The sequence below is a fragment of the Parvibium lacunae genome, from assembly GCF_003335215.1.
Lineage (GTDB): Bacteria > Pseudomonadota > Gammaproteobacteria > Burkholderiales > Burkholderiaceae_D > Parvibium > Parvibium lacunae.
The window spans coordinates 1-115343 of record NZ_QPGB01000004.1 but is presented as its reverse complement, the minus strand read 5'-3'; the positions used below and the strand labels follow the sequence as shown (position 1 = coordinate 115343).

Here is a 115343-nt window from a genome sequence, read left to right as displayed (position 1 = left end):
TAACAAGAAGAACCAATTTGTCAGCAATTCAAGCACTTCGATCAGGATTAAGGTCAGAATCGCGCCGCGGATTCCCCACTGAGAAAGCGCGTAGTTAGCGCAAATCAGCATGGCCAGTAGGGATCCCGCGCCTTGCCAAAATAACAACCGGAATGCGCCATAACTCGAGAGCCAGGTGGTACCAATCCAGCGCAAGGTATTAATCGCGAAATAGACGCCCCACAGCACAATCAGGGCTTCAAGACCGGCATATTTTTCACCGAGAATATGCTGCTGTAGCAACGGGTATGCGAGGTACAGACACGCCACATAGACCAAGGTTAAGCCTTCTAAAGCCAACATTGATAAGGCACTTAATTTACGCAGGCCAGCCCAATCATGTTGCGCCAATAAGCGGCTCGCATAGGGATGCGCGACGCGCGACCAAGCGACCGCCGCGAGCGCGATGGGGATCATGAGCAGGCGCGAAGCATTCAGCTCCGCCGCCGCAATCACCCCCAGCCAGAGGCTGGATAGATAGAGGTAGCTGTAGTTCGCCAGCCACCCGACAATCGCGCCGGGCATGGCCCAGCGCCCTTGTTGTCGCACTTCCTGAAAGGCGGTTTGTACCGTCTCTGGATGCGCAGCTACCTGAGCGACGGGCATGCTGCGGTGACCGCGCCACGCCGCTAACCCGGAAGCAAGGGCCAAGGTGACTAATACGGCATCAATCGCCAGCCACCCTTGCCACGCAAGAATACTCATGCCAATCAAGACCGCGATCGCGTAAAGCAGGTCAATCTTGAGCACCGTACGCACATCATGCTCAATAAAGTTGGCACTACGCTGGCATTCCCGCAAACCACTAGTAAGCACATAGGCTGCAAAAGCAAACTCTATCCCGAGGGGGGTATCGAGCCAGTGCTGACTTTCCCACTGCACCTCTTCAAAGAAGAAAACAGCGGCGACCCCCAGCGCGCCGAGAACCGCCATCACCGCCGCACTGATCATTTGAAAACGATAAACCCGCGCAATTAGGGTCGCTTTATCAGCTTGCAATAAGCGGCCAACAACGGTTGTGAGGGGCCCGCCCAGCCAGGCTTCTAACAGCGTGTTCACAAACAAACCCAACGCAAAGAGCTGTGCATAGAGGCCGTAGGTTTCTTTGGTCGCCAGCTTGATCAGCAACACGCCAATCGCAAAATTCAAGGCGCTGAGCAAGACCTGATCAACGACAGCCAGTGCCGAAGCTGAGAAGAGTTGGCGGGTTGGCATGCGTTAACCCCGGATCGAACTGCCAGGATAGCGGCGGCGGCGAAGACGTTGCCAAGCATGCTGCAAACGGGCACCCATACTGCGCGAGGCCCGCACCAAAGGGCGATTTCGCTGCTGATCAAAGGCGTTGTAGATGGTGCCGATAATGTCTACGCCCGCCGATTGCATATCATCGTAGGCTTGCCGCAAGGTTTGCAAGGTCGTGTGGTCACGCCAGCCAACCAGCAAGGCTTGCCCCACTTGGTGGGCGACCATCTGCGCATCGGCAGCGGACATCGCTGCATGCGTATCCACAATACAGGCATCAAAACGGTCGCGGCAGGCATGCAGCAAAGCTTGCAGGCGAGGCGCCCGTAAAATTTCTAACGGGTTGGGCGGCATGGGCCCAGCAGGCAAAACAAACAACTCTGGCAGCACTTGGACTAGCACCTCATCCAGACTGGTCCGGCCGGCCAAGACGCTGGACAAACCATCGCGGCTGCCGAGCGTGAAGTAACGATGCTGTGATGGTGCTCGCAAGTCGGCATCAATCAACAAGGTACGCTTACCGACCTGTGCCAAAGCCAACGCCAGACTGGCAGCCAGGTAACTTTTGCCTTCGCTACGCTGCGCACTGATCACGGCTAAACGAATAAAATCTTGGGTTGCCTCGCGCAGCAGGATATTGCTACGCAGGCGGCGAATTTCTTCCGCTTCGGTGCTGAACGGTTGATGCAAAATCGCCAATGTCGGATCGGCCTGACCGACCAATAGGCTGCCACCGGCGTAGCCGAACTGCGTCGCCAGCACCTCTTCGACTTCCTCACGCGTCAGCATCCCAAGCTGAATCGCCGCCTCACCGAAACGCAGCCCTCGCTGGGTTTGCGTCTGCACAATCTTCTCAATTTGTTCTGGGCTTAAGCGCTGAGAAAACAGAAAAATGTCGCCCATGCGGGTCGAGTTTCGCAGTGCCTTGTCCTTGGTCACCAGGCTGGCCGGCGCAGCCGCTAAAGCGGCCACCTCAAGACTATTCAGTTCGTCTAGAAAAGGGTCGGCTGCAGCAGCGGGGACTGAATCGGCGAAAGGATCTTTATGCTCAGACATCATCCCCCCATAACGGGTCCATGGTTGTTGTGGGTGGCAGTGCGGCAGCAGCCAGGCGTTTACTACCGCCAACTTGACCGAGCACCGGCAACTCAAACTCTTTCTGTAAATCTTCCAAACACCGTACTCGCCGGTTACTCAATTCGAGCAGGAAAGCCAAGCTCAGCCCCAAGACCAGCCCACCGAATATGCCAAAGACCAGGTTATTGAGCAAAATCGGTTTGATATGTTTGGTAGGCAACTCGGCCCAGCGCATCACAGCAGAATTGGCGATTGAAATGTTACTGGACATCAACAGCTCGTCATACCGCTGCAAAGCGGTGTTATAAATTTTCTGCACACTTTCAAGCTGGCGTTGGTAAGAACTGATGATGTCGCGGTGCTTTTTATTTTCGAGGGTGCGCTGCTGTTGTGCATTGATTTGCTGCTGCAAAATTTGCTCTTGGCGTAAAGCTTGCTCATCAGCGCTGCGCACGCTGTCTAAAATGGTACGCGCTTCCCGCTCCAAGCGCTCGGTCAGCGCTTGGCGCTCCTCAATGATTTCCCGATAACGCGGATGGTTGCGGCCATACACGGCACTGGTTTCGGCCAGCTTGGCATCCAACGACGAGAGGCGGCCCTTCAATTCAGGAATATTGCCCAAGGTGCTGAGTGTTGGAATTTCATAGGCACGATGCCCAGCCTGCAACAATTTTTCCAGCGCGGCGCGACGCGCGGTCGTTTCAGCACGCAGCCCCTGCGTTTGGGCCAGCCGGGTGCTGAGTTCATTTAATTGACGGGTATCTGTATCTTGTTTTTCATCAACTTCTAAAATGCCGCTTTCCTGCTGGTATTCCGTCAGCTTGGTTTGTAAATCATCGACTTGCTGGCGTAAGCTTTCAAGCTGGGTATTGTATTGATCGCGACGCGCCTGGGCCGGCGCCATCACTAATTCAATCGTGAGATCAATGTAGGATTTGACCAAGGTGTTGGTGATATCGCGTACCTGCTTGGGGTCTTTGCCCGTGTAGCGGACTTCAATGATGCGGCTGGTCTTGTGCGTCACAATATCTAAACTCTTGGCCATGCCCTCTGCCATGAGCCGCTTCGCGGTTTCAGCCCCACGCAGGGCCACCAGCTTGCGACCTTCTTCGCTATCTAGCAGGCGGAGTTTATCGATGGTGCGCTCAGCCACCTGCACGCCTTTGAGCATATCAAACTGGGTTTCGAGATAACTCTCGTCTTGCATGGGATGAAACTGCCGGCCCGAAATCGGATCATTCGCCCGATAGTCAATAAAGATATCGGCTGACGCCCGATAGGTTTTGGGAATCACCACGCTAATCGCACCAGAGACTGCCGCGCACAGGAACACTGCCACGAGGATGGTCGTGCGGCGCGCTTTGGCAATCGCCCCAAGCTGCGTAAAAGAAAGCACTAAATCGCGGGTTGCGGCCATACTTAAAATATCCGTTCATCGACAAAAATGACGTCGCCGGGGCGAATCGGGGTGTGCATACTTGCGCGTTCAGCGCCCGCTTTGTCATCGTTTGTAGCTCGACTGTGGGGCGGCTTGTCAGCGGCGCGATAAATCATGATCCGTCGCGCACTGCCGCGCTCGGTGATGCCGCCACCAATCGAAATAGCACGCATCACGGTAAGTTCGTCTTCAATCGGATAAACCCCCGGGCGGCGAACTTCGCCATGAATGTAAAAAACCTTTTGCTGGGCGACATAGATAACGTCATCGGGTTCAAGCGCTTGTTCAAGCTGTTGTCGTACCAGCGGCGTCGGGTCATCTAAACGCAGCGACAACTGCCGCTGTTCCAACCCGCCAGGCTGGCCCGTTTGGCGGCGAATCAGAATCACCGTTTTGTCGGCGCGCGGCGTAACGCCACCAGCAAGGCTGATGGCATCCAATAGGGCTACTCGCCCTTGCAATGCATAACGACCGGGTTTTTGCACTTCACCTAATACGGAAATCTGACGACTCCGCTGTTGCCGCAATTGCGCCGCCACACGGGGTTCGCGCAAAAAGTTGCCGCTGACCAGTCGTTGTGCGTAAAGCTGCGCAATTTCTGCTGGGGTTTTGTCGCGCACATCCAAACTGCCAATTAAGGGCAATACCAATTGACTGGCTTCACTGACCGTGACCTCTCCCGATAAATCAGGATGCCCAAAAACGGTGATCGCCAGTTGATCGCCAACGCCGACAACTTCACGTAACCCTTGACTCACACCTAGATCAAGGCTGCTGGTCGTATTCTGCAGCGGTGTGGGGGCAACGCTTGCGGTCGGGCTAGCAGGCTTGGTCGTGGCGACGGGCGCAACCGGCGATTCCCAGCGGAGTTGTGGCAGCACTTCAATCACGGGGGCGGGAGCGGCTTGGGTCAGCATTGCCGGCACAGGGGCGGTACTCGCCGGGGCTGGCATGTCAGCCCGAACGCCATTGTTAGGGCGCGCGTGTGCCGCCCAGGCCAGACTTAAGCCCAAGCTGAGACAGCCAAACAAAGACAAGCCCCGACGGGAAAAATAAGGGAACAAACCAGGCATTAAGAACGTAACCCAACTGTCGAAAAGAGATAAATGGCGATTCGTTGATATATCGGCATTCGCAAGCTGCACTGAAATCTGCGCACGGAATCTGTGTAGATAATCGCGACGTTTATGCGCCAGATTACAGTCGCAGCGACATTATGCCGTAGTTCTCCCTGGCTGGTGCCGCTCGTACGGGTTCATCTGATTGCGTGAGTTGCAAAAATCCCGACGGGCTGGGAATAACGCAGCAGGCAACCAACAAATTCACCTTATTTGGCAATTTGTCATCAAGAATCGGCCGCGTTCTAGATTGATTTTGCCTAACTTAGGAGCGGCTTTCTATACAATAGAACCCTGCGCATCGGCACAATTCTTGGTTTGGAGATTCTCATGCGATTACATTCTGCCCCACCGCTGAGCATCGGCTTGGCTGTTTTACTGGCACTCGGCACGGCAATCTCTACGCCCGCCGCTGCACAAGCAAGCCCAACCGCCGGCAGCACGGACAGCGCAAACCCAACCGCGCTGGGGCAAGCGCTGATGCAATCAATTCAAAACAAACGCTTTGCCGAGGCCATAGAGCAAGCAGATCGACTGCTGAGTTTACAGCCCGAACAACCCGAATGGTTGCTTCAGCGCGGCGTTGCCTTGCTGAATCTAGGGCAAGAAAATGCAGCGGCGCAACTCTTTGAGCGCCTATTGGAACGCTATCCCAACCACAGCGCCCCGCTGATCAACCTCGCCGCCGTGCGGGCGCGACAAAACCGGCTGGATGAGGCGCGCGCCCTGCTGGTCCGCGCCGTTGAACAAGGCAATAGCAATCGCCTCGAAGCCCAGCAAAGTCTGGCCAATGTTTATTTGGGCTTGGCTTGGCAAACCTATCAGCAGATTCTGGCCCAAGCGCCAGCCAATGCCGACACCGCCCTGCTGCAAAAACGGTTAACAGCGATTGAACTGGCACTAAAACCCAGCAACGCTGGCCCCGCGCAAAACCTGTTGGCCCAAACCCCTGCGTCTAACGCCTCAACGGGCGGGCGGGCGCTGCGTTTAAGCCCTAACGCCGCTGCACTGGCTGAAACCGCGCCGCTACGCAATCAAAGCCTCACGATTCAAAAAGTGGCCTTGCAAGTGCCGCCTGAGAACCCAACGACAGCCCCTGCCGGGCTTACTGAAGGCGGCACCACGGCGCTCCCGCTAACCGAAACGCTCGCCAATACCCTGGAAGGCTGGCGGCAAGCTTGGCAACAAGCGGATTTAAATGCCTACAGCGGCTACTATGCGGCAAACTTTCGCAGCCCGACCTTTAACGATCGGGCTGCCTGGCTGGCTTACAAACAGCGCGTCTTTGCTAATGCGGGCAAGATCCAACTTGAGCTGAGCCAAATTCAATGGGAAACCCGCGGCGAGTGGGCACGGGTGAGCTTCCAGCAACGCTATCAATCACAGGTTTATCAAGCCAACGACCGCAAACAATTGGAGTGGCGGCAAACGCCCAGTGGCTGGAAAATTCAACGTGAAATCTCGCTTTCTGGTACGCCGCAACCCACCCAACAACCCTTGGCTAAGACCCCTGCGCGGCGTGTGACGCCCACCGCAGAAAACCGCCGCCCTGCGCCTATGCAAGCTGTGCCGGTGGCACCACCACCCAATACGGCACCGCCCTCGAACTCGACTAACGCTGTAGTGAGCTTCCGTTACTAATGACACCTTCCCCTGTTTCAACTTCGGCGGTGGTGGCGCCCGAGTTCAAGCTCAGCGCAACACGTGTGCCCTTAGTGATTGTCTCTCCAGTGCGGGATGAAGCCGCATTGATTCGCCTGACGCTGGATGCCATGTTGCAGCAAACCGTCTTACCGGTAGAGTGGGTGATTGTTGATGATGGCTCTACCGATGCTACGCCAGCGATTGTTGCCGCTTATGCCGCCCGCTATCCTTTTATCCGGCTGGTTCACAATCCTGATCGCGGCTATCGCAAGGTCGGTGCCGGGGTCGTTGTGGCGTTCAAGTTTGGGGTCAGTCAGATTCAGTATCAGGCATATCAGTATCTGGCCAAAATGGATGGGGATATGTCATTCGGGCCTCACTATCTGGCACAGATGTTTGCGGCATTCGACGCCGACCCTCGCTTGGCGGCTATATCAGGCAAAGTATTTCGACCCGAAGGCAATCAGTTGGTGGAAGAAGCCATTATTGACGAGCATGTGGCGGGTCAATTCAAACTCTACCGACGCGCAGCCTATGAAGAAATTGGTGGCTTTGTGGAAGAAGTCCTGTGGGACGGCATCGATGTGCATATGGCCCGCATGAAGGGCTGGCATACGCAAAGTATCCCTGCGCCTGAAGCCAGGCTGTATCACCACCGACTGATGGGCTCTTCCGACAAAAATGTATTTCGCGGCCGGATGCGCTGGGGGCGGGGAATTTGGTTCATGGGGTATCACCCGCTGTATGCGCTGGCCTCGGCCCTGTTCAGAATGCGCGAGAAACCACGGGTAATCGGGGGCTTGGTGATTTTCTTTGCTTATTGCAAAGCCGCCGTTACCCAGCACCCTCGCTATGATTACCCCGGCTTTCGGGAATACTTACAAGATTGGCAGTTAGCCCAACTCAAACAAAAAGCAGCCGGGTTACTAACAAAATTGGGATTGTTGACTAACCCTGAGTCCGCCAAGCCCCCCAAAAAGGGGCAAGAATAATGGCTGTTACCCCACCGCACCCGAGCGCACCACCGACAGCGGTGACGAGCCCCATGATGGCGCAAATTGACGAGGAAGCGGCACTGCAGTATTTCGATCAGGGACTCTATGGCGATCTCGACTGGGAAGGCACCCTGGATTTTATGACACGACGCTACATTCAACCGTTACAGCATGTCTTGCAGCCAGAGGCATCGGCAGAGCGCGCACTGGCAGGATTGACATTGGCGGATTGTGGTGCCGGGTTCGGCTGGCTGTCTTTTGCGTGGCTGAAAGCGGGGGGCGAACAAGCCATTTTGATCGAACCGGATGCGCGTCGCCTGCGCGCGGCGCAGGCGATTGCCAAGCATTTGGGCTTATTGCCACGCTGCACATTTCTTAATACTCGAATGCAGGATGCCCCCCTCGCGGATTACGCGGTTGACGTTGCCGCCAGCGTGGAATGCCTGGAACATGTCGGACGGCCGTCTATTGCTGCCTGCATCAACACCCTTTGCCGTTTACCCAAACAAGCCGTGTTGTTAACGACACCGAATGCGCGCTTTCCCATTATTGCTCATGATTCTCGCCTGCCCGCCGCACATTGGCTGCCTAAATCACTACGGCAGCGCTATGCAGGCTGGTTCGGGCGGGCTAAACAGGAAGAAGGAAATGATTTTTTAAGGCCGGCAGACCTGCGTCCGTTGCAGCAGCATTTCAAGCCAACGACCCGCTACCAAACCTTTGGGACATTCCGTGAGTTTTTGGCTTTTTACCCGCATTACTTGCCTTATGGGCCGCAAGCGCAGCGACAACGGACCGCGCCATCCTGGGCGTTACGGACACTGGTCAAAGTGACGGGGAGCCTGTTCGGCACGGGCGCTTGGCGCTGGTCACCAAACTTGGCCAATATCTGGTTGCGCGACCCGCCCCTAACCGGCTCGCCCGCCTCCCCTAGAGACATTCCAGCCGGGCCAGTAAATAGCCCCAGTAACGGGGAGCAGGCCCATGGCTGAGCGCGGCCTATTTGGTGGTGGCGCAGGCCTCTCCCGCACACGGACCCACACTACCAATCATGAGTTTTTTGCGGGGATGACCTTTACGTTGATTACCTGTTTAACGCTGTCGGCGTTGGTTGGCATTCATGACCTCGCCAGCTTGCAGGCATTTTCAACGACTTTTGTGATCACTTTGCTGGCTTGCCTGGCCTCTTACTTTAGACCTAACGCGGCGCGAGTCCTTGGTGCTTGGGATCTGGGTAAAACCTTCCCGTTAATTGTTGGGCGTTGGCTGTGGGTTTATTTCACCGTCTTGATGGCTGCCTATTTGAGTAAATCAGCCGAAGAGTTATCGCGGATGGTGATGCTGACTTGGCTTTTCGTTAATCCACTGGCGCTGTTATTGAGTGCGAGTATCTTACGGTTTCTGCTCGGTCGCTATTACCAGCAGTCCGACCGTCGACGCCGCGCCATCTTACTCAGCAGCAACAGTGCAACGGCTGATTTCGTCGCGGCGATCCAGCAGACACCCCTGGCTGATATCGACTTACAGGGTTTTTACGATAATCGTGAACAGTCTCGCCCGCCCAGTGATTTACGTCATTTGGGTAGCCTAGAAGAAGCGATTCGTTTTTTCCGCCGCATGCCCGCCGGCGAACCTGCCGTCGATGTGGTTTTTATTGCCCTCACCAGCAAAGAGCGCCCGGAGTTGAGCGAATTGATCGAGCTGCTGCAAGACAGCACCATTTCAACCTACTTTTTGCCAGAATCCCGCCTGTTCGGCTTACCCGGTATTCAAATCAGCGAACTGGCTGGCAAGCCGGTCCTGGTCGCCAGCGAAACGCCGCTGTTAGGCTTGGCGGCGATGAGTAAACGGCTGTTTGATATCATCGTTGCCAGTGTGGCGATCGTGCTCTTAAGCCCGGTGATGCTGGTGCTGGCTATTGCGACCAAGCTCTCTTCACCGGGACCCATACTGTATAAACAAGTGCGCTATGGCATGGGTGGGAAGCCGATTCTGGTGTACAAATTCCGAAGCATGTACCAGCAGGCCGCCAATGCACCGGTCATTCAAGCCACCGCGCAAGATAAACGAGTGACCCGATTAGGCTGGTTCATGCGCCGTACGTCTTTAGATGAACTGCCCCAATTTCTCAATGTATTGTTTGGCTCAATGAGTATCGTTGGCCCACGCCCGCATGCGGTTGAACACAACGAAATGTACCGCAAACTCGTGCAAGGTTACATGCTGCGACACAAAGTCAAGCCGGGTATTACCGGTTGGGCGCAAGTGAATGGCTGGCGCGGCGAAACCGACACCCTGGAAAAAATGCAAAAGCGCATTGAATATGATTTGCAATACATCCAGAACTGGTCGCTGTGGCTCGACTGTGTCATCTTAATCAAAACCGTCAGGGTGGTATTCGGACAGAAAAACGCATACTAATAACGGGGGCGCTATGCGGTATGTAAAACATGCACTATGGGGGCTGGGTATTCTGGCGATCACCCTGTTTGGTTTGACCCTGACTGTATCAGCGCTCTTTAATCCGAATGATTATCGCGACAGTGTGCGTGCCCTGGTCAAAAAAGAGTTACAGCGGGACATCCAATTTGGCGGCGATTTACGCCTGCGTTTTTTCCCCACGCTGGCGATTGATTTAGGTGAAACCGTGCTCTCCGAGTACCAATCCCCTCAACCTTTTGCGCGGGTGGAACGGCTGCAAGTCGCACTCGCTGTATGGCCCCTGTTACGCAAGCAACTGGTCATCAACCATGTGCTGCTGGATGGCCCGCAAATCACCCTGATTCGTCGGCAAGATGGTTCGCTGAATATTGCCGACTTACTCAAGCCCCCTAGCCCGGAAAACGAGCGGCCCTTTGCCTTCGATATCAGCAAGCTTCGCATTCAGCAAGGCCAATTGACCTGGGTGGATGAATTAAGCCAGCAAACTTGGCTGCTGGATAAGCTGCAGGTGCATACCGGCCGCTTAGCGCCGAATGTAGAGAGTGGCTTTAGTCTGCAGGGGCGTGTCTCGCAAGCGAAGCAAGCTACTCAGGTGGCTATCGAACTGGCGGGTCGCAGTGAGTTTAAGCTCGCACCGCTGGCCCTGGATCTAAAAAAATTGCGGCTACAACTCAATGGTCGGATTGCCCAACTCAGCGATTTAAAAACCCGCTTCGAACTCGACCAACTCCGCTGGGAAGCGACACCCGCTAATATTGATCTCACTGGATTACGGCTACAGAGTGAAGGCCGTATCTTGGCACAGGCTGGTGCGCCCACACAAGCCTTCGAGAGCCAGTGGACTTGGCCACGTCTGCAACTGCGTGCAGAGCAGGCAAAAGGCGAGCCCCTGAACATTCATTTCAATCTCACCGGCCCACAAGCGGTTGAGGCGTCGCTGGTGCTGGCTGAACCACAGGGCGACTGGCAAAACCTGCAATTTAAGCAGCTACACCTGCGCAGTCATGTCAAGAATGCGACACAAACCGTGGCCGCAGAATGGCGCAGCCAATTACAGTGGAATCAGGCAAAACAAACCTTAATGCTGCCCGGTATTGCGCTAACAACACGCCTGCAAACTGCTCAACTCGGCAATAAAGCCCTCAACGGCCAATTGAATGGAGATTTGCAAGCCGGATTCGCGGTGCCCCGTGTCAAAGGCCAGCTTGCAGGCAAATTGGGCGTCGCCAAGGCCACGCCGGTACGGCTCGAATTTGACTGGCAAAACCGTCGGAACGCCGCTCCGGGCGGCGCTGCTGTGGCGGTATTAAGCGTGATGCTAGAGCTTGCTGAATTGAATCTGGATGAATTACTCCCCCCACCCGCTCGCGCACAAGCCGCAACGCAAAAACCCGACCCAGACACCCCACTGCCCTGGTCTACCTTACTTCACGCTCCGGTTGTTGAGGGCCAGGTGCGTATCGGTCAACTGCAAGCACATGGCTTGCGGCTACGTGAGGTCAATGCGGCCCTTGCGCTGAGCCCCGGCGAATTAAAGTTAGCCCCCGTGCAAGCCAACCTTTATGGCGGTAGCGGCCGGGTTAGTCTGCGCCTGAATGCCCACCAGCAACAACTCCATGCCGAACAAACCCTCACAGGGGTGAGTTTGGAACCCCTGCTACAAGATTTAATCGGGCGTCACCCCGTCGCTGGGCGGGCACAACTCAATGCCAGCCTGCAAGGGCAAGGGGCTAGCCTCCAGGCGCTAAAACAACAATTACAAGGCGCCGGCAAGCTACAAATCAATGATGGTGCGCTAAGTGGGATCAACATCGCCAAAACCTTGCGCGAATGGAAAGCCAAACTCAGCCTGAATCAAGACGAAAAGCAACGGGCAAAGCAAGACGAAAAAACCGATTTCAGTGAATTGACCGCGACGTTTACGATTCGTGATGGCACACTGCTGAATCGGGATTTAGTCGCGAAAGCGCCTTTTTTGCGCCTAACAGGGGCCGGGCAAGCCAATTTGGTCAAGAATCAACTGGATTACCTCCTGCAAGCCAACTTGGTCAATACCGCAACCGGACAGGCAGGGAAAGAACTACAACAACTGCATGGTCTCACCATACCGATTCAACTCACGGGCCCGTTTGACGCTGTGGACTATCACCTGCGCTGGCGTGATCTCGCCGCTGGCGCGCTCAAAGGGAAAGTCAATCAACAACTCGATAGCGCCAAAGAAACCCTGAAACAGCAGGCGAGCGACCAACTCAAAGGCTTGTTGGGACGATGAATGCGCTCAATACACCAACGGGCAGCTTGCCACCGATTCTTGATTTAGAAGCCTCGGGCTTTGGTGCTGGCAGCTATCCGATTGAGGTTGGCTGCATCCTTGGCGATGGGCGCAGCTACTGTGCGCTGATTAGCCCGGCCCCAGGCTGGACGCACTGGAATGACGCTGCGGAATCAACCCATGGCATCTCTCGTGAGTTACTACTCACTCACGGGAAAGATCCCGTAGTAATAACCACAGAACTAAACAGTTTGCTGCGTGGGCAGACGGTTTACAGCGATGCCTGGCTGTATGACTATGCCTGGCTCGCCAAGCTCTACGAGGAAGCTGGACAACAGCCCAGCTTCCGCTTGGAAAGCTTGCAACGCTTGCTCAGTGAGAGCCAGATTCAAGCCTGGCCACCGGCTGTCACCCAAGCGCAGCAGCGGCTCAACATCCAACGACACCGTGCAAGCAGCGATGCCCGCATTCAGCAGGCCGCGCTAGCAACATTGCTCGGCTTGCAGTAAGTCCCCTACTGGTGTTGTGGATATCGACATGCTATGATGATTGACTTGCTTTGATTGGGTGTTGGCGGTTGCGACACCTCAATTAACGCAATCAAGCCATAAGCCCCCTTGGTAGAAACTGCTAAAGGGCAGGGGCCGGGTAGGTTACGTCACTTCAATGTCTGTAGCACGGCTCCGGTTCAGTTAAACGAAACGTTTAGGAACAACGCATGAAAATCCATGAATATCAAGGTAAACAAATCCTGAAGCAATTCGGTGTCAATGTCCCCCGTGGCATTCCTTGCTTAACCGTTGACGAAGCGGTGAAAGCAGCCGAAGAATTAGGTGGCCCAGTATGGGTGGTTAAAGCACAGATTCACGCGGGTGGTCGCGGTAAAGGCGGCGGTGTGAAATTGGCGCGCTCGATTGATGAAGTCCGCAAGCTGTCCAGCGAGATTCTCGGCATGCAATTAGTGACACACCAAACTGGCCCTGAAGGCCAAAAAGTGCGTCGCCTGCTGATCGAAGAAGGCGCAGACATCAAGAAAGAGTACTACATCGGTATCGTGACTGACCGTCTGACACAAAAAGTGTGCGTGATGGCATCGAGCGAAGGCGGGATGGACATTGAAGAAGTGGCCGAAAAAACCCCCGAGCTGATTCACAAAGTATTCTGTGATCCCGCCGTTGGTTTGACCGTGGCAGAAGCCGAAGAAATTTCCCGCAAAATTGGTTTGCCCGAAGCGTCTATCGCTAAGGCTGTACCTTTACTGCAAGGCTTGTACAAAGCTTACTGGGATACCGATTCTTCTCTGGCTGAAATCAACCCCTTGATCCTCGAAGGCAACGGCAACGTTAAAGCCCTCGATGCAAAATTCAACTTTGACTCCAATGCGTTGTTCCGTCATCCCGAAATCGTTGCGATGCGCGATCTGGACGAAGAAGATCCCAACGAAATTGAAGCCTCTAGATTCGACCTCGCCTACATTCAGCTCGATGGCAATATCGGCTGCTTGGTGAACGGCGCTGGCTTGGCCATGGCGACCATGGATACGATCAAATTGTTTGGCGGTGAACCCGCTAACTTCTTGGACGTTGGCGGTGGTGCAACGACCGAAAAAGTAACCGAAGCCTTCAAGATCATGTTGAAAAACCCCAACTTGAAAGCCATCTTGGTGAACATTTTCGGTGGCATTATGCGCTGTGACGTGATCGCTGAAGGCGTGATTGCGGCTTGTAAAGCCGTGTCACTGAGCGTGCCACTGGTGGTGCGTATGAAGGGTACCAACGAAGACCTCGGCAAGAAAATGCTCGCCGATTCCGGTCTCCCCATCATTAGCGCAGACAGCATGGCCGAAGCCGCCGAAAAGGTGGTCGCAGCCGCGCGCTGAGTTGAGCGCGCACCTGCAAGCACCTTTCGGCGTAGGCTAACCTCACAGAGGTTAAGGGCCAATTAAATTGGCCCGGCCGAAGCCAAAAAGCTCTAAGAGAATTCAAAGGAAAGATTATGTCAATTTTGATCAACAAAGATACGAAAGTAATCACCCAAGGGATTACCGGCAAGACCGGCCAATTCCACACACGCGGTTGCCGTGATTACGCCAATGGTAAAAACTGCTTTGTGGCGGGTGTGAACCCCAAGAAGGCTGGTGAAGATTTCGAAGGTATTCCAATCTACGCCAACGTGAAAGAAGCCGCCTCCAATACTGGTGCGACCGTTTCCGTGATCTACGTGCCGCCCGCAGGCGCAGCCGATGCGATCTGGGAAGCCGTAGAAGCTGACTTGGATCTGGTGATCTGTATTACCGAAGGCATTCCCGTCCGCGACATGATGGTCGTTAAAGACAAAATGCGTAAAAAAGAGTTGGCTGGCGGCAAGCGCACGCTGTTGCTTGGTCCTAACTGCCCTGGCTTGATTACGCCTGACGAAATCAAGATTGGGATTATGCCCGGCCACATTCACCGCAAAGGCCGTATTGGCGTGGTGTCCCGTTCCGGTACCTTGACTTATGAAGCTGTGGGTCAATTAACCTCGCTGGGCCTCGGCCAATCTTCCGCAGTAGGGATTGGTGGCGACCCCATCAATGGTCTGAAGCACATCGACGTGATGCAAATGTTCAATGACGATCCCGATACCGATGCTGTGATTATGATCGGTGAAATTGGTGGTCCCGATGAAGCGATTGCTTCCCGCTGGGTCAAAGACAACATGAAGAAACCCGTTATCGGTTTCATCGCTGGTGTCACTGCCCCTCCCGGCAAACGCATGGGCCATGCTGGCGCCTTGATTTCTGGTGGTGCAGATACCGCCGATGCCAAACTCGCCATCATGGAAGAGTGCGGGATCAAAGCCACGAAGAACCCTTCTGAATTAGGCAAACTGCTCAAAGCAGCGCTGTAATTCCAAGTGGGTTTGGATTAAAAAGGGAGCTTCGGCTCCCTTTTAGTTTTGGGCTTTAGGAATCTCGTGGAAGGTTGTGTTTAGCTTGGCGATTGCCTGGGTTCTTGTGTTGACACCCAGCTTTTCAAATATTTTTGAGAGATGCTGTTTGACAGTGATCTCTGCCAAAGCTAGCTCTAGTGCAATTTCTTTGTTCGATTTACCTCGCAGCATCATCTTGATAATGTCATGCTGGCGCTCTGTAAACACGAACGGCTCTGCCCTGCTTAAGGGTTGAGGGCCATCGGCATTAATCCAATAAGGCAGGACCGGGGTGGCGGCTATTAATTGCTGGAGTTGCGTTACCAATCCCTCGGGGCTGATCGCTTTAGATATAAACGCCTGAGCGCCAGCTTGCAGCGCTGCTTGCACACAAATGGGGTCTTCGACTGCTGAGTGTGAGACCAGCGTAACGCTTGGAAAGCGAGCCCTTAGGGCATTCAATGCACGCGTTCCTGTTTCGTTGCCTTGCAAGTTAAAGTCCACCAACATTAAATCTGGCGCTGGCTGCTGACTGGCAAGGGCCGCGGCAACGCCATCAAAGGTAAAGGCCGTCACCGAGAGTTGTGCCTGTAACAAAAGCGCCAGGGCATCTCGGTATAAAGGATGGTCTTCAATAACCCAGACCACCGCAGATAGCGATTTATTCTCTGTCATCGTTGCTAATTAATCCTTGAAGTAAAAACGTCGTTCCTCGCCCAGGTATGCTGAAGACACGATGCTGCAATTTTAATAATCTGGCTAAACCTGAGACGATAGATAGGCCGAGCCCAACACCATGATGTTCGTCGGTACTTTTATTCACCTGATAGAAATCGTCAAAGATATGTTGGCGCACGCCGGCTGGAATACCAACCCCTGTGTCTGTCACACCAACAGATACTACCCCCTGTCGTTGCCGGGCGATCACGGTAACAGAACCAGACTGAGTGTAGCGAATGGCATTCGCCACTAAATTCGATAGCAAGCGCTCCAACATAAACGCATCGGTTGACACAACCAACTCGGTTGGCACCATTTTTAGCCTTAGCCCTTTTTCTTGCGCTTGCGGCTCAAAAGTATGCATTAACCGATCCCAGACGGACTGCAGCGCAACAGGGTGGGGCTGGGGCAACAGATTATTGGAGTCAATGCGCGCCATGAACAGAAGGCTATCAAACACGTAGGCCAGTGTGGCGCGGCAATCTATGGCTTTGGCAACCAGTGCCTTTAAGTCTTGGCCCTCTACCCGCGCCTGCAAAACCGACAGGTAAATTCCCAAGGCGTTGGCTGGCTGTCTTAAGTCGTGACCAAGGCCCGCTAGAAAGCGGGATTTAGCACGATTCGCCGCCTCAGCTTCTTTTTGTGCGCTGATGTCGATCAGGGCCATCACTATTTTGACGCTAGGCTGACGGGCAGCCAAGGTTCCTGCAAATAAAAGGTTATGTGAAACCTCACCCTGCGTTAAGGTCACTTCACACGTAGCGCGCCCGAGATGCAAAATATCTTCCATGCAGTGGCGCAATACGTCCTGCTGATTGTCTGGGATGCAGTCGAATAAATTATTTTTTGAGCCAAAGGGTAGCGCCATTTTCAAGGCCGCGTGTTGGTTGATGCGCTCAATCTCCCCCTGTTGATCAATCACGACCAACCCTTCAGGGACCACATCGAGCAGGGTTGACACGTAGTCTCGTTGCAATCTCAGCTCATGACTACGCTCATCGAGTAATTGGGTACGCTGGATCACTTTTTCTTCCAGGGTGGCCATGAGCTCCAGTCGTGCCAACTCATTTTTTTGCAAACGGAAGATGAGCCGATTGAATGACCGCATCAATCTTTTTAGCTCTAAGGTCGATACAATCCGGGTATCTATAGGCGTGAGGTCACTGGCTGCGTCGAAACGCGCTAGATGGGCCGTGAATGCCGCCAACGGGCGCACCAGCATGCGTCGCACGAAATATTGAACGATCCAGAGTAATCCTAGGGTTTTAATCAAGGCGGCTATCACAATCAGCAACACGCCGTCACGCATTCTGGCCAAGACCACGCGGTTATCCGCATACACCCAAAACTCACCGATAACCTGCTTGGCCCCCAAATAGTCGTACTGGATCGACGACTGGGTTGAAATATCCTGCGCCGAATGTAAAGGGCTAGATAGATTTACGTCTATCCCCGCATGCAGGTCTGTAATGCGTACCGCGCTGACGACAGGGCTAGACAAGATGCCTTGCGCAATTGCCCTAATCTGATTTTCCTGATAATTCCATAACGCTTGTGTCAGTCCTGGCTCAAAGGCGTTGGCAACGGCTTTTAATTCCTGCGTCACGGCATCACGGGTACTTAAATAGGCCAGCCCGAGTTGCAGGCTCGTCAACAATAATGCCAGCCCCAGATACACGGCAAACACGCGGCGTACCAAAAGCCGCGCTATTGTCTGATTTGCCAGTTTATTTCTGCGGGGCCATATTGCCATTATTACCCTATCTTATTCTCCCATCGCCACACCCTCACGACGCGGGTCCGCGCCAGCGAACCACCCCCCCGCTTCGCGCTGAATCCCCTGAAGCCCGGATGTTTGATCAATGATGTTGACGCTGTGCCCGCGCGCACGCAAGGCCTCTATGAGTGCCTCGGGGGCGCGGCCCTTTTCCAGTTCGGTAGGCCCATTGCGGCTACCAAAATTGGGTAAGTTGATCGCCTGCTGGACATCCAAGCCCCAGTCTAATACGCCCACCAAGGTCTTGCCAACATAATTGATGATGGCCGAGCCGCCCGGTGAGCCTAGCGCAAACAACAAGGTTTTTTGTTCCCGATCGTAAACCAGTGTCGGCGCCATCGAAGAGCGAGGGCGCTTACCGGGCTCTAATCGATTGGCCACAGGAACCCCATTTTCCTGGCTGACAAAAGAAAAGTCCGTAAGCTGGTTGTTCAACAAAAATCCGCCCAGCATGAGTTTGGAACCCCATGCCGCTTCAATCGTGGTTGTCATCGATACAGCTTGGCCAAATTGATCCACCACTGAAAGATGTGAGGTGCTCGGCAACTCTGGGCTGCGGTCAGGCGCCCAACTCATGCTCACCCCTGGCGGCACCCCTGGGTTAGCTTTAACCATTGATCGCTCTCCCAACAACTGCGCCCGCCGCGCCAAATAATTTTTATCGAGCAACCCCGCTACCGGTACACGGACAAAGTCGGGATCAGCCACATGTTGCCCGCGGTCAGCGTAGGCTAATCGGGCGGCTTCGCTGTATAGATGCACGGCTTGAGGGTGCAACAGCCATTCACCCGCATTACCTTGCTCAGGCCGGTAACGGGCAATGTCAGTATGTTCCAACACCCCCAAAATCTGCGCTAGGGCAACGGCACCGGAGGACGGCGGTGGCATACCGCAAATCCGATATTGCCGATAATCGTGACACAAGGCTGGCCGAATCTTGGCCTGATATTGGCGCAGATCAGCTTCTGCTAATACCCCTGGATTGGTTGGGTGCTGACGGACCTTTTGCACTATCGCCGAGGCCAGTGCCCCGGTATAAAAATAATCGGCGCCCTGCCGCGCAAGATGGCGTAAGGTGGTCGCCAACAGCGGGTTTTTCAATATCGTGCCAACGGCTTTGGGCGCCCCGGCTGAGGTATAAAAATACTCACGCGCAAACCCATCTTGTGCCAACAAACTCTGGCTACCCAGCGCCAAGTCTTGTTGCAGCAAAGTATGCAAGCGTGGGCTGATGGGAAACCCTTGTTCTGCGAGGGCAATCGCTGGCTCAAACAACGTTGCCCAAGGTAATTTACCGTGTTGCTGATGGGCCAAGGCCAGCATTCGCAAGACACCGGGCACCCCAACAGAGCGGCCACCAACGGCAGCGGTCACAAAGGGCAGCGGCTTACCGTCTGGGTGTAAAAACAAGGCGGCGTCTGCGGCCTGCGGGGCGGTTTCGCGACCATCGTAGGCCAACACGGTTTTACCATCATCATGCAACATAAATGCACCGCCGCCGATCCCCGATGACTGTGGCTCAACCAGCGTTAACACCATCTGTATGGCAATGGCGGCATCCACGGCACTGCCACCCGCCCGCAATATTTGGCGGCCCGCGTCAGCAGCCAATGGGTTCGCAGCGGCAACCATGAAATTTTTTGCGCGCCAACCGGGTTTGTCTTGCCAGCCCGAGCTGCCTTCAGGCGCTGGGGGTAAAGCAACTTTAGGGGGAAGCGCTTGGTAGCGAAAGGGCTCTGGGCTGGCGCACCCCAATAAGAGTGAACACAGCGCGGCAATAGTGAAGATTGTTTGGCAGTTTTTCGGCATCCTATTCTGTCTCCGAGTAACGATCATGGCATCGAGCTACCGTGCGATAAGTCCAACCATTACGCCCACATAAAAAAGCAACAGGCCGCTAGGCCTGTTGCAAATGATCTAAGGAGATGGCTTAGATCAGTTAAACATGTAGGGACTACTGAACCACTGCTGAATGAGGAGTGAAGTATCGCTTCAACTATACCGGCAGAAAAGCATACGAAAGTATGTATGGCGCACACATACTTTCGTATGCTTACGGAATTCTGTATTTCGTTGAATAATATTAAGTTTATTGAATGATCAAGCGGCCTGCGTCGAAATTCAAACACGATAAATTTAAACATTGCTGGCAACGCGATACTAGGGAAAGCAATATGTTGTTTTTAATGAAGCAAAGAAAACGCGGCTCATGCAATCTCACGCAGGCGCTGGTAAGTTTTATCTTGGTTGTGTACGGCATAGGTAGCCAAGCCCAGGAGCGGGTTATTTGGCACACAGCCGACTTCGCACCGTACTTTATTCAAGATGGGCCATATAAAGGCCAAGGCATTGCAGATCGCCGCCTGCAACTCGTGATTGCGGGTTTACCGCAGTTTGACCATCAGGTCATTAGTGGCGTCACGCCAGCCCGTAGCAATAGCGAAGTAGTGCAAAAAGATAATCTTTGTTTTGTTGCCCGAATCCGCACGAAAGCGCGGGAACAAATCATGGCGTTTACCGAACAGCCGATTATTCACACACTGTCTAACGGCTTAATTACCACCCGCAATCGAGCGGCTAGCTTGACCCCCTATCTGAATAAAGAAGGGGCGCTGTCGTTACGCGAATTTCTCCTTCGCTCGCCTTATCGGCTGGGGCTGACGCCGGGGCGTAGCTTTGGGCCCGGGATAGATGAGGTGTTAAATCAGGTTCGTCCTATTCGCCCTCAAGGTATGGTTGAGGTTGAGGCCGATAACCACTTTCGCAGTCGCTTGCTCAAACTCCTGTATCAAGATGGCTATCAGGCCATATTGGGCTATCCAGAAGAGTTGGATTATTTCACTGAGCTGCTGAGTTTACGGGGTGAAGAGCTGGTTTACTTACCAATCACGGAAGAACCACCGTTGGTAGCAGGGCATGTTGCTTGTTCAAAATCCGACTTGGGGCGACGCGTTGTGCAAGCGGTTGACCAATTAATTAGCCAAGCCAGTTTTCGGCAAAAAGTTCAAGACGCCTACCGGCATTGGCTTGATCCGGCTTCGCTCGCTCGCTATAACCGTTTGCTGAATCGGCAATCTGCTCAGTAGGGGCATCTCTGTTCGACGTCTGTTAGTCATCTGATATTGGCTAAAGGGGAACTCGCCGGTGATATCGCGGTCGTATTCTGGATTGATTACCCTGACGGACAACGACTGTGGCAACCTTTACAGCAAGTGGAGCACTGTTAACCAATGGCGATTACTACGGCACCCTGGCCGCAGTTCGCGATTTGGGCAAACAGGGCATCCCCATCTGGCTCGCCGATAGCGGGGCGACCCAAGCCGCCGCCAGTCGCTATGTTCGACACCATCTGCCTTGCCCAGACCGCCACCAGTCTTTCAGCGCCCTCAACCAAGTAGGAGACTGGCTGATTGAATTGGGCCAGCGCCACCCGGGCTTGGTGCTCTACCCCACCTCGGACGATATGGCCTGGATAATGGCCGTGCGGCAAAACGATTTACAAGCGCATTACCGCTTATTTCAAGCACCGGAAAGGGCAGTATTTCGTTTACTCAATAAAGCCTCGCTCTATCAAACCGCCGCGGCACACGGCTTACCCGCCCCGGCGACATATTACCCAGACAGCCCTGACAGCCTTAATGCCATCGCGGCTAGGCTCACTAGTGAGGCGGGATTCCCCGTCATTGTCAAACCCAAAACCCAGATCGGGATGCGGACTAATGTTAAGGGCTTGGTTGCTCGAGATGCGACAGAACTGATTACCCATGTCCAAACCTTTCTTGACCAGCACAGTTATCAGCCCGCTTTGTTGGCGTACGCGCCAGAGATCCGCTGGCCGATGGTACAAGCCTACCTGCCGCAAGCCGCAAGCCAAACCTATACGGTCGCTGGCTTTATTGATCGTCATGGCGACTTGCTCGGTGTCCGCGCCTCGTTTAAAGTCTTGCAGCAGCCGGTGCAAATTGGTATCGGCGTGGCGTTTGAAGGGCGCCCGGTGTTACAGCGCCTAACCCATAAAATCCTAAAATTAGCGCATGCCGTTGGCTATTTCGGGGTCTTTGAAACCGAATTTATTTATCTTGCTGAGCAAGATCAGTATTTATTAATGGATTTCAATCCCCGCTACTATGGACAAATGAACTTCGAGATTCAACGCGGCCTGGCCCTACCCCGCATGGTCTATGCCGCCGCCTACGGCGACCAAACGACGCTCAGCCAGCTTGCAGCACAAGCAGCACAAACCCAATTGCCGCTGATTACCACAGAGATCACCCCGCGCCTGGATGCGCCGGAGATCCGCCAAGGTGACCATGCGCGACAACGTTACTGTGCTGGTTGGTTGTTCCGGTTTCTACTCCGGGCGCAGCAAGCGTCTGGCCGCATCAGCGCAGCGCAGCGCCAGCAATGGCTTGATTGGATAGCGGAAAGCGCTGCCCAAGGGCAAGCATTTGACGCCATTCATGACCCGAATGACCCTGCCCCCGAACGGCGTGATAAATGGCTGCTGTGTAAAAAATTCTTGCGCCACCCACGCAGCAGCTATCGCCAACACTTTCTATGAAAATCCTCGCTTATCGCCAACAAGCCAAGGAGGCCCTCCGTTACTGGCTGCGGCAACGTATCGCCCGCCGCTACCCGGCCCAGCATCTCCCACCGGCACAGTGGCACCTTGCCTGGGAAGAAAAGCAAGGCACCGAGCAGGCCCCACGTTTAATGCTGCAGGGTCATGCGCTACATGCGCTGGCCGAGCGTTACGGCACGCCCCTGCACGTGGTTAATGCGGCGCAATTACAAGCCAACCTGGCGGGTTTCCAGCAAGCGCCGCTCTGCCGTGTTTATTACTCCTATAAAACCAACCCGATTCCTGGTTTACTCGCATATTTGCATCAACACGGCGCGGGCGCGGAAGTGATTTCTGAATACGAGCTGTGGCTGGCCCGCCAATTGGGGGTGCCGCCGGAACGGATCATTTTTAATGGCCCGGCTAAATCAGACCGCGCCTTACGTTGGGCCATTGAACACTCAATACAAGCGATTCATGCCAACCATCTAGAAGAACTCCAGCGCATCGCCGCGCTGGCGCAAACACTCGGTAAACGCGCACGGGTGGGCCTGCGTGTCACACACGGTGGCTGGCAAGGGCAATTCGGTTTATCGCTGGCGCAAGGGGAAGCAGCCGCAGCACTTGCTTGGGCCTTAAAGCACCCGCATTTAGAGGTCGTCAGCTTGCACTGCCATCGTGGGTTTTTAATCCGCACACTCGAAGATTTAGACGGGCATCTGGCACCGTTACTGGCGTTTTGTGCCGAGAGTCATGCACAGCATGGTTGGTTGCCGACACTACTGGACATCGGAGGATCGCTGGCGATTCCCAGCGTTGAAGAACACGATGCAGCAACCACACGACGGCTTTGGACATTCTATATTCCACCGAGCGCCCCCAATCCGGCGTTAACGCTCAGCCCCGCGGCATACAGCCAAGCGGCACAAAGCAAGGTGGCGGCGTTTTACCAAAGCCGTGGCTGGCCGTTACCCGAAATCGCGTTGGAGCCAGGCCGCGCACTAACTGGCAATGCACAAATGTTGCTGACGCGCGTCCTCGAACTACGACACGCGCAGCCGGCGATTCATGCCGTGCTAGATGCAGGCATCAGCATTGCCCGTTCAGCGCGGGAACAATTTCACCAGCTCTTCCCGTTGCAAGCTCACTCACGGCCCACGCAACTGTATCGACTGGTTGGGCCGATTTGTCATCCGGGTGACACCCTCTATCCTGCCTGGAATTTACCTCAACTGGCGCTCGGCGAGACCCTCGCCATCATGGATTCAGGCGCTTACTTCACCAGTGATGCGAGTAGCTTTGCCTTCCCTCAACCAGGGGTGCTGGCGGTTCTGCCTGATGGCGAAATTTGCTGGTGGCGGCAAACCGAAACTTATCAAGATATGGTCGCGGCAGATAGCTTGCCGCTCCCGCCAGAGACGTTGTCATGGTAATGTCAAACTAGTTTCATTCGAGTGCAATATCAATCCGGCATGCTTTGTGGGCTGCAGCGTGGCTGCATAACTTATGGAGCATTGACCGTGACAACCTCTTTCGAACATGATCCTCTAGCAGCGGTATTAGCGGCTGAGGAAGCAGTAACCAATCCCCGTGGTGGCCCTGAGTTTCTTGGCATTGCCCAAGCGCGTTTAGATCGTCGTGGCTTTTTACGTGGCCTCGGTTCTGGCGCCGCCTTGAGCGCCTTCGGCCTCACCGGTGTTAGCTTATCGGCCTGTGGTGGCGGCAGCGGTACTGCCAGCAGCGCCAGCCCAGCCCCGGCCCGCATCTCTGCGCTGAGCTTTGCCTTGGTCGACAAAAGCCGCAATGATCAACTGACTGTGCCCACCGGCTATACCGCCCGCGCTTTTTATCGCACGGGTGACCCCATCGGTACGCCAACCAGCCCAGCCCCTGCGGCCTATTCAAATGTCGGTACCGATGCCGCCAGCACTTACACTCAGCGCGCTGGCGATTGCCATGACGGGATTGAGTATTACGGACTGAACGATGCGGGTACGGCAGCTGATTACACAGGCGGTAATCGACGCGGGGTGTTGGCGATGAATCATGAGTACATCGTGTCGCAATTCTTGCATCAGCAGGGTGACCGTGATGGCGCGCCTGGCTCAGCGAAAACCGCCACGGAAGCAGACCGTGAAGTTGCATTGCATGGCGTCTCTGTTGTTGAGGTTATGCGCCAGACTGGCGGCGCGTTTTCCGCAACGGGTACCTGGGATTACAACGTCACTTCTACCTTCAACCGCCGCATTACCGCGTTGACCCGAATTGAAATGAGCGGCCCAGCCCGTGGCAATCCCGCTTTGATTACCAAGTATTCCCCTGCTGGCACCCACACCCGGGGCACGCTCAACAACTGTGGCTCGGGTTACACGTTTTGGGGGACCTACCTGACTTGCGAAGAAAACTGGGCAGGCTACTTTACCCGTAACACCACCACTGATAACGCCAATCGCGGCGGTAGCACCGCTAAGTCCGTCATTTCTCTGAATCGCTACGGCGTTACTGGCGATCGTTATCGCTGGGGCACCTTGGCGGCGCCGGATGCCGCCACGATGGCCACCAATGCTGTCAGCGATACCGGCAATGATCGCTTTGATCGTTGGAATGCCAACCTGCTCGCGCTTGATCGCAGCCTCGACTACGCCAATGCCGCCAATACGTTTGGCTGGGTGGTTGAGATTGACCCTTACAACCCCAATGCCACGCCTAAAAAGCGGACGGCACTCGGACGCTTCGCGCATGAGGCGGCGGTGATGACAAAGCCTGCTGTTGGTCAGCCTCTGGCTGTCTATATGGGAGATGATTCGCGCGGCGATTACATCTATAAGTTTGTCTCACAAGCGACCTGGAGTGCTGCTGATGTTGCACCGACCAGTCTGAGCGCAAACCGCATGGCTCTGGGCGATAAATATCTGGATAGTGGCACGCTCTACGCTGCCCGCTTTAATGCCGATGGCACGGGCACCTGGTTGCCGCTGACGATCACCAACCCCGCGATTGTGGCTGCTACCAATTACACCTTTAGCGATCAGGCTGATGTGTTGATCAACGCCCGTCTGGCCGGGGATGCCGTGGGTGCAACGCGGATGGACCGGCCAGAGTGGGGTGCCGTCAACCCGTTGAACAATGAAATTTATTTCACCCTGACTGAAAATAACAGCAGCGGTACGACCGGTCGCCGTGGCACCACCGCAGGGTCTGGCAATGTGATCGATGCGGCCAACCCACGCTACTTTAGCGATGCCCGCAGCGCAACCAGCACGACCACGGCAGCCACCAACACGGGTAATCCTTTTGGTCACATTATCCGTATTCGCGAAGATGCCAATAATCCTGCCAGCTTGAGCTTTACCTGGGATGTTTACCTGTTTGGCGCTCAAGCAGACGCTGATCCGACCCGCGTCAACCTGTCTGGCCTAAGCACAGCCAATGATTTTGCACGGGCAGATGGCCTCTGGTTTAGCGATGCCACCAACATTGCCTGGATTCAAACCGATGACTCCGGCGCCTTCCTCGATCAAACCAACTGCATGATGCTGGCCGCCTTGCCTGGCAGCGTCGCTGAACGACGTGCACTAACAGCGCAGGCACCCAGCACGGCTGTCAGCGGCAGCACGCCCGTCGGGGCCGAGCTAGCCGCTACTTTTGCTGGTGCCACGGTCACTGCCAGTACACTACGCCGTTTTCTGGTTGGCCCGCGTGATTGTGAAATCACGGGTGTTGCGGATACCCCTGATGGCCGTACTATGTTTGTCAACGTTCAACACCCTGGGGAAGACACCGCGGCGGCTAACGTCGTTGCAGCGGCAGGCACTGCCGGGGCCGGCGATTTCAACAGCTATTGGCCAGCCGCCGAGCGCGCCCCAGGCTCCACCGCGAATATCAACGGCCCGCGTCCCCGCTCGGCTACCGTTGTAATCACCAAAGACGATGGCGGGCAAATTGGTCTGTAACTCCATAGCGCCAGCAACTCGTGGCTGCTAGAAAAACGGGGCATCAATGATGCCCCGTTTTTTATGGTCCTTTTGGCAGCGCTAACTACCAAGTAGGTTTAGGAAGTCACTCGGCTTGGTTTGCTGGGTTCAGCTTCAACAGGACCGTATCAAGCTGGTCAAGATTAGCAAAGTCAATGATCAACTGCCCTTTGCCTTTGCCACTGGTTTTAATCTGAACCGTGGTCGCCAAGACGTCGGACAGGGTCTCTGCCAACCGCTCAATATCGCGATTGACGGTTTTGGTTTTTACTGGCTTCGTCGCCTTTTGCGCGGCTAAGGCCGTACTGGTTACCAGCTTTTCAGTTTCACGCACTGACAAGCGTTTATTCACCACTTGATTGGCGAGCTGGATTTGCGTCGCGGCATCCACCGCCAGCAAGGCGCGGGCATGCCCCATGTCCAAATCACCGGCCATCAACATGGTTTGTACGGGCTTGGCTAAATTCAGCAGCCGCAGCAAGTTACTGGTGGCGGAGCGCGAACGGCCCACCGCCTGCGCCGCTTGTTCGTGCGTCATGCCAAACTCATCCAGCAAACGCTGAATACCTTGGGCTTCTTCCAGCGGGTTGAGGTCTTCGCGCTGAATGTTTTCAATCAGCGCTAGGGCCAAGGCCACATCGTCGGCCACATGCTTGACCACCACCGGGACTTCCGTGAGGCCGGCAATGCCAGAAGCACGGAAACGCCGCTCACCGGCAATAATCTCGTATTTGTTTTCCGCTACAGGCCTGACCACAATAGGTTGCATCAAGCCTTGCGCCTTAATGGAGGCAGCCAGTTCATTCAGCGAGGCTTCATCCATGCGGGTACGCGGCTGATACTTGCCGGGCTGCAAGGCACTGAGCGGCAAGCTATGCGGCGAGCCGCTTGGTGCTTCAATCGTCGTTGAGTCACCGCCCAAGAGCGCTTCTAAGCCTCGACCTAAACCTTTTTGTTTTTTAATCATCATTGTCTCGCGGGCTGATACCCTACATCGTTTGAATACGTTGAATCATTTCCTGGGCGAACTGAATATAGGCTTGCGCGCCTTTGGCCGATTTATCAAAGTTCACGCCGGGCACACCATAGCTCGGCGCTTCAGCCAAGCGTACATTGCGCGGAATAATGGTTTTAAAGACCTTGTCCCCAAAATGCGTTTCGAGCTGCTCAGATACTTGCTGCGACAAGGTCATGCGTGGATCAAACATCACCCGCAGCAGGCCAATAATTTTTAGGTCACGGTTCATATTGGCGTGGATTTTTTTGATGGTGTTCACCAAATCAGTCAGCCCTTCCAGCGCATAGTATTCGCACTGCATGGGAATAATCACGCCATTGGCAGAACACAGGCCATTCAAGGTCAACATCGACAGCGACGGCGGGCAATCGATCAAGACAAAATCGTACTGCTCATCCACCCCCTTTAGCGCCATCTTGAGCCGGGTTTCCCGCTGCTCTAAATCCACCAAATCGACCTCGGCCCCGGCCAGCTCGCGGTTCGCTGGTAGCACATCAAAGCCACCCGCTTCGGAACGCTGCCGCACCCGCTCGATGGTGCTCACCCCAAGTAAAACCTGGTATACAGACTCAGTGAGTGCCCGCTTATCTACCCCCGCGCCCATGGTGGCATTGCCCTGCGGATCCAAATCCACGAGCAAAACCCGTTGGCCTTGTGTGGCTAAACCGGCGGCCAGGTTCACGGTGGTGGTGGTTTTACCCACCCCGCCTTTTTGGTTTGCGACTGCAAAAATTTTAGCCATGTTGTGATTGAGTAAGAAACAACGAGTCGAGTCAAATTTGCCTAGGCTATTCGCCAGCGCGCTTGAGTACCACCACACACCGTTCGGCGTCCAAACCCGGAACCTGTAAACGGGGGAGAGATTCTACCTGCCATTCGGGGTACTGTTGGGCCAAATTCGCAATTTCTTGCGTGGGTTCCACCCCTTTCATCGCGGCAATCCGTCCGCCCTGGGCGAGCAAATGCCCAGCCAGGTCCACAATTTTGTCGAGCTCAGCAAACGCCCGTGCCGTGATAATTTGAAAACTCGGCACCGCCAGCGTCTCAACCCGAGCGTGATGCGCTTGAAAATTATCGAGCTGTAAAGCAGCTTTGGCTTGGCGCTGAAACGCAATTTTCTTTTCGACCGGATCGACCGATACCACCGAGGCATGTGCCCAGCATACGGCCACCGGTATACCCGGCAAACCACCCCCTGAACCCACATCCAATAACCGAAATGGCTGCGCGCCTACTATGCCTTGCAAGACCGGCAAAATCGCCAGCGAATCCAGCACATGCTGAACCAGCATTTCTGCCGGCTGGCGGATCGCGGTGAGGTTGTAGACCTTATTCCACTTGTGCAACAGCGCGAGATAATCCAACAAGCGTGTTTGGGTGGTGGCATCCAGATTTAAGTCCAGCGCTGCTTGGCCACTTGCGAGGGTATCCGCCAAGTGCGCCGCTAATCCAGAAGTGGTCACGGGCTGGGCGGTCATGCCGCTTGCCCAGATGCCGTTGCCACCGCCGTGTTTTGTAAGGTCCGTTTTTTAAGGTGTACCAGCAACAGCGAAATCGCTGCGGGAGTAATGCCTTGAATACGCCCGGCCTGCCCAATGGTTTCCGGTTTGTGCAGGTTGAGTTTTTGCTGCACTTCTTTAGACAGGCCACGCACTTGGCTGTAATCCAAGTCTTGCGGCAGTTTGGTGCTTTCGTGGTTTTCTTGGCGGGTTATTTCGTCTTGCTGGCGCGCAATGTAGCCGGCGTATTTGATCTGAATTTCCACTTGCTCCGCCACCTCGGCATCGGCGACGGGTTGCCCCGCGAGCGCTGCCCCGCCCTCGCCTTGCAAGGTATGCAGGCTGGCATAGGTGACATTTGGGCGACGCAGCAGATCGGCCAGATTGTATTCGCGCTCAATCGCTTTACCCAGCACCGCTTCTGCTTGGGTCGCTGAGAGCACACGGGGATTCACCCAAGTGGATTTCAGGCGCTCTACTTCCGCCGCGACAGCATCCCGCTTGCGGCAGAAGGCGGACCAGCGCACATCATCCACCAAGCCCAATTCGCGACCGATTTCGGTCAAGCGTAAATCGGCATTGTCTTCGCGTAAGCTCAGGCGGTACTCGGCACGGCTGGTGAACATGCGGTAGGGTTCGCTGACACCGCGCGTGATCAGGTCATCCACCAACACCCCAATATAGGCTTGGTCACGGCGAGGTGTCCACGCCGCTTTGCCTTGGGTGTACAGTGCCGCATTCAAACCGGCGAACAGGCCTTGGGCCGCTGCTTCTTCATAGCCGGTCGTGCCATTAATTTGCCCGGCGAAAAATAGACCTTGAATCGTTTTGGTTTCCAGCGAGCTTTTGAGGTTGCGGGGGTCAAAGTAGTCATACTCAATCGCATAGCCGGGGCGCAGGATGTACGCGTTTTCTAGCCCACGGATCGAGTGCACAATTTCCAGCTGTACATCAAACGGCAGGCTGGTGGAAATGCCATTTGGGTAAAACTCGTTGGTTGTTAGCCCTTCGGGCTCCAAGAAAATCTGGTGCGCATCTTTGCTGGCAAAGCGGTGAATTTTGTCTTCAATGCTCGGGCAGTAGCGCGGCCCCACCCCTTCAATCACCCCGGAGTACATGGGCGAGCGATCCAGATTGCTGCGAATTACCTCGTGGGTATGGGTATTGGTGTGGGTAATCCAGCACGGCAGCTGCTTGGGGTGCATGGCGGTGTTGCCCAAATACGAGAACACGGGCATGGGGGTGTAGTCGGGGTGATCAGGTGGCAGCATGCCATCGCCGGGTTGCTCAGTCATCACCAAAAAATCAATGCTGCGACCATCAATCCGGGGGGGCGTACCGGTTTTCAGGCGGCCTTGCGGGAGCTGCATTTCTTTGAGCCGCGCCCCGAGTGAAATCGCGGGGGGATCCCCGGCCCGGCCCGCCGAGTAGTTTTGTAGACCAATATGGATCAGACCATTCAGAAAAGTCCCGGCGGTAAGCACCACGGCGCGGCTGCGAAAGCGCAAGCCGGATTGCGTGACGGCCCCCACCACTTTATCGCCTTCCAACATCAAATCATCGACGGGCTGTTGGAACAGCCAAAGGTTGGGCTGGTTTTCTAAACGGGTACGAATCGCCTGCCGGTACAACACCCGGTCAGCCTGCGCACGCGTCGCCCGAACGGCTGGGCCTTTACTGGAATTAAGAATACGAAACTGAATACCGGCTTCATCGGTGGCGAGCGCCATCGCACCGCCGAGGGCATCGACCTCTTTCACCAAGTGGCCTTTGCCGATCCCACCAATCGAAGGGTTGCAAGACATTTGCCCGAGGGTTTCAATGTTATGCGTGAGCAGCAGGGTTTTCTGACCCATGCGTGCGGCCGCCAGCGCGGCCTCGGTCCCGGCATGGCCCCCGCCCACCACAACCACATCAAATTCATTGGGAAACTGCATGACACCCTCAGACAAAAATACGCAGAGGGCGCATTATAGAGAGATTCAGCCATTTACGACAGGGGCAACGGTGATTAACTGAGATGATGTTTCACGTGAAACGTTTTCTATACCCACCACAGATACAGCAGCACCGCCCCGGCCCCGACAATAACCCCAATAGAAAAACTGGGAAAATGCCAAGCGACACTCGGCTGTAAAGGTATCGGACTCGGCTCGACCTTCTGGTAGCGGCGCTGCTCTTGGCGACGCTCTGTCGATTGCCGACGTTCCTGTCTTTTATTGCGGCGCTCCCAGTCTGGCGGCAATGCGGGCTGCGCCTCTATAGCAGCTGATAAGGGCAAGGTGGGGGTTTTGATATCTGGCAATGGCACTGAAGAGACCGGCGCCGCTTCCTTTTCCGGCGCGATCGACAACAGGGCTGGCGCACCGGGCATCACCAAGGGTGCAGGGTCAGCCGCTGAATCCAACTCAAATTGAGTGTTTGGCAACAAGTCCGCGAGTGGCATGTGAACCGCATCTGCCGCATCGGCCAGACCCTCCATCACCTGCGAAACGGGGTCAAGCTTATCTTGCTGCAGAAAGCGCTGCACTTCATCCGGGGTCGGATTACTGGGCCAAGCCTCCTCTGCTGCTTCAGCATAAGGCACACTATCTAGCAAACGCTCGACCACCAAACCTTGATTCGTTAGCTTTTGCAGCGCCAGCAACAACCGCTCAGGCCGCAGGCTTGGCGCTTTTCGTAAAATTTCGCCGAAGCGCGCATTGCCATCGACCAGAATTAACACCAGCCGCTCACTCTGAGTAAGGCCGTGGCTCTTTTGTTTGATCTCTTGCCATCCCGCAGCGGTTCTTTCAAATATCGCGGAAGAATCCATCCCGCACTCCTAGAAAGTTTCACGTGAAACAGTCACGCCAAACGACGATAAATCAAACAGCACCCGCCTCTAGCATAGCGCACCGCTGACCAGCAGGGCAATCTTAATAAGCCAGGTGGTTAGCTAAGGCGTACAAACGCCACAATACGGACAGCCAATAAATTTGATTATTTTTTGTGCTATAGTGTTCAGGTAGCTTTTACCGCTTGGCGTTTTAGACGAAGTAGTGGCATAGTCGAGAATGCTGCCAGAAAATAAGCACATCACGATCATGACAACATACCATCTCGCACAAGTAAATATTGCGTTAGCACGCGCCGAAATAGATTCGCCCGAGATGCATGGATTCACCTCGCGGCTCGATGAAATTAATCGACTTGCGGAAGAATCAAATGGCTTTGTTTGGCGGCTCACCGGGAACGGTGATGATGCGACCAGCATTCGTGTCTTTGAAGACCCAATGATGCTCGTCAATATGAGCGTATGGCAGGACTTAGACTCACTGAAAGCATATGTTTATAAGTCGGCTCACGTGACCTTGATTCGTGAGCGTCAGGCCTGGTTTCACAAGCTGGACATAGCACACCAAGCTTTATGGTGGATTCGTGCCGGCCATATTCCTACGCTGGAAGAAGCAGAAAACAAGCTTGAACAGATACAAACGCGCGGGCCGACAGCAAGCGCCTTTAGCTTCGCTCAAGCATTCCCACCGCCAGACAGTGGCACCAGCAGGTAGAAACTCATCCGCGCTTGCTATTCGCCGCCTAGCCTGCGAGGGCAGCCGCGAACGCTTCACTTACCCCCAGCGTTATTGCGCTTCTTCAAAGAAACTACGGTAGACCATAACCATGTCAGACCAGATTGCAATTCTCTTAGGTGCATCAGGCTCAGTTGGCCAAGCGCTGCTTATCGAGATAGTCAAACAACCCTCGTTTAAGCAGGTTATCGTACTCTGCCGAACACCCCTAAGCCCCCCTCCTCCATTTGCCAGCAAAATCGTGACGCGAGTGGTTGCAGAAATGACCCCGGCAAATTTGGCGCAGGCAGTGATTGCTTCGCTGGCCTCATGTGACCTGCCAGTGACCGCATTCAGTACGCTCGGCATTGGGGCAGGCACCGCGAAACTGAGCCTTGAAGAACATCGCGCTGTTGATGTCGCCCTTAATGGTGCCTTTGCCAGCGGATTAAAGACATCCGGCAAGGTGGGGCATTTGATTTTTATGTCAGCGATAGGGGCCAATATTATGGCAAGCACGACCGGCTCGGGCGCCGCAGGAATGCCCCGCTATGCGCGCGTCAAGGGGGAAGCCGAACACGCTGTATTAAACCAAGGGCCGCCGCTGGTGAGCATTTTTCGGCCAGCGGTGATCATCGGCTCTAAACACACCCCCGGCTATATTGCCGCCCTCCTAAAAGCGATTTCTGCCCTACTGCCTTACCAATACCGCGCTGTAAAAACAACCGAAATCGCCCAAGCGATGGTCGCATTATCAATTAAGCCACCACAAGAAAACTCAATCTATACTTACGCCGACATGAAGGCACGCCGTCACACATAAGCACAACGAAACAGGAACCCCCTATGAAAACCATTCAAACACTATTTGCCCTTTGCTTTGTTAGCCTTCTAGCTGGCTGTGCTGGCACTGATTTCAAGCGTCCCGAACCGGGTGCATTAACCGTAGGCAAGTCAACCTCGGCAGAAGTAGCCAGCGTCATGGGGCCACCACTACAGACAGGTGAACTCCTGAAAAACAATCAGAAAGTTCAAACGACACGCTATGGTTACGCCGAGGGCGCAGGAACAGGCCGCTACGCAGGAGTAACGCCAGCACGGGCAATGACCTTTTCAACGTTTCAGAATTTACTGGTGGGCCAAGAGTTTGTGAGCTCGTTTGCCACCGATGCGACGGATTACGATGAAACCAAACTGCCCTTGATTATCAAAGGCAAATCGACGCGTGCTGACGTAGTATCGATCCTTGGCAAACCCAATGGCGAGGTGATTTATCCACTCATAAAAAATCCGGGTGAAACCGGGATTATCTACAGCTACAGCCATGTCAAAGGCACCATTTTCAACATGACGTTTTACAGTAAAGCCTTGACCATTTCCTTTGACAACAATAACGTTGTTACTGACATTGATTACACATCAACCGGTCAAAAATAATGATCGACAGAGGCCCCAGCTCATTCGCTGCAGCCGGGGCCTTAACTACAGAAGTTAGCGCACAAAGGCGTCATACCCCGTTTTCAAAATCAGCAAACACACCACCACTAAAAACAATTTACGCACAAAACCCGCGCCATGTTTTATCGCCAGTCGGCTGCCAATTTGGGCGCCAGCGATATTACACACCGCGAGCATGAGACCAACCTGCCACCACACATGGCCTTTGAGACCAAAAAGCAGCAGTGCGGCGGCATTGGTCGCAATGTTCACCACCTTGCTTGAAATCGATGCTTTTAGAAAATCAAAGCCAAATAAGCGGACAAAGCCAAACACTAAAAACGAGCCTGTTCCTGGGCCGAAAAATCCGTCATAAAACCCGACAACCCCACCCAACGCCAAGCCCATAGTGATCTGGCGCCAACCCGCCAAGCGAGGGGCGTGGGTGACCCCAAGTTGTTTTTTATAAAAGGTATAGAGTGCCACCGCGGCCAATACAAAAGGCAAGGCTTTGCGCAGTTGGTCTGGTGGGAACACCGTAACCATCCACGCGCCGACGAAAGAAAACACAAACGCAGCAATAACAGCGGGGAGAGTGGGTGCCCACTCTATCGAAACGGAACGAGCATAGCGCCAAACCGCTGAGGTGGTGCCGCAGATACTGCCAACTTTGTTAGTACCAAATAAAGTGGCCGGGTGGGTATGGGGAAAGAGACTAAATAAAGCAGGGATTAGGATCAGCCCCCCGCCGCCAACGACCGCATCGACCAAGCCGGCAAAGAAAGAGGCCGCGCCCAATAAAACATAATCCAACATAAAAGCTGCCTTAGTGCGGGCACAACGCCAGCGAAGTAATAGAAACCGCGCAAGCATACAACAACCACAGGAGCGGAATCGATAATGGCTTGATTAGATTAACGCAATCCTGAAAAATGCATTACGCTGACGCCAAACCCATCAGCATTCACCCTGAAAGACCATATGTCAAAACACCCTTGGCTGGCCGCCCTGATCGGGACAATGCTCTCTCTGTGTCGGCACAATGCGCCTATTCGGCTTATGTTGATTTTGGCCCCGCACCAACAGGCGGCTATTTAGACAAAAAAGAGCGCGTCTATCGCAGCTCTGGCTTGATCAGAAACAAACGCGACGTTGATGAGCGTAAAAATTACTTTGCCGCTTATACCAGCTATCGGCAGACCAAGTCGGGAGAGTTTGAGCTCATTAATATTGGCCCATTTGACAGTGAAGGGGTTGCCTATAGCGCCTTGCAAGAAACGATTACGCGGCTGACAAACCAGGGCTATGCCAAGAAAACCGATGCCCATAGCATGCCTGCCGTGATTGTTTTTAATAAAAACCCGCGCTGAAAGAACACAGACGCTCACCACAACCCATCGCGTTAAACCCATCAGGAAAAACATGAATACCCCACAAGCACAATCACTGCCACAACCCCAACAAATTCAAGACATTGTTAACGAGCAGCGCACCCTCGGTAATGTGGCGGAGAAACTGTGGGTGTACCTCACACTGGGTGAGAAACAGAGTGAGCTAGTTCGGGTCGGGGTTAGCAATAAACCGCTCACCCTATGTTATGCAAAGGGCAATACCGACTTCGCGCAGCAAACGCAGACGAGCTTCAGCGTTTATCCGAGCTTGGAAATCAGTAATTCAGGCCGCTTTCGTGCGGTAGATTGCAGCTTCAATAGTTTGGGCAAATACGCAGAAATTGCCCTCTGCATTCAAGTCAGCGGGCTGGCTAAAGGTGATAGCTTCAGCTTTCGCAGCAGCTTTTTCCCATACGAAGTGAAAAAACTTGCTGTACACAAATATGATTTATCGGGCCAACTGGTTTTACTGCATGAGAAAGACCAAGCGCCCGACGGTTATACCATTGCCTTAACCTGGGCATGGTAATCTGCGATACTTGATAGACTCATCCCCGATTAAAGACAGGCTAACCTATGCAAAAACGAATTTTGGGACTCTGCGCAGCGACTCTTTTTGTCCTTTGGGGTTGCGGCACCAAAGCACCGCCCCCCGCCAAACCCACCCCACCCGCACCCGTTACACCACCGCCACCGGCACCGGTTGCACCACCGCCAGCCGCCCCAGTAGCACCCCAAGCGAAAATCGCCAATGCCCGTAACTTGGAAGATTTCAAGAAGGAAATCGCAACCCTGATTTTGCAAGCCAACCCAGACCTTACTTTCAATGGCGTCGTGCCCCCCATGCTACGGTCAGTCACCATTGTGAAGCTAACATTTACCCGTCAGGGCTTGGCGCAATACAGCATCTTGCGCTCAGCCGGGTTAAATGATTTTGATCAGGTCGTGCTGCAAAGCTTGCGAAACGCGCAGCCGCTACCCGCGCCGCGCAGTGAGCTTTTGCAAGGCAAAGCGGAGCTAGAGTACACAGAAACCTGGCTCATGCGACAAGACCGTAAATTTCAAATTCGCTCCGTCAGCGCGCCGCAAGCCTACGGTAGCAAGTAACGAGCAGATAGAAAGCGATGCAGATTACCCTGAGTATGCTTGAAAGCGCCATTAATTATTGGCGGCAGCAACAGCCTGCTCAGGGTGAAGCACTTTGTCGTCCCGCCAGTCTGTTAGCGAAACCGTATGCATTAATGATCTATCAACACCAGGCAGACGTAGCGTTAAGCAGCATGGATGCAGATACCCAGCAAGCCTTTGAAATCGCCTGGCAAGCGATTCAAAAAGCGCCGGCGGCAACGGTCGCGACAAGCCATCCCTAAACCTCTCTGTTGCGCTATCGACCTTCAGTCAGCTTAGCGCAACAGCATCAGTAGCATCTTTTGATACCAAGAGTGGCACCCGATGCTACTTCCAACTTTAGCGTTGTCTCTACCCTGAACGCCACAGACAATCTGGTTACGGATGTGCGATTGCTACCCACCCAGCAAGCCGCACAGACACACTGGGGTTGTCATAAGAAGCAATTCTAGCCGGCAAAAAAGTGATTTTTTGCGAAGTGTTTGCCCATCCTTGAGGCGGTACCGGTTAGGTCTGACTTAACCCTACCGCCTATTTTTTTGGGCCGCAGATCAGGTGCTGATTTAGCGCTGCCGGATTACCTGGGGTTAGCGACACCATGTACGACATGCCCTGTAGGACCAGCATATTTGGCAGATTCGCAATGTCGGGTCTGGTCATCAAAGAAGAAGTCTGGTTCAAATTCCTGCAAGAATGGGCCCTTTTCTAAGCCCCCTAAAAACATGGCCTCATCAATCGTGATTTGCCAACTCATCAGGGTCCGTATGGCGCGCTCATGGGCCGGCGCCGAACGCGCGGTTACCAACGCCGTTCGGATTCGAACGGGAACCTGATTTGCAGGTAGGGTCTGTAAGAGATGGATCGCTTGCAGTAGCGGAACGAAGGGGCCGGGAGGCAGCGGTGTTTGGGCATATTGGGCTTCGTGCGATTGAAATGCATTCAGACCTCGTTCTTTGAAAACGCGCTCAGAATCATCAGCAAACAGCACGGCATCGCCATCAAATGCGATCCGGATTTCATCCGGATTCGCCTCGGCACTCTTAATCGAATCAGGAAAAACCCGTGCAGCAGGAAAGCCTGCTTCAAGGGCTTGCCGAACATCTGATTCATTGACGGACAGGAATAGCTTTGCGCCCAGCGGCCGAAGATATTTAAATGGCGTGCGCCCTTGGGTAAACACCCCACGCTCAATTTGTAAGTGATTTTCTTGAGCAGAGTGAAAAACGCGCAATCCACTGACAGGGTCATTGCGTGACAGAATCACCACTTCGACACGGTGCTGACCATCCGCATTGAAACGCAATAATTTCTGCACCAGCGGAAAAGCCACTCCGGGCTGGGCAGGCTGGGTTAGCCGGGTCAGCTGCAACTGAACATAGGATTGGCTGCCCGCCTCTTCAAACAGTTGGTTCTCTTCTTCAAAGTCAAACAGGGCACGCGAGGAAAGCGCCACCACCAGTTTATCTTGTAACGTTACCGCCACATATCCTCCCTAATTTGTTCAGGCAAAGCGCAGGATCCGCAAAAAGTATGACGCCATAAAAAGTGCTGTGGTTACAATACCTATTCTTGAATTAATAGACAATAACTATAAACTCAATGCCCCGCATCGTTTTTGTTACCCGCTCAGAATGGGATCGTTTGCATACTGAAGCATACCAGCCACAGCAGGTAGAGAGCTTGCTTAAACAGTCACAGCCACAAAAAGTGCTAGCAGCCCGTTATGGGGGTAGTTTAGTGACCGCCTTGGATGTCTGGTTGGGTAAAACCGAACAGCGCCGTCTGGAATGTTGGTCTCTCATACCCAGAGAGCAATATATGGGCCGCGTTAGTCATAAACTTGATGCACGCGCTCACTGGGCCCGTGATTTTCATGGTTTGCTCGTTCAGTATCAAGAAGCAAACTATGTTCTGGACAGTCCGATTACTTTCTTAGTACGGATGGACAAACTCCACCCTGACGAAAAAAATAAAACGAACATCGATCTGGCGACACTGCCCCTCTTTGATCGCTAAGCCTGAGAATGAGGTCGCTTTACTTGCGACCCCAACATCAAAATTGACTTAAACATCGATATTTTGGGCAATCAGGGCGTTGCTCTCAATAAACGCTCGACGTGGCTCGACTTCATCGCCCATTAACGTCGTGAAGATCTGGTCTGCGGCGATGGCATCTTCAATTTGTACTTTAAGTAAACGCCGCACCGTGATGTCGAGAGTCGTTTCATAGAGCTGTTCAGGATTCATTTCACCTAAACCCTTATAGCGCTGTTTGCTCAAATTACGCTCTGCATCTGCGAGAAGCCATTCCATCGCGTTACGGAAATCTAAGACCTTGGCACTGCGCTCACCACGCCGAATTTCTGCTTCTGGGCTTAACAACCCTTTGAAAGTATTGGCCGCTTGCGCAAGAACCGCATAATCTGCCCCGTGGACAAAATCAGCATCAATTAGACTGACTTTGGTATTGCCATGATGCTGACGCTCAATTCTTAGTGCATATTTCTCAAGATGCGCGTCGAATTCTACTTTAACGACGATTTGTTGTTGCGTTGTCAGTGGCTGAGTAAGTTGCAAGGCGTGCGCAAGCTGTTGGGCAGATTGCTCAGCGCTGGGCTGAGAATCCAGGTTGAGGGCAACACCGTCTGTAATGGCATGAAGCACACGTGGCTCAATGATTCTGCTTAAACGTTGAATCACTGCATCCGCCAGCAAATATTGCCTTGCCAGTTCTCCCAACGCTTCTCCTGAAATCGGCGCAGCATTCGGTTGTGTGATCAGTGCCGAATCTTGTAGTGCAAGTTTTAAAACGTATTGAGACAACTCAACGTCATCTTTAACATAGCGTTCTTCTTTGCCATGTTTGACTTTATATAGCGGCGGTTGGGCAATATAAATGTGGCCCCGTTCGACCAACTGCGGCATTTGGCGGTAAAACAAGGTTAATAACAGGGTTCGGATATGGGCGCCATCAACGTCAGCATCCGTCATGATAATAATGCGGTGATAACGCAGTTTATCAATATTGAAATCATCCGTGCCAATCCCTGTGCCAAGTGCCGTAATCAGAGTCGCAATCTGCTCACTGGAAATGAGTTTATCGAAACGAGCGCGTTCTACATTCAGAACCTTACCCCGTAGCGGTAAGATTGCCTGAAATTTACGGTCACGTCCCTGTTTGGCGGAACCACCTGCGGAGTCCCCCTCTACGATGAACAATTCAGAAAGTTCAGGATTTTTTTCTTGGCAATCTGCTAACTTACCAGGGAGACCCACGCCATCCAAAACCCCTTTGCGGCGTGTCATTTCTCGTGCTTTGCGTGCTGCATCGCGCGCACGAGCAGCTTCTACAATCTTATTGCAGATAATCTTAGCGTCTTGTGGTCGTTCTAATAAATAGCTTTCAAGGGCTTTAGTAACGGCTTCTTCTACGGCGGGGCGTACTTCACTGGAGACTAATTTATCTTTGGTCTGTGAACTGAATTTAGGCTCTGGCACTTTAATTGATAAAACACAGGCTAAGCCTTCCCGCATGTCATCGCCGGACGTTTCGACCTTGGCTTTTTTCGCCAATTCGTTTTCTTCAATGTACTTGTTAATGATTCGCGTCATTGCCGTACGCAGGCCAGTCAAATGTGTACCCCCATCGCGTTGCGGAATGTTGTTGGTGTAGCACAGTACATTTTCGTTATAACTATCATTCCACTGCATCGCCACTTCTACTCCGACTGGAATACCGCCTGCGTTTGATTCTGTGACCGTATGGAAAATATTAGGATGTAAAACCGTTTTATTTTTATTAATGTATTCAACAAAGCCTTTAACCCCACCGGCAAAAGCAAAATCTTCTTCTTTACCAGTCCGCTGATCATGCAGCTTGATATGAACACCATTGTTAAGGAAGGAAAGTTCACGGATTCGCTTAGAAAGAATGTCGTAGTGAAATTCGACGTGACCAAAAATCTCTTCATCTGCCAGAAAATGAACTTCCGTGCCCCGCTTTTCTGTTTCACCAATCACTTTGATCGGTGAAACAGGAATGCCGTCTTGGGTGCTTAGTTCGCGGTTTTGTACAACGCCCCGGCTAAACTCCATGTAATGCACTTTGCCATCACGACGAATAGTTAAACGTAGCCATTTAGACAATGCGTTTACGCAACTTACCCCTACACCATGTAGACCGCCAGACACCTTGTATGAGTTCTGGTCAAACTTTCCACCGGCGTGTAACTCTGTCATCACAATTTCAGCAGCACTGCGTTTTGGCTCATGTTTGTCGTCTAATTTCAGCCCAGTAGGAACGCCACGACCATTGTCTATGATGGAGATGGAGTTATCTGTATGGATCGTTACTTGAATCTCTGTACAGTAGCCGGCCAAGGCTTCGTCGATCGAATTATCTAAAACTTCAAAAACAAGGTGGTGTAAGCCTGTGCCGTCTGAGGTATCACCAATGTACATGCCAGGCCGTTTGCGTACTGCTTCTAAACCTTCAAGAATTTGAATCGATGCCGCTGAGTAATCTTGTGCTGCTGCCTGAGTAGTTTGTGTAAGTTCTGACATAAAAATTAGCGTATTAATGAAATCGTAGAGAGAATTAAAAAGTCCGTACCCGACAGTGACAAGGAATGCTCGTTACCTTGCATTAGATACGCATGGGCATGACCACGTATTTAAAGCTCTCTTGTTCTGGCAGTGTTAATAATGCTGAGCTGTTTTGATCTTGCATCGCCAGTTGAATTTGCTCGCTCTTCAAGTTATTTAAAACATCCAACAGATAGCTGACATTAAAACCAATATCAATTGTTTCTGCGTTGTAGTTGATCTCAAGCTCTTCATGGGCATCTTCTTGATCTGCATTGGTTGAAGAAAGCTTCAGTGAGCCACTCGCCAGGACACAGCGCACACCCTTGAACTTATCAGAAGTCAAAATAGCAACCCGCTGTAGTGAGTGCAGCAGCATTTCACGGTGAACAACAAATTTTTTCTGATGATTTTGCGGAATGACTCGCTGGTAGTCAGGAAACTTTCCTTCTACCAATTTGGAAACTAATTCGATCTGGGCAAAACGGAAACGGATTTGATTCGGCGCAATATCTATCTGCACCGGCTCTTCGCTGTCGTCCAACAATCGTTGTAATTCCAGAATTGTTTTGCGAGGAATAATGACTTCTTGTTTGCCTAAGCTTTCACTGAGGTCGGTACTGCAAAACGCTAAACGATGGCCATCTGTTGCAACAGCGCGTACTTGCTGTCCCTCGACGACAAATAACAGTCCATTGAGGTAGTAACGAATATCCTGTTGAGCCATGGCAAAGTGGACCATGCTAAACAAATGCTTGAGCGTTTTTTGCGGTAGCGAGAAATGGATATCGTAAGCAGGCGGTTGGACCACAGTGGGGAACTCATCGGCTGCCATGGTTTGTAGGTTAAAGCGGCTTTTGCCAGCTTGTATGGTCAGTTTTTTATTGGCAAACGATAAGCTGACTTCGCCCTCTGGTAAGGCCCGCAAAATATCTAATAACTTTCTAGCACCTACGGTAGTTGCAAATTCATCATGACCACCACCGAGTTCTGCGATTGTCTGAATTTGGATTTCAACGTCTGTGGACAAGAAAGCCACTTGCTGACCTTGCTTACGTAACAAAATATTGGCGAGGATAGGCAGAGTGTGACGACGTTCAACAATCCCACTGACGGTCTGCAGTGGTTTCAAAATGGCATCACGTGTTGTTTTGGCCAATAACATATTTAATATCCTTTTATCTCTTTAATACTTAATTACTAAGCTCGCCAAATTCTGTGGATAAACCAAAAAAACAATTTTATTTCAATTAGTTACTGAATTTAGAACTTTGCGGAAAAAGAATGGGTAACTGCGTATCCAAATGTGGACAAAAAATCACCCGCTGCTTTTTCCTGATTTCTTTCACATCTTATTCACTGCTCATCCACAGTGTTTACAACAGTAGTCAAAGATCCTATTCGCTTACTTTTACAGCGAAACTAGCCGCGTAAGGTTTGTTCTAAAACATGCAATTGATGGTTAAGCTCACTATTACTCTGTCGCACTTCTGCAATTTTACGTACCGCATGTAAGACGGTTGTATGGTCACGGCCACCAAACATTTCACCAATTTCAGGCAAACTTTTTTTGGTTAACTCTTTGGCTAAATACATCGCAATTTGTCGTGGTAAAGCAATATTGTTTGGTCTGCGCTTAGAATAAAGATCTGCAACTTTGAGCTTGTAAAAATCTGCCACTGTTTTCTGAATATTCTCAATCGAGATTTGTCCTTTTTGTACAGAAAGTAGATCTCTTAATGCCTCACGGGTTGTATCAACATTGATCGTTTTGTGGTGAAACCGGCAATAAGCCAGCACTTTACGTAAGGCCCCTTCTAGTTCCCTGACGTTCTGCCGTAAGTGTTTTGCTATAAAAAAAGCAACTTCTTCACCCAGTAATACCCCCTCTAGTGCCGCTTTTTTAATGAGAATCGCAACTCGCATTTCTAACTCAGGAGGTTCGATAGCAACAGTAAGACCGCTATCAAAACGCGATTTCAAGCGTTCATCAATTTCGGCTAGTTCTTTGGGATAAGTATCACTGGTGATAATAATTTGCTTGCGAGCATTGATGAGTGCTTCAAATGCATAGAAGAATTCTTCTTGCGTGCGCGATTTGCCGGCAAAGAATTGAATATCATCAATCAGCAGTAAATCAAGCGAATGATAGTAGCGCTTAAATTCGTCAAAGCTCTTGCGCTGATAAGCACGCACAACATCACTAACATATTGCTGGGCGTGGATATACCTAACTTTTGCTTTGGGATTCTGCTCCAGAATCGTATTACCAACGGCATGAATGAGGTGCGTTTTTCCAAGACCTACACCACCGTACAAAAACAGAGGGTTATAAGATACGCCAGGATTGTCGGCAACTTGAAGTGCCGCCGCCCGCGCTAGCTGATTGGCTTTACCTGGAACAAAAGTCTCAAATGTCAGGTTGGCAAAAATTTGGGCTTTTTCAGAATGCACCGCTTCCGTATCTTGGCTTACCTTTTGAACATGCGCTGCCGCATTATTTGAACTAGACTTGACTTCGTCAGTAGTGTTCCTGTTATTTTGAGGAATCGCTTGCTGAGATTCAAGCGCGACAGGCCGTGCAGCAATTTCGAACTGTAATTGAATACTTTTACCTAGATAGCGATTTAACAGTTCAGTAATGCGGTGGGCATATTGAGTTTTAACCCAATCCAGCTTAAAACGATTGGGCGCCGCGACACGTACAGTCTCATCTGCTTCGCTAAAATCAAGGCAATTTAAATCTTTGAGCCAAGCATTGAACTGCTGAGACGGGATTTCCTGCTGCAGGTCACGCAAGCACTGGCGCCAAATTTCTTCCATATTAGTTAATATTTAATCAGTTTTAAGGTAACGCAAAAATTAGGCGCGGTTTGTCATGGAATTCTGGTAACGAATAAATACACTATCCGCAAATAATAACACTGGTTTTATCCCGGAAAGACGGCTATGCAAATAAAGTCCACATGAATAAGTTCCAACATAATTTATATAAGTTATTGATTTATATATATAAATAATTTATTAGTATTATTTTTAATCAATTTTATTTAGCCTTACACGCAGAGTTGAGGTACTACACACTTGCTTGGCCAGAACATTAAAGCCAGAAAAAATTTATTTTCTGACCAGCAAACTCGACTTAGAAAAAACAGTTTAGCAATAAGATTCTGTGTATAAGTGTGATTTTAAGAGATAAATTGGGGATATGTAGAGTAATTATCCACAACATTATTTATATTTATTTATTGACATTGTGGGTAACTTAATCTCTCGGTTGGGCTCAACGTGCTTAAGCTAAATAGACCAGCATATGAATGTTTGCCAAAGATTGACGAAACGCTACCAAAATGCTTTAATACTAGGCTAAGTTTTTGTAATGTGCTGATTTATGGGGGTCAATCTCCCATACAAAGCAACGCCCCGTTATACAAGCACTGACCCAGTAACAAGCGGTTTATCGGTCGGCCTCCTGAAAAGAGTGGCTGCTGCGCGTGATGTAACTGGCTCAATCTGTAACAGTGGCATTTACAGATTTCGTCATGATTCAGTAATTTAACGCTGAATTCTGCTTCATCAAGGAAACCAACATGAAACGTACCTACCAACCTTCCGTTGTACGTCGTAAACGTACTCATGGCTTTTTAGTTCGCTCACGTACACGGGGTGGCCGTGCTGTACTAGCGGCACGCCGCGCAAAAGGGCGTCATCGTCTGGCTGTCTAAATCGCTACATAGTCGATTAGGCAAGGCGTCGAGGCACTGCATCAGTGTCAGTCAAAACGTTGCCATAATTAAAGAGTACGCCTGTGCTCCAGTCGGTTAAAAAGACCTTATCTCGAGTGCAGCGAATACGCAAAGCGGATGAATATTCATCCGCTTTGTCATTTAGGCCCATCCATAAAACAGTCCACTTTAGCTATTACTGGCTTAAAGGCGAACCGGTTCACTCTGTCACGGCTGAGATACTCGGCTCACACCACGAGTATCGTTGCCGCTTAGGTTTAATTGTAGGTAAGCGGCATTTACCCCTAGCTGTGCAGCGTAATCGGCTAAAAAGATTGTTGCGTGAAACGTTTCGTCAACATCCCATTGCTCAGCAAAGAAATGGCGGGGGTATCATAATCCGGTTGCATGCAACACTGAAAACGCCGCCATCACAATCATTGCTGTCTCACTCTGCGCCCCAGCGTGAAACGCGTATTCACGGCGGTTTACTGAATGCACAGGTCAGACATATTGTGCGCGTTGAAATTATGGATGCCTTAACGCGTTTAGAGCAAAAGTTATTGGCTCAGCAATCAGGGAAGGCATAGCAGCCATGTACCGTGTTCTAGGTCGCATGAGTAATCGTATGGTAACAAAAGTACTGCTGGCATTGATCAGCATATATCGCTACGCGATCAGCCCTTGGCTGGGACCCCGATGTCGTTTTTATCCTTCCTGTTCTACCTACGCGCAGGAAGCACTGAAATTACATGGACCGTGGCGTGGCAGCTATTTAAGCATAAAACGTGTGTTACGCTGCGGCCCGTGGACAAGCGGTGGCGTTGATCCCGTGCCTGATTCCCCTAAGTGCTGCGCATCAACATCTGCTAACGCAGCGCGTCCCCATCCTTTCAAATCGGAAAAATAGAGAGAGTTATGCAGAACAAGCGTTCGATATTGTGGTTTGTCTTTGCCTTTTCATTGATTATGCTTTACGACGGCTGGCAAAAACAGTTAGGCCACCCCACTTTGTTTGGGATGCCTATTCAATCACAACCGGCTAGCGATAAAGCAGGCGCCGCAAACGCCAAAACAGAAGGCGGCGTGCCGACAGACAGCAAACGTCTGGCTGTAGAAGAAAAAACGGGCGTGGCAGAAACCACCGGGATGGATAACAAGCAGAACGGGGAAGTGGTTGAGGTCAAAACCGATGTTCTTGCCCTGCAATTTAATACTCAAGGTGCGGTACTACAGCGGGCAGAGTTGCTACAGCAGCGAGATCTTCAAGATAAAACCAAAAATATGGTGTTGTTGGATAAGAGTTCAGACAGAGTCTATCTGGCACAGAGTGGCTTAACCGGGGGGACCTTGCCCAACCACAAAACGCCCTACAAACTAATTTCTCAGGAACGCCAGCTCGCAGAGGGTAAAGATACGTTGGAACTGGTTTTTGTTGCGCAAACCGAAGGCATAACCCTTAAACAGACTTATACCCTCAAGCGCGCCAGCTACGCGATTGCCGTCAAACATGAAATCATCAACCAAGGCGGCCAAGCGATTACGCCATCGCTTTACCTCCAGCTAACTCGCGATAGCAGCAAGCCGGAAGTCCATTCAGAAGTGCTGAGCGCCTTTACCCCGACGACGTTTACTGGCCCTGCGGTGTACTCTGAAGAAAAGAAATTCCAGAAAGTGGAGTTCAAAGCGATTGCCGAAGACAAAAAAGATCGTCACCTGGAAAAGGGCAGCCAAACTTGGATTGCCATGGTTCAACATTACTATGTCAGTGCCTGGATTCCTGAAAATAAAAATCAGCATGAATTGCGCACCAACAAAATTAGCAACGATCTTTACAGCGTCGCACAGATTCAGCCGCTAGAGGCAATTGCTACGGGTGCCAGTCGCACCGTCAACAACGTTCTTTATGTTGGCCCGCAAGACCAGAAAGCGCTAGAAGCCTTGGCACCAGGTCTAGAGTTAGTCGCAGATTATGGTTGGCTCGCTATTATTGCTAAACCAATCTTCGCGCTATTGCAGTTACTGCATGACCTGACCGGCAACTGGGGCTGGGCAATTATTCTGCTGACCATATTACTCAAATTGGTGTTTTACCCCTTGTCAGCGGCTGGCTATAAATCGATGGCGCGCATGAAAAACGTGACGCCACGTATGCAAGCCCTGAAAGAAAAATATGGCGATGATCGTGCCAAGCTCAATCAAGCCATGATGGACCTCTATCGCACCGAAAAAATCAACCCGCTGGGGGGTTGTTTCCCGATGCTAATTCAAATCCCAGTGTTTATTGCCTTGTATTGGGTGTTACTCGCCAGTGTAGAAATGCGTGGTGCGCCATGGCTGGGCTGGATTCAAGACTTGGCGACCCCCGATCCTTGGTACATCCTCCCCGCTATCATGATGGTCTCCATGTTTGTGCAATTTAAACTGAACCCAACGCCAGTCGATCCCGTGCAGCAAAAAGTCATGATGATCATGCCGCTGGTGTTTGGTGTCATGTTCTTCTTCTTCCCTGCCGGTTTGGTGTTGTACTGGGTCGTGAACAACATTCTGTCTATCGCCCAACAATGGGCGATTAACAAACAGCTTGAAAAAGCCGGCCTGAAATAAACCTGATTGATTCCGATGGATCAAGCGCCGATCATCGCCATTGCCACCGCCAACGGGCGCGGGGGCATTGGCGTGATTCGGGTTTCAGGAAAACAACTCACCCCTGTCATTGAAGGCATCTGCGGGCGTTCCCTCGCCCCCCGTCACGCCACCTACCTTCCCTTTCAAGATGCACACGGCCAGCCGATCGATCACGGTCTTGCCCTGCACTTCCCTGCGCCGCATTCCTATACCGGTGAAGATGTATTCGAACTGCAAGGGCATGGTGGGCCAGTGGTGTTGCAATTGCTGCTCGCACGTTGCTTGGAGCTAGGTAAAGGCATCGGTTTACGCCTGGCCGAGCCGGGCGAATTCACCCGCCGCGCCTTTCTCAATGACAAGCTCGATTTAGTGCAAGCCGAAGCGGTGGCTGATCTGATTGAAGCCAGCACCGAAGCAGCGGTACGCAGCGCCACGCGGAGTTTGAGTGGGCAGTTTTCACACGCCATTCAAAGCCTGGTGGATGCGCTGATTCACCTCCGCATGTTGGTTGAAGCCACGCTGGACTTCCCCGAAGAAGAAATTGATTTTCTGCAAGCCGCCGATGCGCATGGCCAGCTCGCGAACATTCAGCAGCAACTGCAACAGCTGCTCGCCAACGCCCAGCAAGGCGCACTCCTGCGCGAAGGGTTGCAAGTGGTGTTGGTCGGCCAGCCGAACGTGGGTAAATCCAGCCTACTCAATGCGCTGGCGGGCGCCGAGCTAGCCATTGTCACCCCCATCCCCGGCACCACGCGCGATAAGGTAACGCAGACGATTCAAATCGAAGGCATTCCCCTCCACATCATTGATACCGCCGGCTTGCGTGACACCACCGATCAGGTCGAGCAAATTGGCATTGCCCATACTTGGGCAGCAGTTGAGAAAGCCGATGTGATTCTGCATTTGCAAGATGCCACGCAGCCTGCGCAAGCACCGGATTTAGCCATTGAAGAACGCCTGCCACCGGCCACACCCCGCTTAACGGTGTTCAATAAAAAAGATTTATTGCCCGATGCGGCTAGCTTCGTCGTCACCGAAAACCAACTCCTGCTCTCGGCGAAACAGCACGAAGGCATTCAAACTTTGCGCAGCGCCCTGCTCAAACTGGCGGGCTGGCAAAACAGTGGCGAGGGTGTGTTCCTCGCTCGCGCACGGCATTTGCACGCATTGGTTGCCAGTCAAGCGCATCTAGAAAACGCAGCGGCCCATGCCCTGTTTGGGAATCAACATCTGGATTTATTTGCGGAAGAACTGCGCTTAGCGCAAACGCAATTGAATTTGATCACCGGTGAGTTTTCAGCCGATGATTTGTTGGGTGAAATTTTCACGCGGTTTTGCATCGGCAAATAAGAGACAGACATCGTATCTGTTTTACTCTGGAGAAAAACATGAATCATTTCGAATCGGTAGTGACGGCTTACCTAGAAGAACGCAATCAGCGCGATCAGTTGGGTTTAACCATCCAAGCCGAGCTCCCCGTGTTTGCTTCCGGCTTGCTCGACAGTGTGGCATTTACCGGCCTGATTAGCCAAATTGAAAGCACGCTAGGCGGCCAAATAGATATGCTGGTGCTGGACCCCGAGCAGATTGAAACCTTGGCGGATTTGTTGCAACAGCTGCAAGCGGCCTGGCAGGCTTAGTCGCCGCTTCGCATTTCAAGTGGTGCCACAGATGGCGACACTTCCTGGCCGAAGGCCGTCAGGCCATACCAAAAATCGCCCTCAATCGCGGTGATCGACCAGCCATGACTTGTGGCTGCCTGAAGCCCTGTAGTGGCATTACCAGCCGGCTTTAAGAGCCGTAAATAATGGCTACTGGTGTGCGTTTGCGCCATGCTACGAAGATACCCGCCATGCGGGTAACGAAATAGATCACTGGCGTGGCTGAAACGCTGGGCTTCCAGTACAACCAAGCTATGCTGCCGGCAATCTGCCACCGCCGCATGCAACAGCGCCGCACTGGTCGCGGCACCCATATTGGTGGGCAGGGTTGGGTCCAGCACAAAATCCAGTAAATAAGCGCGCGGCTGCAAATTCGTCTTACAGGTATAACGAGCTAGCACTAAATAGCCATCCAGTTGATTCTGTTGATTGATCGCCGCATAGAGCGCCAATTGACCTTGCTGATCGGGATCTTGTAAACGCCAACGCCAGGTTGCCGCGCGGCGGTCCAGCCACAAACCTGGGCGAGCAATCATTTTCTGCCAAAGCGAATCAAACCGAGAATCAACCTCCGTGATCGCACATAATTTAACGTCACCACCATACGCGAGCCTCGGCGGGGTCGCCCCGAGTAATGGGCGCAATAGCCGCAAGGCGTACCCGAGCGGCTTGGCGATTTGGGCAATCAGCGGGCGGCAGCGTTCGAGCAGCGTTGCACCCAATAGCGGTAACAGGCTCTTGCGTAATCCTTTGCGGCAGAGCCGAGTTTCATCACCCAGCCACAGCACGGTCTGGCGGTAACCAGGGTCATGCAACGCTTGCGCTTTATACAGCTCATACACCGTCGCACTGTGGGCGTTAGCCGTGGTTGAAAACGCCGCGCTAATCCCTTTTTGCAGAAAAAAGGGCCGCATCAAGCCAATGCTTTTGGCACGCCATGCGGGGTCAACATAGTAAGAGGTGCAGGTTGCCAAGGTATGCCAACCCGTCGCATTGGTTGGGCCTGGTGTCGGATCATGCAAATAAAACTGCTGCTGAATATTCCCCAGATAGCCCACAATCGGCTTATCTCCATCGCCCTCATTCACGATTACCCAGCCTAACGGGGCTGTAACGGTATCGCTTTCTGTCGCCTCATGTTGTGCGAGCAGCGCCTGACGCGCCGGGTTTTGTTGCCAGACCCAATCCCAGCCCGCCAGGCTGCGCTGCGGCCAACGAGCTTGTCGTAACAGCGCCTGTATCGCCGGGTAATCAGCCCAGGCTACTGGGCGTATCGTTGCTTTATCCGCCATCTCTGGGCAGCCTAGCTGAGTAAGGCCGCGAGCGCATGGCGGTCAATTTTACGGTTCGCGTTCATGGGGAACTGGGCTAACACCCGGACCTCATCCGGTAACATTGATTTGGGTAAGTGGCCTGTTAGCGTCCGTCGAATATCGCTGCCCGTCAGATGTGGCGGTGCCGTGACGAAAGCCACCAAGCCTTGTACCACGCCGCCAACAATCGGATGCGGCAACACCGCGACCATATCCATGCCCGTGACTTCACGCAAGGCAGCTTCAATTTCACCTAACTCGATACGATTACCTCGCACTTTGATCTGGTGGTCAGCGCGGCTGATAAAGTGATACAAGCCATTCTCATCCCGCTCAATCAGGTCTCCGGTGCGATACCAATAGTAGTCACCATTGGCGTTTGCCAGTGGCGTTAAAAGCGTGCCATCTGCGAGGGTTAAGTGCGCTAAAAAACTTTGTGCGCTGCGTGCCGGGTCGGCCCAATAGCCCATGCCGATTTGCGGTCCACTCAGGTAGAGCTCACCCTTTCCGGCACCCTCAACGATTACCCCAGCTTCATCCAGCAGGAGATGCGCATGACCGGCAAACGGAATCCCAATCGGGGTTACCCCGCGTCGGCATGCTGCCTCAGAAACCCCAGTTTCCCAACGGTAGAAAGCCAGCTCCATGGTGGTTTCGGTAGGCCCATAGACATTGAACAGAGTGCTGTTGGGGGCGGCCGCTTGCCAGGCTTGCGCGGTCGCTTTGGGCAGGGCTTCACCGCATAACAAGCTCATGCGCAAGGCAGGGAAGAGATTGGGTTTAAGCACATTCTGGCGCTGCAAAATCATGGCGAAAGATGCCACCGAAAACCAATAAGTAATTTGTCTGTCCAGAATAAACCGTGCTGGCGCGAGCATGGCCCGTTCGGGCATGACACACAGTGTTGCCCCACTCCACCAAGCATTAAAGAGATCGTGGAGTGCAACATCAAAGGTTAATTCATAGGTTTGCGCAACCCGATCACTCGCAAGCGGCGCGGCCAGCGCACGAAAATGCTGCATGTAAACGGCCAGGTTGCCATGGCTAATCGCGACCCCTTTGGGTTCCCCCGTACTGCCTGAGGTAAAGACCACATAGGCCAAGTCTTTGGCATTCTGTGCTGTAATCGGTGTCGAGCCAGGCAGGGGGTTGTCGGCACCCGCAGCAGGCGCTGCTTGAATCGCAGCCGCACTGATAATGCGGCACAAATTCGGGGGCAAGTCGGCCAGCGCCGCCTCATCACTTTCTGGGGCTAACAGCGTTAACGATTTTCCCAAGATTTCCGCCAGTGCCAGTGCCAAAGGCAAAGTGTCAGGTGCCACGATAACCGTTCTTACGCCTGCGCGCTGCAAAATAGCGGCGTTGCGCGCCGGCGGATGCGCGGGGTTGAGGGCAATGTGGGCGCGCCCGGCAGCAAATACCGCCAATGTACCTACGTAGGTGGTGATTGAGCGCGCTGCGAAGACAGCGACCAAACCGCTATCAGCAGGCGTCGCAGGAATCCCCTGGAGTGCTGAAGCCAAGGACTGAGCGCGTGCTGCCAGTGCGGCGTATGACCAGTGCTGCTCACCTATTTCGAGTGCAATAGCGTCCGGGCTGCGTTTAACACTGGCTAAAAAGCCACCAAAGGGAGAGAGATTAAGCGTGGAATCTGTTGGCATAAGGCAAGGTAAGCAAGTCATGAATCGGATGCGAACCCAGCGATGAACAACGCCGACCGGGTTCGCTTTTCCTTAGGGCAAGAAATCAGGAACCGTCAGACCGGAGCCGGCGGCAAGACAGTGGCGCTGGACAAATTCGGCAAAAGCCAAATCCAGTGCAGCCAACCCAAACGGACTAAAAACGCTGATCTGGCCTGCTACCCGTGCCGGTAAACGGCCCTCAACAATATCTGCCAGCGTACCCCGGATAAAACGGCGATGGCCCTCTGCTTGTTCCGTTACATGCAGCGAGGTGTTGGCTTGCAATACATGATCAATGTCATCAACGATATTGTCAGCACTCAAAATGGCGGCAGGGGCTAAGTCTCGCAGCGAAATGTGCAGCACCGTAGCATTAGGCTGGCATTGCGCCAAGGTGGTGACGCTGGGGGTGACCGCCGAGGTTGCAAAGCTGATTAAGTCAGCTTGCGAAAGAACGGTTGTGATGTCATGCGCTTGAGTAATTTCCCCATTGAAGCCACTGTGGCGAATGGCGGTGGCCGCCTCCGCCATGCGATTGGGGTCAAGATCAAACAGGCAGAGACGTGCAATCGGTTTGAGATCGGCGCGGATAAAACGCAGGGTTTCCGCGTTGATTGGCCCACAACCGATTAGGCCGAGACAGGCAATCTGCGGCCCGTCATGTAATAAGCGGGCGGCCAGTGCGGCACTGGCCGCGGTGCGTTGACCACTGATCAGGGAGCCTTCCATGATCGTGGTGGGGCGGCCGGTTTCGACACTATTTAAAATCATCACCGCAGAGGCACGGGGGAGGCCGCGCTGCACATTGTCTGGGAACGAACCTATCCATTTGATCCCGGCAATCGGATGGGCCCCGCCTAGGTAGCCCGCTTTGGGAATAATACGTTCCCGTTCCATTCCTGGAAAACGCAGATACTCGGATTGTGGCAAACGGGATTCACCGCGTGCATGGGTGCAATAGGCTTGTCCAGCCAGCTCAATCAGTTCTCGTTCCCGCCCCACTAATTGGCGGGCGACATCGGCAGCGGTTAACAAGGTAATGGCGTTGCTCATAACGAGATCCTTAAGACAAAATTTCTAGGGTTGGAATGGTATGGAAATGGGCTTGACACCAATGGTCGTCATAGACGGTATCAAGGTAGCGCTCACCGCGATCGGGCAAAATCAGGGCGACACGGCTGCCTTCGGGAATGCGAGCATGCATATTTTGCAACGCAACCACCATCCCGCCAGAAGATGCCCCGGCTAGAATGCCTTCACTGCGGACCAGGGCGCGACAGCCCGCCACGCAATCTGCATCGCTGATCAGCAAGGCTTCATCGGCCAAGTCAGGGCGCATATGTTCAGGGATAATGCCGGCCCCATGACCCGGTAACAGACGCGGGCCACGTTGACCAAAAATAACGGAACCGCAGGCATCCACCGCAATGATCCGGGTATTTAAATTACGTGCCGCGATGGCTTCACGTGCGCCGCGTAAGGTACCGCAGGTGCTGACAGAAATAAATAAATAATCTAGCTGTTCATCCAAGGCCGCTAGCAATTCACTCACCGTACCCGTACGATGGGCTGCCGGGTTGCCTGGATTCGCATATTGATTTAAGTTGACCGCCCCCGGCAGGGTTGCCAGCAGGTCTTTGACCCGCTGTCGTCGGGCCGCCAGAAATTCGCCTGTGCCGGCGTCTGGTGTCGTGACCATATCGATTTCTGCGCCATAGGCGCGCAGAATTTTCAGATTGGCTGCCGTTACCTTGGGGTCAACCACCACAATCAAGCGCAAGCCTTTGACGGCACAGGCTTGGGCCAAACCAATGGCCAAATTCCCCGAGCTGGACTCGACTAACACGGAATCTGTGCCAACTGTGCCATTGGCCAAGCCCGCTTCGAGCATGGCAACCGCAGGCCGGTCTTTCATCGAGCCGCCAGGATTAAAGGCTTCCAATTTGGCGTACAGGGCGTAATGCTTGTGAGGGAATAATTGATGCAATTGCACCAGCGGGGTCGCCCCGATGGTGCTCAGCAAATTGGAATGGATCATGGCACACCGACAGCAAGAAAGTTAGCGTTCAACTATACCAGCCATGGCAGAAAATGAGAATTTGTGTGACAAATATCACGAATTTAGACAGCGCCGATTGCCGCTGCTCAACAACATCGGTGGGGTCTTGGCTAACGCAAGGTGCTGGCTCGAGTCAATCGTTTCATGCTGAGGTACTGCCACAGTCCCTTGCAGTCAACGCTTAAGGTTTGTGCTGGGATCTCGATGTGCCGGTAAAATGGAAAGGCCAACCCGAGCGTCAGCAGCCAGGTGCTTAGCCAAATAACGCAGAGTGTGCCCCCCCCTGCCCCGGCAATCGTACCTGCCAAAATACTATTGACCAGTAGCGCCACGGGAAAGCCAATCAGAAATTGGGCATAAGATACTTGGGCCAAGCCCTGTAAGCGCTGCCGCACACCCACTGAAAGTTTGGCCCAGAAAGCAGGCTGTTGCCAGGCCATCAGTGCCAGCGCAGTACATAAGGCAACCAAGAGACGCCCTCGGAAATCGATCCAGAGCGTCAGCGGCACGAGACTCATGAACAATAAGAGACGGCGTTGCGTCGAATGGCTGAGGCTGGTGTTGCCTTGCAGTGGCAGCTTCTCAAGACAGAAAGCGGCAAAGCCCAGGGCATAAGCGCCGAAAAAGTAAAGCGCTAGGTTATCCAGACGGGAATCACGGTTAAACCAGAATAGACTGAGCAAGCCCAGCCCGAGAATCAGGGCAATACTGCGTTCGAGTCGCACTGTGTGAGCTACGTTGCGGTGACGGTGACTGTAGGCTACCAAGCCCACCAACATGACAAACAGTTGAAAATCGATAGCAACATACCAAGCCCCACTTGAGAGCGCATCAAAGTTCAATAACCCATGCAGTAAAAACATATGCGCGATCCACTGCGCCTGCGAGGGGGCCTCTGGCACAAAGGCTTCGTCCAAGGCCTGCCGCGCAAAAGCAGCGACAAATACCGCCAAAACCAAGGCCGCGAGAAAAGGCAACACCAGACGCAGGTAACGATTGATGATGAGGTTAAAGGCATCCTGCCCAAGCTGGCCTGGCGCTAGTCGGAGGACACTGCGGGCGGCCAGGTAGCCGCCTAACACCAAGAAAATTTGCACTGCCATCCGCGCATAATCGAACAACAACAGGCTCAAGGTGGGCGCTAGCTGTTCTGTTGCGCGGGCCAGCGGCCCATAGCAACTCAAGTGATGTAAGGTAATCAGTTGTGCTGCAATGATTTTAAGTAAATCAATCAGTGGGTAGGTGTGCCGTTCGCGTTGGGGTTGGATCGGTTTAATTTCATCAACGACGCGCGAGCGCGGCATAACAGCAGGAATACGACTCATCAAAATCCATCAAGTTAGGGCGCAGCAGTGTAACTACTAGCCTGCGGAGAATAGGGCGCGGTCAGCGGCAAGTCGGGATCGGTTCAGGGCTGCCTCTCGGCGCTCAGCGGAAACCAGATCTCGACACGTAAGCCTTGTGGGGCAAGGGAATCCAAACGGAGTTGCGCGTGATGCGCCTGTGCGATTTCTTGCACGATCGCCAGCCCCAAGCCACTGCCAGAATTCGGGTGAGCGATTGTACCAAAACGCGCCAGCGCCTGGGCTTGTTTTTCAGGGGGGATGCCAGGGCCGCTGTCATTCACCTGCAAAACCACATATCTGAGCGGCTGGTCCTGGCTGTGTGGGTTATGTGATGCCTGCCAAGGCGCTGTTTCCACCTGCAACCGTACTGAAATTTCCCCCGCTGCCGGGGTGTATTGAATGGCATTCGCCACTAGGTTGGTGACCAGTTCATACAACAACCCATCATCACCACGCAGTAAGGGCAAGCTCTCGGGCGCCTCGAAGGCCAGCGTTTGTTGTTGTGCCAGGGCTTTGGGGGCCAGTTCTAGACAAACATTTTGCGCGATGTCTCGCAAATTGCAGGGCTGTTGCTGGGCGGGCGGTAAGCCACTTTCGGCGTGCGCCAAGGTGAGCAGTTGGTTGGCCAGCCGTGCGGCGTGTTCGGCGGCACGTTGCATGCCTTGCTGCAATTCATGTTGTTCCTGTGGGCTGGGGTTACGCTGTGCCAATTCACTTTGCGTTTTAATTAACGCCAGCGGGGTTTTAAGTTGGTGTGAGGCATTGGCGATAAAGCGTCGTCGCACCTCAACCAAGTGCGCTAGCCGTTGCACATAGCTGTCCAAGGTTTGCCACAAGGTTTGTACCTCACGCGGTGCAGGTAAATTGGGTAAGGGAGACAAATCCTCAGTCCGTCGATGAGCTAAGGTTTCTTGCAAGGTATACAAGGGTCGTAGGGCAAAGCCTATGCCCCACCATAGAATGCCAGCGGCGAAGATAACAAAAACGGTTTGCCTCAAGCTGATATTGAGCCAGATTTGGCGCGCGAGTCTGGCCCGTGCATCGAGGGTTTCCGCAACTTGAATTAATACCATTTGCGGCGGCTTGGCCTGATTTTCCTGTTCGTTCTGCCCCAGCCGGTGAGTCAGCGGATGATAGAGCGCGGCGATTCTCACCGTTTGATTGCGGTAAGTCGCCGTATAGAAATGAACCAGTGCCGGGTAGGTTGTCGAACGGGGGCTGTTGCGCGGCAGCGGGGGCAGATCGGCGTAGCCAGCAATCATGTCATTCGTTGTTGGATCATCCTGCAAGGCTTGACCAACCCGGTAGTAAATCTGTCCGGTCAAGTCATTATCAAAACTATCGAGCGTGCTGGCCGGTACATTGGCAACCAGTTTCGCTTGTGGTCCCTGGCCTTGCCAATGAACATGTTCGCTGATTGCTTTGGCCGAGGCTAATAAAGAGCGATCGTAGGCCGTGTCAGCCGCATCGAGTGCCAGCTTAGAAAGCGTGTAGGTATCAAGTGCCACAAACAAGAGTAGCGGAACGATGATCCAGCCAACCAATCGGTTGCGAATGGACCCTTGTGCTGGCTTTGCCGCCGTTGCGCCAGCGTTAGATGGGGAGGAGAGCGGCTGCGCAAGCGGCTCAATCATGGCGATTTTGTAGCAGGTATCCGAGGCCGCGCAGGGTCACAATTTCTACCCCGGCCCCTTGTAGTTTTTTGCGCAGCCGATGAACATACACTTCAATGGCTTCCGGGTTGGCATCCTGTTCATGCATAAACACTTGCTGAAACACATGTTCTTTTGCTACCGCACGCCCAGCTTTGAGGATCAGTGTTTCTAATACCGCCAACTCGCGCGGCGTCAGGTTCAAACTCGCTGTGCCAATATAAAAAGCTTTCTCTTGTCGGTCGAAGCGTAACTGACCCAGACAAATTTCTGGCTGAACGGCGCTCGTAGCCCGCCGTCGCAGCAAGGCATGACAGCGCGCTTCTAGCTCGGCTAAGTCAAAAGGCTTGGCAAGGTAATCGTCGGCCCCCGCATTCAGGCCCGCCACGCGCTCAGCGGTGCTAGCGCGAGCGGTGAGTATGAGTACCGGGGTGTGGTCACCCCGCGCGCGCAAACGTTGCAGTACGGTAAGGCCATCAAGGGTGGGCAGGCTTAAATCCAAAATCACAATGTCTATGGGGTGCCCTGCTACCAACACGTCCAGCGCGTCGGGACCATCTGATACCACGCTCACCGTAAAGCGTAATGTCCGCAGGGCTTGGCTGATCCAGCGGGCCAGGTCAGGAGTGTCTTCAACAAGTAACACATGCATAGCAGAGGAGCGGGCTTAACTAGACTGAAAGCCGATTGAAAGGCAACGCCCTTAAAGTAACACGCAATGCCCCAAAGTGGGTATTTATCTTATTAAGGAGACAGCCATGTTGAAAAAAATGCTTACCATCGGCCTCAGTTGCTACGCCTTGAATGTTGTCGCTCTCGATAACGTCAAGATCATGATCGGGGCCAATCCTGGGGGGGGTTACGATCAAACGGCGCGTGGCATTGGCGCGGCGTTACAGGCGGCTGGGCAAGCCAAGGCAGTGCAATATGAAAACCGCGGTGGGGCGGGCGGTACCATTGGCTTGGCGCAGTTTGTGAACACGAGCAAAGGTGATCCGAATGCGCTAGTGGTCGTTGGGGCGGTGATGGTGGGGGCGATTGAAACCAATAAATCGCCCGTAAACTTAAAAGATGTCACCCCCGTAGCGCGCTTATTGGCCGAGTACGATGTGCTAGTGGTGCCCGCCAATTCAAAAATTCAAACGCTAAAAGATTTGATCGCAGCGGTGAAAGCCAATCCTGGTGCAGTGTCATGGGGTGGTGGCTCAAAGGGGTCGATTGACCATATTTTGGCGGGCCTGATTCTCAAAGCCAGCGATGTGGATCCCACCAAACTGAACTATGTGCCGTTCGCTGGAGGCGGGGAAGCCGCTGCGGCGATTTTAGGGGGGCATGTCACGATTGGCATCAGCGGGTTAGCAGAGTTCTTGCCCTATATCAAAAGCGGCAAAATGCGCGCCTTGGGGGTGTCGGCTGATAAGCGGGTTCCAGAGGTTGATATTCCGACGCTGCGCGAACAAGGAACGCCGGTGAGTATTGCCAATTGGCGCGGCGTCTATGGCGCACCGGGGATTAGTGCTGACCAACAAGCCGCCTTGATTAAAGCCGTGACGGCAGCTACCCAAACCAAGCAATGGCAAGACACTCTGGATAAAAACGAGTGGCAAGCCGCCTTACTCACGGGGGATGAGTTGGCCAAGTTTGCGGACACTGAGCAGCAACGAATCGGCGCTATTCTCAGAGTATTAGGTTTAGTGAAATGAGCGTCACCACCCATAAAAAAACCAAGTCGGAGAGTGTGCTGGTAATCGTGCTTCTGGTGGTTGCCGGTACCTTGGTTCAACAGGGGACAACCCTAACTGGCGATGCGGGCTATTCCGGTATCAGCTCCGGTTTATTTCCGCTGGTCGTTGGCAGCGGTCTGGCCCTCTGTGCCTTGATGCTGGCGCGGGAGGTGCTGACGGGTGGATTATGCAATCAAGGTAATGACACCGCGCCCTATGTGGAGGCCCCGCCCCGCTTAGCCCCTACTAGCCACTTACTCTGGGTCTTTGCGGGTTTGGTGATTCAAATCCTCACCATTGCGCATCTCGGTTTTGTGCTGGCCAGTGCGACGCTGATGGTTTTGGTGGCACGTGGGTTTCGTGGCCCACAGCCTGCGTCTCGTTGGCTACTTGATATCGCGATTGCACTGGCGGTGACCTTACCTGTGCAGCAACTCTTTACGCGTTTTTTGGGGCTGAATCTGCCCCTGCTTCCCTTTTTAGGATCTTGATATGGAAACCTGGAATGCCCTTGCGGCAGGGTTTGCCGTCGCCCTCACCCCCATCAATCTATTTTTAGCGTTGCTCGGCTGTTTGCTCGGCACGGCGGTGGGGGTATTGCCCGGAATTGGCCCGGCGCTGACGGTGGCGATGTTGTTACCCATGACCACTCAAGTAGAACCCACGGGCGCTTTGATTATGTTCTCGGGCATTTTCTATGGCGCGATGTTTGGGGGTTCCACGACCTCGATTTTGTTAAATACCCCGGGGGAATCAGCGACCATGGTCACGGCCATGGAGGGTTACCAAATGGCCCGCCGTGGCCGGGCGGGCGCGGCGCTCTCAACGGCGGCGATTGGCTCGTTTGTAGCGGGCACGATTGCCACGATTCTGCTGTCTCTGTTTGCGCCGGCGGTCGCTGATTTTGCTTTGCGCTTTGGCCCGGCTGAATATTTTGCCTTGATGGTGTTGGCGTTCACCACCGTATCAGCGGTCTTGGGAAATTCCCGCCTGCGCGGCATGACCAGTTTGTTTATTGGTCTGGCACTGGGGCTGATCGGGATTGATCAAGTCTCTGGCCAAACCCGCCTGACCTTTGGTTTGCCGCAATTGAACGACGGGATTGATGTGGTGATTGTCGCCGTGGGCTTTTTTGCGGTGGGCGAGGCACTCTTTAACGTGCTGTACGAAGCGGAAAATAGTGCAGCCAATCGGGTAGGCGATAGCATCTGGATGAAGCCGCAAGACTGGGCACGTTCCTGGAAAGCCTGGCTGCGCGGCACGCTGATTGGCTTTCCGTTTGGGTCGGTGCCGGCGGGGGGCGCGGAAATCCCGACCTTTTTATCCTATGCCACTGAAAAACGCTTGAGTGCCCACCCTGAGGAGTTTGGCAAAGGCGCGATTGAGGGTGTCGCCGGGCCAGAAGCCGCGAATAACGCCAGTAGTGTCGGCGCGTTGGTGCCGCTGCTGACGTTGGGTTTACCGACCTCCGCCACCGCCGCCATGATCTTGGCCGCCTTTCAGCAATATGGCTTGCAGCCGGGGCCGATGCTCTTTCAAACCTCCGCCGAATTGGTGTGGGGGCTGATTGCCAGTCTGTATGTCGGTAACTTAATGCTGCTGGTTTTGAATCTGCCTTTGGTCGGCGTTTGGGTGCGGCTGCTCGCCATCCCGCGCCCACTGCTCTATGGCGGGATTCTGGTGTTTGCCACCTTGGGCGCGTATGGGATTCGGCAGTCTGAGTTCGACTTGTTCCTGCTGCTGGCGTTGGGCGGAGTGGGCTATGCCCTGCGTCGTTTTGATTTCCCGGTTGCGCCGGCGGTGGTAGGGATGATCTTGGGGCCGATGTCGGAAAAGCAGTTACGCAATGCGCTCTCGATTAGCCAAGGCGATTGGGGCGTGTTTATTCACCATCCTCTCGCGGCCAGCCTACTCGCTATTGCCGCTGCGGTGATTCTTGTTCCCAGTTTCTTGAGCGTCATTCGGCAACGCCGAGCGCGTTAGGGTGAATTGGCGGCGGCGCGTAGATTTCTCCTTGATTTGCCGCGCCGCAGCAAGAAAAATTCGCCTAAGTCCTTGATTTATAGAGCATTTTTTCTCTTGGGGAAAACCCTAGTCCATGCTAAACTGCGGCCCCTGTTTGTTTGTAATGCATTTGTCATGCTGATTTAATGTCCCCGATTAGGCGCTAGACAATGCAGTAAGCCATAGAAATTTCATTTTTGCAGTCTGAAGAACGTCGTCATCCGTCTTTAGCCCCGCTTCTTTGACTGCCTGGTTTCGTGTGATTCACCGCGTGTAAATGATACGACTGCAAAAATGAAATTTTTCATTTTTGGAGGTCGTATGAGTGCAGTTTTAGCGAGTGACTTGAATGTCCCCAGCTACGTTAAAAACCTGAAGCTGGTGGCTTGGGTTCGTGACATGGTTGCATTGTGTAAACCAGATAGCGTTTACTGGGCCGATGGCTCAGAAGAAGAATACAACCGTTTGTGTGAACAAATGGTCGCTGCCGGAACAATGAAACGGCTGAATCCAGAAAAGCGGCCTAATTCCTACCTGGCTTGGTCAGACCCATCTGATGTGGCGCGGGTAGAAGACCGTACCTATATTTGCTCAGAACGTAAAGAAGACGCGGGCCCAACCAATAACTGGGTTGCGCCAGCGGAAATGCGGAAAACCCTCCAGCCCTTATTTGATGGTTGCATGCGCGGCCGTACCATGTACGTGATCCCCTTTTCCATGGGGCCACTGGGTTCGCCCATTGCGCATATTGGCGTAGAGTTAAGCGATTCTCCCTATGTTGTGGTCAATATGAAAATCATGACCCGCATGGGTAAAGCGGTCTACGAGGTGTTGGGTAGCAATGGCGAGTTTGTACCTTGCGTGCATACGGTCGGTGCGCCGCTGGCACTGGGCGAAAAAGATGTTGCTTGGCCGTGCAATCCCGATGTGAAATATATTGTGCATTACCCAGAAACCCGTGAAATCTGGTCCTATGGGTCGGGTTATGGTGGCAATGCCCTGCTCGGGAAAAAATGTTTTGCGTTGCGCATTGCTTCGACCATGGGGCGTGACCAAGGCTGGCTTGCCGAACATATGTTGATTTTGAGTGTGACCTCGCCCGCCGGGAAAAAATATCATGTTGGCGCGGCTTTCCCTTCCGCCTGTGGCAAAACCAATTTCGCGATGTTGATCCCGCCTGCAGGTTTCAATGGCTGGAAAATCAATACCATTGGCGATGACATCGCCTGGATCAAACCGGGTAAAGATGGCCGTCTGTATGCGATTAACCCAGAAGCCGGTTATTTTGGGGTGGCACCGGGTACCAATACGCGAACCAACTCAAATTGTATGGATTCCCTGCATGGCAATGTGATTTTCACCAACGTCGCGCTGACCGATGACGGTGATGTCTGGTGGGAAGGCATGACCGATGCCCCCCCTGCGCATTGCATAGACTGGCAAGGCAAGGAATGGACACCTGAAATCGCCAAGGAAACCGGACGTAAAGCCGCGCACCCCAATGCCCGTTTTACCGTTACGGCTGCACAAAACCCCGTTTTTGATAATGCCTGGGATGATCCCACTGGCGTGCCGATTGATGCTTTCATCTTTGGCGGTCGTCGTTCAACCACCGTTCCTTTGGCAACAGAGGCACGCAACTGGACCGAAGGGGTTTACATGGCTGCCACCATGGGCTCCGAAACAACTGCGGCCGCGTTTGGTCAACAAGGCGTGGTACGTCGGGATCCGTTCGCTATGCTGCCTTTCTGCGGCTATAACATGGCCGACTATTTTGCCCACTGGCTCCACTTTGGTGATGTCGTGAGCCAAGAAGGCGCTAGCCCGAAACTGCCCGCGATGTATTGTGTGAATTGGTTCCGCACCGATGATAACGGCAAGTTTATTTGGCCAGGTTATAGCGAGAACATGCGCGTCTTGAAATGGATCATTGATCGCATTGAGGGTCAGGCCGACGGCGTTGAAAATATTTTCGGGATCAGCCCACGTTATCAAGATATCAATTGGGAAGGATTGGCTTTTGATGAAGCAAAATTCGACCGAATTACCAGTATCGATAAAGCGGCATGGGAAAAAGAGCTGGCACTGCATGACGAGTTATTTGAAAAACTCAAACAGGGCTTACCTGCAGCACTGCTAGAGGTGCGTGCTGCGTTGGCCAAACGGCTGGCAGACTAAGCGAATAGTCGTTGCTGGTAAAAGAAGGCGCACGGCGTTAAGCGGTGCGCCTTTTTGTATTGATGACCTGCTAAATTTTCTGATAGACCCATAGGCATGGGCTGGGTTTAGCAATCACACAAAAACGCTCAAATAGCCAGGTGCTTGCCCAAATACAGCGACTCAAAAAACGCAAAGGGAACAACAGCGGCAGGGCATAGCGCAACCAAGGATAACGTAAACAATAACGAATCAGCGGCCAGTGCTGAATCTCGCTGGTTTGACGTTTGACGTCAAAGGCGGGATCAGCCAGCGCACGGAAGACCCCGCGGCAAAGTAAATAGCGCGATTCTAACCACCAATAGCAGCGATCAAAGTCGGGCTTCGGTTTAACCGTAAAAGGGCTTTCTAGTGCTGCAACCTGACGGTATTGGCTGGCCAGCTTTTGTGCCAGTCGGTCGACATTACCATTGTCATTAAAGATCAGATAACCTCCTGGGGTCAGAATTTCCGCGATACGTGTCAGCGCCCGCTCCAACTGTGCATCGCTTAAGTAGTAGAGCGTATCAGTACAGGTAACCACGGCGGCCAGTTGCGCTGGGAGTTGCTCAAGATCGGGCAGATAATCCTGCACAGTTTCAATAGTGGGATCATTGATAGCAGCCAAGACATGACGATTGGCATCCACGGCGATCGTTCGCTTGGCAAAGGGCTGTAACTGGCGGGTTAGAAATCCCGTTGAGCTCCCGATGTCAATCAAGGTATCAATCGATTTATCTTTTGCCCATTGGCTAAAACAGGCGGCAATTTGGGTGCGGGTAAATTGATAATAGGCGCGCTGTGACATGTTGGAGCCGGGCTGCCCATAACTTTCTATGATGTAACGCTGTATAACCGCGAGGGTGGCTTGATCAACGACAGTCATCGATTTCCTTGCTTGACTTTACCAAACAAGCATTTTAATCTTGCAGCATGTTGCTTGTCTCTTTTTTCATTTCTCCACATCTGTCACTTTCTGCCGACGCCGCTGCACGGCAGAATGCCGCTCGTCGTCAGCCTGAAACACGACTGGCTCAGACTAATCTAGCCCTACTGCCTTAGGGCAGCTCTCTTTTTCTTACCCTCAATTTGCGTTTTTCATTATCCAGCCGCGTGCGGGTGGATTCACCATGGAATTTTTATGTCATTCAATTCTCATCACTCAGATTTACGACTATGGCCCGCTGTGCAGACCTTGATTGGCACAGCGGCCCAAATCCCAACCCGCTATGCGTCTGCCAGCTGTAATTTTTCTAGGGAGTACATTTACCGAAAGAAACGATCATGTTAAAGAACCCTAGCACCAAATACCAAGCCTTCCCCGCCTTTAACTTACCGAATCGGCAGTGGCCAAGCCGAACCCTCACCCAAGCGCCTATCTGGTGTAGCTCGGATTTGCGCGATGGCAATCAATCCCTCATCGAGCCGATGAACGCGCAGCAAAAAATGCGCTTCTTTAAGATGTTGGTCGCGATGGGCTTCAAAGAAATTGAAGTCGCTTTTCCCTCCGCTTCGCAAACGGATTTTGATTTTGTTCGTGAGTTGATTACAGGACAACATATTCCCGATGACGTCACCATTCAAGTCTTGACCCAAGCCAGGGAAGATTTGATTGCACGTACCTTTGAATCTTTGCGTGGTGCCAAGCGCGCGATTGTGCATGTGTATAACGCCACCGCGCCGCACTTTCGCCGAATTGTGTTTAACCACACGCCAGAGCAAACCATGGCCTTGGCCGTGCAAGCCGCCACTTGGCTCAAAGACTATGCTGCGCAGCAGCCCGCAACCCACTGGCGTTTTGAATACTCGCCCGAAGTGTTTTCACAAACCGAATTTCGTTTTGCGCGGGATATCTGCAATGCGGTGTTAGACGTGTGGCAGCCCACTCCGAATGCCAAGCCGATTATCAATTTGCCTGCCACCATTGAAGGCAGCACACCCAATGTGTACGCCGACCAAATTGAATGGATGAGCAGCCAGCTGAAATATCGTAACAACGTCGTGTTGTCGGTACATCCGCATAATGATCGCGGTACGGCGGTGGCTGCCGCTGAGTTAGCGCAAATGGCCGGCGCGGATCGTGTCGAAGGCTGTTTGTTTGGCAATGGCGAGCGTACCGGGAACGTCGATATCATCACCCTCGCCTTGAATTTGTATACGCAGGGGATTGATCCCCAACTTGATATTGGCCACATCGACGAGATTGCCCGTGTCGTCACCGAGTGCAACCAGTTACCCATTCATCCCCGCCATCCCTATGTCGGCGAATTAGTCCACACTGCCTTTTCTGGTTCACACCAAGACGCCATCAAAAAAGGCATGGCTGTACAAAACCCAAATGGCATTTGGGAAGTCCCGTATTTGCCGATTGATCCACAAGATATTGGCCGTAGCTACGATGCGGTGATTCGCGTCAACAGCCAATCTGGCAAAGGTGGCATGAGTTACTTGCTGGAGCGGGAATACGGCGTGACCTTGCCACGCCGCTGGCAGATGGCCTTGGCTAAACAGGTGCAAGCGGTGAGCGATGAAACCGGGAAAGAGGTTTCCGCGCAAGCTATTTGGCAAGTCTTTCAAGCCAGGTATGTAGAACCACAGGGGCCGTGGCAATATGCCCATCATACTGACCAGCGCCTGGCTGAGGGTATGCATGAAGTATGTTTAGTATTCACCAATGGACAGCAAGCCGTCGGGCAAGGAAATGGTGTGTTAGATGCGGCGGTGCAGGCTGTGGCGGCATTGAGTGGACAAACCATCCAAATTACCCACTATCAGGAATGCAGTTTGCGTAGAGGAAGTGATGCGCCTGCGCTGGCCTTGATTGAGATTCAGGGACATCAAGGTAAAACCGTCGCGGGGGCTGGTATTGATACCGATATCGTGATTGCGTCAATCAGAGCCTTGTTGCAGGCGAGTCACCAGTTGTTAAATGAGCAACCCCCCTTGCCAGCATAGTGTCCTACACGACATACTGGCCAAGTTATCGCCAACTGTCATTACTGACAGTTGGCGTAAGCAGTAACGCTCTCTAAAGTGCAACGCAAATTTAGCACTTCATTAAAATCCGTCTTATCAAGCAACGGGTATCGCCCGTGCATCGCAATCGTTTTTTGAAAAAAGGGGTGTGATAACACAGGGCCACTTTTCGGTGGCCACCAATTGGCAGGCTAACCATTGTTATGGGGGTAACTATGGCAGCATCACTATCGGCATTACCGAGCGACATACTGGTCGTCAACAGCGTCACACTTTTAGATGAGCGAGCGCGTCAGCGGGTCGTTATTGCGGGTTCACATGGGGGCCGTATTGCTGCTTATCTCGCTGCTCAGGCGGGAGTGCGGGCGATCATTCTCAATGACGCCGGAGTTGGTAAAGATCAAGCTGGGATTGCAGGCTTAGACGATTTAGCGCAGCTTGGCACCGCGGCAGCAACCGTCGCCCGTGCCGCCGTGCCGATGGGCAACGGTCAGGCGATGTTAACTGCACCGATTTCTCATGTGAATGAAATCGCCCAATCATTGGGGGTCGTAGTGGGCCAGCCGGCGCAAGTTGCGGCGCAATTACTGCGCCGAGCGCCTTTGGCGTGTGCAAAGCCGATCCAGGTACAGGAAGGGCGTTATTCACTCTATCCATTCGATCCGGCTTACCCCGATGCGCCTACCGTATCAGGTTGTGATTCGATTTGCCTGTTAAGCCCTGGAGATCAAGGTTCCATCGTCATTATCGGTTCGCATGCCGCGCTCCATGCGGGGCCAGAAAGCGCGCTACCAATCGCCGCTTTTGCGGCGATTTTTCATGATGCTGGTTGTCAAGACTCACGACTTGATCCCGAGGGGATTAGCCGCCTGCCGGTCTTATCGGAAAGGGGCATTCCCGCTGCGACGGTGGATTACCGCAGCGCACGGATTGGCGATGCCTGTTCGATGTATCTCACCGGGGTACTCTCGCACGTAAATACAGCCGCGTTACATATCGGGCTAAGGCCCTTGATGCCGGTCCAGCGAGCCGTCATGCAACTACGCCAACAGGCGCTGGCCTGGGCCACCCTGGCGCGCCCGATGATGGCACAACCCGCGACCACCAATCATCACAATCCGACGCTCTTCGGCCAGGAGGGTGTATGGTCGGCCAAATAATCACGATTATCGCGCCGGTGTTGAGTTTGATTTTGCTTGGCTTACTCTATGCTTGGCGTTATCGGCCTGACCCTACATGGGCCAATCGCATGAATATGGAGGTATTTTTACCCGCTTTGATTTTTCATGCCATGTTAACGCGGCAGTTCGATTGGTACAGCGATAGTTGGTTAGTGCTGGGCACGGTCTTAATCGTGATTGGCTCTGGCCTGTTGGCTTTCCCATTAACCCGCTGGTTTGGGATTGATAGTCGAACGTTTTTGCCGTCGATGATGTTCAATAACTGCGGCAATATGGGATTGCCGCTCGCCTTATTTGCGTTTGGTGCGCAGGATCTCTCAAATGCCGTGATTGTATTTGTCACCACCAACCTGCTTTTTTTCACCTTAGGCGCTTGGCTTATCGTGCGGCAAACAGATTGGCGCTCAACCATATTGAGCCCGATGGTGTGGGCCACCATACTGGGGGCCTTGCTCGGTGCCGCGCAGATCGCGTTGCCCGCTATCGTGATGATGCCGCTCAAACTACTGGCAGATATCTCCTTGCCATTGCTGTTGTTTACGTTGGGAGTTCGGATGCTGGAGGTACGCAGTGCGGATTGGAAAGTCGGCGTCCTGGGGGCGATTGTGTGCCCACTCACAGGCCTGCTGATCGCGCTGCTGATTGTCCCCTTATTGCCCCTTACAGCGAGTCAAAAAGGACTGCTCTATTTATTTGGGGTGTTGCCACCCGCGATAGTCAATTACTTGCTAGCCGAAAAATATCAGCAAGAACCTGCTAAAGTGGCTGCCATGGTCCTGGTGGGAAACATGGCGAGCTGTTTGTTTATTCCACTGGGTTTGTTTCTCGCTTTTTATGGATGATTTTTTATAGCTTGAATAGCGAGATAGCCTTGGCCAGTTCACCCGAGAGCTGATTTAAGCCTTTGGCTGAGCTAGCCAGGGTGGAAATAGCACTGGAGTTTTTCTCGGACATTTGGGCAATCCGCTCAACATCCCGCGCAATTTGACTATGCGCGCTCGATTGTTCAACCAGCGCCCCCTTCATTTCGTTCACCATACTGGCGACACGAATGGCTCCATCGCGGATATCAATCATGATGCTATCAGCACGGCGGGCTTTGTCTACCCCATCATTGACCCGGTCTTTCCATTTGCTAATGTTATCAACGACTTGCATGGTCACCTCTTGGGTCGAGTTAACCATGCTGGAAATTTCTTTAGTAGATTGACTGGTGCGCTCAGCGAGTTGGCGGACCTCGTCAGCCACCACCGAGAATCCACGCCCTTGCTCACCCGCACGGGCGGCTTCAATGGCGGCGTTCAGGGCCAGTAGGTTAGTTTGGCCCGCGATTTCATGAATCACTTTAACGATTTTAGAAATCTGTTGTGCTTGGGTATTGAGTGAGTTAATCATCTCGGTTAGCTCACGCGAGCTATCCGCCAATTGAATCATTTCCTTCGCTGCACTTTGTACCGTGGCACTGCCAGACCGAGAGATATCTTCAGAATGTTTCGAAGTATTGAGCGCATCGGCAGCGTTATCAGCGACTACATCAACACTGGTACTAACTTCCTGAATCGCAGCGGCCACAGAATTAGCTGCTTCACTCTGTTGATTCGTGGCATCCGTAATTTGTTCTGTTGCCGCCTGTAGCGCGGTTGAAGCACTACTGAGGGCTTGTGAACTCTTACTCACGTAAGCAATCACCTCTTTCAGGTTTTTCTGCATACGAGATAAGTTATAAAACAGGCTGCTGCTATCGTGTTCTTCTACGGTGACCTCCGCGAGCAGATTCCCCTCAGCGATTTCTTTTGCCAATTGCGAGGCATGTGCAGGCTCGCCACCAATTTGTTGATACAGGTTTTTAGCCAGTAGTAGTGTCACCAAACCAACCAGACTGAGAATAACCAGGCCTGCAAACAGCATCGCCCCCACCGTCCAGCGGAATGCGCCTGCTGCATTGTCATTGGCGCGCTCGGCTAGGGCACTGGCAGAATCCAGTGCCAGTTTTTTCAGGGCGGCCGTTTTCTCCGTCGTGGGTTTGGTATCAATCCCAACCATACCGGACATCATGTCTTGAAAACTATCTGGGCTATCGCCTTTGAACTTTGCAATGGCAGCCAAGTAGCCATCACGAATCGTTTTGAACCCCTGATCAATCTGGCTGACATGAGTGGTTAATGTTTCTAGTTTAAGGTCAGCAACCAAATTATTTAATTTTGAGAGCTCGGAAATAATGATTTCACTGCTCTCTTGCAATTCTTTCTTGGTTTTAACGACTACGCCTGGGTCACCGTTGGCTAGGAGTAAGTCACCGGCCAGCTTGTTGAAGGCTTCCATTTTTTCTTCTAAGCCACGGGCTTTTTGGTTAATTTCTACCAGACTGCTTTGGGCTTTCAACTCAACCGCTAGGTTTTGTTTGAATTGTGCCAGTTGCAATAAGCCGAACCCCAGTACCGACAAGAGTCCAAAGGTGAACAAAATAGCCAAACTAATAAGCTGGCTCTTTAAACTTAGCCGACCGAGCACGGCAAGCAGCATACGGAACTGGTTCATTATCACCCTCTTGCTATATAAACTGGCAGTATGGTTGGTTTGGGGAAAATCCTGATCAAACGTATTTTCGGCGTGAAAATGGAATTATTTAGCGCTTTTGGAAGCGGTCTAGCTCGTAGTGCATGAGCGCATCAAGTCCATCCTGCCCCGATTTTCTCAACCATTCACGTGACATCTTCTCGCCTAAGCGACGAAATTCATCCAGCAGGTAAGGCATATCTTTAACGAGCGTAACTTTATTTTGTTTGAGCAAGTCTTCAAATTCTTTGTCTTGTAATTGGCTTAAGCTCCAACCGCGATCTTCCGCCGCTTGGGCGAGTCGCATTAACTTCTCAGCACTGTCCTTCGGGAGCTGGTTGAAGGTACTGGCACGAATAAACACCACATTTTTAGGGATCCAAGCATTGACGGGATAGTAGTAACGGAGTTTGCTCCAAGCTTTGGTTTGAACGCCCGTCCAACTTGAAGTAATCATTAAATCTAATTTTTCTTCGGCAATGGCTTTTTCTAATTCGACCACTTGAAATAAGACACTTTTTGCTCCAATAAACTCGGCAATTTTCTCTGTGGCCGGGTTATAGGTCCGCATTTTCAGACCACGCGCATCGCTGACCTTGTCGAGCTTTTGGGTGGTGTACAAATTCTGGGGTGGCCAGGGGACGGCGTAGAGTAGTTTAAGTCCATCTTTCTGCATCTGCGCGTCAATCGCAGCACGGGAATATCGCCAGAGACGTTTAGCATCATCATATCCCCGCACTGTAAAGGGAATCGAATCTATGCCATAAATCGGCGCGAATTTTTCAAGGCTCGACATGATGACCTCTCCGCCACCAATTTTCCCCTCTTTGGCTTGCGGATATATTTCAGCAGGTTTGGCTAATTGGCCGTTAGGGTGAATGGTTAACTTCAGTGACTGCCCAAGTTGACCATTAACTTCATCAGCAAACTGTTGCAAGTTCTTGGTTTGAAAACTGTCGGCGGGATAGGCAGAGGCGATGGCAACTTGCGTTTGTGCCCAACACAGCGGGCTGCTGGCGGCACTAACCAATAACGTAACCAGTAAGGGAACAAAACGTTGCTCTATGATTTGATGCCGTAATGCTGTCAACATAGCCCACTCCTTACCCGTTTGCCCCTAACCCAGCATGTTAGGCATGCTGGGTTGCAGAGCAGTAATTAAATGACTCAATTAAATTGATTCGGTAACCACAGGACAATTTGCGGGAACCACATCAACACCACAATCGCCAGGATGTATACCGCCATGAATGGCATGACACCAGCAAAAACATCAGTAATTGGCCCAGCTTTTTTCCGCATGCCGTGCAAGACATAAAGGACGGTCCCATCAGGCGGACTGATCATGGCGATCTCTACCAGCATGGTTACCACGACCCCAAACCAGATCGGGTCATAACCCAAGGCCTTCACCACGGGGAAGAGCAACGGGATGGTGGTAATGATCATTGACATACCTTCCATAAACGTACCCAGGGCCAAGTACATGCCAATAATCATCAGCATGACGCCCCAAGGTGGCAAAGGCAGATCTGTCAGAAACTTGGTTAGGAAAGCTGGTAAGCCGAGGGCGCTGAGGATGTAATTAAGGAAATATGCGCCAAAGATAATCAGCGCGATCATCGAGGTAACACGCGCAGTCGCTACTATTGAGTCATGCAGTTTTTGCCAAGACAACTTACGCTCAATCAAGCCATGAATGATTGCACCGGCCACCCCAAGCGCAGCGGATTCAGTGGGTGTGGCCCAGCCGGAGTAAATCGTACCCAGGACTAAGCCAATCAGAATGGCAACCGGAAGCAGATCAACCAGTGCCAGCAGTTTTTCTTTGAAGGTAAATTGATGTTGGTCGCCATCACTAGCAAAGCGGGTTTGCCATACGATTGTGATGACAAAAAGTAGAATCACCAGTAGGCTTGGTCCCACGGCACCCATGTACAAATCACCTACGGAGGTATCCGTAATCAAGCCATAAATGATGAAGGTAATGCCGGGTGGGATCAAGTTACCCAACGCGCCACCGGCAGCTAGCGATCCTAATACCAGTTTTTGGTTGTAGTTTGTTTTCTCAAAGTAAGGCAAGGCCACCGATCCCATCGTTGCTGCGGTCGCCACGCTGGACCCAGAGATCGCGGAGAAGATACTGCAGGCGGCAATATTGGTATGCAACAATCCGCCAGGTAAACGATTCATCCAAACATTCAGCGATCGATACAGTCGTTCCGATAATCCCGTTCGTAACATGATTTCACCCATTAATAAAAATAATGGGACTGCAACAAGGACGAAACTCGAACTTGGTGACCAGATCATTTGGCCAATGAAATTCCAAAATGGCCGATCAGAAAACATGAAGCCAGCCATCAGTGCCAAGGCGGCCAGCGCTGCGCCGACATAAACCCCTTTGGCAAAAAATAGAATGAAAGCCGCAATAAACAGAATAATTGCGCCAATCGACACATCATGAGCAACCGCAGGAACATGGCCACCCAGTGCCAACACCCCAAACACGGCCCCCATGATAAGAATAAAAATAATCATGATCATGATTGGCCGCCTTTCTGCTGATTAACATCATCTAATTTCAACTGCACATCTTTATGCCCTAAGGCATCCAGTGTTTCTTCTGCCTCTTCAACATAGGTTCGGGGCTTGAACATATCGTCAATTGCTTGTGGGTTGGCCTTAAAGAGGTGATACAGGGCTTGCACCATCAAGACACAAATCAACAATAGGAAAATCGCCAAGCCAAACATCCACAGACCTTGCGGAATAATCAGGGGAGTTCGCAGCGAGGTCAGGTCTGTCGCATTAAGAAGTTGCGACTCTGCAACCAGTTGATAAGCACCATAGGTCATCGCAAAGGCGCTGATTTGTAAAACCAACAGCGCCAAAATGTGTAGGATTGCGCGTGGCCAGAGTGGGAATTTTTGCAGGATCACATCGATTCGAATATGACCACGCTGAATTAGCGTCCCGGCAAGCCCCCATGACATCCCAAATGCAAGCAGATAGCCTGAGAGTTCAACCGTGGCTTCGGTTGAGAATCCGAGAAATTTGCGGGCAAAAACATCGGTACAGATCAGCACCGTCATCAGTAAATAGGCAAAGCCTGCTATACTGACCATCCAGTCGGCGGTACGCTGTACACTTTTATAGATAATGAGCGGAAAGTTCGACATAACGATTACATGGCAATGACCATGTCCTAAAAAAATCCCCGCCAGCAAAGAACGAGGAAGCATGACGCTGGCGGGGCCCTTGCTCGGAGACGTTGAGCAAAACTGGTCTTAAAATTTGCTGACTAGCAAAACAATGCAACCCCTGGCGGGTTGAGACTATTGTGCCAGGGGTTGACATACGGCTTAGCCTTTGAAGGGAATGCCGGTAATCGGTGCAACGGTTTCGTTGTAAATCTTGCCGCAACGCTCACCGCAACGCTTCACCCAAGGAGGTAGAACATCTTCTTCCATTTCCTTGCGAATCGTGGCGCGGACATCGCCTTTGGGCGTCACTTCGGTCATGGGTTTCTTGGCCAGCGTGTGGATTTTGCAGCTAGCCGCTTTACCCACGTTACAGTCAACCCCATCTTTGGTGGCTTCTAAACCGAGAGCCCACTGTTTTTCCTGTACATCCAGCAAGGTTTTTTCAACCAATGTACGCACAGCGGGGTCGAGTTTGTTCCACCAGGCCAAGTTCACAAAGTAGCCAGAAACCGCCCAGAACAACGGTTGGTTGTAGATGTGGGTCGCAACTTCATGCCATTTTGCGCCATTACCTGACCCTGAGCCGGTGACAGCACAATCGACTGTGCCCCGCTCTAGCGCGGTGTAGACCTCACCGAAAGCCAGTGACACGGGTTGTGCGCCCAATGCTTTCATGAGGTCCGTCAAGGCTGGACCGAAAGTGCGAACCTTCAGGCCTTTAATGTCTGCCAATGAACCAATCGGCTTATTGCAGAATAACATTTGACCAGAGAATGGGTAGGTTGCAACCAATTTAATACCAAGGCGCTCCAAATCGCGATTAACGATAGGAGCCATGGCATTGGCAACACGGCGAGCTTGGCCGATTTCCATATTCATGCCCGCTAAATCAACAGCATCCAGCAGGGGCACATCACCGGAAACGGTGGTTAGTGGTACGGCAGCGATATCAACCTGACCTGAACGAACCAGCCGTAGAACTTCTGGGCCGTTCACGTTCATTTCAGGCCAGCTGGCTAATTTGACCTCAATGCGGCCACCGCTGGCTGCCTTTAAGCCATCGCGCAGAACCGGCTGATCAACCCGGGTGTATTGCGGCAGGGTCGGGTTAACTTGGGTTACCGCAGTAATATTGATATCTGAGGCACTGACATAGGTTGTGGCACACAGTACGGCAGCACAAACAGCAGATTTCAAAGCATTCATACGTTTTTGCATCATCTCCTCCTTAGGAAAAAACTATCTAAACTCCAACTCCACGTTTAACAAATCGGTCACCAACATATAACCGGGCTTGTGTGTGATACTGATTTCGGGCTTGGCACTGCGAATTGCCGACTGCGGGGTTACACCGCAGGCCCAAAACACAGGGACTTCTCCTGAGCGGATTTCAGTAGGGTCGCCATAATCTGGGCGATCTAGGTCTTTAATCCCGATTTCACTTGGATCACCGAAATGGATCGGTGCGCCGTGGACGCTGGGGTAGCGCGAAGTGATTTGGATTGCTTTGATGGCATCAGCAGCCTTCATAGGCCGCATTGAGACCACCATCGGGCCGCTGAAAGGGCCGGCCGCTTGGGTGGGAATATTGGTGATATACATCGAAACATTGTGGTTCTGTTCGATATTACGTACAGGGACACGCGCACTCAACAATGCCTGTTCAAAGGAGAAAGAACAGCCAATCGCAAACGTCACCAGATCCTCGCGCCAAACTGTCCGTAAATCCTCTAAATCACCCATCGCTTCACCATTGCGCCATAAGACATAACGAGGCACATCTGTTCGAATATCAAGATTTTTGGCGATACTGGGCAAACTAATATCGCCCGCGGACGATACGGCCAAGAGCGGGCACGGCTTGGGATTTTGCTGGCAGAAGCGCAAAAAGTCGGTAGCGAGGCTGGCGGGCAAAATAGCCAAGTTAGCCTGAACATAACCGGGCGCTAAGTTACTTGTGGCACTCCGATGGTGCCCCTGCCGAATCGATTGCCGGGCTAGGTAACCGAGACTGTCTGTCGTGATCGCTTGCGCGGACATAGCATGCATTCCAGAAAAATTTCTCTGTATGCATTATTGGGATGACACCACTTTACGGTCAAACGGGAAATTTCTGTTTGAAGGATAGTTAAAACTGCTGCTCTCGCTGAATCGAGGCTGACATTCACCAATCTAGCGCAAATACTCTCCGCCACAGCACCAGAAAAGGGCAGTTAGGGTTGGCTGGCGTAGATATTTTGCCGTGATAGCGCGTAAATCAAATCGGCAATTTGCTCAATCACCGGTGTGTTTGGCGTTACAGGATAGGCCATATAGAGTGGCAGATCATTCAAGGTTGGGCCAACCGGAATAGTTTGCAGCTGATGACTACTCACATATTTATCAATCACAGGGAGCGCCAAACCTGCTACACCATAGCCACTGGTTGCAACCGAAATGATGGCCGCAATCGATGAAAAAGGGTTAATTCGAACATTCGGAGAGTTTGCCAGCGCCCGGCGCACATCCCGATAAGCATCGGTATCGCGCATGAAGGTCATTACCGGTTGCGTATCGAGCAGTTTCTCAAAATCATTGGCGGTCTGGACTTTCACCGCGACATCCGGATGGGCACACCAATACATTGGGTACGCCATCAGTAACAAATTTTCAAAAGCAGGGTCCGCAACCTGCTCGGTCAAAATGACGATATCAATCGCCCCTTTGAGTAGTTCATCACGCAAGCGTGGGGTCGAGTCAGAGCGTACCTCCAATACTACATTTGGAAACTGCTGATTCACTGCCTGCAGCAATTCAGGCAACCAACTATGAACAACAGATTCAATCACGCCAAGCGTCACAATTCCTTGTTGCGCGGCCCGATCCACCATGATCTTGCGCATCGTCTGCGCTAGCCCCAAGAGCTGTTCGGCGTAGGGCAAGAGCTGTTGCCCTGCGCCAGTTAGCACAACTTTGCGGCTATCGCGCTCAAACAAGCGTACCCCGAAATCTTGTTCCAACGTGCGGATGCGATCCGAGATTGCGGTTTGTGTGGTGTGCAGCTTTGCCGCGGCAGCACTGAAGCTCCCGAGTTTGGCAATCCATAAAAAGGCTTCGAGAAAGCGCAGGTTCATTACTCAGCGACTTTTTTGGTGCGTGATTTAGCGGCTGGCTTTTTCGCCGGCGCTTTCTCAGCCCGTGCTTCAAACTCAAAGCCGACTTTACCGTCTTTACCCTTGACCAAAAACGCTTTGAACTTGCGTTTGGTACGGGATGAAACGAAGCCATCGAGCAAATCGGTTTTACCTTCGCCGAGCAGTTTCTGCATTTGGGTGGCGCTGATTTCTTGCTGCAAAATCACTTTGCCAGAACGGAAGTTACAGCTCTTATTTGCGCCCACGGCTTTTTCGCAAACATAACTCATGCCGTGTTCATACACATGGCTGCCGCATTTCGGGCAGTCGCCCAGTGCAGTCTGGCCGCTGAAGTCGATGGCTTCGTCGGCCTCGTCTTCTTTTTCTTGCCCAAAATCAAATTCGAGTTTGTGGTCGTCGGTGATTTTGAGAATCGCGGCAAATGGCCGGCCCATTTTGCTGCGGAAACCTTGTAGCGGGCCGATGGTTTTGTTTTGCAATAACTCTTCGACTTCGGCCAATTCAAACTGCCGTCCACCGGGAATTTTGGTAATAGAAAATTCGCACTTGGTACAAGCAAAACGGCGGTAGTTTTCTTTCACCACGCTGCCACAGCTTGGGCAGGGTGTGTGCAGGGTGGCGTAATCGCCGGGCACAGTGTCGTTGCTGTATTCCTTGGCGCGCTTAACGATGATTTGCGTCATCTGCGCGATTTCGCGCATGAACTCATCCCGCTGGAGGGCACCCTTCTCAATTTGGCCGAGTTTGTACTCCCATTCACCCGTCAGTTCGGGCTGCGTGAGTTCGGAGACGCCTAGGCCGCGCAGTAGGGTGAGTAGTTGGAAGGCTTTGGCGGTAGGGATGAGCTCGCGCCCTTCCCGTACCATGTATTTTTCATTGAGCAGGCCCTCAATAATGGCGGCGCGGGTCGCGGGTGTACCTAAACCTTTACCGGCCATCGCGGCGCGCAGCTCTTCATCGTCCACCAATTTACCCGCGCCTTCCATGGCCGAGAGTAAGGTCGCTTCTGAATAGCGGGCGGGCGGTTTGGTCGCCAAACCCACGGGTTCGATGTGATCGGTTTTCACCTTTTCATCTTTGGCAACCGGTACGAGCGTGGCGTCTTCATCTTGCGCGTCTTTACCATAGACCTCTAGCCAACCGGGTTTAACCAGTACTTTGCCTTCGGTTTTAAAGTGGAAGCCCGCGACTTCGGTATCGCGGGTCGTCACTAAATATTCGGCGGCGGGGAAGAATACGGCGAGGAAGCGGCGCACCACCATGTCATAGAGCTTGTGCTCCAGTTCGTTCAGGCTCTTGGGCGCTTGCAGGGTTGGGATAATCGCAAAGTGATCGGAGACTTTGGTTTGGTCAAACACGCGCTTGTTGGGCTTAACGTAGCCTTTGTTCAGCGCCTGGCGCGCATACAGCGCGTAGTTGTTTTGTTCGTCCAGCGCTTCCAGGGTTTGCTTGGCGACCGGCAGATAGTCGTCCGGTAAGTAGCGTGAATCGGTACGTGGGTAGGTCAGCACTTTGTGCTTCTCATACAGCGCTTGCGCGAGCGAGAGTGTGGTGCTGGCCGAAAAACCAAAGCGCGCATTGGCCTCGCGCTGTAAGCTGGTTAAGTCATACAGCAAGGGCGGGGCGCTGGTCGTTGGCTTGGATTCTTCGGCGACTTTACCGGCTTTATCGCGGCAGGCGGCGACGATCGCTTCGGCTTCGGCCAGGCTCCAAACACGCTCGGCTTTTTTCTCGGGGTCGAATTCGTCTTTTTTGAACTGCGGGTTGATGTACTTGCCGTCGTACACGCCAGCCGCACACACGAATTCAGCGCGGACTTCCCAGTAATCGCGGGGGACAAATTTACGAATCTTCTCTTCGCGCTCCACCACAATCGTCAATGTCGGCGTTTGCACGCGGCCCACGGTGGTGAGGAAGAAACCGCCTTCTTTACTATTAAAAGCGGTCATCGCGCGGGTACCGTTAATGCCGACCAACCAATCGGATTCCGAACGGCAGCGGGCGGCATCGGCCAGTGGTAGCATTTGGGTATCGGCGCGTAGATGGGCAAAGCCATCGCGGATGGCTTGCGGCGTCATGGATTGCAGCCACAGGCGCTGAATCGGTTGCTTGGCCTTGGTGTATTGCACGATGTAGCGAAAAATCAGCTCCCCTTCGCGGCCCGCGTCACAGGCATTTACCAGGCCGGTGATGTCTTTACGCTTAATCAGCTTCGCCAGGGTTTTGAGTTTGCTCTCGCTTTTGGCAATCGGCTGCAAGCTAAAGTGCGGCGGAATCATGGGCAAATGCGTGAAACTCCATTTGCCGCGTTTGACGTCATATTCTTCCGGTACGATGAGTTCGAGCAAGTGACCGACAGCCGAAGCCACGACATAGTCATCGCTTTCGTAAAAGTCATCTTTTTTCGTGAAACCGCCCAACGCTTTGGCGATATCGCCGGCGACTGAGGGTTTTTCGGCAATGATCAGTGATTTGCTCACAATATAACCTGTTTGAATTTTTCAAAGTCTAAGCGCCGAATCATACGGACAATTCGGGCGGCGTGGCAAGCGAGGGCCGGCTTACTAGGGCTAAAAATTGAAAACTGTGGCGGAATTCCGCTTGAGTATCAGTGTTTTCTAAAATAAACGATGAAAAAGATACCCACGATCAAACCAATTACCGCTGAAATGGCTAAGCGTTTATGACGCTTTTGATCTGAGCTCACTTCGCCCCCGCTAAAGTCAAGGCTTCCCAGTCCCTCGCCTAAGAACATGATTATTGGAGCCAGTATTCCCAGAGCCAAGCAGAGCGCGACAAAGAGCAATTCTTCGGAAATCAAGGCTATAGCAAAACCCACGAGGCCGCCACTCGCCCCCCATTTTTTCGCGAAACCTTGAGAAAACTCAAGCTGGGGCGAGAGTTGCGCAATCAGCGCACCCAGCACGATGGCAATCAGCAATCCTGCGGCTAGACCAACCAAGCCCCAGCGTAACCTACTGGCCCAGCTTGGCGGTGACGATTTTGTTGGGCGATGACTTGTATGAGGCATTGGCCCGGCTTAGTGCAATACCGCCTCGTTTTCTTCGCGGAATAACTCTTCGAGCACCAGGGTATCGACGTCGACTTGTTGGCTCCACAGCACCATCAGCGTCACGATGCGTAGCGCGCTAACTGGAATAGGCCGCTCGGCAATCGCCAGTGTGCGTTCAATGACCAACTCGCGTAAGGTAGGGGGCAACGCCCCCGCGTTTTCAAGAAAGGTGATCAGACCGATGCCCTCTTGCCCCAGCGCCTCATATTCTGTGTCCGCATAAACGCGTTGGGCGCTGCTGCTGTCCATACTATTCGCTTGCCAATCCTGCGTTAGCTGGGCCAGTCCTTGTAACCAGCCGAGCGCATCGCTGATTTCTTCGGCCTCAAAGCCCAAGGCAGTGAGTTTGCGCGCGAGCGTACTCTGATCCGGACAGGCTTCCGGGGTGTAGTACGTGTGAAAAAGATAAACTAAAACATCTAACATGAGGCTAACTGTACCGATTTTTGCTCGAATTGGCAAATTGTCGCATTGAAACCAGCACGCTCTAGCCAGAAAACACGCGCTGATAGCGGCCTTCCGGTAGCCGCTCGACCTGCCCTGCCATTTCTAGCTGCAGTAAGGCCACATTTAATCCTGCTGCGTCTAAACCCGTGCGTAATGCCAAGGCATCCAAACTCGCCGGTTCATAGGCCAACGCTTCCAAGAGGTTTGTTACTGGATCCGCTTCATGGCTCGCTGGAGAGGAATGGTGAGCGGGTGGCGGCTCATCGACGCTAGCAAACTGCCGCCTTGGCTGCGACCAAGCCCCTAACTCGTCGAGTATATCTTGGGCAGATTCCACCAGTTTGGCACCTTGTTTGATGAGGGCGTGGCAGCCTTTAGCCAAGGGGGAGTGGATGGAGCCCGGGATGGCAAAGACTTCCCGGCCTTGCTCCGCGGCTTGCTTGGCGGTGATTAGGGAGCCACTTTGTAGCGCCGCTTCCACCACTAGGACCCCCTTACTTAAACCGGCTATCAGACGATTTCGTCGTGGGAAATGATGAGCGATTGCTTTAGCCCCAAGTGGGTACTCACTGATGATGAGACCTGCCGCGACAATTTGATGCGCCAAAGCCCGATGTTGTGCGGGGTAAACGATGTCGAGTCCCGTTCCAACCACGGCAATCGTTTTCTGGTCTGGCTTGGCGCTGTGGGCAGCCAGCGCGCCCTCATGGGCCGCACCATCAATGCCCAAGGCCAAGCCACTGACGACACAAAATTGCTGTTCGACCAAATGTTGGGCAAAAGCCCGCGCATTGCTTAAACCCTGTACGCTCGCATGACGACTCCCCACAATCGCCACGGCTGGCGCGCTCAGTGCCTTCAATTGCCCTTTGAGATACAGCAGCGGCGGCGGATCTGCGCAGGTCAATAACGCTGCGGGATACAGCGGGTTGTCCAGCGTCAGGATGTGATTGTCGTCACCCCTGACCCATTCCAGTGTCTGTGTGATTTGCTGTTGTCTAAGTTCGGTCGGTTTCTCGAGCAGTGTAAGGGCTAACTTTGAAGGGATGACTTGGCTTAAGCTGGCCTGTGTTTGTGCCAAAATTTGAGGCGGCGGGCCAAATGCGCGTAACAACTGGCAGAGTGTTACTGGTCCCAATCCGGGGGTATGGGTCAAACGCAACCAGCTTTCTAATTCCTCGGCGAAGTCACAGGCTAGGGGCATGGCAACGCTCGTTAAACGTAAGATAGATCGTCATGGACAGCGCAATAAAAAGCCCCGCAGGGCGGGGCGGTGACGGGGTTTTTGACCCATTGATGAATAGCGCAATGGGCTTAGGGGGCAGTCACCCGATCGTTAACATCAATCGGAGCCGCAGCCTTCATGACCAAGGCGTAGGAAATATTATCAAAAACCCGAAAGACAAAGGCTTCACCGTTGCGCTCATCGGGTAAAACCACCGTACGCTTTTTCTTGTTGGGTTCGGTGCGGTCATTAATCGCCCGGCCATATTGCCAAACGGCGACGACCTGGCCAACTTCCAAGCCCTGGCTACTGCCGGCATTAAGCGTAATGATAGAGGTTTGGGCCCCTTGGCCCACAGAACCATAAATAGAGACGACACGCGCTTCGAGATCTTTTGCGGCTGGCCTTGGGACGTAATTAATCAGCTTGGGCGACTCAGCAGGTAGTAAGCGATCACCAATTCCGATTTCCTGGGTAAACGAGGTAATCATGACTGTCGCCGGATCACCTTTGCGAACCAGTTTGGCCGTACCCAAGTATTGCGCTTCATAGGCGATCACTTTTTTGCTCACGGGGTCTTTGAGTGGGGTAGCGGGGCGGAAAACCTGAAATTCCGTGGTCGTTTCATCCTCCAGCCCGCGCACATAGCCGACATCGCTGGTTGCGAGCACCACCCGTCCTTCCTGGGTAGCGACGATGCGGGCGGCGCGAGTCAGTTCATTTTGGCCGACGATGAGGGGCTTGCTCAGGTAAGGCTCAATCAAGGCTGGTGAAATAGACCCAATGGCTTCGCGGTCTGGTTTTGCAACCCGGACTTGAGGTTGTAACTTGGTGGTCGTGCCAACGACTTCAGGGTTTGTGCTGGCGCTGCCAGACCCTCCTGCATTGGCACCGCCGCCAATAGGTCGTCCGAGCCGGAGTCGTGGTTGGCCATCTGCCGTTTTGTCTAAGTAGACGATATCACCAGGGTAGATCCAGTGCGGATCGCGAATTTGCTCTTTATTGAGTTGCCAGATTTCAGGCCAACGCCATGGGCTTTTAAGAAACTTACCGGCGATATCCCATAACGTATCGCCTTTGACCACGATATGACGATCTGGCACGTTGTCTGCCAATTCTAGCGGTGGAGTGGGTTGTGCCCAAGCAGAACCGATACCGGTTATCAGGCTAAAGGCGATCGCTGTGCTAAACTTTTTCATCATGGCAAAGTCCAAATCTGTCGTGTGGTGAACCGCAACCAGTGTGGCAAGCGCCTTAATTCGTCAAGTGCCGAATTGGCAATGTCATTCTAGTAACCCATGCGTAAACGGCTATAAACTAGCCTTTCCGGATTGCTGCAGCCCTGATTTGCTTATAGTTTGCTTACGATTCTGCATCTAAGCATTTGATCCCGCAAGCTTTTTACGGTGAGAGAGGGATTTTCTCGGCCATTTAGCCGACTCTTTTATGGCAGGTGTTGTTATGGCGTTACTTCCAATTTTGCGTTATCCCGATCCACGTTTGCACCAAGTGGCTAAACCCGTTAAAGCGGTTGATGCCCGTGTGCAAAAAATAGTAGCAGACATGGCAGAGACCATGTATGCCGCCCCTGGCATTGGGCTGGCTGCAACTCAAGTGGACATTCACGAACGGATAGTTGTGATTGATGTGTCGGAAGAGAAAAATCAGCTACAAGTCTTTATCAACCCTGAAATAGTTGGCCAGAGTGTGACCTGTAAAGTCTACGAAGAAGGCTGCCTCTCTGTGCCAGGGGTTTACGACGAAGTCGAGCGCCCGGATCGGATTACCGTCAGCGCGCTCGATGCCCAAGGGCATGCCTTCACGCTACAGGCAGAGGGTTTACTTGCGGTTTGCTTACAACATGAGCTAGACCACTTGAATGGCAAGGTGTTTGTGCAGTACCTTTCGCGGCTTAAACAAAATCGTATTCGCAGTAAATTACTAAAACAAACCGAACCCGCCTAATGCGATTCCCTCCCCTTTCTACTGTCAGCATGATGGTCCGGTCAACCGCGCAGCGCCTCGCTGGCCCTGTTCGTGGTGCGGTCTTTGTGGCCATGGCAACGCTGTTATTGACCGCTTGTGTGAGCGCGCCGATTGTTCCGGGTAGTGGCGCTGAGGCCGTACGCAGTCAATTTGGTCAGCCGACCCAGCGGCACGTCCTGCCGAGTTCGACGGGTGCGGTTGAGCGTTGGGAGTATGCCTACGGCCCCTTTGGTTTGGAGACATGGATGATAGACCTTGACCGCGATCAGCGCGTGGTCAAGATCGAACAAGTGCTGCAGCCCGCCGTCTTTGCCCGTTTACAGCAAGCAATCTCGACGGGTTTCGATCAGCGCCAGTTGGCACAAATGCTCGGCAAACCCGCCATGATTACGCAGTATGCGAGTTGGACTGGGCCAGTCTGGGTCTATCGTTTTCGCGATACGTGGGTGCGTTCTCTCTATGTGTATCTTGATCAACAAGGGCAGGTAAAACGAATCGAAGAAGGCAATGACATTTTTGACGAGCTTTTTTGTGCGGCCTGCTAATCTCTCATGAATATTATTTTTGCGGGCACGCCCGTTTTTGCACAAGTCGCGCTGCAAGCCATTCACCAAGCCGGCTTTTCGATTCCACTGGTGCTCACGCAACCAGACCGTCCGGCTGGTCGTGGCCTCCACTTACAAGCCAGCCCGGTCAAGCAATACGCTTTAGCACAGGGCTTAGCGGTTCAGCAGCCCACCAGCTTGAAAGACCCGGCGATGCACGCGCAGCTACAAGAGATCGGCGCAGATGTCATGGTGGTGGCAGCCTATGGCCTGCTGCTACCCGCTGCGGTATTGACGATTCCACGCCTCGGTTGTTTGAATATTCACGCCAGCCTATTGCCCCGCTGGCGGGGCGCAGCACCGATTCACCGGGCCTTGGAAGCGGGCGACCCTGAGACCGGCATCACCATCATGCAAATGGATGTGGGCTTGGATACCGGCCCGATTCTGATGAAACGCGCACTCGCTATTCACCCCAAAGAAACCACAGGCACCCTGCACGACAAGTTGGCGGCATTGGGCGCGGAAATGATGGTGCAGGCCCTCTACAAACTCCGTGCCGAAAAACTGCCGGCAGAGCCGCAGCCAACGGTCGGCATCACCTACGCACATAAAATTGAAAAAGCCGAAGCCCGGCTGCATTGGCAAGAGAGCGCGACCCAACTCATTAATCGCATTCGTGCATACAACCCCTTTCCTGGAGCCCAAGTTCAGTATGGCGACACGCTCTATAAAGTTTGGCAGGCCACCCTCTTTGATGCTGATGCAACGGCCGAACCCGGGACCATACTGAGTGTACTGCCTGAAGGCATCGTCGTTGCGGCAGGCCAAGGAGCGTTGCTGTTACAGGAACTGCAAAAGCCCGGCGGTAAGCGCCAACCGGCCAACATCTTCCTGCAAAGTGTTCCGTTGCAAGCGGGTGAGCGTTTTGTCTGACTAGCGGGTAGATAAGTACTTCCCTACCGACAAGCCCGCCCCGATCCAACCCAACCCACCGCAGCAAGCCAGCAGTGCCAGTGTTGCTACACCGCCGAGCGGCGCAAATTGAAATTCAGCCGCATAGAGTTGCACTAAGGTTGCTAATGCTTGGTTGAGTGGCCCGAGTGCGGCTGCCGTTAGCCCCCAGGCGCTGGCTCCTGCCAAGATACCTTGGGCGGTTCCCAAGTAGAAAAAGGGCCGGCGGATAAAGCTATCAGTGGCGCCAATAAGCCGCATGACCTCAATCTCATCGCGGGCCAACAGCACCTGTAACCGAATGGTGTTAAACACCACGGCAATCGCTGCTAACGCCAAAATACTGGCAAGCCCAACCAGCGCCAAACGTGCCAAATGCAGCAGCGCATCCATGCGCTTGACCCACGCGGAGTCGAGTTGGACATGTTCGACGCCCGGCCAGCCACGCAGTGTTTGTGCCAGCTCTTCAAGGCGTGCGCTATTCTCGCCGGCGGCATGTTGGCGCGGCTGCACGATAAAGGCATCCGGCAGTGGGTTGCTCGGCAGGGCATTCAGCACATCCGCCATATCACTCTGGGCTTTGAGTTGCGCCAGGGCCTTTTCGCGCGGCACATAGGTGACTTGGGTCAACTCGCTCAGGCTGCGCAATTGGCTTTCAGTCTGTTGGACTTGTGCGCGGCTGGCATCGTTGCGCATAAACAGGCTGATTTCTGGTTCTGTCGTGATCTTGTGCGTTAAAGGCCGTAAATTCTCAATGACTGTAAAGCCTGCTACTGGCAGCACAAAAGCACTCGCCAGCACCAGGACATTTAGGATAAAGCCGGTGGGCTGGCGCAACAGGCGTTGCCAGGTATCAACCAATGCACTGCGATGTTGACGCAGCCAGACACTCAACGTAGCGGGGGGGCGACTCATGCATGACCTCGTAAGGGGGCACTGGCGACAGGGCCGGGGCGGTCTGTAGCTAAACGACCTTGTGCCAGGGTGAGAATACGGGTTGGAAAACGCGACAATAAAAATTCGTCGTGCGTGGCGATGATAGCGGTAACGCCTACCCGAACGAAATCGCGCAGCACTTCAATCACATGGATAGCGGTATCGCGGTCCAGATTCGCTGTCGGTTCGTCTGCCAGCAAAATCGCAGGCCGATTGACCAAGGCGCGGGCAATTGCCACGCGCTGCTGATCGCCCCCCGATAAGGCGGCGGGCTTGAGCTGCTCGCGTGCCAATAACCCCACTTTATCTAAGGCGGCGCGGGCGCGGGTGTTGGCTTCGGTCAGGCTGTGACCGGTTACCAGCAGCGGGAGGCGGACATTTTCGAGCAGAGAGCGATCGGCCAGCAATTTTTGTTCTTGAAAGACCACCCCGACATGGCGGCGCAAATAAGGCAGCGCTTGACGCGGTAGGCGGCTGATATCGGTGCCTTGGATCAGTAAGCTTCCCTGAGTGGGTTGTTCCAGCCCGGCAATCAGGCTCAGTAGGGTCGATTTACCGGCGCCAGAATGCCCAGTCAAAAAAACCAATTCCCCTTTGTCGATCTGGAAACTTACGTCATGGAGGGCGGTTTGGGTATGGCGTCGATTATCGGTAAAGGTTTTGCTGACGTGCTTAAACTCAATCATGCGTATATCTCAGTAAGGGGCGGCTATATCGACTCACTGCCCCGCCCCTCGGCCAATTGTTGCAGCCATTGCAGGCAGGTTTGGGCAGCTGGGCTGAGGGGCCGTTTGGGCCAAGTAATGTAAAACCGATAGCCCGTTTCCCAGGGGCTGTAATCTAGCATGAGCAAACTGCCATTTTGCAATTCCGTCTGGACATAATCGGCGGAAGTCAGGGTGACGCCCTGATGGCTAATCGCCGCTGCAATCGCGAGCATGGCATGGCTGAAGTACAGCCCACTTTGTGATTGATTTCGCTCTAACAGGTGATAGGTGCGTAGCCAATCATTCCAAGACCAATTGGTGACGTCATGAATCAGCACCGCCTTTTCCCATGCAAACGCATGGCTTTCACAGCCAAGCTGGCGCAAATAATGGGGGCTACAGAGTGGCACCACCCGCTCGGTATAAAACGGCATGCTATTTAGGCCCGGTGTTGGTTGCGCGGCATAGCGCAGGGCGATATCACAGTTATCGCGTTCGAAATCGACTAATGCCGAATCGGCATTCACATTGACTTCGATATGCGGATATTGACGGGTGAAATCGGCCATGCGGGGTGTCAGCCAACGGGTTGCAAAGGTTGGTACGGTGCTAATCCGCACCCGCTGCTGTTCTGGCCGTAATCGTGCCGCCGCCTGCGCAATAGAGCGTAATGGTTTGCTGATGGCCTGGTGAAATTCTCGGCCCTCAGCCGTCAAGAGCACTTGCCGTGCGCGTCGCTCAAATAAGCGTAGGCCCAGATAGGCTTCCAGAGCTTTCACTTGTTGGCTCACCGCGCCCGCCGTAACGTGGAGCTCCTGCGCCGCCAGCAAAAATGAGCTGTGACGCGCGGCGGCATCGAATGCGCGAACCGCATTGAGAGGAGGTAAACGCAGACTCATAAGATAGAAATTCTAATTTATAGCAATAAAAGATATCGTTTGTGTCGCCAACAAAAATTGCCGAATATCTCAATAAATTCAGGTTTTCAGCGCAGTCAATTGCAATTTCAACAGCTGGTGTGAGCAAACCCAGGCTGTTTAAGGAGCCTAGCATGAAAGAGTTTTTTTGGGTTGAAGAGTTAGCGGTCGGGCACTGCCTCAGTTTAGAAAATATTCGTGGCTGGCGCATCGAGTGTGAGATGGGTCAAGTCTGGCTGACCGAAAGCGGACGGACCGATGATATTTTCATCGCTAAACACATGGCATTTGGCCAGTCTGTTTATGAAGTAAAAAGCGCAGGACACATCGTGATTGAAGCGCTGCCAGGATTGGGCGTGGCGGCGCGTTTGCGGATCTGCCCGCCTGCTTCTTGGGTGCAACGCATTTGGCGGCGGTTACAAGCGGTACAGTATCGGGTGCATACCTTACCGCGCTTGGCTGCATCGTTTTCCACGAGCGCTTGGCCACGCTAACGCTGCATCAGGGTATTGTCACCAACTCGCCGCAACCGGGAGAGACACATGAAACTATACGTCGATAGTGATTATTCGAGCCCTTGGGCCATGACCGTGTTTATCGCGCTACGAGAAAAACAGCGCGACTTCACGCTGAAAACCATTGACCTTGAAGCTGGCGAGCAGCATCAAACTCCGTATGCGACACAATCGCTGACGGCGCGGGTGCCCATGCTGGTCGACGGCGACTTTGCGCTCACAGAATCAACAGCGATTATCGAGTATCTGGAAGAGCGTTATCCTCAACCCGCCTTGTACCCGTCAACGGTGCATGAAAGAGCACGCGCCCGACAGATCATGGCGTGGATCCGCACTGATTTGCAGGTATTGCGGCAAGAACGCAGCACGCGTGTGGTGTTCTACCAAGAAACCGTGGCGCAGCCGCTCTCGGCCAATGCGCAAGCCGCAGCAGATAAGTTGATTACGGTTTGCCAGCAACTGCTTGGTGCGAACCAGCCGCACGTGTTCGCTAACTGGTCATTGGTCGATGTCGAGCTGGCGGTGATGCTGCAGCGTTTATGCTGCAATGGTGATCCGCTGCCTGAGGCCCTAGCGCACTATGCACAGCAACAGTGGCAACATCCCCATGTGCAGGCTTGGCTGCGGTTGATTGACGCAGCGGTCAAAAATTAACTTGCGTTTAATCTAGCAACGCATCCACAAACGCCGCCGGATCAAATGGCTGCAAGTCTTCCAAGCTTTCGCCCACGCCAATGTAGTACACCGGCACCGGGCGTTGGCAGGCGATGGCAGCGAGAACCCCGCCTTTGGCGCTGCCGTCGAGTTTGGTCACAATCAGGCCGGTGAGTCCAAGCGCTTCATCAAAGGCTTTGACTTGCTGGAGCGCATTCTGGCCAGTATTACCATCAATCACCAGCAGCACTTCATGCGGGGCAGGCTGACTCAAGCCGGTTTGTGTGCTGGCTTTTTCTAGCACCCGTTGAATTTTTTTGATTTCTTCCATCAAATGTAGTTGGGTCGGTAAGCGACCAGCAGTGTCAATTAGCACCACATCCATCCCTCGCGCTTTGCCGGCCTGAACCGCGTCGAAAGCGACCGCGGCGGGGTCTCCCTGTTCTTGCGCGATCACCGCCACCTGATTGCGTTCCCCCCAGGCGACCAGTTGCTCGCGTGCCGCAGCGCGAAACGTATCACCAGCAGCTAACAAGACTTTTTTCTCCGCCGCATGCAAGTGATGGGTTAATTTACCGATGGTGGTGGTCTTGCCCGCGCCATTCACGCCGCACAGCATCCATACGCGGGGGCCGGGTTGGTCAATTTCTAGCCCTTTCGCCAACGGCTGTAAGAGCTCAATCAGTAATTCTCGCAAGGCCGCTTTGACTTGTGGGCCATCGGTCAGGTTTTGCTCCCTTACCCGCTGCTGGAGTTGCTTGAGCAGGCGTTGTGTCGCTTCTACGCCAGCATCACTGAGCAAGAGCGCAGATTCGAGTTCTTCATAAAGCACATCATCAATCTGGGCGCCACTGAATAACCCAGCAAGTTGATTGCGCGTTTTACTCAGGCCGGTACGCAAACGGCTAAACCAAGTACCACTGCTAGCAGCATTCATGCCCCGTGCGGGCGCAGCTACTGGCGCTGGTTCGGCGGTTACCTCCCCCTGCACATTGACATCTTTATTTACATTTTTACGTTTGAAGAAACTAAACATACTTAGATATTCTCAATGGTGTTATCTTATATTTCGCATTCTAATTGCAATTAAGGACAAAGCATGTCGAGATTCGTTGCTTGGCCCTCACAAGCCATGGCCCCGCAGCCGCTGACAGTAAACCAAGCCCGCGTTAATCGGCGGCGCAATACTAGGTCAAAAAGCCTGCTAACGTGGTTAGGTTTAAGCCTATTCAGCTTGTTTTCGCTGGGCTGCTTCAGCACCCCTGCTCACGCCACTACCTTAACGAAAACGGTTGCTGGTACCCATGTCGCGACCCTGCCCAACGGCTTAAACCTGATCGTCAAAGAAGACCCCCGAGCGCCCACGGTGGTCCATATGGTTTGGTACAAAGCTGGCTCAATCGATGAAACGAATGGCACCACAGGCGTCGCGCATGTGCTAGAACACATGATGTTTAAGGGCACCCGAACGATAAAACCTGGCGAGTTTTCTAAACGCGTCGCCGCCATGGGGGGCCGTGAAAATGCCTTCACCTCAACCGATTTCACCGCCTATTTCCAACAGGTGCATAAACGCTATTTACCGCAAGTGATGGCACTCGAAGCAGATCGCATGCACAACCTGGTATTAAGCGAAAAAGAATTTGCACAAGAAATCAAAGTGGTGATGGAAGAGCGTCGCTGGCGCACCGACGACAAACCCAAGAGCCAGCTTTTTGAAACCCTGATGGCAACCGCCTTCACCGCATCGCCTTACCACGCCCCTATTGTCGGTTGGATGAGTGATCTGGAAGCAATGACCGTGGCGGATGCGCGCCGCTGGTATCAAGATTGGTATGCGCCGAACAATGCCACCGTGATAGTGGTGGGCGATGTGCGGGCGGCAGAGGTATTGGCGCTTGCCCAGCAGACTTATGGGCGCTGGCCACGCAAGGCGCTCCCTCCTCGTAAACCTCAGCAAGAACCGGCGCAGCTTGGTTTACGGCGAGTGCAAGTGCATGGCCCGGCTGAAACGCCTTACTTACTCATGGCCTGGAAAGTGCCCGTGTTACGCGATATCGAGCAAGATAACGATGTTTACGCATTAAGCGTGTTGAGTGCCATTTTGGATGGTTATGAGGGCGCCCGTCTAACCGCTAATTTGGTTCGTAACGACAAGATTGCCTTGAATGCTGGCGCCAGTTATGACAGTACTGCACGCGGTCCTGCGTTGTTTTACCTGGATGGCTCCCCTGCACCGGGCAAAACAGTGGCCGACCTCGAACAAGCCTTGCGCGCCCAGATTACCCAAATTGCGCAACAAGGCATCCGCGAAGAAGAGCTGCAGCGAGTGAAAGCCCAATTGATTGCAGCACGGGTGTATAAGCAAGACTCAAACATGGGCCAAGCGATGGAAATCATGCAACTTGAAATGACCGGCATTCCCCACACGGCCAGTGATCGACTGTTAGAGAAGATTCGTGCCGTGACCCCGGCACAAGTACAAGCGGTTGCGCGTAACTACTTTATTGATGCGCACCTCACCATTGGTGAGCTGGTGCCTGAGCCGATTGACCCCGCGAATCCGAGTAAGACACGGGCAAAAAGCCGGCCTAACTTTCGCCATTGATCTTTGTTGCATCCACTACCGGTAGACACCATGAACTTCCCCCGTTTTTTATCGCTCTGTTTAATCGCTTGCACCAGCAGCCTTGGTGGGCTGTTTAGCGCGGCTGCCCATGCCAAATTGCCTATTGAGACTTGGCAGACACGTGCCGGCAGTAAAGTGCTGTTTGTTGCTGCCCCGACGATTCCCATGCTCGATATCAATCTTGATTTTGATGCAGGGGGTCGTTATGCCCCCGCCGATAAGGTTGGGGTGGCAGGCTTAACGCTAGAAATGCTTGATAAGGGTGTGCAACATCGTGCAGCCAATACCGCCACGCTACAGCCTTTAACCGAAGCGCAACTGGCCGATGCCTTTGCGGATATCGGCGCTCAATTGAGCGCCAGCCCCGGCATGGAACGTGTCAGTATTCAATTACGCACCCTGTCACGCCCGACCGAACGCCAGCAGGCCATTGCGTTACTGGCCAGCATCGTGCAGCGCCCCATCTTTCCCGCCGAGTTATTGGCACGCGAAAAAACCAACTTGATGGCGACCCTGCGTGATGCTGATACCAAACCCGAAAGTATCTTGGAACGGCGGTTTGCTGCACGACTGTATCCAGACCATCCTTATGGCCGTCGCCCCACGGTGACGACGGTAGCTAACGTCAGTATTGAAGATATTCAACGTTTTCATCAGCAGCACTACACTGCGCAGCGGGCGGTCGTGACCTTGATTGGACAGATCAGCCGGGCCGAGGCAGAGCAAATTGCCGAGCAGTTAACGGCAGACTTACCCCAAGCCCTACCCGCTGCACAGACCAGCACACCGGCAGTTGCCCCCACCCCGCAGCCAGGCATAGAAACCCTGCCCCACCCCGCCAGCCAAGCCCACCTCGCCCTTGGCTTGCCCAGTTTGGTGCGTGGCGATCCGGATTTTTTCGCCCTTCAGGTCGGCAACTACATCCTCGGTGGGGGCGGCTTTGCCTCGCGCCTCATGGCGGAAGTGCGTGATAAGCGCGGGCTGGCATACAGCGTGTATAGCGCATTCAGTCCACAAGCCATACCCGGACCATTTCAAATTGGCCTGCAAACGAAAAAAGAACAGGCACAACTGGCGTTGCAAGTGACCCGTGACACCCTTGAGACTTTTCTGCGTGAAGGCCCCACCCAAGCCGAATTACGCGCAGCAAAAGCCAACCTAATCAATGGCTTCCCGCTGCGCATTGATAGCAATCGTAAATTGCTGGAACAGCTGGCTGTAATTGGCTTTTATGGGCTGCCGCTAAATTATTTGGACGATTGGCCGCGCCAGATCGAGCGTGTGTCGTTGGCTGATGTTCGTGCGGCGTTTCAGCGCAAAGTCAGGCTAGAACAGTTGGTTACCGTGATCGTGGGGGCGCAGTGACACGCCCTGCTCCCCCCCAGCAGATTAGGATTATTGGCGGGCAATGGAAGCGGCGTTTGCTGCCTATACCCTCCTTGCCAGGGCTGCGACCCACCCCAGACCGGGTGCGGGAGACATTGGCTAATTGGATGGCACACCAGTGCCAACAAAACTGGCCGAGCCTGGTGGTGCTCGACCTTTTCGCGGGGACAGGGGCCTTGGGGCTGGAGTTTGCTTCGCGGGGCGCGGGGCAAGTGGTGTTGAATGAAACCCAGCCACAAGCAATCAAGCAGTTACAGCAGACTTTACAAAAGCTGAATGCTGCCCACGTGCAGCTTAGGCCGCAAGACGCGCTGCAAACGTTGGCCCAAGCACATGCCAGCTATAACCTGATTTTGCTCGACCCGCCTTACGAACAAGGTTGGTTAGCACGAGTCTGGCCACACTTGGCCGCTGCCTTGATGCCGGGCGGTTGGGTCTATGTTGAGTGCGAGGCCCCTTTACCTAACTTGCTTCCGCCGCCCGCCTTAGAGCCCTTTCAGACACTGCGCTCTGACAAAGCGGGCCAAGTGCATTATCATTTGCTGCAATTTCAACCTGAGTTATCTCGCTGATAGTTTTTGCAGCAGCGAGCCGACAGAAAGCACTGTATGACGATTGCGGTCTATCCTGGCACCTTTGATCCACTCACCCGGGGGCATGAAGACCTTGTTCGCCGCGCCTCCAAACTGTTCGACAAAGTCGTGGTGGGCGTGGCAGACAGCCAAAATAAACGCCCATTTTTTACCTTGACTGAGCGTTGCCACATTGCTCAGGAAGTGCTGGGACATTACAACAATGTCGACGTTCTCAGCTTTTCCGGGTTATTAAAAGATTTTGTTCGCGCCCAAGGGGCCAAAATTATTGTGCGGGGTTTGCGCGCAGTGTCTGACTTCGAATTTGAATTCCAAATGGCGGGGATGAATCGTTACATGATGCCCGACGTTGAAACGCTGTTCTTAACCCCTTCTGATCAATACCAGTTTATCTCTGGCACTATCGTGCGCGAAATCGCCCGCTTGGGGGGGGATGTCAGCAAATTCGTCTTTCCCTCTGTCGAAGAATGGCTCCATAAAAAACTGGCCGAGACAACCGCTTAAGCGCCGCACCGATCGATAGTGAGCTGAACGTATGGCGCTTAAAATTACCGATGAATGTATCAATTGCGATGTGTGCGAGCCCGTGTGCCCCAACAACGCGATTTACATGGGACCAGAGATTTACGAGATCAACCCGAATAAATGCACCGAATGCGTAGGCCATTACGACGAGCCGCAATGCCAAGTGGTGTGCCCGGTCTCTTGCATTCCGCTCGATCCACTGTGGCCAGAAACGCGCGAGCAGTTAGAAGAAAAATATAAGGCGCTGACGGCCGCGGCAAAAGCATAACGTTTGCTGCCTATTCTGCATGAAGCGATGTTAGGCAACTACTGACATATTCACAATCAATCGAAGCGAGTTACTCTTTATCCGGCCCCGTAACGGCGCCAAGCTGCCATTGCCGCTACGACCCAGTAAGCCAGACTTGACGTAAACACCGAGTTTCTAGCTATTATCTAAATATGTCCAGCCGCATGCCAGATCGTCTGCTCAATTTACTGTTGCAGAGATGAGCAAATAAGCAGTGCTGAAGCCTAAGACACTGAAAGTGAGAGCCATGCCACTGACTCTAAACGTAAACGTTTCAGGTTCACGGCTAACTCCATAAGCATGCAGGGCCCTTGCGATCACAAGCATCATGCCCAGTATGTGTATAAACCATGCGTTGGCCCCACCATTCTCGGCGAGGAAGAGCAAAATCAGGGCAAAAGGGACATATTCAGAAAAGTTAGCGTGGGCACGAATCGCTCTTAACATAACGGCATTTTCCGCATGGCCCAGACTGATCCGCAGGCTACGTCGAGTGCGAATTGTGCGCACACTGAGATAGATGAACAGCAGGGCCAATATAGCGGCATAGATTGAGCCAATTTTCATGGCGAACCCCCTGTTCCGTATCCGTGCGATCCTATGCACTTATCACTATCGTACCGCGTAGTGGCAAATTATTATTGCCCTTCTTGTGGCCCCGTAATCAACGCCAAGCTGTCATTGCCGCTACTACCAAGAAGACCGGACTTGACGTACACACCCAGTTTCTCGCGGGTGTCTTCCAAATCCATACAACGCATAGTGAGCTGGCCGATTCGATCGGCGGGGGTGAACATGCCGTCGTTCTTTTCCATCGTCAGGCGTTCGGGATGGTAAGTGAGGTTGGGGCTTTCGGTATTGAGAATCGAATAGTCATTACCACGGCGCAGTTCGAGCGTCACTTCACCGGTAATCGCTTTGGCAATCCAGCGTTGGCTGGATTCACGCAGCATGAGGGCTTGTGGATCGAACCAGCGGCCTTGGTAGAGCAGTTTGCCGAGCTTGCGGCCATTGGCACGGTATTGCTCGATGGTGTCTTCGTTATGAATGCCGGTCACTAAGCGTTCGTAGGCAATGTGCAGCAGCGCCATGCCGGGGGCTTCGTAAATGCCACGGCTCTTGGCTTCGATAATGCGGTTTTCAATTTGGTCGCTGATACCGAGGCCATGCCGCCCGCCAATGCGGTTGGCTTCTTCAAACAGGGCCACGTCATCGGCGAAGGTTTGGCCGTTAATTGCCACGGGGTGGCCTTCTTCAAAGCGCACGCTCACCGTTTCGGCTTTTACCGCCACATCTTCTTTCCAGAAGGCTACGCCCATGATGGGGTTGACGATATTGATACCGGCATTGAGGAATTCGAGGTCTTTGGCTTCGTGCGTGGCGCCGAGCAAGTTACTGTCGGTGGAGTAAGCTTTTTCCACACTCATTTTGTAATCAAAGCCATTGGCGATGAGGAATTCGCTCATCTCGGTGCGGCCACCGAGTTCTTGAATAAAGGTGTCGTCCAGCCAGGGCTTGTAAATGCGTAACTGGGGATTGGCCAGTAAGCCGTAGCGATAGAAACGTTCAATGTCATTGCCTTTGTAGGTACTGCCATCGCCCCAGATGTTCACACCATCTTGCTTCATGGCCACGACCAAGGCGGTACCGGTTACGGCGCGGCCGAGTGGGGTGGTGTTGAAGTAGCTGACGCCTGCGGTGGAAATATGGAAGGCGCAGGTTTGAATGGCGGCAATGCCTTCGGCCACCAGTTGGGCGCGGCAGTCGATCAGGCGCGCAATGTCGGCCCCAAAGTCTTTGGCGCGGCGTGGAATGGCATCGTAATCGGTTTCATCAGGTTGGCCGAGATTGGCGGTGTAGGCACAGGGAATCGCGCCTTTTTTCTTCATCCACAAGACGGCGGCCGAGGTATCTAACCCGCCTGAAAATGCGATCCCAACACGCTCACCCGCAGGCAAGCTTTGCAAAATGTTTGCGGCCATGATGACTCAGTAAAAAGAAACAAAAGCGCATTTTATCAGGCCAGGGCCTGAATTTTGCGCCGCATCGGCCAGAGCATCGCCAATCCGGGGAGAGCGAGCGCAATCGAGACTAAAAAGAAAACCGGCCAGCCGATACTTTCTGCTAGAACACCGGCGACAGGGCCAACCCAGACGCGTCCAATTGCCGCAAACGCAGACAGTAGGGCGTATTGTGTTGCACTAAACTGCTGATGGCACAGGGAGGTGAGCAAGGCCACAAATGCCGCTGTGCCCATGCCCCCGGTGATATTTTCAAAGGCAATCACAGTTACCAGCAGATAATCGACCGGAGTCGCTTGTTTGAGCGCAATAATGACCCAATCAAAAGCCGGTAGGTCGATCCCGCCCCAGGCCCCTTTGCCCTGGGTTGCCAGCCAATAAAAACCGAGGTTAGACAGGAGTTGTAGTAAACCAAACAGCCACAGTGCCCGGAACAAGCCAAGCCAGAGCATGAGCGTGCCACCAAGCAGTGCTCCAATAATCGTCATCCAAATGCCAATAATTTTATTCACCACGCCCACCTCGGCTTGGGTGAAGCCCAGTGCCTTAATCAGGAAAGGGGTGGTTAAGGAACCTGCAAAGGCATCCCCGAGTTTGTACAAGATGATGAGTAGCATGAAACTCAGGGCGGCGGGTTGGCTAAAATATTGATGCAATGATTGGTTAAAGGTCTCAAAGCGCGCCCACCGAGCGACTTTCAAGACTAGCGGCAAGGTGAGCATGACCCCCAGCAAGAGGGCCGCCAAATTCGCCCATTTGGGCGCAGTAAAGCAAAATTTCATCAATGGCGTAAACAGGTGCTGGGTCATTTGGTAGCCAATCAGCACGGTGATGAGGACCGCCACAAATCCTCGTAAGTCATGTTGTGCCGCACTAGCGGGAGCACGTAAATGGTGGGGTAGCGGCGGTAACAGGCACAACGAGAGCGCACAGGCCAACAGCATGATGCCGGCCATTACCTGATAGACCTGGCCCCAACCCCAGCCGAAGCCTTGCACTGGGTCGGCCCAAATAAGGGCAATTCCGCCCGACACGATCATCGCCAAGCGATAACCAAAGACACTCAGTGAGGCGCCTAACCCGCGTTCAGGCGCGCTCAGACAATCGGTTCGATAGGCATCTACCACGACGTCTTGCGAGGCCGATAAAAAAGCGACCAGGAGGGCTAACAGCGCAAACAGTTGCGTGTCTGTCGCGGGTTGCAGATGGCTCAGCATCGCTAGAATGACGGCCAGCCCTAATTGCGTTAAAACGAGCCAACCGCGCCGCCGCCCCAACCATGGCAACTCAAAGCGATCCATTAAAGGCGCCCACAAAAACTTGAAGGTATAGGGCAAACCAACCAGGCTGAATAGGCCGATGGTGGCCATATCGACCCCATCAACCGTCAGCCACGCTTGCATGGCTTGGCCGGTTAGGGCAAGCGGTAAGCCGCTACTAAACCCAAGCAGCAGCACCGCGCCTAAGCGCATGAGCCGATGCTGCTGCAGGTGCTGAATAAACTGCATGAAAACGGGGGGGAATGACATCATGGGTAGTTGACAGGGGGCAAGTGGGTGACGAGGCTTACCACGTCGTTGCGTAGTCGATAATCAGTGGCGCATGGTCAGAAAAGCGTTGATCTTTATAGACGGTGGCTTGTTGTGCGGTCTTGGCAAGCGCCGGGGTGGCGAGCTGATAATCAATGCGCCACCCAACATTATTGGCCCAGGCTTGGCCACGGTTACTCCACCATGTGTAGGCGTCGCCTTCGGCGTTTGGATAGAGCTGCCGATAGACGTCCACAAAACCAAGCTCCCGTAGCACTTGCGTCATCCAGGCGCGCTCTTCAGGTAAGAAACCTGAGTTTTTCAGATTACCTTTCCAGTTTTTCAGGTCAATTTCCTGATGCGCAATGTTGAGGTCGCCACAGAGAATGATTTCTTTGCCACGGGCGAGCAAGTTTTTGAGGTGGGGAAAGAACGCCTCAAGAAACCGAAATTTGGCTTGTTGGCGTTCTTCAGAGCTAGACCCTGATGGGAAGTAAACGCTCACCACGAGATAGGCACCAAAATCGGCTTCAACGTAACGGCCTTCAGCGTCAAATTCACCCCCATCGAAGCCAATCCGGGTGGCGTGGGGTGCCTGCCGGCTATACAAGCCAACCCCGCTGTATCCCTTTTTTTCAGCATAATGAAAGGCGCCCTGCAAGCCATGCGGTGCCAAGAAAGCGGGCTGCATATCACCGGCTTGGGCTTTTAGCTCTTGTACACACAGAATATCTGCCTGTTGTTTGGCTAGCCAATCAAGCCAGCCTTTTTTGGCAGCAGAACGAATCCCATTGAGATTCAGCGAGATGATGCGTAACATACGGGCCGCAGCACTTTCCTATAAATTCAGGCGGGTTGAGCCTGGCCGCGGTAATCTACCGCGGCGGTTGTAAACAAGCAGGAACTTTTATTTTGAATACCACGTTAAGTCAAGCATTCATTGAGTTTGCGATTCAGCAAGATGTTCTTCGTTTCGGCGAATTCAAAACCAAAGCGGGTCGATTATCCCCCTATTTTTTCAACGCGGGTCTGTTTAATCGGGGCGCTTCGCTCGGTCAGTTGGCAGATTACTACGCTCAGACCCTGCTTGCCGCCGGGATTTCTTTCGATATGCTGTTTGGCCCAGCTTATAAAGGCATTACGCTCGCTGCCGGCACCGCGATGGCGCTGGCGCGACACGGTCACGACATCCCGTTTGCCTACAACCGCAAGGAAGCCAAGGATCACGGCGAAGGCGGGGTGATGGTTGGCGCGCCATTACAAGGCCGAGTGGTCATTATTGATGATGTCATTTCGGCGGGCACCTCAGTGCGAGAGTCTGTCAATCTGATTCGTGCGCACGGGGCGACGCCCTGTGCCGTGTTGATTGCGCTTGACCGCATGGAGCGCGGCGGAACTGCTGATCAAGTGACCCTGTTGTCAGCGGTGGACGAAGTGCGCCAAGAATTTGGTATCCCGGTGGTGAGTATTGCCAACTTGCATGATTTACTGGCATATTTACAGCGGCCCGGTGCGGTTTTGGCAGCGCACGATGCTGCTTCTGCACAAGCGCGGGCCACTGCAGTCGCTGCATATCGGGAACGCTACGGCGTGGTAACCACAACAACATAAATTTCCGAGCAGTACACTGCAGCATGCAAAATCAATGGGTTGGCGCCAGCGCACACGCCTCACTGGGGGCTCGTGGGCTGGCGGGATGAAAGGATGGCATGGTACGGCGCAGCGTGGTACGAAACGCGGTGGTTGTCCGCAGCCTTATGCTGCGCGGCATGCTTTGCCTGTCAATCGCTAGCCAGATGCCAATTGCACACGCCCAGCGCATTTACCAGTGCAAAGACACGACAGGCCGTCTCATTACCTCTGATCGCCCAATTCCCGAATGTGAAAAAGCGCCGGTGCGCGAGCTGGGGCGAGACGGTCTTTACCGCCGCGACATCCCTGCACCATTGACAGCCGAGCAAATTCGCCAGCGTGAAATCCAGGAAGAGCAGCGCAAACAACAAGAAGTGGCGAAGAAAGAACAGGAACGGCGCGATGCGGCCCTGTTAAACGTCTATCGAACCGAAGCCGATTTGGAAGCCGCGCGGCAGCGGGCGCTCAAACAACTCGATGCCGACTTAGTCCTCTCGCGTACGCGCTCAAGTAACACGCTGGCGCAGCTCGCACAACTTCAAAAGCAGCTTGGTTCTCTTGGCAAAGCCCCGCCGCCGGCTGACCTGGCTCGCAAAAAAGCCGATCTGGACGCGGCTTACAAAGCCGAAGTGATCTTGCAAGAAGACATCTTGGGCCACATTACGAAAACCAACCACAAATACGACCACGATATTTTGCGCTTCCGCGAGTTAACCCAGCGCGATAAACATTGAGGATGCTGCGGTACCACTGACTTACCTTACCGGTATCAGGCGGGGCTTGCGAGTTTGGGTAATTTGACGCTATAATCCCGCCTCTGTCGCTTTTGCAAGGGCTAATGCCTGTTGCGATGTCTGCTGTAGGGGAGTCGCCAAGTTGGTTAAGGCACCGGATTTTGATTCCGGCATGCGAGGGTTCGAGTCCTTCCTCCCCTGCCAATCTTCTAGATAAAAGATTGGTCTTACATCGTCGGGTTGTTGACTATCTCGGCAAAATCACCCGGCCTACATCATAAATCTCACATCGGGAGTTCTCCGTGGCACACGACGGGCTCATGATTTTTACCGGCAACGCCAATCCCCGTTTAGCGGAAGCGGTTGTCAAATACCTGAATCTACCATTAGGCAAAGCCACGGTTGGTCGATTTTCTGACGGTGAAGCAATGGTCGAAATCCTCGAAAACGTACGGGGTAAAGACTGTTTCATCCTGCAATCGACCTGCCAGCCTACCAATGACAACCTGATGGAAGTCATGCTGATGGCCGATGCCTTGAAGCGGGCGTCTGCGGGCCGGATTACGGCTGCCATGCCTTATTTCGGTTATGCCCGCCAGGATCGTCGGGTGCGTTCACAGCGCGTCGCCATCTCGGCCAAGGTCGTGGCGAATATGCTGCACGTGGTCGGGGTTGACCGCGTGCTGACGATGGACTTACACGCCGACCAAATTCAAGGTTTCTTTGATATCCCCGTGGATAATATTTACTCCACCCCCTTGTTGCTGGAAGACATTCGCCAACGTCATGAGGGTGATTTAATGGTGGTGTCGCCTGACGTGGGCGGTGTGGTGCGGGCGCGGGCGATTGCGAAACGCTTGGAATGCGATTTGGCGATTATTGATAAGCGCCGCCCCAAGGCCAACGTATCGGAAGTGATGAATATTATTGGGGAAGTATCAGGCCGCACTTGCGTCATTATGGACGACATGGTGGACACCGCCGGTACGCTCACCAAGGCCGCGCAAGCCCTGAAAGAGCATGGCGCGAAAAAGGTCCTAGCGTACTGTACGCACCCCGTTTTATCAGGTGGCGCCGTTGAGCGTGTGGCACAGTCAGAGCTAGATGAACTGGTCGTTACCGATACCATCCCCTTGAGCCCCGAGGCGGAAAAGTGTGGCCGTATTCGCGTGGTGACCACCGCAGCATTGCTGGGTGAAACGATTTCGCGCATCAGCAAATCGGGCTCTGTGTCTGAGCTTTTTGTTGAGTAATGAATTTTGCGTGGGGCGAAGGCCCTGCGCTAAATCCTGCTGACTGGTCGCGGTGAGCAGGTTTAACAAATGGAGGCGTTTGGCCTCCGATTTTTGGAGAAAAAAATGAAAGTTGTTGCCTCTACACGTACTGCGCAAGGTTCGAGTGCGAGCCGCCGCCTGCGCCACGAAGGTCAAGTGCCCGGGATTCTGTATGGTAACGGTGCCGCTGTTAACCTCAGCGTTGAACATAATCCTCTGTGGCACGCCCTGCAAAAGGAAGCCTTCCACTCTTCCGTATTGGACTTAGAGATTGATGGCAAATCTGAAAAGGCCTTGCTGCGCGATTTCCAACTGCACGCGTACAAAAAGCAAGTGCTGCACATTGATTTCCAGCGCGTTGATCCTAACCAGAAACTGCACGTAAAAGTGCCGCTGCATTTCAAAAACCAAGAAAACTCCCCAGCCGTCAAATTGTCGGGCGGTTTGGTCAGCCACATCATCACCGAGATTGATGTAACCTGCTTACCCGCTGCACTGCCAGAGTTTATCGAAGTCGATTTGGGCGAGTTACAAGCCGGCCACGCCCTGCATGTTAGCCACATTAAATTCCCTGCTGGGGTGAGCCCCGTGTTACATGGCAAGGAAGATCCTGTGATCGTCACGGTGCAGGTCAAAGGTGGCGCAGAAGACGCGAAACCAGCCGCTGAGGCAGCAAAAAAATAAGGTTTGAGCTGCACGATTAAAACCCGCTTCTTCACCCGAGGCGGGTTTTTTATTGGATGATTCCATCACGCCATGTCTACTATTCAATTGATTGTCGGCCTCGGTAATCCCGGTAGCGACTACGAAGCCACCCGCCACAATGCGGGTTTTTGGTTCGTCGATGCGCTGGCGCGCGAAGCGAAGGTGAATCTACAAAAAGAAAGCCGTTTTCATGGCTTGGCAGCTAAAGCGCGCTTGCACGGTAAAGAGGTATGGCTGCTGCAGCCACACACTTTCATGAACCGCTCGGGGCAGAGCGTGGGCGCATTGGCGCGTTTCTTCAAAATTACCCCAGAGCAGATTTTGGTCGCCCATGATGAGCTGGATTTACCACCGGGCGATATTCGCCTGAAAAAAGGCGGTGGCGCAGCGGGCCACAATGGCTTGAAAGACATTCAAGCCAATTTGAGTGCCCCCGACTATTGGCGCTTGCGGGTCGGCATCGGGCACCCGCGTAGCCTGGGGATGGCTCAGCCTGTGGCAGATTTTGTATTGCATAAGCCTGGTAGTGAGCATTTGCGTTTAATTGAAGATGCCCTGATGGCGGCCCAGCGCGCGTTGCCTTTGCTGCTGCAAGGGGATAGCGCCGCTGCGATGCGGCAACTCCACAGCCCAGAGCGGTAAAATATAGCGTTCTCTTAAAGAAAGTAACAGATCATGAGTTTGAAATGCGGCATTGTTGGCTTACCAAACGTAGGCAAATCCACGCTCTTTAACGCCCTCACTAAAGCAGGCATTGCAGCCGAAAACTACCCTTTCTGCACGATTGAGCCGAACGTGGGGATTGTGGAAGTGCCAGACCCACGCCTAACCCAACTGGCCGAGATTGTGAAACCGGAACGGATCGTTCCCGCCACCGTCGAGTTTGTGGATATTGCGGGCTTGGTTGCGGGCGCGAGCAAAGGCGAGGGCTTGGGAAATCAGTTCCTCGCGCACATTCGTGAAACCGATGCGATTGTGAACGTGGTGCGCTGCTTTGATGACCCCAACATTATTCATGTTGCTGGTAAAGTCGATCCGATTGCCGATATTGAAGTGATTGAAACCGAGCTGGCCTTGGCGGATTTAGCCTCCGTCGAAAAGCAACTGACCAAATACAGCAAAGTTGCCAAATCCGGCGGCGATAAAGAAGCCAAACGGCTGGTAGAAGCCCTGGAAAAATGCCAAGCGCAACTTAACCAAGCCAAGCCCATTCGTGCGCTTGATCTCTCACCCGAGGAGTTAGCCGTTCTTAAACCGTTGTGTCTGATTACCGCCAAACCGGCGATGTATGTGGCTAACGTTGAAGAAAATGGGTTTAGTGACAACCCGCTGCTGGATAAGCTCACCGCCTATGCCAATGCGCAGAAAGCCCCAGTGGTCGCCATTTGCGCCAAAATCGAAGCCGAAATTGCGGATATGGACGATGCCGATAAAGCAGAGTTCCTTGCGGATTTGGGCATGGACGAACCCGGCCTGAATCGCTTGATTCGTGCTGGCTTTAAGTTGCTCGGTTTACAAACTTACTTCACTGCTGGCGTGAAAGAAGTGCGTGCCTGGACGATTCATGCGGGCGATACTGCCCCGCAAGCAGCCGGGGTGATTCACACCGACTTTGAGCGCGGCTTCATTCGCGCCCAAACCATTGCCTTTGACGACTACCTTACCTATAAAGGCGAAAGTGGCGCGAAAGAGGCCGGCAAAATGCGCGCCGAAGGTAAAGAATATGTGGTCAAAGATGGTGACGTACTCAACTTCTTGTTTAACGTCTAAGCGGGAATCATTGTTTTTGGGAGTTCGTGAGTATTTCTGTGTATCGCTAACACACTGAACGCAGTTCATCAGCCAGCTTGCGCATACTAAACCCAATTCAGTTCGTCGGACATACAACCACACCGACTATCTGAAGGATCGCGACAAGATAATGCAGCAATGGGCAGATCTCTTGAACTCATCCAAGAGCGGAGCAAGCAACATCGTCTCGATCAAGCCAGCCGAAGCAGCCGCTTAACGTAGTGGTGGCGATTAGTGGATTGGATATGTTGCAATTTCTGTTAAATCGCAACATATTTGATTGACCCGTCGTCAGCAGCGACATAAACTGGGAACATGTCGCAAAAATTCGAAAATTTAACCATGACCAGTTGGCACCCAGACCAGCCTTACAACGACCTGCCCCCTCTGCCCCCTGCCGCAGAGGTGGAAACGCGCCCGGTACTCAAACAGTGCATTGCCGCCCGTGCTGCGCTGGCCGAACTCAAGCAGGCTGCCGAGTTGATCCCCAACCAGGGGGTGCTCATCAATGCGCTGCCACTTTTGGAAGCGCAGGCCAGCTCGGAAATCGAAAACATCGTCACCACGACCGACCGCCTGTTTCAATATCAGAGTGCCGGAGAGCATGCTGACCCGGCCACCCGCGAAGCACTGCGCCATAGCAGCGCCCTGCTGGAAGGATTCCGTGCGCTTAAGCAGTTTCCATTGAACACCCGCACAGCAGAACAGGTTTGCACCCGCATCAAGGGCACGGAAATGCAGGTGCGACGTGTGCCCGGCACCGCACTTGCCAACCAGACCACCGGCGAAGTGATCTATACCCCGCCAGTCGGCGAGGATGTGCTGCGATCAAAACTGGCGAACTGGGAGCGCTATCTTCATGAGGCGCGGGATGTCGATCCCTTGATCCGTATGGCCATCGGACACTACCAGTTCGAGGCCATCCATCCTTTCACCGATGGTAACGGCCGCACCGGGCGCGTCATCAATAGCCTGTATCTGATCCAGGAAGAGTTATTAACGCTGCCAATTCTTTATCTCAGCCGCTACATCATTCGACACAAAGCCGAGTATTACCGGCTACTGCTTGATGTCACACGCAGCCAGGAATGGGAGCCTTGGATTCTCTACGTCCTTCACGGGGTTGAAGAAACTGCACGCTGGACGACCGACAAAATTTCCGCTATTCGCGATCTGGCCGCACTCACCGTCACCCACGTCAAGCAGGCGGCACCCAAAATCTACAGCCGCGAATTGGTTGATCTGATTTTCGACTTACCCTACTGCCGCATTCAGAATCTTGTGGAAAAAAATATTGCTGGTCGTCAGGCAGCCTCCCGCTATCTGAAACAACTCGTGGAAATCGGTGTATTGGAGGAAAGGGCTGTCGGGCGCGAGAAGCTGTTCATACATCCCAAGCTGATGCAACTGCTGACGCGAGATGGCAATACAGTAAATGGATATAAGTGAAGAACCAGCATGAACTGGAATGTCACTTATTTCACGGACATCCTAACCATAGTTAAGGATGAATGGTTTGGATTGTTTTGCAAGTGTAACTGCGCCTTTATTGGGCGGTAAATGACGATTAAATGAGTGAGGTCGCAAGGTGTTATAGCGCCGCTCATGCTCTGCTGTGTGTTGGGCTAATTGCAAACGAAATTCACGAGAAGCGTATTGGCTACCTTGATCCGAATGAAAGATCACTCCCTTCGGATTGCCATGCCGCAACATTGCCATTTCAAAAGCTTCACGCACCAATTGGGTTTGAATGCGCCGACCCAAGTTTGATTTGGTGCGATCATGGTGAGGTTTTGTTGTAATAGGTTCGGGGCACAACCTAAACGATGATTGCACTTGGCCGTGCTCCGTTTGCGTTTGAATTGTCGGCCCATGATGCTAATCTGGCGCATACACCGGCAAACGCGATTGAGGCTAGCTTTGATACCAGACTCAATGAGTAAACCCCGAATCATGCGGTATCCAGCAAAACCATTGGCCTCGAGACATAAACGACTAATCAGTCGAACTAAGGGTTGATTAGTTGTTCTCGTTGTGAGTTGCCGCTTACACCAAGTGTAGTAAGCGCTATGCGAGACTTTAAGCAGCTTATCGAGGCATGGCGACACGACTACAATACTCAGCGGCCTCATAGCGCTATCGGCTATCAAACCCCTGATCAGTTTGCAGACAGTTTTTTAACCGCAAACTCTCAGTCCACTTCGGACTGAATTGGGGAGCGGGCCATGCCTTCTTCGACTTAGCTCAGTTGCCTAGGCTGGGCGCTCCAGCAAACCAAACCCAAACGCCCGCCCGCGCCCTTGTTTAAAGGCGAGGTGGATCCAAGTCATACCAAAGGGTTCCAGGTAGCGGGCGGCAGCTAATTCACCGCAATCCACCGCCGCAAAGCCGATTGCTTCAGCCAGCCCCAGCACTTTGGCGCGGGCATCGATATGGTCACTACAGACTGGCATCATCAGCCGCCCGGTGGGGTAAACCGGGTTCAACATATTTTCAGCGCCGGTAGTGTTGAAGGCTTTGACCACGCGTGCGTTGTGTGCCTGTGCGGCAATGGCTTCAGCCGCGGAGGTGTGGGTGCCAAGCGTCAAACCAGCGAGCCCGGGCGCAAGCGGGTTGGTCACATCAACCAGAATTTTGTTCTGCCAGTCTGGGCGAGCGTTGGCAATGGCTAACGCCGCAGGGTAAGGCACGGCCAAAATCACTAAGTCTGCTTGCTCAATGGCTGGTGCTACGGTTGTGATGGCTACGCCGGGCACCGTTGTTTGCAGACCCTGGTATTTCTCTGGGTCAGGCACCCCTATGCACAGTGGCTCTCCAATCCGCGTCAACGCTTGGGCGAGGGCGCTGCCAACATTCCCCGCCCCAATAACAGCGATCATCTTAGCCCCCCCGCAAACTGGCATTGAGCGTCATTGGCGTCGCTGCGAGAGCCTTAGAAACCGGGCAATTCGCCTTGGCGGTGTGCGCAATTTCTTGAAATTCACTGTCACTGATGCCTGGAATGGTGGCCTGCAAGTTCAGGGTAATGGCGCTGATGGTGAATTGGCCGTTTTGCTGCTGGAGTTCAACTTGTGCCTCGGTTTGCAATTCATCCGCGACGTAACCCGCGCCGGCCAGCATGAAAGACAGGGCCATCGTAAAACAACCGGCGTGGGCAACCGCAATTAATTCTTCGGGATTGGTGCCTGCCAGACCGTCTTCACTCTTAAAGCGGGTGTTAAAAGAATAAGGCTGGGCCTTGAATACCCCACTCTGCGTAGTGAGGTTGCCTTTACCGGTGAGCCCATCTCCTTGCCACACTGCTTGACCACTTCGTTTCATTGCGTTCTCCTGAGGGTTGATTGTTGTTTATTGCCCGAGGGCAGCGATTACTGATTGCGCAGTCAGTCTGCCCGAGAAATTTTGCTGGCCTGTGACAAGGTTGCCATCGCGTACCGCAAACGATCGCCACAAGCCACCTTGAATATAATTGGCACCGAGTTCGCGCAGCCGGTCTTCAATGCGCCACGGCATGACATGCTTGTCGCGGGCGAGTAAGCCGTAGTCCCAAACCGCTTGATCGGCGAAATCTTCTTCGGCGTTGGCAAAGCCCGTCACGGTTTTACCTTTCACCAGATACTCGCCATTACTCAGTTTGGCATAGGCTAAGAGCGCGGTGCCATGACACAGCGCGGCAACAACTTTGCCCTGTTCATAGAAGGCGACAAACGTTGCTTGCAGCGCGGTGGCGCTGGCAAAGGTGAACATCGGCGCCTGCCCACCTGCTACTACCAAGGCATCGTAGTCTGCGATCTGGAGCGTCCCAATGGCTGGGGTATTCGTGAGCTTTTCCATGAGCTGCGGATGATGAATAAACCCCAGGCTAACAATATCTGCCGCTGAGTAACCACTGCTGTCGCGGGGATCACTCATGGCATCCGCGACCACGGGGCCGCCGTCGGGACTGTATATGTCGACGAGATAGCCAGCCTCGGTAAATTCAAGATAGGGGTGTGTCAGCTCACTCCACCAAAAACCAACGGGCCAGCCTGTCGTGCTCGAAACAGCGGGGTTACTGACAACAAGGGCAATCCGCTTGGGGCGGTCGGGGTTAACGCGGTTGGTGTTTTCTACGCTCATCTCTGCTCCTAATTGGGTCGCAACGACTATAAAATGTTGTTTTAATTGGATAAATATCTATAAATGAAACTTAATGTTGTAAATTAAAACAACAATAAGGAGGGTGATAATGGATGTTGCGCAAATGCAGGCCTTTACCAAAGTGGTGCAGTCAGGCAGTTTTACCCGTGCTGCGGCGTTGTTAGGAAGTGATAAGGCACACATCTCACGGCAGGTTGCCGCCCTGGAAAAACAATTACGTATCCAGCTATTGCAGCGTTCGACCCGTGCCCTGCATGTGACGGAAATGGGGCGTGCGGTCTACGAGCGTTGTTTGAGTATTCTTAGTGCGATTGAAGACACGCAGCAGATGGTCAGCCAGCAACATGGGGTTCCCGAAGGCACCTTAAGACTCACCTGTGGCGTTGAGTTTGGTCAACTTCAAGTGAATCACTGGTTGCAAGTTTATCTGGCGCAGTTTCCTCAGGTTCAGGTGGAGGTGGATTACACCAGCCGATTGGTGGATCTCGTGCATGAAGGGGTTGATTTGGCCATTCGTGTCGGTAGCTTGCCGGACTCAAGTTTGCAAGCGCGTAAATTGTGCGAGCTGAGCTATGGCCTATTTGCCAGCCCTGGCTATCTTGATCAGCAAGCAGTACCCACCCACCCGACGGATCTGAGCCAACAGACCTTATTGGCCTTTACTGCAGGAAGTCACCGCCTCAGTTGGTCTTTCCGGCAGGGCAGTCAGTCTTGGGAAATCGCCCTTCCGGCAGCGCAAATCAGGCTCAAAACCAATAATAGTGTAGGTTTGCTGGATGCCGCATTAGCGGGCTTTGGCATCGCCAAGTTACCGCATTTAATTGCCCGGTCCGCGGTAAGCCAGGGGCGGCTGTTATCGTTATTGACTGATTATGATTTACCCACTGTTCCGGTCTACGCGGTTTATCCGAGCACCAAATACTTGAATGCAAAAGTCAGGCAGTTTATTGAAACCGCGCTGACATGCTGCCAAGCGCTAGCGCAAGCCGAGTAGCCCGCGTTTTAGGTCACTGTCAACCGGCTTGTCACCCAGCCAGATATGAAATAACGCGTTGGCAAAATCTTCACCGGGAATCAGCCCGCCTTGCTGTTTACCATCGACGGTGAGGCGTGTGCCGCTCTCTATGCTGTAATCGAAAAGAATAACGCCCCCTTTTTTGACACTGCCAAGTGTACTGATTACTTGCTCAAGCTGCTGCACGCGATCGCGCAATACTTCCTGCCGATTGCTTGGGGTATTGTCTTGCAAGCCTTTGCGTAGTGCCTCTAGAAAGGTGTCGGCACTGAGGTCGCGCAGTAGGCGTATTTCCAAGCGCCGACTGGCTCGGGGTGCCAGCTCGCTGGTTTGACGAATTGGCTCGGCCAGATACAAAGCGGCCACATACACTTTAAACCCTAGCCGGCTACGCACGCCAACGCCATTAAGTTGCAAAGGTTGGCCTGCCATTTGAGTCTGTGGGTTGAAACGCTCTCCCGCGATTTCAGCGGCTGCCAACGGCAAGGCACTGAATAAACAAAGCAACGCTGCGACATAACGCAAACAAGACAGCATGGGTATTCTCCAGAAAGGAAGCAATATCAGCAATAGAATGACAAGAGATCGACGCCTGCAGGGAGCGATTAGCAATCCCCGTATTGATGCTCACCGCCACTCATGATTGCAGAGCGTAGCATGCTTCAACCCTGAGGTCAGCGGGCTGGCTCCTTGACGGTTGATCTGTTCTCGTTTTTGCACGCCAAGCTCGGTTCAGATCATCACAAAGCTATACTGCAGGCTTTGCATTCGAAAGAAAATGCCGTGGCCGCGCTTATTCACCCTGCTCTATGGACCCGTATTGAGACTCGCTTGGCTCAAATAAGCTTAGCCGGCTTGTTGCTGATTCAGTTATTGATTATCTACGTGATGGGGACACAGCCCCCCCTGCAATGGGTGCATGCGCTGTATGACGATGCGTATTACTACCTCGGGGTGGCGCTACATTTGGGCCAAGGGCTCGGCTCCCAGTTTCACCCTCCCTTGCAAACCAACGGCTACCAGCCACTTTGGCTGCTCCTGCTGAGCGGCTTGGGGCTGCTGGCGCAAGGTGATCGGACCTTGCTGGCTCAACTCGCGGTGGCATTAACTGGGCTGATCTGGCTGGCCTGTGCCGGATTAATGCGCCGCCAGCATGTCGTGAGCCCGTTGGCGTTTATTCTCACTTTATTGCTCTATCCCTTTGTCTTTTGTTTTGGGATGGAAACCGTCTTACTGTTACCCGCAATCCTGCTGCTCTTGCGCACCACGCCCTCGCAGTGGGGGTGGCGTGGGGCATGCTTTGCGTTGTTGTTCTATAGCCGGCTGGATGCCTTGGCGCTGGCCCCGGTCTGGACACTTGCTGCTTGGTCAAGCTATGCCTTACCACAAGGGTCACGTCGCCAGCAGTTACAAGCCTGGTGGCATGATGCTTGGCGTTGCGCGAGTCTCACGCTGGCACTTATTCTGCCCTACCTCTTGCTAAACCAGCTGTGGTTTGGCTTGCCCTTGCCCGTCAGTGGCGTTAGCAAGGCCTTGGGCGCTGTGCGTGGCGAAAATATGGCTGTCGCGGTTTGGTATCTGAGCATGGCAGCGCTACCGCTCAGTATGGTGTTGCTCAATACGTACTGGCGTTATCGTTTGCAGTGTGCCGCGCATCCCGCGCAGCGTTTAGGCGGGTTATGTCTAGCCACCGCGGCACTGTGCGCGCTCTACTACGGCCTGTTTTCTGGCTGGCCGGTATGGGATTGGTATGCCTGGCCGTTAGCATTGGCCACGTTGTTTGCACTATCCGCCAGCCTGCACTACCTGGCGTTAAATCTGGCGACAGGCCGCAACATCAATCGGGGCAATGTCGCGTGGGGGATGGTCATTCTGTGTGCCCTGGCCTTGATCGTGGTTAGTGCCTTGTCTGGTGCGCGGCAAATTGCTTACGGTGCCAAAGCGTTTTTCAAACCGGGGTTCAGTGAAGATTGGTATCCCCGACAAAATCTCCTGCTGTTGCAAACCTTTATTGCGCAGCAGCCGCCCGCGGTGGTCGCGATGGGGGATCGAGCGGGATCATTGGGCTATTGGTTGCCCTCCGCCTGGGGCTTTATTCATACCGAGGGCTTAGTCGCCTCAACGGCATACTGGCAAGCCTTGCAGGCAGGGCAAGGCCCCGCTTTTCTGGCGCAGCATGGGGTGCACTGGTTAGTTGTTGATCGTGAGCAATACATGCATGGCGTTGACGCGGCGGGTCAGCCACTGCTGGGGGTTGTGGAGCCGATTCAGGGCCTATCGGCCCGGCAAGGGCCGTACTTACTATGTTTCCCCCCAGCGGCCATTGGCTACCAGCAAACCTATCAAGGGCAAACTCGCTACGTACTCGATTACCACCAACGCGTAAGCTGCCCGACCACTATGGAACAAGACCTGACCACCTTGCGCCAGAAATATGGCGCATTGCGACACTTTAGTTTGCCCAGTGAAGCCCCGGCTGGCTGGCTAAACCGTTGGTTGGGGCTGGTTTGGTAGTGGTTATGTTCGTCTTAAGGTAACGCCACTGGGCGCGAAAGGTAGTTGGTGTAGGCATTGCGAAACTGCCCACCATCAGTGCTCATTTTGGTTTGTTTTGGCCCGCCGCTAAAGACGATGGCGACACCACCGGCAGCGACAACTTCATCGGGATGATCAAAGAAATATTTGACACGATTATCACGCCAGCGCTCATTGCTGCCACCGGGCGTTGTCGCGGGCACCCCCATCGGGGTTTGCCACCAAATCAATGGCAAACCCAATGTGTCGCGAAAGAGCCGTGCGGTCGTTAAGTGCTGGCGGAAATTCGGGGTGCTCACGTTGTTTGTGTCCCAATACCATTGGCTGCCGGTGCGCTGGCACTCTGGCAATGTCCGCGCTTCCATGCAACCGGCATCGGTATCCAAGGTTTGTAAAACGGTGAAGTCGGCTTGGTCCGCACCCAGCTTAAGCATGAAATCAGCCACCTTACTGCTGGGGTATTCGCCCCAGTCTGCAGGCGGAAACCCAACTTTGGTTTTAGGGGCATAGTTGCGGGCCATGCGAATCAGGCACTGCGCGAGGCCGGCGACGTGGTCACCCAGATCAACGCAATCACTGTTGAGCTTCACCTTAGCGCCAACCGTGGCAGGTTCACCGAGCACCGATGCGCGGTGGGCATAGCCCCAAAAGTCTGGCTCAAAATGCACCAGCGCTGGCTTGTTATAAGCCCCTAATTTCTGAAACAAAATCCGCACATTGTTCCAATAGTTGGTCATAAACGTGGTGTCGGTAAGGCCGCTGAGGTTGCCATCACCGTTGGTCGCCATCTGATACAAAGTAAACATCGGAACCGCCCCTACCTGTGCGGCTTCGCGGGTTACTTGATTGATATACTCCCCCGTAGGCAAGACCCAGTAAGGCCACGAAGTAGGCCCGACATTGTTGATATACCGATCATAAATATCAATGCGGCTAATCTGCGCTTGTATGGTGGCGACTTCATTGCCCGTGCCCAGGCCGATCAAAAGCCGTGGGCTGGCGCCCAGCGCCTGTGCCAGCGCGGTTTCTTTACTGGCAGCCGGGCCGACCGACCCTGCCGTGCTGCCACCACCACCGCCGCCACCGCCGCCACCGCCGCCGCCACAGGCGGTCAGCAGCACAATCATGGCACCCGACAAAATTGCCGAAATACGTGAACCATAGCGCAGGAACGAGATGCGGTTAATAGTAGCAATCGACCTAAAAAAATGGGGGGCTGTGGGTGCTGCAAGTAAGCGGTGAAATAGCATGATGATTAAAATAATGATCCCTAGTTGCGCAATGGTACCCTACATTACAATGCCAGCTCAGGGCGGTTCGCCCGATGAAGGAATGCCATGTCTATTTTGTCGACACGACAACACCCTCTAACCCAGCCACGGTCTTTGCTGGCCTTGTTATTTTGTCTCGCCTGCGGATTGATTGCCTGGCGCGGCAGCGCCCTCCCATTTATTGATGAACGCGAGTATTTAGGGCTGGCGCAAAACCTGCTGGCTGGCCACGGCTATATCGATGCTGACAGCCGCTTACTCACCGCCTATCGCCCACCGGGCTACCCGTTTTTACTGGCAGGCTTACAGGCCTTGACCCCCAGTGTGCTGCTACCCAAGTTACTCAATGCTTTTTTCTTGCTGGGCATTGGCCTCGGCTTGCGGCACCTCACCCAACAGTTGCTTCGGGGCCAAACCACCCCGCAAACGCCCCCATTGCCAAGCCTGCTTTCGCCCCAGCAACCCGCTGTGGCTGAATCAGCCACTATCTGGTTATTATTGGCCAGCCCGCTTGCCATCTACACCAGCTCAACCCTTTACCCTCAAATATTCGGCAGCCTGCTATTGGTGTTGGTACTCTGTTTACTCATTCAGCCGCCACATTGGGGCCGTGTGTGTCTGGCGGGTTTGCTCTATGGCTATCTGATTTTAACCATCCCCTCGTTTATGTATATTGCCCCCTTCTGCGCGCTCTATCTGTGGTGGCGCGGGAGCCAAGCACGGCCTGACTGGCGCAGCACGGCCCGCACCGTTTTATTTACCTTCGCTGTTCTGGCCGTGATGGCACCCTGGACCTATCGCAACTGGCAGACCCTGCATGCCTTTGTCCCGGTTTCTACCAATGGCGGGGTGAATTTACTCTATGGCAATTCTGAGAATACCCGCTACAACACCGGCGGCGATTTAGATATTGATGCCTACAAAAAAATCGGTTTTACGCTCAGCGAAATTGATGCTGATCGGTATTATCGGCAGGCAGCCATAGATTGGATTCGCCAGCATCCCACCCAAGCTGTCGAGTTATATGTTGGCAAGTGGCTAAACCATTTTCATTTTCATAACACGCTCTACACCGATGGCCAGACGAGTCTCATCAGTAAACTGGCGGTAGCGTTAACCTATTACCCACTGTTATTACTCTGCTTACTCCGCTTGTGCTACCGGCGAGAATATCCCCTCCATGCCATGGAGAAATTCATTCTGGTGCTTTATGTGATGAATGCCTGCCTGAGTGCGATTTTCTTCACTCGCCTGCGCTTTCGCATTCCCTTTGATTTATTGCTAATCCCTGTCGCAGCAATAGCATGGCAAATTACCTGGCAGCGCTATCAAAACAAGCGTAGTAACCGAACCGCGTAAGCGCCGGATGCGGCTGATTGTTATTCGGTATGTGTGCTTGAATTGATGCAAAAATGGGAGAACGTAAATTGAAGCGCGCAGAACAAAATAATCCTAGAGGCTAGTGTAAATTCAACGAATCCTGACCCTATTGATTGTCCGCATGACTATTACTGGGATGGGGGATGAGCCACGTGAGCTAGGTGGTAAGTTAAGAATATCGCCAGTAAATGATGTTGGCCCAAATGATGTTGACTCAATGGCTCGACAAAATTATGAGAGATATCAAGCTTGGCAAAACGCCAACACAACGCTTAGCCAAGAAAACTGGGAAGCGCAGCAGCGCCGAGAGGGTTGGATTCAACGAGAAAACGCTAAGGGCGATGAAGTACAAAGGCAGCTCTATCGCAACAACCCAGTGCGCGTGACAGTTGAAGAGATTCCCACTTACCAGTCTCTCCAACAACGTTTAGAAGCCAGTCAGCTTGTTGATGAGACGTTTTACCAAGCGAACACTGAAAACGCCCGCCTAACACGCTATGCAGACACCAGCAGCGCCATGCCCCCGCAAGCGCCTAGCGAAGCTGGCTTACTGACCTTTACCAGCAATAACCCCGCGCTCACACAGCCGGTCACTGACCCGGTTAATAGACTCAAAGAAGAAACGCTTGCCTTCTTTGTAAGACGCGGTGCGCAAGCCCCTGAAGGCAGCCTAGCCTATCGCTTCTATGGCACTGGCTATGCTGTGGTAGGCGCTCTGGCCCCAGAGAGCGTACCTGAGTTTATGGCAGGCGCAGCGCTAGGGCCAGTGGGGAGTAAAGTCGGCGGGCTGGGTATTAAGCAACTCAACCGACTGCCCGTGCTGGGTGCTGATGTAGGTGAAGGCATTGCGCAAGGAATCCAAGGCTCAGCCAAGTACTTGCGTGATTTGGGTGTGCCGGATTGGAAGATTACCCCACGGCCTTATGAGTATGGTACGCTGAATGCGAATCCGCTACCATTGTCGTTCGGGAGAGTGGTGGGAGGTACGGCAAGGGCAACAGAATTCAGTCCTATTCCTGAAAGCTACATGAAGCCGGGCGCAACCATAGATATGCGTAAAGCTCCTGAAAGTTCCGGAACCAATGCTGCAGGTTTCCCAAGAAATGGTCCGTGGTTCTGGCGTCAAATGGCAGAAACAAATCCAGAATATTTTGATGCTGCAAATTTGGCTAAAATTAGGGCTGGCCGATCTCCAGTAGTCAACGATACTTGGATTGAAAATTTTCCACAACATCAAGGCTTCTCAAGAGATAAATTGGTTCACCATCATATTGATCAAGGGCCAATAGCTACGCCGCTGCCAGAGACTATTCACCAGAAATGGTACAAGGCTCTACATCCTAACCAATGAGACTGATTATGGACTTTGAATTGTTATGTGTCTCGTTGCGCGAAGCAACGCCAAGTGAGAAAGCCTTGAAGGGGCTTGGATTATCAGACGAAGATGTTCAAGAGTTTACTTCTTCATTTAATATTATTCCTAGAGATGGTGGCGTCTCGATTACGAACTCAATGGATGTTGTGAAAGAATTTTTTACTCAATATGATCCGTCCAATCTGGAAGTTGGGATGATCCGGTTTTTAAGTGCGCCGAAAACTGTTGAGGCAGGGCAGATCATTGGTCAGGTAGAGGCAGATCCATTGGTGGTTGATAAGTCTTCTGGCAAGGTTTTTGTTGCTGATTTAACTTCGCCGGGAAATACTCTCTGGGAGTGTGCCGATAGTGTAGAAAAATTCTTGTTGACGTTAGTGCCAGCGGCAAATTATCTTGGCCAGTGCCTTGTCGATCATACGGTGCGCACAAATAAAGCTTTGTCGAAAAATACCTTAGACGCGTGCGTTTCGATAGCTGGTGGTAACCGCTATGAATCTTTTTTTAGGATGATTCTTGGAATAGAATAGGGTCACGCTATGCAGAAACCAGCACCAGCGACACCACCAACCTTGACACCAGCACCAACAGCTTTGACAACGGCAGCATGGCCCGCGCCCTCAACGTCAACCCCAGCGCCAACCAAGCGGGCAGCACCGTGGTTGCCAACAGCTTCCTACAAAACCTTGCCAGCACCACCCTC

Annotated in this window: 108 protein-coding genes and 1 tRNA gene (1 of these 109 running past the window's edge); 57 read left to right on the top strand and 52 right to left on the bottom strand. The window is 53.1% G+C overall.

Annotation, left to right across the window (positions count from 1 at the left end):
- The 4 genes in view from DU000_RS09655 to DU000_RS09640 are tightly spaced (at most 3 nt apart) and all read right to left on the bottom strand, a layout consistent with a single transcriptional unit that may run on beyond the window.
- A protein-coding gene (locus tag DU000_RS09655; protein WP_114403203.1) for a lipopolysaccharide biosynthesis protein crosses the window boundary here: on the bottom strand, positions 1 to 1254 show its 5' portion. Its footprint begins 60 nt before the window's first position; 1254 of the gene's 1314 nt are visible here — the first part of the coding sequence; its start codon is at positions 1252 to 1254; the stop codon falls past the left edge of the window.
- A 3-nt stretch (positions 1255 to 1257) separates the two neighbouring features.
- Entirely contained in the window at positions 1258 to 2337 is a 1080-nt protein-coding gene (locus DU000_RS09650) for a polysaccharide biosynthesis tyrosine autokinase (RefSeq protein WP_158529681.1), read from the bottom strand.
- Positions 2330 to 3775 carry a hypothetical protein gene (locus tag DU000_RS09645; protein WP_114403201.1) on the bottom strand — a complete coding sequence of 482 codons (1446 nt, stop codon included), beginning with the start codon at positions 3773 to 3775 and terminating at the stop codon, positions 2330 to 2332. Before DU000_RS09645 ends, DU000_RS09650 begins: the two co-directional genes overlap by 8 nt.
- A 2-nt stretch (positions 3776 to 3777) precedes the next feature.
- Positions 3778 to 4869, bottom strand: a complete 1092-nt coding sequence (locus DU000_RS09640; protein ID WP_114403200.1) for an SLBB domain-containing protein — start codon at positions 4867 to 4869, stop codon at positions 3778 to 3780.
- A gap of 375 nt (positions 4870 to 5244) precedes the next feature.
- Here DU000_RS09640 and DU000_RS09635 point away from each other — a divergent pair, with 375 nt between their 5' ends.
- The 8 genes from DU000_RS09635 to sucD all read left to right on the top strand — a co-directional run bounded on the left by DU000_RS09635 (position 5245) and on the right by sucD (position 15156).
- Positions 5245 to 6555 carry a nuclear transport factor 2 family protein gene (locus DU000_RS09635; RefSeq protein ID WP_114403199.1) on the top strand — a complete coding sequence of 437 codons (1311 nt, stop codon included), beginning with the start codon at positions 5245 to 5247 and terminating at the stop codon, positions 6553 to 6555.
- A complete protein-coding gene (locus DU000_RS09630) occupies positions 6555 to 7550 on the top strand; it encodes a glycosyltransferase family 2 protein (RefSeq protein ID WP_114403198.1) in 996 nt (331 codons plus the stop codon). The genes DU000_RS09635 and DU000_RS09630 overlap by 1 nt, the downstream gene beginning before the upstream one ends.
- Entirely contained in the window at positions 7550 to 8545 is a 996-nt protein-coding gene (locus DU000_RS09625) for a class I SAM-dependent methyltransferase (RefSeq protein ID WP_114403197.1), read from the top strand. The genes DU000_RS09630 and DU000_RS09625 overlap by 1 nt, the downstream gene beginning before the upstream one ends.
- The gene (locus DU000_RS09620) at positions 8538 to 9974 is read left to right on the top strand and encodes an undecaprenyl-phosphate glucose phosphotransferase (protein ID WP_114403196.1); all 1437 of its coding nucleotides are present in this window, start codon (positions 8538 to 8540) and stop codon (positions 9972 to 9974) included. Before DU000_RS09625 ends, DU000_RS09620 begins: the two co-directional genes overlap by 8 nt.
- A 13-nt stretch (positions 9975 to 9987) precedes the next feature.
- A complete protein-coding gene (locus tag DU000_RS09615; RefSeq protein WP_114403195.1) occupies positions 9988 to 12267 on the top strand; it encodes an AsmA family protein in 2280 nt (759 codons plus the stop codon).
- Entirely contained in the window at positions 12264 to 12776 is a 513-nt protein-coding gene (locus tag DU000_RS09610; RefSeq protein WP_114403194.1) for a 3'-5' exonuclease family protein, read from the top strand. Before DU000_RS09615 ends, DU000_RS09610 begins: the two co-directional genes overlap by 4 nt.
- Before the next feature lie 209 nt (positions 12777 to 12985).
- Entirely contained in the window at positions 12986 to 14146 is a 1161-nt protein-coding gene (gene sucC, locus DU000_RS09605; RefSeq protein ID WP_114403193.1) for an ADP-forming succinate--CoA ligase subunit beta, read from the top strand.
- Between the two features lie 116 nt (positions 14147 to 14262).
- Positions 14263 to 15156 carry a succinate--CoA ligase subunit alpha gene (sucD, locus tag DU000_RS09600; protein ID WP_114403192.1) on the top strand — a complete coding sequence of 298 codons (894 nt, stop codon included), beginning with the start codon at positions 14263 to 14265 and terminating at the stop codon, positions 15154 to 15156.
- Between the two features lie 42 nt (positions 15157 to 15198).
- On the opposite strand, the gene DU000_RS09595 is transcribed toward sucD, so the two are convergent.
- From DU000_RS09595 to ggt, 3 genes are all read right to left on the bottom strand, one after another.
- Positions 15199 to 15852, bottom strand: coding sequence for a response regulator transcription factor (locus DU000_RS09595; protein WP_114403191.1), 654 nt, complete (start codon positions 15850 to 15852; stop codon positions 15199 to 15201).
- Entirely contained in the window at positions 15839 to 17584 is a 1746-nt protein-coding gene (locus DU000_RS09590) for an ATP-binding protein (protein ID WP_158529680.1), read from the bottom strand. The genes DU000_RS09595 and DU000_RS09590 overlap by 14 nt, the downstream gene beginning before the upstream one ends.
- 78 nt (positions 17585 to 17662) lie before the next feature.
- Positions 17663 to 19483 carry a gamma-glutamyltransferase gene (gene ggt, locus DU000_RS09585; RefSeq protein ID WP_114403189.1) on the bottom strand — a complete coding sequence of 607 codons (1821 nt, stop codon included), beginning with the start codon at positions 19481 to 19483 and terminating at the stop codon, positions 17663 to 17665.
- Positions 19484 to 19848: 365 nt separating this feature from the next.
- Between ggt and DU000_RS09580 the strand changes: the two genes are divergently transcribed.
- The 4 genes from DU000_RS09580 to DU000_RS09565 all read left to right on the top strand — a co-directional run bounded on the left by DU000_RS09580 (position 19849) and on the right by DU000_RS09565 (position 26188).
- Positions 19849 to 20760, top strand: a complete 912-nt coding sequence (locus DU000_RS09580) for a TIGR02285 family protein (protein WP_158529679.1) — start codon at positions 19849 to 19851, stop codon at positions 20758 to 20760.
- 107 nt (positions 20761 to 20867) lie between these two features.
- Positions 20868 to 22235 carry a carboxylate--amine ligase gene (locus DU000_RS09575; protein ID WP_114403187.1) on the top strand — a complete coding sequence of 456 codons (1368 nt, stop codon included), beginning with the start codon at positions 20868 to 20870 and terminating at the stop codon, positions 22233 to 22235.
- Entirely contained in the window at positions 22232 to 23668 is a 1437-nt protein-coding gene (locus DU000_RS09570) for a diaminopimelate decarboxylase family protein (RefSeq protein ID WP_114403186.1), read from the top strand. Before DU000_RS09575 ends, DU000_RS09570 begins: the two co-directional genes overlap by 4 nt.
- A gap of 87 nt (positions 23669 to 23755) precedes the next feature.
- The gene (locus tag DU000_RS09565) at positions 23756 to 26188 is read left to right on the top strand and encodes a PhoX family protein (RefSeq protein WP_158529678.1); all 2433 of its coding nucleotides are present in this window, start codon (positions 23756 to 23758) and stop codon (positions 26186 to 26188) included.
- A 106-nt stretch (positions 26189 to 26294) separates the two neighbouring features.
- Here the strand turns inward: DU000_RS09565 and DU000_RS09560 are convergent, their stop codons facing one another.
- The 5 genes from DU000_RS09560 to DU000_RS09540 all read right to left on the bottom strand — a co-directional run bounded on the left by DU000_RS09560 (position 26295) and on the right by DU000_RS09540 (position 31541).
- On the bottom strand, positions 26295 to 27179 hold the full coding sequence (locus DU000_RS09560; RefSeq protein ID WP_114403184.1) for a ParB/RepB/Spo0J family partition protein: 885 nt from the start codon (positions 27177 to 27179) through the stop codon (positions 26295 to 26297).
- Between the two features lie 19 nt (positions 27180 to 27198).
- Positions 27199 to 27969, bottom strand: coding sequence for a ParA family protein (locus DU000_RS09555; protein ID WP_114403183.1), 771 nt, complete (start codon positions 27967 to 27969; stop codon positions 27199 to 27201).
- Between the two features lie 46 nt (positions 27970 to 28015).
- Complete coding sequence (gene rsmG, locus DU000_RS09550; protein ID WP_114403182.1) at positions 28016 to 28705, bottom strand: 16S rRNA (guanine(527)-N(7))-methyltransferase RsmG; 690 nt, start codon at positions 28703 to 28705, stop codon at positions 28016 to 28018.
- Entirely contained in the window at positions 28702 to 30663 is a 1962-nt protein-coding gene (gene mnmG / locus DU000_RS09545) for a tRNA uridine-5-carboxymethylaminomethyl(34) synthesis enzyme MnmG (protein WP_114403181.1), read from the bottom strand. The genes rsmG and mnmG overlap by 4 nt, the downstream gene beginning before the upstream one ends.
- Before the next feature lie 107 nt (positions 30664 to 30770).
- Positions 30771 to 31541: a hypothetical protein gene (locus DU000_RS09540; protein ID WP_114403180.1), complete on the bottom strand. Its 771-nt coding sequence runs from the start codon at positions 31539 to 31541 to the stop codon at positions 30771 to 30773.
- A gap of 271 nt (positions 31542 to 31812) precedes the next feature.
- On the opposite strand from DU000_RS09540, the gene DU000_RS09535 reads away from it, so the two are divergent.
- The 3 genes from DU000_RS09535 (at position 31813) to DU000_RS09525 (ending at position 33714) form a co-directional block, all read left to right on the top strand.
- Complete coding sequence (locus DU000_RS09535; RefSeq protein WP_114403311.1) at positions 31813 to 32277, top strand: DUF3291 domain-containing protein; 465 nt, start codon at positions 31813 to 31815, stop codon at positions 32275 to 32277.
- A 112-nt stretch (positions 32278 to 32389) separates the two neighbouring features.
- Positions 32390 to 33100 carry a Rossmann-fold NAD(P)-binding domain-containing protein gene (locus DU000_RS09530; protein ID WP_114403179.1) on the top strand — a complete coding sequence of 237 codons (711 nt, stop codon included), beginning with the start codon at positions 32390 to 32392 and terminating at the stop codon, positions 33098 to 33100.
- Between the two features lie 23 nt (positions 33101 to 33123).
- The gene (locus tag DU000_RS09525; RefSeq protein WP_114403178.1) at positions 33124 to 33714 is read left to right on the top strand and encodes a hypothetical protein; all 591 of its coding nucleotides are present in this window, start codon (positions 33124 to 33126) and stop codon (positions 33712 to 33714) included.
- A 54-nt stretch (positions 33715 to 33768) separates the two neighbouring features.
- On the opposite strand, the gene DU000_RS09520 is transcribed toward DU000_RS09525, so the two are convergent.
- Positions 33769 to 34530 carry a sulfite exporter TauE/SafE family protein gene (locus DU000_RS09520; protein ID WP_114403177.1) on the bottom strand — a complete coding sequence of 254 codons (762 nt, stop codon included), beginning with the start codon at positions 34528 to 34530 and terminating at the stop codon, positions 33769 to 33771.
- A 116-nt stretch (positions 34531 to 34646) separates the two neighbouring features.
- On the opposite strand from DU000_RS09520, the gene DU000_RS09515 reads away from it, so the two are divergent.
- The 4 genes from DU000_RS09515 to DU000_RS09500 are packed head-to-tail and all read left to right on the top strand — an operon-like array spanning position 34647 to position 36475.
- A complete protein-coding gene (locus tag DU000_RS09515; RefSeq protein WP_114403176.1) occupies positions 34647 to 35084 on the top strand; it encodes a hypothetical protein in 438 nt (145 codons plus the stop codon).
- Between the two features lie 52 nt (positions 35085 to 35136).
- The gene (locus DU000_RS09510; protein ID WP_114403175.1) at positions 35137 to 35634 is read left to right on the top strand and encodes a hypothetical protein; all 498 of its coding nucleotides are present in this window, start codon (positions 35137 to 35139) and stop codon (positions 35632 to 35634) included.
- A 47-nt stretch (positions 35635 to 35681) separates the two neighbouring features.
- Positions 35682 to 36212, top strand: a complete 531-nt coding sequence (locus DU000_RS09505) for a TonB C-terminal domain-containing protein (RefSeq protein WP_114403174.1) — start codon at positions 35682 to 35684, stop codon at positions 36210 to 36212.
- A 17-nt stretch (positions 36213 to 36229) separates the two neighbouring features.
- Positions 36230 to 36475 carry a DUF3717 domain-containing protein gene (locus DU000_RS09500; RefSeq protein WP_114403173.1) on the top strand — a complete coding sequence of 82 codons (246 nt, stop codon included), beginning with the start codon at positions 36230 to 36232 and terminating at the stop codon, positions 36473 to 36475.
- Between the two features lie 335 nt (positions 36476 to 36810).
- Here the strand turns inward: DU000_RS09500 and DU000_RS09495 are convergent, their stop codons facing one another.
- Positions 36811 to 37716 (bottom strand): 5'-nucleotidase, encoded by a 906-nt coding sequence (locus DU000_RS09495; RefSeq protein WP_114403172.1) that lies wholly within the window; start codon positions 37714 to 37716, stop codon positions 36811 to 36813.
- Positions 37717 to 37832: 116 nt separating this feature from the next.
- Here DU000_RS09495 and DU000_RS09490 point away from each other — a divergent pair, with 116 nt between their 5' ends.
- Positions 37833 to 38249: a hypothetical protein gene (locus DU000_RS09490; RefSeq protein ID WP_114403171.1), complete on the top strand. Its 417-nt coding sequence runs from the start codon at positions 37833 to 37835 to the stop codon at positions 38247 to 38249.
- A 48-nt stretch (positions 38250 to 38297) separates the two neighbouring features.
- Here DU000_RS09490 and gyrB read toward each other — a convergent pair whose 3' ends face one another.
- The 3 genes from gyrB to dnaA form a co-directional block, all read right to left on the bottom strand.
- Positions 38298 to 40796 carry a DNA topoisomerase (ATP-hydrolyzing) subunit B gene (gene gyrB, locus DU000_RS09485; protein ID WP_114403170.1) on the bottom strand — a complete coding sequence of 833 codons (2499 nt, stop codon included), beginning with the start codon at positions 40794 to 40796 and terminating at the stop codon, positions 38298 to 38300.
- An 82-nt stretch (positions 40797 to 40878) separates the two neighbouring features.
- A complete protein-coding gene (dnaN, locus tag DU000_RS09480; RefSeq protein ID WP_114403169.1) occupies positions 40879 to 41982 on the bottom strand; it encodes a DNA polymerase III subunit beta in 1104 nt (367 codons plus the stop codon).
- Positions 41983 to 42239: 257 nt separating this feature from the next.
- Positions 42240 to 43640, bottom strand: coding sequence for a chromosomal replication initiator protein DnaA (gene dnaA / locus DU000_RS09475; protein ID WP_114403168.1), 1401 nt, complete (start codon positions 43638 to 43640; stop codon positions 42240 to 42242).
- A gap of 767 nt (positions 43641 to 44407) precedes the next feature.
- Here dnaA and rpmH point away from each other — a divergent pair.
- From rpmH to DU000_RS09445, 6 genes are all read left to right on the top strand, one after another.
- On the top strand, positions 44408 to 44542 hold the full coding sequence (rpmH, locus tag DU000_RS09470) for a 50S ribosomal protein L34 (RefSeq protein ID WP_114403167.1): 135 nt from the start codon (positions 44408 to 44410) through the stop codon (positions 44540 to 44542).
- Between the two features lie 83 nt (positions 44543 to 44625).
- Positions 44626 to 45132, top strand: a complete 507-nt coding sequence (locus DU000_RS09465) for a ribonuclease P protein component (protein WP_114403166.1) — start codon at positions 44626 to 44628, stop codon at positions 45130 to 45132.
- 5 nt (positions 45133 to 45137) lie between these two features.
- The gene (gene yidD, locus DU000_RS09460; protein ID WP_114403165.1) at positions 45138 to 45452 is read left to right on the top strand and encodes a membrane protein insertion efficiency factor YidD; all 315 of its coding nucleotides are present in this window, start codon (positions 45138 to 45140) and stop codon (positions 45450 to 45452) included.
- A gap of 8 nt (positions 45453 to 45460) precedes the next feature.
- Positions 45461 to 47149 (top strand): membrane protein insertase YidC, encoded by a 1689-nt coding sequence (gene yidC, locus DU000_RS09455; protein ID WP_114403164.1) that lies wholly within the window; start codon positions 45461 to 45463, stop codon positions 47147 to 47149.
- A gap of 6 nt (positions 47150 to 47155) precedes the next feature.
- The gene (mnmE, locus tag DU000_RS09450; RefSeq protein WP_420812137.1) at positions 47156 to 48520 is read left to right on the top strand and encodes a tRNA uridine-5-carboxymethylaminomethyl(34) synthesis GTPase MnmE; all 1365 of its coding nucleotides are present in this window, start codon (positions 47156 to 47158) and stop codon (positions 48518 to 48520) included.
- A 38-nt stretch (positions 48521 to 48558) separates the two neighbouring features.
- Positions 48559 to 48810, top strand: a complete 252-nt coding sequence (locus tag DU000_RS09445; RefSeq protein ID WP_114403162.1) for a phosphopantetheine-binding protein — start codon at positions 48559 to 48561, stop codon at positions 48808 to 48810.
- Here the strand turns inward: DU000_RS09445 and DU000_RS09440 are convergent.
- The 7 genes from DU000_RS09440 to DU000_RS09410 form a co-directional block, all read right to left on the bottom strand.
- A complete protein-coding gene (locus DU000_RS09440) occupies positions 48807 to 50123 on the bottom strand; it encodes a GNAT family N-acetyltransferase (RefSeq protein ID WP_114403161.1) in 1317 nt (438 codons plus the stop codon). The two genes, DU000_RS09445 and DU000_RS09440, sit on opposite strands and share 4 nt — an antisense overlap.
- An 11-nt stretch (positions 50124 to 50134) precedes the next feature.
- Positions 50135 to 51805 carry an amino acid adenylation domain-containing protein gene (locus tag DU000_RS09435; RefSeq protein ID WP_158529677.1) on the bottom strand — a complete coding sequence of 557 codons (1671 nt, stop codon included), beginning with the start codon at positions 51803 to 51805 and terminating at the stop codon, positions 50135 to 50137.
- A 72-nt stretch (positions 51806 to 51877) separates the two neighbouring features.
- Complete coding sequence (sbnB, locus tag DU000_RS09430) at positions 51878 to 52879, bottom strand: 2,3-diaminopropionate biosynthesis protein SbnB (RefSeq protein WP_114403159.1); 1002 nt, start codon at positions 52877 to 52879, stop codon at positions 51878 to 51880.
- Between the two features lie 10 nt (positions 52880 to 52889).
- Positions 52890 to 53864, bottom strand: coding sequence for a 2,3-diaminopropionate biosynthesis protein SbnA (gene sbnA / locus DU000_RS09425; protein WP_114403158.1), 975 nt, complete (start codon positions 53862 to 53864; stop codon positions 52890 to 52892).
- Between the two features lie 131 nt (positions 53865 to 53995).
- Positions 53996 to 55210 (bottom strand): acyltransferase family protein, encoded by a 1215-nt coding sequence (locus DU000_RS09420; RefSeq protein WP_114403157.1) that lies wholly within the window; start codon positions 55208 to 55210, stop codon positions 53996 to 53998.
- 83 nt (positions 55211 to 55293) lie between these two features.
- Positions 55294 to 56865, bottom strand: a complete 1572-nt coding sequence (locus tag DU000_RS09415) for a sensor histidine kinase (protein ID WP_114403156.1) — start codon at positions 56863 to 56865, stop codon at positions 55294 to 55296.
- Positions 56858 to 57535: a response regulator gene (locus DU000_RS09410; RefSeq protein WP_114403155.1), complete on the bottom strand. Its 678-nt coding sequence runs from the start codon at positions 57533 to 57535 to the stop codon at positions 56858 to 56860. Before DU000_RS09410 ends, DU000_RS09415 begins: the two co-directional genes overlap by 8 nt.
- A gap of 106 nt (positions 57536 to 57641) precedes the next feature.
- Between DU000_RS09410 and DU000_RS09405 the strand changes: the two genes are divergently transcribed.
- The 4 genes from DU000_RS09405 to DU000_RS09390 all read left to right on the top strand — a co-directional run bounded on the left by DU000_RS09405 (position 57642) and on the right by DU000_RS09390 (position 62789).
- Positions 57642 to 58586, top strand: coding sequence for a Bug family tripartite tricarboxylate transporter substrate binding protein (locus DU000_RS09405; protein ID WP_114403154.1), 945 nt, complete (start codon positions 57642 to 57644; stop codon positions 58584 to 58586).
- Positions 58583 to 59098 carry a tripartite tricarboxylate transporter TctB family protein gene (locus tag DU000_RS09400; RefSeq protein WP_114403153.1) on the top strand — a complete coding sequence of 172 codons (516 nt, stop codon included), beginning with the start codon at positions 58583 to 58585 and terminating at the stop codon, positions 59096 to 59098. Before DU000_RS09405 ends, DU000_RS09400 begins: the two co-directional genes overlap by 4 nt.
- A gap of 1 nt (position 59099) precedes the next feature.
- The gene (locus tag DU000_RS09395; protein WP_114403152.1) at positions 59100 to 60590 is read left to right on the top strand and encodes a tripartite tricarboxylate transporter permease; all 1491 of its coding nucleotides are present in this window, start codon (positions 59100 to 59102) and stop codon (positions 60588 to 60590) included.
- 342 nt (positions 60591 to 60932) lie between these two features.
- Entirely contained in the window at positions 60933 to 62789 is a 1857-nt protein-coding gene (locus tag DU000_RS09390) for a phosphoenolpyruvate carboxykinase (GTP) (protein ID WP_114403151.1), read from the top strand.
- Between the two features lie 70 nt (positions 62790 to 62859).
- Here DU000_RS09390 and DU000_RS09385 read toward each other — a convergent pair whose 3' ends face one another.
- Positions 62860 to 63693 (bottom strand): class I SAM-dependent methyltransferase, encoded by an 834-nt coding sequence (locus tag DU000_RS09385; RefSeq protein WP_114403150.1) that lies wholly within the window; start codon positions 63691 to 63693, stop codon positions 62860 to 62862.
- A 398-nt stretch (positions 63694 to 64091) separates the two neighbouring features.
- Here DU000_RS09385 and leuA point away from each other — a divergent pair, with 398 nt between their 5' ends.
- The 3 genes from leuA (at position 64092) to DU000_RS09370 (ending at position 67806) form a co-directional block, all read left to right on the top strand.
- Positions 64092 to 65762, top strand: coding sequence for a 2-isopropylmalate synthase (leuA, locus tag DU000_RS09380; RefSeq protein ID WP_114403149.1), 1671 nt, complete (start codon positions 64092 to 64094; stop codon positions 65760 to 65762).
- A 236-nt stretch (positions 65763 to 65998) separates the two neighbouring features.
- Entirely contained in the window at positions 65999 to 66943 is a 945-nt protein-coding gene (locus tag DU000_RS09375; RefSeq protein WP_114403148.1) for a hypothetical protein, read from the top strand.
- Positions 66928 to 67806, top strand: a complete 879-nt coding sequence (locus DU000_RS09370) for an AEC family transporter (RefSeq protein ID WP_114403147.1) — start codon at positions 66928 to 66930, stop codon at positions 67804 to 67806. The genes DU000_RS09375 and DU000_RS09370 overlap by 16 nt, the downstream gene beginning before the upstream one ends.
- 4 nt (positions 67807 to 67810) lie before the next feature.
- On the opposite strand, the gene DU000_RS09365 is transcribed toward DU000_RS09370, so the two are convergent.
- From DU000_RS09365 to DU000_RS09310, 12 genes are all read right to left on the bottom strand, one after another.
- Complete coding sequence (locus tag DU000_RS09365; RefSeq protein ID WP_114403146.1) at positions 67811 to 69502, bottom strand: methyl-accepting chemotaxis protein; 1692 nt, start codon at positions 69500 to 69502, stop codon at positions 67811 to 67813.
- An 88-nt stretch (positions 69503 to 69590) separates the two neighbouring features.
- Positions 69591 to 70613, bottom strand: a complete 1023-nt coding sequence (locus tag DU000_RS09360; protein WP_114403145.1) for a TRAP transporter substrate-binding protein — start codon at positions 70611 to 70613, stop codon at positions 69591 to 69593.
- Positions 70614 to 70687: 74 nt separating this feature from the next.
- Entirely contained in the window at positions 70688 to 72067 is a 1380-nt protein-coding gene (locus tag DU000_RS09355) for a TRAP transporter large permease (protein WP_114403144.1), read from the bottom strand.
- Positions 72064 to 72702 (bottom strand): TRAP transporter small permease subunit, encoded by a 639-nt coding sequence (locus tag DU000_RS09350; RefSeq protein WP_158529676.1) that lies wholly within the window; start codon positions 72700 to 72702, stop codon positions 72064 to 72066. The genes DU000_RS09355 and DU000_RS09350 overlap by 4 nt, the downstream gene beginning before the upstream one ends.
- Before the next feature lie 183 nt (positions 72703 to 72885).
- Positions 72886 to 73944: a TRAP transporter substrate-binding protein gene (locus DU000_RS09345; RefSeq protein WP_205074053.1), complete on the bottom strand. Its 1059-nt coding sequence runs from the start codon at positions 73942 to 73944 to the stop codon at positions 72886 to 72888.
- A 21-nt stretch (positions 73945 to 73965) separates the two neighbouring features.
- Entirely contained in the window at positions 73966 to 74766 is an 801-nt protein-coding gene (locus DU000_RS09340) for a putative hydro-lyase (RefSeq protein ID WP_114403141.1), read from the bottom strand.
- Positions 74767 to 74939: 173 nt separating this feature from the next.
- Positions 74940 to 75839, bottom strand: a complete 900-nt coding sequence (locus DU000_RS09335; protein WP_114403140.1) for a LysR family transcriptional regulator — start codon at positions 75837 to 75839, stop codon at positions 74940 to 74942.
- Positions 75839 to 78340, bottom strand: coding sequence for a DNA topoisomerase III (locus DU000_RS09330; protein WP_114403139.1), 2502 nt, complete (start codon positions 78338 to 78340; stop codon positions 75839 to 75841). Before DU000_RS09330 ends, DU000_RS09335 begins: the two co-directional genes overlap by 1 nt.
- 128 nt (positions 78341 to 78468) lie before the next feature.
- Positions 78469 to 78801, bottom strand: coding sequence for a hypothetical protein (locus DU000_RS09325; RefSeq protein WP_147266991.1), 333 nt, complete (start codon positions 78799 to 78801; stop codon positions 78469 to 78471).
- A 99-nt stretch (positions 78802 to 78900) separates the two neighbouring features.
- Entirely contained in the window at positions 78901 to 79359 is a 459-nt protein-coding gene (locus DU000_RS09320; protein WP_114403137.1) for a Smg family protein, read from the bottom strand.
- Positions 79360 to 79420: 61 nt separating this feature from the next.
- Positions 79421 to 80584 (bottom strand): DNA-processing protein DprA, encoded by a 1164-nt coding sequence (gene dprA / locus DU000_RS09315; RefSeq protein WP_114403136.1) that lies wholly within the window; start codon positions 80582 to 80584, stop codon positions 79421 to 79423.
- A 110-nt stretch (positions 80585 to 80694) separates the two neighbouring features.
- Complete coding sequence (locus DU000_RS09310) at positions 80695 to 81807, bottom strand: LysM peptidoglycan-binding domain-containing protein (protein WP_240001866.1); 1113 nt, start codon at positions 81805 to 81807, stop codon at positions 80695 to 80697.
- Positions 81808 to 82066: 259 nt separating this feature from the next.
- Here DU000_RS09310 and def point away from each other — a divergent pair, with 259 nt between their 5' ends.
- Genes def through fmt form a run of 3 tightly spaced genes read left to right on the top strand, consistent with a single transcriptional unit; the run spans position 82067 to position 84072 of the window.
- Positions 82067 to 82570, top strand: coding sequence for a peptide deformylase (def, locus tag DU000_RS09305; RefSeq protein ID WP_114403310.1), 504 nt, complete (start codon positions 82067 to 82069; stop codon positions 82568 to 82570).
- A 29-nt stretch (positions 82571 to 82599) separates the two neighbouring features.
- Positions 82600 to 83136: a hypothetical protein gene (locus tag DU000_RS09300; RefSeq protein WP_114403134.1), complete on the top strand. Its 537-nt coding sequence runs from the start codon at positions 82600 to 82602 to the stop codon at positions 83134 to 83136.
- Between the two features lie 6 nt (positions 83137 to 83142).
- Positions 83143 to 84072, top strand: coding sequence for a methionyl-tRNA formyltransferase (gene fmt / locus DU000_RS09295; protein ID WP_114403133.1), 930 nt, complete (start codon positions 83143 to 83145; stop codon positions 84070 to 84072).
- Here fmt and ftsX read toward each other — a convergent pair whose 3' ends face one another.
- The 3 genes from ftsX to DU000_RS09280 are packed head-to-tail and all read right to left on the bottom strand — an operon-like array spanning position 84073 to position 86632.
- The gene (gene ftsX, locus DU000_RS09290) at positions 84073 to 85005 is read right to left on the bottom strand and encodes a permease-like cell division protein FtsX (protein WP_205074052.1); all 933 of its coding nucleotides are present in this window, start codon (positions 85003 to 85005) and stop codon (positions 84073 to 84075) included.
- Complete coding sequence (locus tag DU000_RS09285; RefSeq protein ID WP_114403132.1) at positions 85002 to 85712, bottom strand: cell division ATP-binding protein FtsE; 711 nt, start codon at positions 85710 to 85712, stop codon at positions 85002 to 85004. Before DU000_RS09285 ends, ftsX begins: the two co-directional genes overlap by 4 nt.
- Before the next feature lie 23 nt (positions 85713 to 85735).
- Complete coding sequence (locus tag DU000_RS09280) at positions 85736 to 86632, bottom strand: LysR substrate-binding domain-containing protein (RefSeq protein WP_114403131.1); 897 nt, start codon at positions 86630 to 86632, stop codon at positions 85736 to 85738.
- A gap of 152 nt (positions 86633 to 86784) precedes the next feature.
- On the opposite strand from DU000_RS09280, the gene DU000_RS09275 reads away from it, so the two are divergent.
- Both DU000_RS09275 and yfcF read left to right on the top strand, forming a co-directional pair.
- Positions 86785 to 87144, top strand: a complete 360-nt coding sequence (locus DU000_RS09275) for a DUF2917 domain-containing protein (protein ID WP_114403130.1) — start codon at positions 86785 to 86787, stop codon at positions 87142 to 87144.
- A gap of 48 nt (positions 87145 to 87192) precedes the next feature.
- Entirely contained in the window at positions 87193 to 87819 is a 627-nt protein-coding gene (gene yfcF / locus DU000_RS09270) for a glutathione transferase (RefSeq protein ID WP_114403129.1), read from the top strand.
- Positions 87820 to 87826: 7 nt separating this feature from the next.
- Here the strand turns inward: yfcF and ftsY are convergent, their stop codons facing one another.
- On the bottom strand, positions 87827 to 88855 hold the full coding sequence (ftsY, locus tag DU000_RS09265) for a signal recognition particle-docking protein FtsY (protein ID WP_114403128.1): 1029 nt from the start codon (positions 88853 to 88855) through the stop codon (positions 87827 to 87829).
- A gap of 63 nt (positions 88856 to 88918) precedes the next feature.
- Here ftsY and DU000_RS09260 point away from each other — a divergent pair, with 63 nt between their 5' ends.
- From DU000_RS09260 to DU000_RS09240, 5 genes are read left to right on the top strand one after another with little or no spacing between them, the layout of a single operon-like run.
- Positions 88919 to 90427 (top strand): M16 family metallopeptidase, encoded by a 1509-nt coding sequence (locus tag DU000_RS09260; protein ID WP_240001865.1) that lies wholly within the window; start codon positions 88919 to 88921, stop codon positions 90425 to 90427.
- A gap of 30 nt (positions 90428 to 90457) precedes the next feature.
- Positions 90458 to 91813 carry a M16 family metallopeptidase gene (locus tag DU000_RS09255; protein WP_114403126.1) on the top strand — a complete coding sequence of 452 codons (1356 nt, stop codon included), beginning with the start codon at positions 90458 to 90460 and terminating at the stop codon, positions 91811 to 91813.
- Positions 91810 to 92406: a 16S rRNA (guanine(966)-N(2))-methyltransferase RsmD gene (gene rsmD, locus DU000_RS09250; protein WP_114403125.1), complete on the top strand. Its 597-nt coding sequence runs from the start codon at positions 91810 to 91812 to the stop codon at positions 92404 to 92406. Before DU000_RS09255 ends, rsmD begins: the two co-directional genes overlap by 4 nt.
- A gap of 36 nt (positions 92407 to 92442) precedes the next feature.
- Positions 92443 to 92931: a pantetheine-phosphate adenylyltransferase gene (gene coaD / locus DU000_RS09245; RefSeq protein WP_114403124.1), complete on the top strand. Its 489-nt coding sequence runs from the start codon at positions 92443 to 92445 to the stop codon at positions 92929 to 92931.
- Positions 92932 to 92962: 31 nt separating this feature from the next.
- Entirely contained in the window at positions 92963 to 93220 is a 258-nt protein-coding gene (locus tag DU000_RS09240) for a YfhL family 4Fe-4S dicluster ferredoxin (protein WP_114403123.1), read from the top strand.
- A 201-nt stretch (positions 93221 to 93421) separates the two neighbouring features.
- Here DU000_RS09240 and DU000_RS09235 read toward each other — a convergent pair whose 3' ends face one another.
- From DU000_RS09235 to DU000_RS09220, 4 genes are all read right to left on the bottom strand, one after another.
- Positions 93422 to 93808 carry an MAPEG family protein gene (locus DU000_RS09235; protein WP_114403122.1) on the bottom strand — a complete coding sequence of 129 codons (387 nt, stop codon included), beginning with the start codon at positions 93806 to 93808 and terminating at the stop codon, positions 93422 to 93424.
- 71 nt (positions 93809 to 93879) lie between these two features.
- Entirely contained in the window at positions 93880 to 95223 is a 1344-nt protein-coding gene (argG, locus tag DU000_RS09230) for an argininosuccinate synthase (RefSeq protein ID WP_114403121.1), read from the bottom strand.
- A gap of 35 nt (positions 95224 to 95258) precedes the next feature.
- A complete protein-coding gene (locus DU000_RS09225) occupies positions 95259 to 96794 on the bottom strand; it encodes an AmpG family muropeptide MFS transporter (RefSeq protein WP_420812136.1) in 1536 nt (511 codons plus the stop codon).
- A gap of 34 nt (positions 96795 to 96828) precedes the next feature.
- The gene (locus DU000_RS09220; protein WP_114403119.1) at positions 96829 to 97611 is read right to left on the bottom strand and encodes an exodeoxyribonuclease III; all 783 of its coding nucleotides are present in this window, start codon (positions 97609 to 97611) and stop codon (positions 96829 to 96831) included.
- A 92-nt stretch (positions 97612 to 97703) separates the two neighbouring features.
- On the opposite strand from DU000_RS09220, the gene pyrE reads away from it, so the two are divergent.
- From pyrE to fic, 8 genes are all read left to right on the top strand, one after another.
- Positions 97704 to 98402, top strand: coding sequence for an orotate phosphoribosyltransferase (gene pyrE / locus DU000_RS09215; protein ID WP_240001863.1), 699 nt, complete (start codon positions 97704 to 97706; stop codon positions 98400 to 98402).
- 185 nt (positions 98403 to 98587) lie between these two features.
- Complete coding sequence (locus DU000_RS09210) at positions 98588 to 99157, top strand: DUF4124 domain-containing protein (protein ID WP_114403118.1); 570 nt, start codon at positions 98588 to 98590, stop codon at positions 99155 to 99157.
- 127 nt (positions 99158 to 99284) lie between these two features.
- Positions 99285 to 99361, top strand: a tRNA-Gln gene (locus tag DU000_RS09205).
- A gap of 116 nt (positions 99362 to 99477) precedes the next feature.
- Positions 99478 to 100410 carry a ribose-phosphate pyrophosphokinase gene (locus DU000_RS09200; RefSeq protein ID WP_114403117.1) on the top strand — a complete coding sequence of 311 codons (933 nt, stop codon included), beginning with the start codon at positions 99478 to 99480 and terminating at the stop codon, positions 100408 to 100410.
- Between the two features lie 105 nt (positions 100411 to 100515).
- On the top strand, positions 100516 to 101115 hold the full coding sequence (locus DU000_RS09195) for a 50S ribosomal protein L25/general stress protein Ctc (protein WP_114403116.1): 600 nt from the start codon (positions 100516 to 100518) through the stop codon (positions 101113 to 101115).
- Positions 101116 to 101187: 72 nt separating this feature from the next.
- On the top strand, positions 101188 to 101778 hold the full coding sequence (gene pth, locus DU000_RS09190) for an aminoacyl-tRNA hydrolase (protein ID WP_114403115.1): 591 nt from the start codon (positions 101188 to 101190) through the stop codon (positions 101776 to 101778).
- A 33-nt stretch (positions 101779 to 101811) separates the two neighbouring features.
- A complete protein-coding gene (gene ychF / locus DU000_RS09185) occupies positions 101812 to 102906 on the top strand; it encodes a redox-regulated ATPase YchF (RefSeq protein WP_114403114.1) in 1095 nt (364 codons plus the stop codon).
- A gap of 336 nt (positions 102907 to 103242) precedes the next feature.
- Positions 103243 to 104376, top strand: coding sequence for a protein adenylyltransferase Fic (gene fic / locus DU000_RS09180; protein ID WP_275667805.1), 1134 nt, complete (start codon positions 103243 to 103245; stop codon positions 104374 to 104376).
- A gap of 42 nt (positions 104377 to 104418) precedes the next feature.
- Here fic and DU000_RS13180 read toward each other — a convergent pair whose 3' ends face one another.
- Together DU000_RS13180 and DU000_RS13175 are read right to left on the bottom strand one after the other, a co-directional pair.
- Complete coding sequence (locus DU000_RS13180) at positions 104419 to 104691, bottom strand: DDE-type integrase/transposase/recombinase (RefSeq protein WP_420812135.1); 273 nt, start codon at positions 104689 to 104691, stop codon at positions 104419 to 104421.
- Positions 104610 to 105059: an IS3 family transposase gene (locus DU000_RS13175; RefSeq protein ID WP_420812134.1), complete on the bottom strand. Its 450-nt coding sequence runs from the start codon at positions 105057 to 105059 to the stop codon at positions 104610 to 104612. The genes DU000_RS13180 and DU000_RS13175 overlap by 82 nt, the downstream gene beginning before the upstream one ends.
- On the opposite strand from DU000_RS13175, the gene DU000_RS13170 reads away from it, so the two are divergent.
- Complete coding sequence (locus DU000_RS13170) at positions 104997 to 105137, top strand: integrase core domain-containing protein (RefSeq protein WP_114403112.1); 141 nt, start codon at positions 104997 to 104999, stop codon at positions 105135 to 105137. The two genes, DU000_RS13175 and DU000_RS13170, sit on opposite strands and share 63 nt — an antisense overlap.
- Positions 105138 to 105179: 42 nt before the next feature.
- Here DU000_RS13170 and DU000_RS09165 read toward each other — a convergent pair whose 3' ends face one another.
- From DU000_RS09165 to DU000_RS09155, 3 genes are read right to left on the bottom strand one after another with little or no spacing between them, the layout of a single operon-like run.
- Entirely contained in the window at positions 105180 to 105806 is a 627-nt protein-coding gene (locus tag DU000_RS09165) for an NADPH-dependent F420 reductase (protein WP_158529674.1), read from the bottom strand.
- 1 nt (position 105807) lies between these two features.
- Complete coding sequence (locus DU000_RS09160) at positions 105808 to 106248, bottom strand: OsmC family protein (protein ID WP_114403110.1); 441 nt, start codon at positions 106246 to 106248, stop codon at positions 105808 to 105810.
- A gap of 27 nt (positions 106249 to 106275) precedes the next feature.
- The gene (locus DU000_RS09155; protein ID WP_114403109.1) at positions 106276 to 107046 is read right to left on the bottom strand and encodes a type 1 glutamine amidotransferase domain-containing protein; all 771 of its coding nucleotides are present in this window, start codon (positions 107044 to 107046) and stop codon (positions 106276 to 106278) included.
- A gap of 109 nt (positions 107047 to 107155) precedes the next feature.
- Between DU000_RS09155 and DU000_RS09150 the strand changes: the two genes are divergently transcribed.
- Positions 107156 to 108061, top strand: coding sequence for a LysR family transcriptional regulator (locus DU000_RS09150; RefSeq protein WP_114403108.1), 906 nt, complete (start codon positions 107156 to 107158; stop codon positions 108059 to 108061).
- On the opposite strand, the gene DU000_RS09145 is transcribed toward DU000_RS09150, so the two are convergent.
- Positions 108044 to 108619: a chalcone isomerase family protein gene (locus DU000_RS09145; RefSeq protein WP_114403107.1), complete on the bottom strand. Its 576-nt coding sequence runs from the start codon at positions 108617 to 108619 to the stop codon at positions 108044 to 108046. The genes DU000_RS09150 and DU000_RS09145 overlap by 18 nt on opposite strands.
- Positions 108620 to 108865: 246 nt before the next feature.
- Here DU000_RS09145 and DU000_RS09140 point away from each other — a divergent pair, with 246 nt between their 5' ends.
- Positions 108866 to 110596 carry a hypothetical protein gene (locus tag DU000_RS09140; RefSeq protein ID WP_147266990.1) on the top strand — a complete coding sequence of 577 codons (1731 nt, stop codon included), beginning with the start codon at positions 108866 to 108868 and terminating at the stop codon, positions 110594 to 110596.
- A 14-nt stretch (positions 110597 to 110610) separates the two neighbouring features.
- Here the strand turns inward: DU000_RS09140 and DU000_RS09135 are convergent, their stop codons facing one another.
- A complete protein-coding gene (locus DU000_RS09135) occupies positions 110611 to 111744 on the bottom strand; it encodes a hypothetical protein (protein WP_240001862.1) in 1134 nt (377 codons plus the stop codon).
- Between the two features lie 210 nt (positions 111745 to 111954).
- Here DU000_RS09135 and DU000_RS09130 point away from each other — a divergent pair, with 210 nt between their 5' ends.
- The 3 genes from DU000_RS09130 to DU000_RS09120 all read left to right on the top strand — a co-directional run bounded on the left by DU000_RS09130 (position 111955) and on the right by DU000_RS09120 (position 115170).
- Positions 111955 to 113247 (top strand): hypothetical protein, encoded by a 1293-nt coding sequence (locus DU000_RS09130; RefSeq protein ID WP_114403105.1) that lies wholly within the window; start codon positions 111955 to 111957, stop codon positions 113245 to 113247.
- Between the two features lie 142 nt (positions 113248 to 113389).
- A complete protein-coding gene (locus tag DU000_RS09125; RefSeq protein WP_114403104.1) occupies positions 113390 to 114619 on the top strand; it encodes a hypothetical protein in 1230 nt (409 codons plus the stop codon).
- A gap of 8 nt (positions 114620 to 114627) precedes the next feature.
- On the top strand, positions 114628 to 115170 hold the full coding sequence (locus DU000_RS09120) for a hypothetical protein (protein WP_114403103.1): 543 nt from the start codon (positions 114628 to 114630) through the stop codon (positions 115168 to 115170).
- The last annotated feature ends 173 nt before the right edge of the window (positions 115171 to 115343 follow it).

Coding starts and splice junctions, on each gene's coding strand:
- DU000_RS09350 (WP_158529676.1), bottom strand. CDS start 72,702: ATGTCGAACTTTCCGCTCATTATCTATAAAAGTGTACAGCGTACCGCC.
- DU000_RS09150 (WP_114403108.1), top strand. CDS start 107,156: ATGGATGTTGCGCAAATGCAGGCCTTTACCAAAGTGGTGCAGTCAGGC.
- DU000_RS09340 (WP_114403141.1), bottom strand. CDS start 74,766: ATGTCCGCGCAAGCGATCACGACAGACAGTCTCGGTTACCTAGCCCGG.
- DU000_RS09535 (WP_114403311.1), top strand. CDS start 31,813: ATGACAACATACCATCTCGCACAAGTAAATATTGCGTTAGCACGCGCC.
- DU000_RS09490 (WP_114403171.1), top strand. CDS start 37,833: ATGCCCCGCATCGTTTTTGTTACCCGCTCAGAATGGGATCGTTTGCAT.
- DU000_RS09345 (WP_205074053.1), bottom strand. CDS start 73,944: ATGCAAAAACGTATGAATGCTTTGAAATCTGCTGTTTGTGCTGCCGTA.
- sucD (WP_114403192.1), top strand. CDS start 14,263: ATGTCAATTTTGATCAACAAAGATACGAAAGTAATCACCCAAGGGATT.
- DU000_RS09310 (WP_240001866.1), bottom strand. CDS start 81,807: ATGATGAAAAAGTTTAGCACAGCGATCGCCTTTAGCCTGATAACCGGT.
- DU000_RS09375 (WP_114403148.1), top strand. CDS start 65,999: ATGGCAGCATCACTATCGGCATTACCGAGCGACATACTGGTCGTCAAC.
- ychF (WP_114403114.1), top strand. CDS start 101,812: ATGAGTTTGAAATGCGGCATTGTTGGCTTACCAAACGTAGGCAAATCC.
- pth (WP_114403115.1), top strand. CDS start 101,188: ATGTCTACTATTCAATTGATTGTCGGCCTCGGTAATCCCGGTAGCGAC.
- DU000_RS09135 (WP_240001862.1), bottom strand. CDS start 111,744: ATGATTGTGCTGCTGACCGCCTGTGGCGGCGGCGGTGGCGGCGGTGGC.
- fmt (WP_114403133.1), top strand. CDS start 83,143: ATGAATATTATTTTTGCGGGCACGCCCGTTTTTGCACAAGTCGCGCTG.
- DU000_RS09400 (WP_114403153.1), top strand. CDS start 58,583: ATGAGCGTCACCACCCATAAAAAAACCAAGTCGGAGAGTGTGCTGGTA.
- DU000_RS09395 (WP_114403152.1), top strand. CDS start 59,100: ATGGAAACCTGGAATGCCCTTGCGGCAGGGTTTGCCGTCGCCCTCACC.
- dprA (WP_114403136.1), bottom strand. CDS start 80,584: ATGCCCCTAGCCTGTGACTTCGCCGAGGAATTAGAAAGCTGGTTGCGT.
- DU000_RS09420 (WP_114403157.1), bottom strand. CDS start 55,210: ATGAGTCGTATTCCTGCTGTTATGCCGCGCTCGCGCGTCGTTGATGAA.
- DU000_RS09365 (WP_114403146.1), bottom strand. CDS start 69,502: ATGAACCAGTTCCGTATGCTGCTTGCCGTGCTCGGTCGGCTAAGTTTA.
- DU000_RS09405 (WP_114403154.1), top strand. CDS start 57,642: ATGTTGAAAAAAATGCTTACCATCGGCCTCAGTTGCTACGCCTTGAAT.
- DU000_RS09555 (WP_114403183.1), bottom strand. CDS start 27,969: ATGGCTAAAATTTTTGCAGTCGCAAACCAAAAAGGCGGGGTGGGTAAA.
- DU000_RS09385 (WP_114403150.1), bottom strand. CDS start 63,693: ATGACTGTCGTTGATCAAGCCACCCTCGCGGTTATACAGCGTTACATC.
- dnaN (WP_114403169.1), bottom strand. CDS start 41,982: ATGTTATTGGCCAAAACAACACGTGATGCCATTTTGAAACCACTGCAG.
- yfcF (WP_114403129.1), top strand. CDS start 87,193: ATGAAACTATACGTCGATAGTGATTATTCGAGCCCTTGGGCCATGACC.
- DU000_RS09435 (WP_158529677.1), bottom strand. CDS start 51,805: ATGCCAACAGATTCCACGCTTAATCTCTCTCCCTTTGGTGGCTTTTTA.
- ggt (WP_114403189.1), bottom strand. CDS start 19,483: ATGCCGAAAAACTGCCAAACAATCTTCACTATTGCCGCGCTGTGTTCA.
- ftsY (WP_114403128.1), bottom strand. CDS start 88,855: ATGTTTAGTTTCTTCAAACGTAAAAATGTAAATAAAGATGTCAATGTG.
- DU000_RS09335 (WP_114403140.1), bottom strand. CDS start 75,839: ATGAACCTGCGCTTTCTCGAAGCCTTTTTATGGATTGCCAAACTCGGG.
- DU000_RS09260 (WP_240001865.1), top strand. CDS start 88,919: ATGTCGAGATTCGTTGCTTGGCCCTCACAAGCCATGGCCCCGCAGCCG.
- DU000_RS09525 (WP_114403178.1), top strand. CDS start 33,124: ATGAAAACCATTCAAACACTATTTGCCCTTTGCTTTGTTAGCCTTCTA.
- coaD (WP_114403124.1), top strand. CDS start 92,443: ATGACGATTGCGGTCTATCCTGGCACCTTTGATCCACTCACCCGGGGG.
- DU000_RS09360 (WP_114403145.1), bottom strand. CDS start 70,613: ATGTTGACAGCATTACGGCATCAAATCATAGAGCAACGTTTTGTTCCC.
- def (WP_114403310.1), top strand. CDS start 82,067: ATGGCGTTACTTCCAATTTTGCGTTATCCCGATCCACGTTTGCACCAA.
- sbnA (WP_114403158.1), bottom strand. CDS start 53,864: ATGATCCATTCCAATTTGCTGAGCACCATCGGGGCGACCCCGCTGGTG.
- DU000_RS09505 (WP_114403174.1), top strand. CDS start 35,682: ATGCAAAAACGAATTTTGGGACTCTGCGCAGCGACTCTTTTTGTCCTT.
- DU000_RS09445 (WP_114403162.1), top strand. CDS start 48,559: ATGAATCATTTCGAATCGGTAGTGACGGCTTACCTAGAAGAACGCAAT.
- DU000_RS13175 (WP_420812134.1), bottom strand. CDS start 105,059: ATGAGGCCGCTGAGTATTGTAGTCGTGTCGCCATGCCTCGATAAGCTG.
- DU000_RS09285 (WP_114403132.1), bottom strand. CDS start 85,712: ATGATTGAGTTTAAGCACGTCAGCAAAACCTTTACCGATAATCGACGC.
- DU000_RS13170 (WP_114403112.1), top strand. CDS start 104,997: ATGCGAGACTTTAAGCAGCTTATCGAGGCATGGCGACACGACTACAAT.
- DU000_RS09275 (WP_114403130.1), top strand. CDS start 86,785: ATGAAAGAGTTTTTTTGGGTTGAAGAGTTAGCGGTCGGGCACTGCCTC.
- fic (WP_275667805.1), top strand. CDS start 103,243: ATGTCGCAAAAATTCGAAAATTTAACCATGACCAGTTGGCACCCAGAC.
- DU000_RS09530 (WP_114403179.1), top strand. CDS start 32,390: ATGTCAGACCAGATTGCAATTCTCTTAGGTGCATCAGGCTCAGTTGGC.
- DU000_RS09370 (WP_114403147.1), top strand. CDS start 66,928: ATGGTCGGCCAAATAATCACGATTATCGCGCCGGTGTTGAGTTTGATT.
- DU000_RS09520 (WP_114403177.1), bottom strand. CDS start 34,530: ATGTTGGATTATGTTTTATTGGGCGCGGCCTCTTTCTTTGCCGGCTTG.
- DU000_RS09630 (WP_114403198.1), top strand. CDS start 6,555: ATGACACCTTCCCCTGTTTCAACTTCGGCGGTGGTGGCGCCCGAGTTC.
- DU000_RS09595 (WP_114403191.1), bottom strand. CDS start 15,852: ATGACAGAGAATAAATCGCTATCTGCGGTGGTCTGGGTTATTGAAGAC.
- rpmH (WP_114403167.1), top strand. CDS start 44,408: ATGAAACGTACCTACCAACCTTCCGTTGTACGTCGTAAACGTACTCAT.
- DU000_RS09515 (WP_114403176.1), top strand. CDS start 34,647: ATGCATTACGCTGACGCCAAACCCATCAGCATTCACCCTGAAAGACCA.
- DU000_RS09635 (WP_114403199.1), top strand. CDS start 5,245: ATGCGATTACATTCTGCCCCACCGCTGAGCATCGGCTTGGCTGTTTTA.
- DU000_RS09125 (WP_114403104.1), top strand. CDS start 113,390: ATGACTATTACTGGGATGGGGGATGAGCCACGTGAGCTAGGTGGTAAG.
- DU000_RS09640 (WP_114403200.1), bottom strand. CDS start 4,869: ATGCCTGGTTTGTTCCCTTATTTTTCCCGTCGGGGCTTGTCTTTGTTT.
- DU000_RS09540 (WP_114403180.1), bottom strand. CDS start 31,541: ATGGATTCTTCCGCGATATTTGAAAGAACCGCTGCGGGATGGCAAGAG.
- DU000_RS09615 (WP_114403195.1), top strand. CDS start 9,988: ATGCGGTATGTAAAACATGCACTATGGGGGCTGGGTATTCTGGCGATC.
- DU000_RS09390 (WP_114403151.1), top strand. CDS start 60,933: ATGAGTGCAGTTTTAGCGAGTGACTTGAATGTCCCCAGCTACGTTAAA.
- DU000_RS09560 (WP_114403184.1), bottom strand. CDS start 27,179: ATGATGATTAAAAAACAAAAAGGTTTAGGTCGAGGCTTAGAAGCGCTC.
- DU000_RS09210 (WP_114403118.1), top strand. CDS start 98,588: ATGCCAATTGCACACGCCCAGCGCATTTACCAGTGCAAAGACACGACA.
- ftsX (WP_205074052.1), bottom strand. CDS start 85,005: ATGAGTCGCCCCCCCGCTACGTTGAGTGTCTGGCTGCGTCAACATCGC.
- DU000_RS09160 (WP_114403110.1), bottom strand. CDS start 106,248: ATGAAACGAAGTGGTCAAGCAGTGTGGCAAGGAGATGGGCTCACCGGT.
- DU000_RS09580 (WP_158529679.1), top strand. CDS start 19,849: ATGTTGTTTTTAATGAAGCAAAGAAAACGCGGCTCATGCAATCTCACG.
- DU000_RS09165 (WP_158529674.1), bottom strand. CDS start 105,806: ATGATCGCTGTTATTGGGGCGGGGAATGTTGGCAGCGCCCTCGCCCAA.
- sbnB (WP_114403159.1), bottom strand. CDS start 52,879: ATGAGCAACGCCATTACCTTGTTAACCGCTGCCGATGTCGCCCGCCAA.
- DU000_RS09570 (WP_114403186.1), top strand. CDS start 22,232: ATGAAAATCCTCGCTTATCGCCAACAAGCCAAGGAGGCCCTCCGTTAC.
- DU000_RS09610 (WP_114403194.1), top strand. CDS start 12,264: ATGAATGCGCTCAATACACCAACGGGCAGCTTGCCACCGATTCTTGAT.
- yidC (WP_114403164.1), top strand. CDS start 45,461: ATGCAGAACAAGCGTTCGATATTGTGGTTTGTCTTTGCCTTTTCATTG.
- DU000_RS09240 (WP_114403123.1), top strand. CDS start 92,963: ATGGCGCTTAAAATTACCGATGAATGTATCAATTGCGATGTGTGCGAG.
- leuA (WP_114403149.1), top strand. CDS start 64,092: ATGTTAAAGAACCCTAGCACCAAATACCAAGCCTTCCCCGCCTTTAAC.
- mnmG (WP_114403181.1), bottom strand. CDS start 30,663: ATGCAGTTTCCCAATGAATTTGATGTGGTTGTGGTGGGCGGGGGCCAT.
- rsmG (WP_114403182.1), bottom strand. CDS start 28,705: ATGACCGCCCAGCCCGTGACCACTTCTGGATTAGCGGCGCACTTGGCG.
- gyrB (WP_114403170.1), bottom strand. CDS start 40,796: ATGTCAGAACTTACACAAACTACTCAGGCAGCAGCACAAGATTACTCA.
- DU000_RS09410 (WP_114403155.1), bottom strand. CDS start 57,535: ATGCATGTGTTACTTGTTGAAGACACTCCTGACCTGGCCCGCTGGATC.
- DU000_RS09620 (WP_114403196.1), top strand. CDS start 8,538: ATGGCTGAGCGCGGCCTATTTGGTGGTGGCGCAGGCCTCTCCCGCACA.
- DU000_RS09200 (WP_114403117.1), top strand. CDS start 99,478: ATGATTTTTACCGGCAACGCCAATCCCCGTTTAGCGGAAGCGGTTGTC.
- dnaA (WP_114403168.1), bottom strand. CDS start 43,640: ATGGAAGAAATTTGGCGCCAGTGCTTGCGTGACCTGCAGCAGGAAATC.
- DU000_RS09500 (WP_114403173.1), top strand. CDS start 36,230: ATGCAGATTACCCTGAGTATGCTTGAAAGCGCCATTAATTATTGGCGG.
- DU000_RS09155 (WP_114403109.1), bottom strand. CDS start 107,046: ATGAGCGTAGAAAACACCAACCGCGTTAACCCCGACCGCCCCAAGCGG.
- DU000_RS09130 (WP_114403105.1), top strand. CDS start 111,955: ATGTCTATTTTGTCGACACGACAACACCCTCTAACCCAGCCACGGTCT.
- DU000_RS09625 (WP_114403197.1), top strand. CDS start 7,550: ATGGCTGTTACCCCACCGCACCCGAGCGCACCACCGACAGCGGTGACG.
- argG (WP_114403121.1), bottom strand. CDS start 95,223: ATGGCCGCAAACATTTTGCAAAGCTTGCCTGCGGGTGAGCGTGTTGGG.
- DU000_RS09280 (WP_114403131.1), bottom strand. CDS start 86,632: ATGAGTCTGCGTTTACCTCCTCTCAATGCGGTTCGCGCATTCGATGCC.
- DU000_RS09510 (WP_114403175.1), top strand. CDS start 35,137: ATGAATACCCCACAAGCACAATCACTGCCACAACCCCAACAAATTCAA.
- DU000_RS09145 (WP_114403107.1), bottom strand. CDS start 108,619: ATGCTGTCTTGTTTGCGTTATGTCGCAGCGTTGCTTTGTTTATTCAGT.
- DU000_RS09355 (WP_114403144.1), bottom strand. CDS start 72,067: ATGATCATGATTATTTTTATTCTTATCATGGGGGCCGTGTTTGGGGTG.
- DU000_RS09225 (WP_420812136.1), bottom strand. CDS start 96,794: ATGATGTCATTCCCCCCCGTTTTCATGCAGTTTATTCAGCACCTGCAG.
- DU000_RS09645 (WP_114403201.1), bottom strand. CDS start 3,775: ATGGCCGCAACCCGCGATTTAGTGCTTTCTTTTACGCAGCTTGGGGCG.
- DU000_RS09320 (WP_114403137.1), bottom strand. CDS start 79,359: ATGTTAGATGTTTTAGTTTATCTTTTTCACACGTACTACACCCCGGAA.
- DU000_RS09120 (WP_114403103.1), top strand. CDS start 114,628: ATGGACTTTGAATTGTTATGTGTCTCGTTGCGCGAAGCAACGCCAAGT.
- DU000_RS09220 (WP_114403119.1), bottom strand. CDS start 97,611: ATGTTACGCATCATCTCGCTGAATCTCAATGGGATTCGTTCTGCTGCC.
- yidD (WP_114403165.1), top strand. CDS start 45,138: ATGTACCGTGTTCTAGGTCGCATGAGTAATCGTATGGTAACAAAAGTA.
- DU000_RS09235 (WP_114403122.1), bottom strand. CDS start 93,808: ATGAAAATTGGCTCAATCTATGCCGCTATATTGGCCCTGCTGTTCATC.
- DU000_RS09255 (WP_114403126.1), top strand. CDS start 90,458: ATGAACTTCCCCCGTTTTTTATCGCTCTGTTTAATCGCTTGCACCAGC.
- DU000_RS09650 (WP_158529681.1), bottom strand. CDS start 2,337: ATGTCTGAGCATAAAGATCCTTTCGCCGATTCAGTCCCCGCTGCTGCA.
- sucC (WP_114403193.1), top strand. CDS start 12,986: ATGAAAATCCATGAATATCAAGGTAAACAAATCCTGAAGCAATTCGGT.
- DU000_RS09440 (WP_114403161.1), bottom strand. CDS start 50,123: ATGGCGGATAAAGCAACGATACGCCCAGTAGCCTGGGCTGATTACCCG.
- DU000_RS09415 (WP_114403156.1), bottom strand. CDS start 56,865: ATGATTGAGCCGCTTGCGCAGCCGCTCTCCTCCCCATCTAACGCTGGC.
- DU000_RS09195 (WP_114403116.1), top strand. CDS start 100,516: ATGAAAGTTGTTGCCTCTACACGTACTGCGCAAGGTTCGAGTGCGAGC.
- DU000_RS09300 (WP_114403134.1), top strand. CDS start 82,600: ATGATGGTCCGGTCAACCGCGCAGCGCCTCGCTGGCCCTGTTCGTGGT.